104 protein-coding genes and 1 rRNA gene (2 of these 105 only partly in view) are annotated in these 114,723 nt (G+C 59.9%); 46 read left to right on the forward strand and 59 right to left on the reverse strand.

Annotated elements, in window-relative coordinates; genetic code table 11:
* A 16S ribosomal RNA gene (locus VSP_RS22265) occupies positions 1 to 981 on the reverse strand; it reaches 558 nt to the left of the window's first position.
* 721 nt (positions 982 to 1,702) lie between these two features.
* Between VSP_RS22265 and VSP_RS41225 the strand changes: the two genes are divergently transcribed.
* The 4 genes from VSP_RS41225 to VSP_RS22290 are packed head-to-tail and all read left to right on the forward strand — an operon-like array spanning position 1,703 to position 7,465.
* Positions 1,703 to 4,513 carry a sialidase family protein gene (locus tag VSP_RS41225; RefSeq protein WP_009963458.1) on the forward strand — a complete coding sequence of 937 codons (2,811 nt, stop codon included), beginning with the start codon at positions 1,703 to 1,705 and terminating at the stop codon, positions 4,511 to 4,513.
* A gap of 35 nt (positions 4,514 to 4,548) precedes the next feature.
* Entirely contained in the window at positions 4,549 to 5,556 is a 1,008-nt protein-coding gene (locus VSP_RS22280) for a bile acid:sodium symporter family protein (protein WP_009963460.1), read from the forward strand.
* Positions 5,553 to 6,698 carry an aminoglycoside phosphotransferase family protein gene (locus VSP_RS22285; protein WP_009963461.1) on the forward strand — a complete coding sequence of 382 codons (1,146 nt, stop codon included), beginning with the start codon at positions 5,553 to 5,555 and terminating at the stop codon, positions 6,696 to 6,698. The genes VSP_RS22280 and VSP_RS22285 overlap by 4 nt, the downstream gene beginning before the upstream one ends.
* Positions 6,699 to 6,724: 26 nt before the next feature.
* A complete protein-coding gene (locus VSP_RS22290; protein ID WP_009963462.1) occupies positions 6,725 to 7,465 on the forward strand; it encodes an HpcH/HpaI aldolase family protein in 741 nt (246 codons plus the stop codon).
* 13 nt (positions 7,466 to 7,478) lie between these two features.
* On the opposite strand, the gene VSP_RS22295 is transcribed toward VSP_RS22290, so the two are convergent.
* Positions 7,479 to 8,768, reverse strand: coding sequence for an ATP-dependent 6-phosphofructokinase (locus VSP_RS22295; protein WP_029190670.1), 1,290 nt, complete (start codon positions 8,766 to 8,768; stop codon positions 7,479 to 7,481).
* A 162-nt stretch (positions 8,769 to 8,930) separates the two neighbouring features.
* Between VSP_RS22295 and VSP_RS22300 the strand changes: the two genes are divergently transcribed.
* The 10 genes from VSP_RS22300 to VSP_RS22345 all read left to right on the forward strand — a co-directional run bounded on the left by VSP_RS22300 (position 8,931) and on the right by VSP_RS22345 (position 21,590).
* Positions 8,931 to 9,362 carry a GNAT family acetyltransferase gene (locus VSP_RS22300; protein ID WP_009963465.1) on the forward strand — a complete coding sequence of 144 codons (432 nt, stop codon included), beginning with the start codon at positions 8,931 to 8,933 and terminating at the stop codon, positions 9,360 to 9,362.
* Between the two features lie 58 nt (positions 9,363 to 9,420).
* Positions 9,421 to 9,651, forward strand: coding sequence for an AbrB/MazE/SpoVT family DNA-binding domain-containing protein (locus tag VSP_RS36760; protein WP_009963466.1), 231 nt, complete (start codon positions 9,421 to 9,423; stop codon positions 9,649 to 9,651).
* Positions 9,648 to 10,061 carry a type II toxin-antitoxin system VapC family toxin gene (locus VSP_RS22310; protein ID WP_009963467.1) on the forward strand — a complete coding sequence of 138 codons (414 nt, stop codon included), beginning with the start codon at positions 9,648 to 9,650 and terminating at the stop codon, positions 10,059 to 10,061. Before VSP_RS36760 ends, VSP_RS22310 begins: the two co-directional genes overlap by 4 nt.
* Before the next feature lie 10 nt (positions 10,062 to 10,071).
* Positions 10,072 to 11,220, forward strand: a complete 1,149-nt coding sequence (locus tag VSP_RS22315) for an alpha-hydroxy acid oxidase (RefSeq protein WP_009963469.1) — start codon at positions 10,072 to 10,074, stop codon at positions 11,218 to 11,220.
* 18 nt (positions 11,221 to 11,238) lie between these two features.
* Positions 11,239 to 12,594 carry a right-handed parallel beta-helix repeat-containing protein gene (locus VSP_RS22320; protein ID WP_009963470.1) on the forward strand — a complete coding sequence of 452 codons (1,356 nt, stop codon included), beginning with the start codon at positions 11,239 to 11,241 and terminating at the stop codon, positions 12,592 to 12,594.
* A gap of 92 nt (positions 12,595 to 12,686) precedes the next feature.
* On the forward strand, positions 12,687 to 13,781 hold the full coding sequence (locus VSP_RS22325) for an NHL repeat-containing protein (protein WP_157211003.1): 1,095 nt from the start codon (positions 12,687 to 12,689) through the stop codon (positions 13,779 to 13,781).
* Positions 13,782 to 13,823: 42 nt separating this feature from the next.
* Positions 13,824 to 14,900: an NHL repeat-containing protein gene (locus tag VSP_RS22330; protein WP_009963472.1), complete on the forward strand. Its 1,077-nt coding sequence runs from the start codon at positions 13,824 to 13,826 to the stop codon at positions 14,898 to 14,900.
* A 360-nt stretch (positions 14,901 to 15,260) separates the two neighbouring features.
* A complete protein-coding gene (locus VSP_RS36765) occupies positions 15,261 to 15,998 on the forward strand; it encodes an N-acetylmuramoyl-L-alanine amidase family protein (protein WP_009963473.1) in 738 nt (245 codons plus the stop codon).
* 110 nt (positions 15,999 to 16,108) lie between these two features.
* The gene (locus VSP_RS22340) at positions 16,109 to 19,777 is read left to right on the forward strand and encodes a PVC-type heme-binding CxxCH protein (protein ID WP_009963474.1); all 3,669 of its coding nucleotides are present in this window, start codon (positions 16,109 to 16,111) and stop codon (positions 19,775 to 19,777) included.
* A 103-nt stretch (positions 19,778 to 19,880) separates the two neighbouring features.
* Positions 19,881 to 21,590 (forward strand): FAD-dependent oxidoreductase, encoded by a 1,710-nt coding sequence (locus tag VSP_RS22345; protein WP_009963475.1) that lies wholly within the window; start codon positions 19,881 to 19,883, stop codon positions 21,588 to 21,590.
* 434 nt (positions 21,591 to 22,024) lie between these two features.
* On the opposite strand, the gene VSP_RS22350 is transcribed toward VSP_RS22345, so the two are convergent.
* Positions 22,025 to 22,621, reverse strand: a complete 597-nt coding sequence (locus tag VSP_RS22350; RefSeq protein WP_009963477.1) for a toxin-antitoxin system YwqK family antitoxin — start codon at positions 22,619 to 22,621, stop codon at positions 22,025 to 22,027.
* Between the two features lie 111 nt (positions 22,622 to 22,732).
* On the opposite strand from VSP_RS22350, the gene VSP_RS22355 reads away from it, so the two are divergent.
* From VSP_RS22355 to VSP_RS36780, 9 genes are all read left to right on the forward strand, one after another.
* Entirely contained in the window at positions 22,733 to 23,428 is a 696-nt protein-coding gene (locus VSP_RS22355; RefSeq protein WP_009963479.1) for an NUDIX hydrolase, read from the forward strand.
* Positions 23,429 to 23,438: 10 nt separating this feature from the next.
* Complete coding sequence (gene ybiA, locus VSP_RS22360; RefSeq protein WP_009963480.1) at positions 23,439 to 23,879, forward strand: riboflavin biosynthesis intermediates N-glycosidase; 441 nt, start codon at positions 23,439 to 23,441, stop codon at positions 23,877 to 23,879.
* A 34-nt stretch (positions 23,880 to 23,913) separates the two neighbouring features.
* Positions 23,914 to 24,468 carry an RNA 2'-phosphotransferase gene (locus VSP_RS22365; RefSeq protein ID WP_009963481.1) on the forward strand — a complete coding sequence of 185 codons (555 nt, stop codon included), beginning with the start codon at positions 23,914 to 23,916 and terminating at the stop codon, positions 24,466 to 24,468.
* Positions 24,465 to 25,676 (forward strand): TIGR02452 family protein, encoded by a 1,212-nt coding sequence (locus VSP_RS36770; RefSeq protein ID WP_009963482.1) that lies wholly within the window; start codon positions 24,465 to 24,467, stop codon positions 25,674 to 25,676. The genes VSP_RS22365 and VSP_RS36770 overlap by 4 nt, the downstream gene beginning before the upstream one ends.
* Positions 25,663 to 26,730: an ADP-ribosylglycohydrolase family protein gene (locus tag VSP_RS22375; RefSeq protein ID WP_009963483.1), complete on the forward strand. Its 1,068-nt coding sequence runs from the start codon at positions 25,663 to 25,665 to the stop codon at positions 26,728 to 26,730. Before VSP_RS36770 ends, VSP_RS22375 begins: the two co-directional genes overlap by 14 nt.
* Before the next feature lie 124 nt (positions 26,731 to 26,854).
* A complete protein-coding gene (locus VSP_RS22380; RefSeq protein ID WP_009963484.1) occupies positions 26,855 to 27,304 on the forward strand; it encodes an AAA family ATPase in 450 nt (149 codons plus the stop codon).
* A gap of 13 nt (positions 27,305 to 27,317) precedes the next feature.
* Positions 27,318 to 27,764, forward strand: coding sequence for a tRNA(His) guanylyltransferase Thg1 family protein (locus VSP_RS36775; protein ID WP_198141211.1), 447 nt, complete (start codon positions 27,318 to 27,320; stop codon positions 27,762 to 27,764).
* The gene (locus VSP_RS22390; protein ID WP_009960198.1) at positions 27,761 to 29,014 is read left to right on the forward strand and encodes an IS4-like element ISVsp5 family transposase; all 1,254 of its coding nucleotides are present in this window, start codon (positions 27,761 to 27,763) and stop codon (positions 29,012 to 29,014) included. Before VSP_RS36775 ends, VSP_RS22390 begins: the two co-directional genes overlap by 4 nt.
* A gap of 98 nt (positions 29,015 to 29,112) precedes the next feature.
* Positions 29,113 to 29,493 carry a tRNAHis guanylyltransferase family protein gene (locus tag VSP_RS36780; RefSeq protein WP_009963489.1) on the forward strand — a complete coding sequence of 127 codons (381 nt, stop codon included), beginning with the start codon at positions 29,113 to 29,115 and terminating at the stop codon, positions 29,491 to 29,493.
* 174 nt (positions 29,494 to 29,667) lie between these two features.
* Here the strand turns inward: VSP_RS36780 and VSP_RS22400 are convergent, their stop codons facing one another.
* Positions 29,668 to 30,135 (reverse strand): transposase, encoded by a 468-nt coding sequence (locus VSP_RS22400; protein WP_306301574.1) that lies wholly within the window; start codon positions 30,133 to 30,135, stop codon positions 29,668 to 29,670.
* Between the two features lie 171 nt (positions 30,136 to 30,306).
* Here VSP_RS22400 and VSP_RS36785 point away from each other — a divergent pair, with 171 nt between their 5' ends.
* From VSP_RS36785 to VSP_RS22420, 4 genes are all read left to right on the forward strand, one after another.
* Positions 30,307 to 31,239, forward strand: a complete 933-nt coding sequence (locus VSP_RS36785; protein WP_009963493.1) for an alpha/beta hydrolase — start codon at positions 30,307 to 30,309, stop codon at positions 31,237 to 31,239.
* Positions 31,240 to 31,405: 166 nt separating this feature from the next.
* The gene (locus VSP_RS22410) at positions 31,406 to 33,682 is read left to right on the forward strand and encodes a redoxin domain-containing protein (protein ID WP_009963494.1); all 2,277 of its coding nucleotides are present in this window, start codon (positions 31,406 to 31,408) and stop codon (positions 33,680 to 33,682) included.
* 95 nt (positions 33,683 to 33,777) lie between these two features.
* Positions 33,778 to 36,270 (forward strand): PSD1 and planctomycete cytochrome C domain-containing protein, encoded by a 2,493-nt coding sequence (locus tag VSP_RS22415; RefSeq protein WP_009963495.1) that lies wholly within the window; start codon positions 33,778 to 33,780, stop codon positions 36,268 to 36,270.
* A gap of 35 nt (positions 36,271 to 36,305) precedes the next feature.
* Positions 36,306 to 37,739 (forward strand): DUF1501 domain-containing protein, encoded by a 1,434-nt coding sequence (locus VSP_RS22420; RefSeq protein ID WP_009963496.1) that lies wholly within the window; start codon positions 36,306 to 36,308, stop codon positions 37,737 to 37,739.
* Positions 37,740 to 37,961: 222 nt separating this feature from the next.
* On the opposite strand, the gene VSP_RS22425 is transcribed toward VSP_RS22420, so the two are convergent.
* The 4 genes from VSP_RS22425 to VSP_RS22440 form a co-directional block, all read right to left on the reverse strand.
* Positions 37,962 to 38,618, reverse strand: a complete 657-nt coding sequence (locus VSP_RS22425) for an SGNH/GDSL hydrolase family protein (protein WP_009963497.1) — start codon at positions 38,616 to 38,618, stop codon at positions 37,962 to 37,964.
* A 617-nt stretch (positions 38,619 to 39,235) separates the two neighbouring features.
* Positions 39,236 to 40,141, reverse strand: coding sequence for a metallophosphoesterase family protein (locus tag VSP_RS22430; protein ID WP_044134762.1), 906 nt, complete (start codon positions 40,139 to 40,141; stop codon positions 39,236 to 39,238).
* A 26-nt stretch (positions 40,142 to 40,167) separates the two neighbouring features.
* The gene (locus tag VSP_RS36790; protein ID WP_009963499.1) at positions 40,168 to 44,559 is read right to left on the reverse strand and encodes a hypothetical protein; all 4,392 of its coding nucleotides are present in this window, start codon (positions 44,557 to 44,559) and stop codon (positions 40,168 to 40,170) included.
* Between the two features lie 78 nt (positions 44,560 to 44,637).
* On the reverse strand, positions 44,638 to 45,171 hold the full coding sequence (locus VSP_RS22440; RefSeq protein ID WP_009963500.1) for a hypothetical protein: 534 nt from the start codon (positions 45,169 to 45,171) through the stop codon (positions 44,638 to 44,640).
* Positions 45,172 to 45,255: 84 nt separating this feature from the next.
* Between VSP_RS22440 and VSP_RS36795 the strand changes: the two genes are divergently transcribed.
* The 4 genes from VSP_RS36795 to VSP_RS22465 all read left to right on the forward strand — a co-directional run bounded on the left by VSP_RS36795 (position 45,256) and on the right by VSP_RS22465 (position 49,535).
* Positions 45,256 to 46,443, forward strand: coding sequence for a histidine decarboxylase (locus tag VSP_RS36795; protein WP_009963501.1), 1,188 nt, complete (start codon positions 45,256 to 45,258; stop codon positions 46,441 to 46,443).
* Entirely contained in the window at positions 46,440 to 46,850 is a 411-nt protein-coding gene (locus tag VSP_RS22450; RefSeq protein ID WP_009963503.1) for an ACT domain-containing protein, read from the forward strand. Before VSP_RS36795 ends, VSP_RS22450 begins: the two co-directional genes overlap by 4 nt.
* A gap of 145 nt (positions 46,851 to 46,995) precedes the next feature.
* Positions 46,996 to 47,424: a hypothetical protein gene (locus VSP_RS36800; RefSeq protein WP_009963504.1), complete on the forward strand. Its 429-nt coding sequence runs from the start codon at positions 46,996 to 46,998 to the stop codon at positions 47,422 to 47,424.
* A 332-nt stretch (positions 47,425 to 47,756) separates the two neighbouring features.
* A complete protein-coding gene (locus VSP_RS22465) occupies positions 47,757 to 49,535 on the forward strand; it encodes a carboxypeptidase-like regulatory domain-containing protein (RefSeq protein WP_081452658.1) in 1,779 nt (592 codons plus the stop codon).
* Positions 49,536 to 49,791: 256 nt separating this feature from the next.
* Here VSP_RS22465 and VSP_RS22470 read toward each other — a convergent pair whose 3' ends face one another.
* The 28 genes from VSP_RS22470 to rpsL form a co-directional block, all read right to left on the reverse strand.
* Complete coding sequence (locus tag VSP_RS22470) at positions 49,792 to 51,267, reverse strand: IS1182-like element ISVsp9 family transposase (protein ID WP_009963508.1); 1,476 nt, start codon at positions 51,265 to 51,267, stop codon at positions 49,792 to 49,794.
* Between the two features lie 559 nt (positions 51,268 to 51,826).
* Complete coding sequence (locus VSP_RS22475) at positions 51,827 to 52,438, reverse strand: shikimate kinase (RefSeq protein ID WP_009963509.1); 612 nt, start codon at positions 52,436 to 52,438, stop codon at positions 51,827 to 51,829.
* 72 nt (positions 52,439 to 52,510) lie between these two features.
* Positions 52,511 to 53,275 carry a phosphoribosylformimino-5-aminoimidazole carboxamide ribotide isomerase gene (gene hisA / locus VSP_RS22480; RefSeq protein ID WP_009963510.1) on the reverse strand — a complete coding sequence of 255 codons (765 nt, stop codon included), beginning with the start codon at positions 53,273 to 53,275 and terminating at the stop codon, positions 52,511 to 52,513.
* 4 nt (positions 53,276 to 53,279) lie between these two features.
* Positions 53,280 to 54,104, reverse strand: a complete 825-nt coding sequence (gene map, locus VSP_RS22485; protein ID WP_009963512.1) for a type I methionyl aminopeptidase — start codon at positions 54,102 to 54,104, stop codon at positions 53,280 to 53,282.
* Positions 54,105 to 54,171: 67 nt separating this feature from the next.
* Positions 54,172 to 55,677 carry a preprotein translocase subunit SecY gene (gene secY / locus VSP_RS22490; RefSeq protein WP_009963513.1) on the reverse strand — a complete coding sequence of 502 codons (1,506 nt, stop codon included), beginning with the start codon at positions 55,675 to 55,677 and terminating at the stop codon, positions 54,172 to 54,174.
* Positions 55,678 to 55,770: 93 nt separating this feature from the next.
* Entirely contained in the window at positions 55,771 to 56,220 is a 450-nt protein-coding gene (gene rplO / locus VSP_RS22495; protein WP_009963514.1) for a 50S ribosomal protein L15, read from the reverse strand.
* Positions 56,221 to 56,256: 36 nt separating this feature from the next.
* Complete coding sequence (gene rpsE / locus VSP_RS22500) at positions 56,257 to 56,796, reverse strand: 30S ribosomal protein S5 (RefSeq protein ID WP_009963515.1); 540 nt, start codon at positions 56,794 to 56,796, stop codon at positions 56,257 to 56,259.
* 17 nt (positions 56,797 to 56,813) lie between these two features.
* Complete coding sequence (rplR, locus tag VSP_RS22505) at positions 56,814 to 57,170, reverse strand: 50S ribosomal protein L18 (protein ID WP_009963516.1); 357 nt, start codon at positions 57,168 to 57,170, stop codon at positions 56,814 to 56,816.
* Between the two features lie 21 nt (positions 57,171 to 57,191).
* Entirely contained in the window at positions 57,192 to 57,728 is a 537-nt protein-coding gene (gene rplF, locus VSP_RS22510; protein WP_009963517.1) for a 50S ribosomal protein L6, read from the reverse strand.
* An 18-nt stretch (positions 57,729 to 57,746) separates the two neighbouring features.
* Positions 57,747 to 58,145: a 30S ribosomal protein S8 gene (gene rpsH / locus VSP_RS22515; protein WP_009963518.1), complete on the reverse strand. Its 399-nt coding sequence runs from the start codon at positions 58,143 to 58,145 to the stop codon at positions 57,747 to 57,749.
* Positions 58,146 to 58,174: 29 nt separating this feature from the next.
* Positions 58,175 to 58,759 carry a 50S ribosomal protein L5 gene (gene rplE / locus VSP_RS22520; RefSeq protein ID WP_009963520.1) on the reverse strand — a complete coding sequence of 195 codons (585 nt, stop codon included), beginning with the start codon at positions 58,757 to 58,759 and terminating at the stop codon, positions 58,175 to 58,177.
* Positions 58,760 to 58,837: 78 nt separating this feature from the next.
* Positions 58,838 to 59,080 (reverse strand): 50S ribosomal protein L24, encoded by a 243-nt coding sequence (gene rplX / locus VSP_RS22525; RefSeq protein WP_009963521.1) that lies wholly within the window; start codon positions 59,078 to 59,080, stop codon positions 58,838 to 58,840.
* Positions 59,077 to 59,445, reverse strand: a complete 369-nt coding sequence (rplN, locus tag VSP_RS22530; RefSeq protein ID WP_029190677.1) for a 50S ribosomal protein L14 — start codon at positions 59,443 to 59,445, stop codon at positions 59,077 to 59,079. Before rplN ends, rplX begins: the two co-directional genes overlap by 4 nt.
* Positions 59,446 to 59,504: 59 nt before the next feature.
* Positions 59,505 to 59,786: a 30S ribosomal protein S17 gene (gene rpsQ, locus VSP_RS22535; RefSeq protein ID WP_009963524.1), complete on the reverse strand. Its 282-nt coding sequence runs from the start codon at positions 59,784 to 59,786 to the stop codon at positions 59,505 to 59,507.
* A 25-nt stretch (positions 59,787 to 59,811) separates the two neighbouring features.
* Positions 59,812 to 60,117, reverse strand: coding sequence for a 50S ribosomal protein L29 (gene rpmC / locus VSP_RS44005; protein WP_009963526.1), 306 nt, complete (start codon positions 60,115 to 60,117; stop codon positions 59,812 to 59,814).
* A gap of 36 nt (positions 60,118 to 60,153) precedes the next feature.
* Positions 60,154 to 60,573 (reverse strand): 50S ribosomal protein L16, encoded by a 420-nt coding sequence (gene rplP / locus VSP_RS22545; protein ID WP_029190678.1) that lies wholly within the window; start codon positions 60,571 to 60,573, stop codon positions 60,154 to 60,156.
* Positions 60,574 to 60,631: 58 nt separating this feature from the next.
* The gene (gene rpsC / locus VSP_RS22550) at positions 60,632 to 61,450 is read right to left on the reverse strand and encodes a 30S ribosomal protein S3 (protein WP_009963530.1); all 819 of its coding nucleotides are present in this window, start codon (positions 61,448 to 61,450) and stop codon (positions 60,632 to 60,634) included.
* A gap of 34 nt (positions 61,451 to 61,484) precedes the next feature.
* Positions 61,485 to 61,874 carry a 50S ribosomal protein L22 gene (rplV, locus tag VSP_RS22555; protein WP_009963531.1) on the reverse strand — a complete coding sequence of 130 codons (390 nt, stop codon included), beginning with the start codon at positions 61,872 to 61,874 and terminating at the stop codon, positions 61,485 to 61,487.
* A gap of 14 nt (positions 61,875 to 61,888) precedes the next feature.
* Positions 61,889 to 62,674, reverse strand: coding sequence for a hypothetical protein (locus tag VSP_RS22560; protein WP_009963532.1), 786 nt, complete (start codon positions 62,672 to 62,674; stop codon positions 61,889 to 61,891).
* A gap of 50 nt (positions 62,675 to 62,724) precedes the next feature.
* The gene (rpsS, locus tag VSP_RS22565) at positions 62,725 to 63,003 is read right to left on the reverse strand and encodes a 30S ribosomal protein S19 (protein WP_009963533.1); all 279 of its coding nucleotides are present in this window, start codon (positions 63,001 to 63,003) and stop codon (positions 62,725 to 62,727) included.
* A gap of 40 nt (positions 63,004 to 63,043) precedes the next feature.
* Positions 63,044 to 63,880 carry a 50S ribosomal protein L2 gene (rplB, locus tag VSP_RS22570; RefSeq protein WP_009963534.1) on the reverse strand — a complete coding sequence of 279 codons (837 nt, stop codon included), beginning with the start codon at positions 63,878 to 63,880 and terminating at the stop codon, positions 63,044 to 63,046.
* A gap of 44 nt (positions 63,881 to 63,924) precedes the next feature.
* On the reverse strand, positions 63,925 to 64,209 hold the full coding sequence (rplW, locus tag VSP_RS22575; RefSeq protein ID WP_009963536.1) for a 50S ribosomal protein L23: 285 nt from the start codon (positions 64,207 to 64,209) through the stop codon (positions 63,925 to 63,927).
* Position 64,210: 1 nt separating this feature from the next.
* Positions 64,211 to 64,819 carry a 50S ribosomal protein L4 gene (gene rplD / locus VSP_RS22580; RefSeq protein ID WP_009963537.1) on the reverse strand — a complete coding sequence of 203 codons (609 nt, stop codon included), beginning with the start codon at positions 64,817 to 64,819 and terminating at the stop codon, positions 64,211 to 64,213.
* 21 nt (positions 64,820 to 64,840) lie between these two features.
* Complete coding sequence (rplC, locus tag VSP_RS22585) at positions 64,841 to 65,479, reverse strand: 50S ribosomal protein L3 (RefSeq protein ID WP_009963538.1); 639 nt, start codon at positions 65,477 to 65,479, stop codon at positions 64,841 to 64,843.
* 23 nt (positions 65,480 to 65,502) lie between these two features.
* On the reverse strand, positions 65,503 to 65,811 hold the full coding sequence (gene rpsJ / locus VSP_RS22590; protein WP_009963539.1) for a 30S ribosomal protein S10: 309 nt from the start codon (positions 65,809 to 65,811) through the stop codon (positions 65,503 to 65,505).
* A 37-nt stretch (positions 65,812 to 65,848) separates the two neighbouring features.
* Entirely contained in the window at positions 65,849 to 68,005 is a 2,157-nt protein-coding gene (gene fusA, locus VSP_RS22595) for an elongation factor G (protein WP_009963540.1), read from the reverse strand.
* 56 nt (positions 68,006 to 68,061) lie between these two features.
* Positions 68,062 to 68,535, reverse strand: coding sequence for a 30S ribosomal protein S7 (gene rpsG, locus VSP_RS22600; protein ID WP_009963541.1), 474 nt, complete (start codon positions 68,533 to 68,535; stop codon positions 68,062 to 68,064).
* A gap of 47 nt (positions 68,536 to 68,582) precedes the next feature.
* Positions 68,583 to 68,990 carry a 30S ribosomal protein S12 gene (gene rpsL, locus VSP_RS22605; protein WP_009963542.1) on the reverse strand — a complete coding sequence of 136 codons (408 nt, stop codon included), beginning with the start codon at positions 68,988 to 68,990 and terminating at the stop codon, positions 68,583 to 68,585.
* 354 nt (positions 68,991 to 69,344) lie between these two features.
* Between rpsL and VSP_RS22610 the strand changes: the two genes are divergently transcribed.
* A complete protein-coding gene (locus VSP_RS22610) occupies positions 69,345 to 70,751 on the forward strand; it encodes a tetratricopeptide repeat protein (protein WP_009963543.1) in 1,407 nt (468 codons plus the stop codon).
* 21 nt (positions 70,752 to 70,772) lie between these two features.
* On the opposite strand, the gene VSP_RS22615 is transcribed toward VSP_RS22610, so the two are convergent.
* From VSP_RS22615 to bcp, 3 genes are all read right to left on the reverse strand, one after another.
* Entirely contained in the window at positions 70,773 to 71,693 is a 921-nt protein-coding gene (locus tag VSP_RS22615) for a dihydrodipicolinate synthase family protein (RefSeq protein WP_009963545.1), read from the reverse strand.
* Between the two features lie 84 nt (positions 71,694 to 71,777).
* Entirely contained in the window at positions 71,778 to 72,842 is a 1,065-nt protein-coding gene (locus tag VSP_RS22620; protein WP_009963546.1) for a substrate-binding domain-containing protein, read from the reverse strand.
* A 42-nt stretch (positions 72,843 to 72,884) separates the two neighbouring features.
* Positions 72,885 to 73,367, reverse strand: coding sequence for a thioredoxin-dependent thiol peroxidase (gene bcp, locus VSP_RS22625; protein ID WP_009963548.1), 483 nt, complete (start codon positions 73,365 to 73,367; stop codon positions 72,885 to 72,887).
* Here bcp and VSP_RS36810 point away from each other — a divergent pair.
* On the forward strand, positions 73,366 to 74,031 hold the full coding sequence (locus tag VSP_RS36810; protein WP_157211005.1) for a CDP-alcohol phosphatidyltransferase family protein: 666 nt from the start codon (positions 73,366 to 73,368) through the stop codon (positions 74,029 to 74,031). The genes bcp and VSP_RS36810 overlap by 2 nt on opposite strands.
* The gene (gene der / locus VSP_RS36815; RefSeq protein WP_009963550.1) at positions 74,012 to 75,520 is read left to right on the forward strand and encodes a ribosome biogenesis GTPase Der; all 1,509 of its coding nucleotides are present in this window, start codon (positions 74,012 to 74,014) and stop codon (positions 75,518 to 75,520) included. Before VSP_RS36810 ends, der begins: the two co-directional genes overlap by 20 nt.
* On the opposite strand, the gene VSP_RS39835 is transcribed toward der, so the two are convergent.
* Positions 75,465 to 77,060 carry an HTTM domain-containing protein gene (locus VSP_RS39835; RefSeq protein ID WP_009963552.1) on the reverse strand — a complete coding sequence of 532 codons (1,596 nt, stop codon included), beginning with the start codon at positions 77,058 to 77,060 and terminating at the stop codon, positions 75,465 to 75,467. The genes der and VSP_RS39835 overlap by 56 nt on opposite strands.
* 134 nt (positions 77,061 to 77,194) lie before the next feature.
* Between VSP_RS39835 and VSP_RS39840 the strand changes: the two genes are divergently transcribed.
* Positions 77,195 to 78,052 (forward strand): AraC family transcriptional regulator, encoded by an 858-nt coding sequence (locus VSP_RS39840; RefSeq protein WP_009963554.1) that lies wholly within the window; start codon positions 77,195 to 77,197, stop codon positions 78,050 to 78,052.
* 6 nt (positions 78,053 to 78,058) lie between these two features.
* On the opposite strand, the gene VSP_RS39845 is transcribed toward VSP_RS39840, so the two are convergent.
* From VSP_RS39845 to VSP_RS22680, 7 genes are all read right to left on the reverse strand, one after another.
* Entirely contained in the window at positions 78,059 to 78,361 is a 303-nt protein-coding gene (locus VSP_RS39845) for a hypothetical protein (RefSeq protein WP_009963555.1), read from the reverse strand.
* A 34-nt stretch (positions 78,362 to 78,395) separates the two neighbouring features.
* Complete coding sequence (locus tag VSP_RS22655; protein WP_009963557.1) at positions 78,396 to 79,124, reverse strand: hypothetical protein; 729 nt, start codon at positions 79,122 to 79,124, stop codon at positions 78,396 to 78,398.
* Between the two features lie 182 nt (positions 79,125 to 79,306).
* On the reverse strand, positions 79,307 to 81,202 hold the full coding sequence (locus tag VSP_RS39850; protein WP_009963559.1) for a hydrolase: 1,896 nt from the start codon (positions 81,200 to 81,202) through the stop codon (positions 79,307 to 79,309).
* An 89-nt stretch (positions 81,203 to 81,291) separates the two neighbouring features.
* Complete coding sequence (locus tag VSP_RS39855) at positions 81,292 to 82,020, reverse strand: GNAT family N-acetyltransferase (protein ID WP_081452662.1); 729 nt, start codon at positions 82,018 to 82,020, stop codon at positions 81,292 to 81,294.
* 48 nt (positions 82,021 to 82,068) lie between these two features.
* A complete protein-coding gene (locus tag VSP_RS36845; RefSeq protein WP_044133636.1) occupies positions 82,069 to 82,395 on the reverse strand; it encodes a hypothetical protein in 327 nt (108 codons plus the stop codon).
* A 67-nt stretch (positions 82,396 to 82,462) separates the two neighbouring features.
* Positions 82,463 to 82,852 (reverse strand): nuclear transport factor 2 family protein, encoded by a 390-nt coding sequence (locus VSP_RS22675; protein ID WP_009963564.1) that lies wholly within the window; start codon positions 82,850 to 82,852, stop codon positions 82,463 to 82,465.
* Positions 82,853 to 83,199: 347 nt separating this feature from the next.
* Positions 83,200 to 84,531: a sensor histidine kinase gene (locus tag VSP_RS22680; RefSeq protein ID WP_009963565.1), complete on the reverse strand. Its 1,332-nt coding sequence runs from the start codon at positions 84,529 to 84,531 to the stop codon at positions 83,200 to 83,202.
* 226 nt (positions 84,532 to 84,757) lie between these two features.
* Between VSP_RS22680 and VSP_RS22685 the strand changes: the two genes are divergently transcribed.
* Together VSP_RS22685 and VSP_RS36850 are read left to right on the forward strand one after the other, a co-directional pair.
* Complete coding sequence (locus VSP_RS22685; protein ID WP_198141212.1) at positions 84,758 to 85,801, forward strand: quinone-dependent dihydroorotate dehydrogenase; 1,044 nt, start codon at positions 84,758 to 84,760, stop codon at positions 85,799 to 85,801.
* 104 nt (positions 85,802 to 85,905) lie between these two features.
* Positions 85,906 to 87,873, forward strand: coding sequence for a protein-disulfide reductase DsbD family protein (locus tag VSP_RS36850; protein WP_009963568.1), 1,968 nt, complete (start codon positions 85,906 to 85,908; stop codon positions 87,871 to 87,873).
* A gap of 183 nt (positions 87,874 to 88,056) precedes the next feature.
* Here VSP_RS36850 and VSP_RS39860 read toward each other — a convergent pair whose 3' ends face one another.
* The 3 genes from VSP_RS39860 to VSP_RS22710 all read right to left on the reverse strand — a co-directional run bounded on the left by VSP_RS39860 (position 88,057) and on the right by VSP_RS22710 (position 93,263).
* Positions 88,057 to 90,024 carry a DUF6600 domain-containing protein gene (locus VSP_RS39860; RefSeq protein WP_009963569.1) on the reverse strand — a complete coding sequence of 656 codons (1,968 nt, stop codon included), beginning with the start codon at positions 90,022 to 90,024 and terminating at the stop codon, positions 88,057 to 88,059.
* Positions 90,025 to 90,279: 255 nt separating this feature from the next.
* The gene (locus VSP_RS22700) at positions 90,280 to 90,825 is read right to left on the reverse strand and encodes a hypothetical protein (RefSeq protein ID WP_157211007.1); all 546 of its coding nucleotides are present in this window, start codon (positions 90,823 to 90,825) and stop codon (positions 90,280 to 90,282) included.
* Between the two features lie 272 nt (positions 90,826 to 91,097).
* Positions 91,098 to 93,263 (reverse strand): transglycosylase domain-containing protein, encoded by a 2,166-nt coding sequence (locus VSP_RS22710; protein WP_081452664.1) that lies wholly within the window; start codon positions 93,261 to 93,263, stop codon positions 91,098 to 91,100.
* A gap of 195 nt (positions 93,264 to 93,458) precedes the next feature.
* On the opposite strand from VSP_RS22710, the gene VSP_RS43655 reads away from it, so the two are divergent.
* Both VSP_RS43655 and VSP_RS43660 read left to right on the forward strand, forming a co-directional pair.
* On the forward strand, positions 93,459 to 93,986 hold the full coding sequence (locus VSP_RS43655) for a nicotinate-nucleotide diphosphorylase (protein WP_198141213.1): 528 nt from the start codon (positions 93,459 to 93,461) through the stop codon (positions 93,984 to 93,986).
* Positions 93,983 to 94,312, forward strand: coding sequence for a nicotinate-nucleotide diphosphorylase (locus VSP_RS43660; RefSeq protein ID WP_009963574.1), 330 nt, complete (start codon positions 93,983 to 93,985; stop codon positions 94,310 to 94,312). Before VSP_RS43655 ends, VSP_RS43660 begins: the two co-directional genes overlap by 4 nt.
* Before the next feature lie 7 nt (positions 94,313 to 94,319).
* Here VSP_RS43660 and VSP_RS22720 read toward each other — a convergent pair whose 3' ends face one another.
* Positions 94,320 to 95,477 (reverse strand): right-handed parallel beta-helix repeat-containing protein, encoded by a 1,158-nt coding sequence (locus VSP_RS22720; protein ID WP_009963575.1) that lies wholly within the window; start codon positions 95,475 to 95,477, stop codon positions 94,320 to 94,322.
* Positions 95,478 to 95,536: 59 nt separating this feature from the next.
* Positions 95,537 to 95,947 carry a hypothetical protein gene (locus tag VSP_RS22725; RefSeq protein ID WP_156345040.1) on the reverse strand — a complete coding sequence of 137 codons (411 nt, stop codon included), beginning with the start codon at positions 95,945 to 95,947 and terminating at the stop codon, positions 95,537 to 95,539.
* Positions 95,948 to 96,177: 230 nt separating this feature from the next.
* Here VSP_RS22725 and VSP_RS36865 point away from each other — a divergent pair, with 230 nt between their 5' ends.
* The gene (locus VSP_RS36865; RefSeq protein WP_009963578.1) at positions 96,178 to 96,972 is read left to right on the forward strand and encodes a class I SAM-dependent methyltransferase; all 795 of its coding nucleotides are present in this window, start codon (positions 96,178 to 96,180) and stop codon (positions 96,970 to 96,972) included.
* Between the two features lie 37 nt (positions 96,973 to 97,009).
* Complete coding sequence (locus VSP_RS36870) at positions 97,010 to 97,201, forward strand: hypothetical protein (protein ID WP_009963580.1); 192 nt, start codon at positions 97,010 to 97,012, stop codon at positions 97,199 to 97,201.
* A gap of 36 nt (positions 97,202 to 97,237) precedes the next feature.
* Here the strand turns inward: VSP_RS36870 and VSP_RS22740 are convergent, their stop codons facing one another.
* Positions 97,238 to 98,734 (reverse strand): glycoside hydrolase family 10-like protein, encoded by a 1,497-nt coding sequence (locus VSP_RS22740; RefSeq protein WP_009963581.1) that lies wholly within the window; start codon positions 98,732 to 98,734, stop codon positions 97,238 to 97,240.
* 138 nt (positions 98,735 to 98,872) lie between these two features.
* On the opposite strand from VSP_RS22740, the gene VSP_RS22745 reads away from it, so the two are divergent.
* Entirely contained in the window at positions 98,873 to 99,628 is a 756-nt protein-coding gene (locus tag VSP_RS22745) for an RraA family protein (RefSeq protein ID WP_009963582.1), read from the forward strand.
* A gap of 37 nt (positions 99,629 to 99,665) precedes the next feature.
* A complete protein-coding gene (locus tag VSP_RS22750) occupies positions 99,666 to 100,715 on the forward strand; it encodes a galactose oxidase (RefSeq protein WP_198141214.1) in 1,050 nt (349 codons plus the stop codon).
* Here VSP_RS22750 and VSP_RS36875 read toward each other — a convergent pair.
* Entirely contained in the window at positions 100,702 to 102,123 is a 1,422-nt protein-coding gene (locus VSP_RS36875; RefSeq protein ID WP_009963584.1) for a TCR/Tet family MFS transporter, read from the reverse strand. The two genes, VSP_RS22750 and VSP_RS36875, sit on opposite strands and share 14 nt — an antisense overlap.
* 188 nt (positions 102,124 to 102,311) lie before the next feature.
* Here VSP_RS36875 and VSP_RS22760 point away from each other — a divergent pair, with 188 nt between their 5' ends.
* Together VSP_RS22760 and lnt are read left to right on the forward strand one after the other, a co-directional pair.
* A complete protein-coding gene (locus VSP_RS22760) occupies positions 102,312 to 102,872 on the forward strand; it encodes a hypothetical protein (protein WP_009963586.1) in 561 nt (186 codons plus the stop codon).
* Positions 102,873 to 103,003: 131 nt separating this feature from the next.
* Positions 103,004 to 104,755 carry an apolipoprotein N-acyltransferase gene (gene lnt, locus VSP_RS22765; protein WP_009963588.1) on the forward strand — a complete coding sequence of 584 codons (1,752 nt, stop codon included), beginning with the start codon at positions 103,004 to 103,006 and terminating at the stop codon, positions 104,753 to 104,755.
* Positions 104,756 to 104,767: 12 nt separating this feature from the next.
* On the opposite strand, the gene dprA is transcribed toward lnt, so the two are convergent.
* From dprA to ftsH, 5 genes are all read right to left on the reverse strand, one after another.
* The gene (gene dprA, locus VSP_RS22770; protein ID WP_009963589.1) at positions 104,768 to 105,871 is read right to left on the reverse strand and encodes a DNA-processing protein DprA; all 1,104 of its coding nucleotides are present in this window, start codon (positions 105,869 to 105,871) and stop codon (positions 104,768 to 104,770) included.
* A 237-nt stretch (positions 105,872 to 106,108) separates the two neighbouring features.
* Positions 106,109 to 107,209, reverse strand: coding sequence for a 3-dehydroquinate synthase (aroB, locus tag VSP_RS22775; RefSeq protein ID WP_009963591.1), 1,101 nt, complete (start codon positions 107,207 to 107,209; stop codon positions 106,109 to 106,111).
* A gap of 239 nt (positions 107,210 to 107,448) precedes the next feature.
* On the reverse strand, positions 107,449 to 108,345 hold the full coding sequence (gene miaA, locus VSP_RS36880; RefSeq protein WP_009963592.1) for a tRNA (adenosine(37)-N6)-dimethylallyltransferase MiaA: 897 nt from the start codon (positions 108,343 to 108,345) through the stop codon (positions 107,449 to 107,451).
* Between the two features lie 130 nt (positions 108,346 to 108,475).
* A complete protein-coding gene (locus VSP_RS43160) occupies positions 108,476 to 109,192 on the reverse strand; it encodes an RNA recognition motif domain-containing protein (RefSeq protein WP_009963593.1) in 717 nt (238 codons plus the stop codon).
* A 523-nt stretch (positions 109,193 to 109,715) separates the two neighbouring features.
* Positions 109,716 to 111,821, reverse strand: a complete 2,106-nt coding sequence (gene ftsH, locus VSP_RS22790; protein WP_009963595.1) for an ATP-dependent zinc metalloprotease FtsH — start codon at positions 111,819 to 111,821, stop codon at positions 109,716 to 109,718.
* A 255-nt stretch (positions 111,822 to 112,076) separates the two neighbouring features.
* Here ftsH and VSP_RS22795 point away from each other — a divergent pair, with 255 nt between their 5' ends.
* A protein-coding gene (locus tag VSP_RS22795) for an ABC transporter permease (protein ID WP_081452666.1) crosses the window boundary here: on the forward strand, positions 112,077 to 114,723 show its 5' portion. The gene runs 1,133 nt beyond the window's last position; only the first 2,647 of its 3,780 coding nucleotides appear in the window; its start codon is at positions 112,077 to 112,079; its stop codon lies off the right edge, out of view.

The following is a 114,723-nucleotide window of genomic DNA, read 5'->3' on the forward strand; positions in this document are numbered from 1 at the left end:
CCAGGTAAGGTTCTTCGCGTTGCATCGAATTAAGCCACATACTCCACCGCTTGTGCGGGTCCCCGTCAATTTCTTTGAGTTTTAATCTTGCGACCGTACTTCCCAGGCGGCACGTTTAACGCGTTAGCTCCGGCACAGAAGGGGTCGAATCCTCCCACACCAAACGTGCACCGTTTACTGTCAGGACTACCGGGGTATCTAATCCCGTTTGCTCCCCTGACCTTCGTGCATCAGTGTCAGATACTGTCCAGGATCTCGCCTTCGCCACTAGTGTTCCTCTCGATATCTACGCATTTCACTGCTACACCGAGAATTCCAGATCCCCCTCCAGTTCTCTAGCATGGGAGTATCGGATGCTATTCGGAGGTTGAGCCCCCGGATTTCACATCTGACTTTCCACGCCACCTACGCACCCTTTACGCCCAGTGATTCCGAACAACGCTTGAGACCTCTGTATTACCGCGGCTGCTGGCACAGAGTTAGCCGTCTCTTCCTCTTGCGATACTATCAAATCCAGCGGAGTTACCCGCTCAAATCTTGCTCTCGCATGACAGGAGTTTACAATCCGAAGACCTTATCCTCCACGCGGCGTCGCACCATCAGGGTTGCCCCCATTGTGAATGATTCTCGACTGCTGCCACCCGTAGGTGTCTGGACCGTGTCTCAGTTCCAGTGTGGCTGGTCATCCTCTCAGACCAGCTACCCGTCGTCGCCTTGGTGGGCCGTTACCCCGCCAACTAGCTGATAGGCCGCGGACCAATCAGAAAGCGACAGGTTGCCCCGCCTTTAGTCTTGCGACCACATGAGGTATTAATCCAAGTTTCCCTGGGCTATTCCTCGCTTTCCGGTATGTAATCCACGTGTTACGCACCCGTTCGCCACTGAACAACCCGGTATTGCTACAAGATTATCCCGTTCGACTTGCATGTCTTATCCACGCCGCCAGCGTTCGTTCTGAGCCAGAATCAAACTCTCCGAACATTTGTCCATCCATCTCTGAATGAACGGTCCAATGCAAAGCATTGAACTAAATTGACTGGTTGTTTGTTATGACAACCACGCGCTGTTTCTCACACACGCGTAGTACACAACTTAGCTTTTTCTTGGTTCAAACTAAACTCACAACCCTTGCGGGCCGTTTAGTCTGATTAATGCTGCCAAAGATCGTATTCTGATTCTCGAAGAATGCCGCAGTTGCCTGCGTCGCTCTTTTTGTCTCAGCCGCTCGTTTTCGGTGCGGGTGTTGATACTACCCCACATCCTCTTTTCGTCAACAAGTTGAGGCTCTTTTTTTGAAGATTTTTGCCAGTTTCGACATGCGGCCTTCATCGACTTAACAAACTCATGGAGACGAAAAATCAGAGCCCGCTCAACGGGCCCTAGTGCCATGCGGGAGAGGCCGTTTCATTTATCAAGGCTGGTGAAGCATAAGCGGATTCTGGGGCCAAAATTTGAAACGCAAAACCTCTGAGAAAAGTTGTCCGAAGAGATGCAACGACCTCAAACGGAGGTTCCTCAGGGGTGGTTGGAGGGGTCAATCGCGGTCAGAAAGTGGCAAAACGATGTTCGGCGCGTCGCTCCGCTCCCAAAAATTGGCCACCCCCACCCGCCTTGAGTCCCGGTGTTAGCATAACACAGGCGTTTGATTGCCTCTCGGACCGGTCCAGTGCCTCATTGGACCCATTCAACACTTCCTCACCGCATGAAAACACTGCCCCTCTTCTGCGCTGGCTCTCTGTCCCTGTGCCTGCTCCCCTCTCTTCACGCCGCCGCAGCGGAGACGGCCCCCGCTCCTTCTCAGGTGCCAGCCTCCGTACTCGATCTGGCGATGCAGCCATCGGAACTGATCACCAATCCCGGTCCCAAATATTCTGCTGAGCAGCGCGACTACGCGATGGTGATCGGGATGGACCGCACGCCGAAGGGTCGCATCTGGTCGGCCTGGGTGGCTGGAGGAGACAGTGATCTCGGCTATTTCGTGCTGGCGTCCAGTGACGACGATGGCGCGACCTGGTCCAAGCCCCGTCTGGTGATCGATCCCCCGGAAGCTCCCACCGGCCTGCGCAAACGCATCCTGGTGGGCAATCTCTGGACGGACCCAACTGGCAAGCTCTGGCTCTTCTATGATCAGTCCATGGGCTACTACGATGGCCGAGCCGGCGTGTGGGCCATCACCTGCGAAAACCCGGACGCGGAGAATCCCACTTGGTCTGAGCCCCGTCGCATCTGGCACGGACTCACGCTGAACAAGCCGATTGTATTGAAGAATGGCGAGTGGCTGCTGCCTATCTCTCTGTGGACACGCGACCGTATCGGCCCTGCCGAACTGCGGGATGGCTTCAAGGAACTGGATGAGTTCCGGATGGCAAACATCTTCGTCTCCACCGATCAGGGCAAAACCTGGAATCGTCGCGGCGGCGTGGCCGTGCCCGAGACGGACTTCGACGAGCACATGTTCGTGGAACTCAAGGACGGCCGTCTCTGGCTGATGGCACGCACCAAATATGGCATTGCCGAGAGCTTCTCCTCCGACCAGGGCCGCACCTGGACCGCAGCACAGCCTTCAACCATCCAGAATGTCAGCTCGCGATTCTTCTTCCGCCGGCTCGCCTCGGGAAATTTGCTGCTGGTCAAGAACGGACCGCTGAATGAGCGACTCAAGGGCCGCAGCCACATGACGGCCTACCTTTCCGACGATGAGGGCAAAAGCTGGAAAGGTGGCTTGATCATCGATGAACGCGGTGGTGTCTCCTATCCCGATGGCTTCCAAGCCCCCGATGGCACCATTTACATCACCCACGATCACAACCGGGACGAAGACCGTGAGATCCTCTTTGCGAAGTTCAAAGAGGAAGATGTGCTGGCAGGCAAGTTCACCGTGCCCGGCTCTGCCGGCATGCTGATGGTGAGCAAGGCTCTAGGTAAAAACATCGGCGAGATCACCTACAACGGCATCCAGCTCGACAGCGAGTGGCCGCCCCGCACCCAGGATCCGAAATCGACGGAGCCCATGGCGGTGCCCTATCTGACGAATCCGCCCGCGGTGATCCCCATCAATTTCGGACGCCAGCTCTTTGTGGACGACTTCCTCATTGAGCAGACCGATCTTAAGCGCACCTACCATGCGGCCGAGAAGTACTCGGGCAACCCCGTCTTCAAAGCCGAAACTCCTGAAGAGAACAAGCCCTCCACCATCGGAGAGACCGGTCAGGAGGCCGTCTGCTACCTGGGACACGGCGGCGTTTTCTTCGACCCCAAGGAAAAGCACTTCAAGATGTTCTACACCGCCGGATGGCGGGGCGGGCTGGCTCAGGCCACAAGCCAGGATCTGCTGCATTGGGACCGTCCCAATCTCGGTCTGGTGGGCGGCAATGTGATCCTGCCGGGAGGCAAGCAATGGGCCGGAGGTGACAACTCAGTGTGGCTGGACTTGAGCTCCAAGCTGCCCGAGGAACGCTACAAGCTGCTGACGGACCGCCAGCCGCATACCATCCACACCTCCCCGGACGGCCGCATCTGGTCGCAAGGCATCCCAACGGGCAAAGCCGGCGACTACTGCTCCTTCTTCTACAATCCCTTCCGCAAGAAGTGGGTGTACAGCATCAAGCAGGGTGGCCCACGTGGGCGCAGTCGCTACTACGCGGAGACCAGTGACTTCCTCAAAGGAGCGGACTGGAAGAACTCTGTGTACTGGACGAATGCTGACCAACTGGACCCAGAGGATCCTGAGATCGGCGAAGCCCCCCAGCTCTACAGCCTCAATGCCGTAGCCTACGAAAGCTTGATGCTGGGTGAGTTCTACATCCTCCAAGGCCCCAACAATGAGATCTGCGACAAGGGCAAGTTTCCGAAGGTCACCCAGGTGATGCTGGGATTCAGCCGCGACGGCTTCCACTGGCACCGCCCGGAGCGCAGGCCCTTCATCGCCGCCACTAAAAAAGAAGGTGACTGGGACCGTGCTTACATCCACGGCACTACCGGCGTGATGGTGGTGAAGGATGACCGCCTCTACTTCCCATACACCGGGTACTCCGGCATCGCTCCCAGCGGCACCCGCGGCATGTACACCGGGGCCAGCATCGGTCTCGCCACCCTGCGTCGGGACGGTTTTGCCTCCATGGGGGCCGGTGCCACGACCGGCACGCTGACCACCCGCCCGGTGGCATTCAATGGCGCTCACCTCTTCGTGAATGTGAATGCCCCTCAGGGCAGCCTTAAAGCCGAAGTCCTGAACGAGGCGGGCAAGGTGATCGAGCCCTATACTGTCGGCAATTGCGAAGCGATAAAGGCAGACAGCACCCGCACCAGGGTGCAGTGGAAGGGCACAGCCGATCTGGAGAGCGTGCGCGGGAAGGCAGTGCGCCTGCGCTTCCATCTCACCAACGGTCAGCTCTACTCGTTCTGGACAACCTCGCACCTCAGCGGTGCCAGCGGAGGCTACATCGGCTCTGGCGGCCCTGGATTCCCAGGAGTGGTGGATACAGTGGGCGACGGCTCACAGGCGGCAAAATGAAGTTTCCTTAAACCTACACACTCTCTTTCACCGTCATGTTTCGCTTCATCAACTGGTTCACCAGCTTGTACCCGGTCTGGGTCATCTCCTTCGCCGTGGTCGGCCTGCTTCACCCCACCTCACTCTCCTGGTTCACCGGAGGGTGGGTCGTATGGGCCCTCACCCTTGTGATGCTGGGGATGGGCTTCACGTTGACGGTGGATGACTTCCGCCGCCTGCTTCGCGCCCCGTCCTCCCTGGCACTCGGGTTCCTCACTCACTATACCATCATGCCTCTGGCAGGATGGTTCGTGGCGCATGCATTGAACCTCGAACCCGGCTTCGCGGTGGGGCTCATCCTGGTGGCCAGCTGCCCGTCCGGCACGGCATCCAATGTGATCTGCTACCTGGCGCGGGCCAATGTCGCCCTCGCCGTGCTGGTGACGCTGACCTCCACGTTGCTCGCCTTCGTGATGACCCCGGCCTGGTGCAAGGCACTGGCGGGTCAATACGTGCCGGTGGACGCCGCCAAACTGAGCCTCTCCACCATTCAGATCGCGGTGGCCCCGGTGCTGGCGGGCGTATTCTGCAACTGGCTTTTCCCCAAGGCCACCGCCTCCGTCTCACGGGTGGGACCGCTGGTCTCTGTGCTCGCCCTCATGTTCGTGACGGGCGGCATCGTGGCGCAGAACGCAGCCGCAGTGAAGGCCAACGCCGGCAAACTGGCCCTCGCTGCCGTCCTGCTGCACGTGCTGGGCTTCGGCGTCGGCTACCTTGTCGCCAAGATCCTTCGCCGGCCTGAGGAAATAGCCCGCACCATCTCGATCGAAGTCGGCATGCAAAACGGCGGCCTGGCCGCCGTGCTGGCCAAGCAGAACTTCCCCATGCAACCGCTGGCCGCAGTCCCCGCCATCTTCAGCGCCATCACGCAAACCCTGCTCGGCAGCCTGCTCGCCACCTGGTGGCGCATGCACCCCGTCGCCTCCTCAAACCCCGCGGCGACGGCCAGCACGCCAGCCCCGCAGCCCGCTACACCAGCCATTCCTGAGGCCCGCCCGGAATGAACGCCACCACCATCACCTCTTCAGCCCCTCCCGCGAACGCTGCGGATCTGGTATCCCCTTCCCATCGTCGCACCACCTACTACTGGAAATGCGATCGACCCGCCGCCTTCCACGGCACGACGGGGCGTACGGATGCGGGCACCCTGCAAAGTGCGCTGAAACAAGCTCTCCAGGAGAAGTTCCCCTCAGCACGCCTTTCCCTTGAACCGGGTCACGGTCAGGGCAATCACATCACCTTCATCGCGACCGTGGATGAGGCCCGTCGATTCGTCCGCGTGGAAGATGGACCCGAGAAGGACAACTATCTCATCGTGGAATCCCGCGTGCTGCATGAAGTGCGCACACTCGGCCTGCCTGCACCGCGGGTCCATGCCGTGGATGCCAGCCGGGAAAGCGTGCCTTTTGCCTGGCAGATGCTCGACCTCGTGGATGCCCCGGACCTGAATCATTTCCAAAAGAAGGGCGAACTCGATCTTCCCAGAATGGCCGGGGAGATCGGTGCCGCCATTGCCCGCTGGCAGTGTGCAGAGCCGGCGGGATACGGCCCCTTTGACCCCGCCCAGGTCATGGAAACGAATACGCTCTGCGGCTTTCACGCCAGCTACGAGGACTACTTCTTCCTCCATTTCGAGAGACACCTTCGTTATCTGACTCATCAACAACTGCTCTCCTCGCGCGAGGCGGCAGAGATCGAATCAGAAGTGCTGCTCCACCGTCCCCTGCTCGCCCTCAACCAAGGTTGCCTGGTTCACAAAGATCTGGCGCTCTGGAACATTCTGGGCACGCCAGAAGGCGTTGCCGCATTCATCGACTGGGACGATGCCATTTCAGGAGATGCCATGGACGACCTCTCCCTGCTGGCGTGCTTTCACGACGGCCCTGTTCTCGCCCGGGCATTGGAAGGTTACCAGATGCTCCGCCCGCTGCCCACAGAGCACCGCCGTCGTTTCTGGCTCCATCTCCTGCGCAACATGATCGTCAAGGCCGTGATCCGGGTAGGAGCAGGTTATTTTGAGAAGTCCGATGGTTTTTTCCTCATTGGCAGCGGAAGCAGCGGCCAGAACCTGCAAACATTCACCACCCAGCGCATCGCCTCGGCACTGCAGGGGCTGCGCGGCGACCTGCCCGTAGCATCGCTTTGAATTGTGACACCCTGAACCTTTCCTCCATGTCATCCTACCTTCCCCCTGTGGACATCCAGCTGGGCACCTTCCTCTCCCTTGGTTCACCCCTCATCGCGGAACTGGCCGCCGAATGCGGCTTCCAGTGGCTCCTGCTCGATCTTGAGCACGGTGCCAGCACAGACGCAAGCTTGCTGCCTCAGCTGATGGCCACCAAGGGCACCGCCACCCGGACCATTGTCCGCTTTGGCACCCCTCATGCCGACCAGGTGTTGCGCGCCCTCGACTGGGGCGCTCATGGCATCATGATTCCGCGGGTCTCCTCCGCCGCAGAGGCCGCCGCCTGTGTCAAAGCCGCCTCATATGCCCCCCGGGGGCACCGGGGATTCTCACGCTCTGCCAGAGCATACGGCCTGGGGCTGCGACCACCCGCTTCTGCCGGGGCCATCCCGCAGCCGCTGATCATGGCGCAGATTGAGAACATTGAGGGCGTGGCCCACGCCAGTGAAATCGCCGCCGTGGAGGGGGTCGATGTCCTCTTCGTCGGTCCGGCCGATCTACAGTTTGACCTTGGGGCCCGCCCTGATCTGGCAGCGCTCAGCTATGAGGAGTGCCTGGTTTCCGTGGCCAGTGCCGCCCAAACCGCGGGGAAGGCCTGCGGCATTCTCTTGCGTGACGCCACCGAGATCCCGAAGTTTCGAGATCTCGGCTACACCTATCTGGCATTGGATTCCGACGTGGCCCTGCTTCGCAAAGGCTTCCTGGCGCTCGCAAACGCCAGGGCCTGAACTTCGCAGCCTGTCACTTAAAAGTGGCCGGTTGCCCCGTGGATTCCAGCACCGAGTGCCAGAGCTCGCGCGTGGGGTCCACCTTGCGGCGCCCCCCCGTCACCAGATCCAGCGGCAGGTGGACGAAGGCTCCGTGCCAGCATCCCACCAGCATGCCCGTCTTACCCGCCATCGCTGCGTGCACCGCCCCTTGGGCGAGACGTGAGCAATACACGTTGTCCTGCGCATTGGCAGGAACACTGCGGACGATATAGCTGGGATCGATGTACTTGAGATTCACCTCCATGCGCCGACTTTTGAAGAAATCGTTGATCGTGTCTTTCAGATACAGCCCGATGTCAGCATACCGCTGGTTTCCGCTGGCGTCCGTCGCACCGACATCCCGGTTCATGAGATTCTGGCCAGCCCCTTCGGCCACTACGATGACAGCGCTACCGCGCTTTACCAACCGGTAGCGGAGCATCTCCAGCAGCCCCTTGGGGCCATCCAGTTCAAAGGGAACCTCAGGGATGAGTACAAAGTCCACGTTACTGCCAGCCAAAGCAGCGAAGCACGCAATGAAGCCTGAGTCCCGGCCCATCAGTTTCACCAAACCCACCCCATTCACAGCCCCTGTCGATTCCGTATAGGCACATTTCACGGCCTGCACTGCCTCGGCAAATGCCGTATCAAACCCGAAGCTCTTGTCCAGGTACATGATGTCATTGTCGATCGTCTTGGGAATGCCCACCACCGCCTTTTTCAGCCCGCGACGCTCGATTTCCTGAGCAATTGCCGACGCTCCCCGCAGGCTGCCGTCTCCGCCAATCACATAGAGGATGTCCACCTTCATGTCTTCGAGCGTGTCCACCATGTCCCCGATGTTCTGGTGACCACGGGAACTGCCCAACATGGTGCCGCCGAAATTGTGGATCTGCTCCACCGACTGCGGACGCAGAATGAGAGGCGTGTGCCCGTAACGTTGTACCAGCCCCTCATACCCGTAGCGGAAGCCGTAGATCTTGGTGACGCCGTACTGGTTGTGCGACTGTAGCACGATGCCACGAATGATGTCGTTCAACCCTGGACACAGTCCCCCGCAGGTGACGATTCCAACAGTCGTCTTCGGCGGATCAAAGAAGATGTGCTCGCGAGGACCAGCCTCCTCAAAACTGTAGGGCATGGCCCCCGGCTCATGATCCGAAGTCCGGTTGTTGAAGTAAATTCGATGTTCGTCCGTTTTGAAGGGAGCCTCCATGCCACCGAAGTGCGGCAGGGGTGATGGGATGCGACAAGGTCCGAGGGATGAGATGTGGAGGTTCACGAAGCAGCGGGATCAAAACGGGATGTCAGTCAAAAAGGGGCATGTTGCAAAGAAGGAAGCAGAAGCGATGCCATGAAAGGTCTGGCGATAGAGCTGCTTTTCACGTGCAAGATTGCCACTTTGGGCCAGCGTCCCCATCCGGGCAAGCCATCTCCTCCATCCATGAATTCCTTAGTGATCCGCCCCTATACCACGAGTGATGAATCGGCCGTGATCCAGCTCTGGGATGCCTGCGGCCTCGTCCGCCCGGTCAACGATCCCTTGAAGGACATCCAGCGGAAACTCCAGGTGCAGCCAGAACTGTTTCTCGTGGCGGAGTGCACGGACACACATGCCCTCATCGGCACGGCCATGGTGGGCTATGAGGGCCACCGCGGCTGGATCAACTACCTGGCCGTCGCTCCGCACATTCAGAAACAGGGCCTCGGGCGGCAGATTATGGACCACGCGGAACAGCTCCTCCGTCAGCTCGGCTGTCCCAAAATCAATCTCCAGGTCCGCACCAACAACCACGAGGTCATCGCCTTCTATGAGCGCCTCGGCTTCGTGCGGGATGACGTCGTCAGCCTGGGGCGGCGGCTGGTGGTGGACTGACTCCCATCGACCCAATCGGACATTGACAACTCACTGTAAGACGACATCTTACCTAAAAATGAAAACCGTTGTCTCAAGCAAAGGCCAGATTGTGTTGCCCGTCGAGCTGCGGGAGCAGGACAAAGTGGTCGCTGGCCAGAAATTTGAGATCGAACGGCTGGAGTCGGGACAATACCTCCTGAAACGTCAGGCCGCGCCCGACAACGAAGGCTTGATTGACTGGCTGCTCTCCTGTCCTGAGAAAGACTGGTTTCAACCCATCCAATCCGAGTCCACTGACACGCTGTGAACTACTTGGTGGATGCCAATATATTGAGTGAGGCGACCAAACCAGCGCCGGACCCACAAGTGGTCGCCTGGCTCCGCAGCCACGAGTCGCAGCTGGTGGTTAGCCCCATCATTTTGGGTGAGCTCGAATATGGCATTCTCACCCTGCCCAAAGGCCAACGCAGAACGCGGCTGGAAAAATGGTTCGCGCAGGGAGTGCGCCGCATTCAATCTCTGGACGTCGATGCCGACACCGCCTCCCATTGGGCGAACCTGCTGGCGAGCTTGAAAAGAAACGGCCACGCCATGCCCGTCAAAGACAGCCTCATTGCCGCCACGGCTCTCGCTCATGGACTCACCGTGGCGACTCGCAATGCCAAAGACTTCCGGTTCGCCGGTGTCAAGGTGGTCAACCCCTTTGGCAAAGGCTGAATCTCTGCCCATGCCCTTGCTCCCTCCCCTCACCCAAATCCCGCCAGAAGTGGCGTCGCTGGAGGATTATGAACGGCTCGCGCGAGAACGGCTCACCGATCACGCCTGGGCCTATTATTACGGGGGTGCGGGCGATGAAATCACGGTGCGCCGCAATCGCGAGGCATTCACGGAGCTGGCCCTGGCTCCGCGGGTCCTGGCCCCGATGACGGGTGGCCACACCCGGATCAGCCTGCTCGGGCATGAGTACGACCACCCCATCTTCCTCGCCCCCATCGCCTACCATCGCATGGCGCACCCGGATGGCGAGGTAGCCACCGCCCTGGGAGCTTCAGCATTGAAGGCGGGCATGATCCTCAGCACCCATGCCAGCATGCTCCTGGAGCAGGTGGCCGCGGCCGCGCAGGCCCCCTTGTGGTATCAGCTCTATCTTCAGCCGGATCGCGGTTTTATCCGCGAGCTGCTCCAGCGGGTGGCGGCTGCGGGTTATCGCGCCATCGTCTTGACGGTGGACGCCCCGCTCAAGGGGCTCCGCAATCGCGAGCACCACGCGCTCTTCAAGCTCCCTCCGGGCATCGAGGCCGTGAACCTGAAAGGCATGAAGTCCCTGCCGCCGGTTTACGCCCAGCCGGGGGCCCCCTCCATCTATTTCGGTCCGCACCTCGATGCCGCCCTCACCTGGAAGGACATCGCCTGGTTACAGGAAAACACCCACCTCCCCATCATCGTGAAAGGCATCATGCACCCGGATGATGCCTCCCTGGCCCTACAACACCAGGTCGCCGGCATGGTGGTCTCAAACCACGGGGGGCGCACCCTGGACACCGCTCCAGCGACGATCGAGGTGCTGCCCGCCATCGCTGACCGCGTGGCCGGTCAGGTGCCCATCCTGCTGGATGGCGGGATCCGCCGCGGAACTGATATTCTCAAGGCACTCGCGCTGGGAGCCAAGGCTGTCCTCATTGGCCGCCCCTATATCTATGGCCTGGCAGCCGCCGGGGCGGTGGGTGTCGCGCATGTGCTCAATATCCTGCGGGCAGAGCTTGAGATGGCCATGGCCTTCACCGGCCGTGCCACCCTGGACCAGGTGGACGCCTCCACGCTGTGGGATTGGGAATATCGTACGTCAAAATCATCCCCTCCCGCAAGGGCGCGGTGAACGGCCCGTTATGGGCTCATGCCGCACACATGCATCGCCTGCCCTCTGGCACAGCTGCTTATCATTCTCCTGGCTCTGAGCGGGACCCGTGGGGCCGAGCCGAACGACCCACCGTTCTCCATCCAGGCAGCCCTGGACGCCAGCCCGGGAACGATGGTCCACGTGCCGGCCGGGGATCACCTGATCTCCGCCCCCCTGCGGCTTCATCACGATCACAGCGGGCTCTATGGTGAAGGGCGCATCATCCAGCAGAATCCTGAGGTGCCCATCCTCATCATCCAGGACTCACGGGATGTGACGGTGCGAGGGCTCACCTTGACCCGTGCGAAGGACAACGAGATCACGCGGGCCGAGGGCGTGGTGGCCATCAAATGCCGCGATCTGGTGCTGGATGGCATTCGGGTCATCAACAACCGGACCCGCTCCGCGGCCATCGCCATACGGGAGAGCCAGGGCACGGACATCCGCGACTGCCGGGTGCGCAACTACATGTGTCTCACCATCGATGACCGAACGAACAGCCCAGACTGGGGCTATGCTTTCAACTGCATCGACGGCACGGGCATCGCAGTTTCCTATAGCCAGGGCACCAGCATCACCGGCTGTCGCGTGGTGGAAGAGGATCTGCTGCCCACCCGGGAGATTCAACAAAAGCATGGGCTGGGCAAGTTCGTGAAAAAGAACCCGCAGAAAGGCACCATCGTCAGCCAGAAAACATGGGGTGAGGAGTTCGTCTCGAACTGGCACCAGGGCTCCGCCATCATCGTCACCGCTCCGGAGTCGAGCGACCTGACCCGGATCCTGAACAATCACATTGAAAACGCCGCCCAGGGTGTGGACCTGCATTCGGACCACGTCATCCTCTCCGGCAACGTGATCAACAATTCCTTCATGGGCATGAAGGCGATGCATGGTTCAAGGAATGTCATCATCACCGGGAACCAGTTCATCAAAAACGACCTCTGGAGCATTGGACTCATGCCGGGAGCGAGCTCCCATGGGGCGGCTCCAGCGGCTGAGGGCAAGCCGGCCACTCCACCCAACGTGGATGGGGGCTCCATCATCGCCAACAACATCATCTCCGATTTCGGCCGAGGGCATTCCGCCTGGGTTTGGGAGGGTCAGGGCACGCCCATTCGTTTCGACAACCGTCAGAAGCCACACAATCCTCCGCTCGCCGACGTCGTGATCCAGGGAAATGTGATCTACGACTCAGATCGCGATGAAGCCGCGGTGGCAGGAACTGAAGGTCAGGCCAAGCCCAAGTACGAATATGCCGTACGCATCGCCACCGAAGCCCAGGGGCTGCATTTTTCCGGCAACCTGTTCCATCCCGGCCGTTCGGGCGTCTCCAACATTCCGTTGCCTCCCTGAGCCCTCTTCTACTGGCGACTGCAGCCTTGTCTTTTTGCCGGCAATCGCGTCCAATTCTCAACGATTCCGTCCTGATGTTTTATTACTCAACCATGAAACACCCATCTCTCCTCCTGGTCACCGGTCTCGCATGCGCCCTCCTCTCGCCCTGCCTGCAGGCAGCCGAGTGGACGATCTCCACCTTCGCCGGCACTGGCGTGAAGGGCTTCTCTGGCGATGGTGGACCAGCCACCCAAGCCCAGATGGACAATCCCTTTGGCGTCGTACGTGGACCGGATGGTGCCATCTGGTACACGGAGTACACCGGGCAGCGCATCCGCCGTGTCACACCTGATGGCAAGATCGAGACCATGGCGGGCAACGGAAAAAAAGGATACACCGGTGATGGTGGCCCCGCCACGGCGGCGTCCTTTGACCTCCCCCACGAGATCCGTTTCGACAAGGCCGGCAACTACTACATCGCCGACATGTCGAACCACGCCATCCGCAAGGTGGACGCGAAGACTGGCATCATCACCACCCTCGCGGGAACAGGGCGTGGAGGCTACACCGGTGACGACGGCCCTTCGGAGAAGGCCGAGCTCAAGCAACCGCACAGCATCCAGTTTGGTCCGGATGGCGACCTCTACATCTGCGACATCGGCAACCATGTGATCCGAAAAATCGACATGAAGACCGGCAAGATCTCCACCTTTGCCGGGACTGGCAAGCCTGGCCCGACACCCGATGGTGCCCCCATCAAGGGAACGCCATTGAAGGGCCCCCGCTCCATGGACTTTGACAAAGAGGGCAACCTCTGGCTGGCCACCCGTGAGGGCAACCAGGTCTTCAAGCTCGATCTGAAGGCAGGCATCATCCATCACATCGCTGGCACCGGAGCCAGTGGCTTCACCGGAAATGGTGGACCAGCCAAGCTGGCCACACTGAAAGGCCCCAAGGGCATTGCACTCGACGCTGAAGGCAACGCCTGGCTGGCGGATACGGAGAGCCACACGGTGCGCGTCATCATGGCCAAGACCGGCACCCTGGAACTTCTCGCTGGCACGGGTGAAAAAGGCGATGGTCCTGACGGTGATCCGCTCAAGTGCAAAATGGCCCGCCTGCACGGCATCTATGTGGATGCGGATGGCTCCGTCTTCATTGGAGACAGCGAGGCGCACCGCGTCCGCGTGATGAAGAAGAAGTAGGTCAAGCTCACGTGTGATTTTGAATAGCTGAATCCGCACCCCATGAAAATACGCTTCGCTCTTTCACTTCTGCTGGCTGCCACCTCCACCGCGCCGGGACTCCAGGCTGCAGTTGAACAGATCATTGGAGCCCCCATAACTGCTGCGGTCTCAGAGCCGTTCAGCGTGGATTTCGACACAGACAAAACGCTCTACGGCGTGGAGTTCACCAAATCCAACCGCGTCTTCCGCTGGAAGGACGGCAAGCTGGACTTCATCGCCGGCGTGCAACACAACACCGAGAAGATCAAGGGCCTCGCCGAGGTGGGAGATGGCAGTGATCCGCAAAAGGCCCTCTTCAATGGAATGCATGACATCCAGATCACCAACGATGGCAAAGCCATCCTGGGTGACTCCTTTAACCACAGAGTGCGCCAACTGGACCTGAAGTCCGGCACTGTGACCACCATCGCCGGCACGGGCAAGGCGGCCTTTGGCGGGGACGGCGGTCCCGCCACGGCGGCCAGCTTCAATATCACCATGACGGCGACGCTATCACCAGACCGGCAACGCTACTATGTCGCAGACATAGGGAACCATCGCACCCGCGAGATCGATCTGGCCACCGGCAGGATCTCCACCGTGGCAGGCAGCGGGCAGAAAGGCCTGCCAACCGACGGCACCAACGCGCTGGAGGCCCCTATGGGAGACACCCGTGCCGTCACCCAGGCCAAAGACGGCACGCTCTATGTGCTGCTCCGCGGCGGCAATTCCCTCGTCGCGGTGAAGGATGGCAAAGTGAACACCGTGGTGAATGCCGGCGGTAAAAAAGGCTACAGCGGGGACGGTGGCCCCGCCCGGGATGCCCAGATGAACGGGCCCAAGTATGTGGCCATGGACGCGGAGAACCGGGTGCTCATCTGCGATACGGAAAACCACTGCGTCCGCCGCTTCGACCCGAAAACCGGGAAGATCGAGCTCATCGCTGGACAGCCCCCCAAGGCGGGCACCAAGATCGGCAGTGATTTCCTAGGAACCGAACTGCGCCGCCCTCATGGGGTGCGCCTCGGGCCAGACGGCCTCCTCTATGTAGCGGACACCTACAACGACCGCGTGCTTCGCGGCCCGTACAGCCGCTGAGCAAGGGCTCCCCGCATCGGGAAAAAGCCTCCGGGTCCATGACGGGACCGGAGGCTTTTTTCTGAAGATCTAAAAGGAGCTCCAAACGCCGATTCCTTCCGGATGGTGCGGCAGAGGAGGTCGCACAGCACCCCCAAACTTGGAGCCGTTCGAGTTGCAGTCCATCATTTGTCAGCCCCATCGCGGGTGAGTAGCCGCAGCCCGGAGGGCTTGAGCAGGCCATGGGGCCCACCACAGTCGTACCCCACGACTGGGCGGATGTGGCCAGCTATTTGGCACCACCCCGGTCACAAACACTGAAAAACGCACATCACGACACATGAATAGGCGTCCTCGGCACACCCCCTGCGACTCGTAGCAATGATGTCTGCTCCCACCTCCCCCATTGGGCGACTGCTGCCCAGACTGTCCTGTCTGGTCCTGTTCAGCCTCCTGGCAGCTTGTCAGACTCCTCACGAGAGCGTGTACGGCAACAAACCGGGACCCAAGGGCTTTGGCACCGTGGTGTTGGACGCCGGTCATGGCGGCAAGGATTCCGGCGCGCGCGCCAGGGGGCAGACGGAAAAGACCCTGACCCTGGACATTGCCCAACGCGTCAAAAAGGAGCTGGCGGGAGACTTCCGCGTCGTCATGATTCGTGACGGGGACCAGTTCGTGGACTTGGAAGACCGGGTCCGGAAGGCAAACCGGTACGATGGCGGCGTGCTGGTGAGCATCCATTTCAACTACGGCCCGCGTCGCCTGGCTGGTCCAGAGACCTACTGGTGGCGGGTGGACAGCTCCTCCCTGGCCCGCCGACTGCACAAGAACCTGACGACCGCGTGCACGGTGGAAGCTGGCAACCGCGGTCTGGTGCGACGCCGGCTGCGGCTCACCCGCAACCCTGAGATCCCCTGCGTGCTGGTGGAATGCGGCTACCTGACCAATGCCCGGGAAGCAGCCCTCCTCAAGACGCCGGAGTACCGGGCCAAGCTGGCCAGGGCCATCGCCGATGCATTAAAGGACCAGAAGCGGCACGGAGATGCCGGAATGGGCCCCCTGCCCGCTCCAATCATCGCCCCGCCCAGCAAGGGATCGGACGTGCGAGACAGCTACTAGGCCGACATCAGGCCAGCTTGAAACCGCCTGGAATCAGGACTTGTGAAAGATCGGAGGGGGTATTCCCTTTCCTTCCGTCCTCATTTTCTCCTCACCCTTCCACCGGTCCCATGCTGTTTCCGCCTCCCCGCTTCGCTGTCATCGCCGCACTCGTCTGCGCCAGCCCCCTTTTCGCTGCCCCTGTTCCCATCTTCGATGGCAAGACCTTCGACGGCTGGGAGGGTGAGACGGCAAAAGTCTGGCGGATTGCTGACGGCACCATCGTGGGGGGCTCGATGGAGGGAAATCCCCAAAATGAGTTCCTGACCACCAAGAAGAGCTACAAAAACTTCACCCTGCAGCTGGAATACAAACTGGTGGGCACGGAGGGCTTTGTGAACGGCGGGGTGCAGTTCCGCAGCAAGCGCATTCCCAATCCTCCCAATGAAATGTCTGGCTTCCAGGCGGACATCGGAGCGGGATACACCGGGTGTCTCTACGACGAGTCCCGCCGGAAGAAGATGATGGCCACGGCGGACAAGAACTTGATCACCAGCACGGAAAAGCCCGGCGAGTGGAACAAGTACGAAATTCGCGCCGAAGGGCCACGGATCCGCATCTTTCTGAATGATAAACTGACCATCGACTACGTGGAGCGTGAGGCAGGGATCGATGCCGATGGTGTGATCGCCCTCCAGATCCACGGCAACTGCAAAGCGGTCATCGCCTTCCGGGACATCAAACTGGAGGTGCTGCCGGATGCCCTCGTGCCGTCTGAACAAGAAGTGCTGAATCGCTTTGGCGACTCCCCTGCCCTGAAGACCGCCCTGGCTCCATGGCAAGGGGGCAAATTTCAGCTGGGGGACAACGAGGTGATCGCCCTGACAGGCCAGGCAAATCTGGTCAGGGAACAGAAGGCTGGCGAGTTGGAGGCCATCCTCACCTCGTCCTATGCCAGCCGTGAGCCAAGTTTCCGCTCCATGGCCTGGGAAGGCGACACGGTGTACGAACAATGGCGCGACCTGAACTTCGGTTCATGGAAAGGCCAGCTGGACGCCACGGGAGCCACCACCGTGCTGGCCCAGTTTGGCCAGGTGGAGTCTTTCGATGGCAAAGCCCGCATCCCGGAGTTTGTTTCCGCGTACCACCGTCTGCTTGACCAGTTTGCCTCCCGCACGCCGCGCCTCGTCCTCATCTCCCCCATTCCTTTTGAAAAGCCAGCCTCCCCTCAGGCACCGGATCTGACCATGCGCAACGAAGATGTTGCCGCGTATGCCAAAGCCATCCAGGATGTCGCCCGCCACCGGGGAGCCATTTACGTGGACCTCTTCACCCCCCTTTCCCAGCGCCCCTCCGGATCGCCCCGGCTCACGGACAACGGCCTGCATCTGAATGCCGAGGGTCTGCGGACGGTGGCGAAGCTCATCGCCACCCAACTGGGGGCCAGCGTCAGCGAAGCAGACAACCTCGGCCCGCTCCGCGAGGCCATTGTCGAGAAGAACCGCCTCTGGTTCGACTGCTGGCGTCCGGCCAACTGGTCCTTTGTGTATGGAGATCGAATCACCCAGCTCTTCGGCAAGGCGGGCGGAGACGAGCCTTCGCTGCGCGAGAGCTTTGAGAAACACAAGCCCCTCATCGCCGGTCTGGATGCCCGCCTCCATGCTCTGGCCAAGGGAGAGAAGCCCCCGGAACCACCTGCCGCCCCCGAGATTGTCCAGGAGGAGAAGGCACCGTTGACTCCTGAAGCTCAGCTCGCCAGCTTCACCCTGGCGGAAGGCTATGAGGCCAATCTCTTTGCCTCCGAAATCGAAGGTGTGGCCAAGCCCACCCAATTCTCCTGGGATGAAAAAGGCCGCCTCTGGGTCGCCTGCTCCCCCACCTACCCCCAGGCCATTCCGGGTGTGAAGCCCTCCGACTATGTGCTCGTGCTGGAGGACACCAACGGCGACGGCAGGGCCGACAAGTCCCACCGTTTCGCGGAAGGGCTCACCATGATCCAGGGCCTGGAACCCGGTGCCGGCGGCTTGTACGTGTGCGACTTCGACCAGATCCTCCACTTCAAAGACACCGATGGCGACGGCAAGGCGGATGTAAAACAGGTGCTCTACTCCGGCTTCGGCATTGGGGACACTCACCAACTCGTGAACTCCATCTGCCACGGTCCAGACGGCTCCCTGTGGTTCAGCCAGGGCCTGCATGCCTTCTCCCGCGTGGAGACGGAGTGGGGGCTCTCCCGTCTGGACAAGGCCGGGGTCTGGCGGTGGAATCCTCGAACCCGGCGCATGGACGCCTTCTTCAATGGCGGCAAGGCCGGCCATAACTGCTGGGGCGTCGCGTTTGACGACTACAACCAAGTCTTCCACAAGAGCGGCGACCGCCCCGTGGGCTACTACACCGTTCCCGGGATGGCCAAGCTCGCGGATCCCGACGAGTATCACCCCACGGGAGCCCTCTTCGACACCAGCCCCAAGACCACCGCCATTGATTTCATCGGCACCAAGGCCCTGCCCGAAGACATCCAGGGCTGCGCCCTCATTGGCGGCTACTTTGGAAACGTGGTGGAATTGCACCGGCTTAAGGATGACGGCTCCGGGTTCAAGAGCGAACAACTGCCCAAACTGCTGCGCTCCAGTGAAACAGCCTTCCGCCCGGTGGATGTGAGCGTGGGCCCTGATGGGGCCATCTACCTCGCCGACTGGTTCAATCCTGTCATTGGTCACTACCAGGCCAGCTACGCGGATCCTCGCCGGGACCGCAGACACGGGCGCATCTGGCGCATCACTGCCAAGGGCTATACACCCGTCAAGCAGCCCAATCTGGCGGCCATGAAGCCGACTGAACTGCTGGAGCAACTCCGCTCCCCGGAGCGCTGGACCCGCTATCAGGCCAAGCGCCTGCTCTTTGACACCCCCACTGCCGATGCCCTGAAAGCCGCTGACGCTCTGGTGGCAGGGCTGGACCTGTCCAAGGCTGAAAACGAGCACCTGCTCATGGAAGTCTGCGGCGTGTACGAGGCTCATGAATCTCCGAGCCTGGAGGTGCTGCAAAAGCTTGCCGCTGCCCAGGACAGCCGCGTCCGTGCGTACGGTGCCCGCGTGCTTGCTGCGTGGCAGGATCGTCTGCCAGAGTGCCTGGCCTTGCTGAAAAAGGCAGCCAGCGACACCAATCCCCGAGTGAGACTGGAGGCTGTCGTGGCAGCCAGCTATTTCCAGCAACCCGCCGCAGTGGAGGCTGCTATGCAGGTGCTGGATCAGCCTCGCGACAAGTTCCTGGACTACGCCCTCAAGCAGTCCGTGCGCGGTCTGAAACCCGTCTGGAAACCCGCGCTCGCTGCTGGCCAGCTCACCTTCGGCGGCAGTGCCACCCAGGTCGCGTATGTGCGGGATCTGGCCAACCAGGGTGCCACAGTAGAACATCCCGGGAAGACCATCTATGACGCCCTCTGCCTTAATTGCCACCAACCAGAGGGCAAAGGCCTGCCCGGCATCTATCCCCCTCTGGCGGGGAGTGAGTGGGTGAGCGGCGACAAGGCGGCGTTCATCAAGATTGTCATCCACGGTCTCACCGGCCCCATCACCGTCTCCGGGCAGACTTATGGCGTGGCGGCTCCTATTCCCATGCCCCCCATGGGCTTGGACGATCAACAGATTGCCCACGTCGCCACCTACATTCGCAGCCAGTTTGGCAACAGCGCCCCGGCCATCACGGTGGACGAAGTGAAGGCAGTGCGCGCTGCCACGGAAGGCCGTACCACCTTCTGGACCGTTCAGGAATTGATGTCTCCGACCGCGGCCAAGTAATCAAGCTCGCGGAGTCTCTTCACACGCCATCCCTCCGTCCGACACTGGTCACTTCATCTGACCTGCTAGGGCGACCCGAGGGATGGCGTTCTTTTTGACACCCATGAAACGCCCCACTTTCCTCACTCTCCTCGCCTGCTCCCTCTCCGCGTGGGCGCAATCTCCACCCGAGGCCATCTCAGAGGCGGACGTCTGCGTTTACGGCGGCACCTCAGGTGGCGTGGCCGCCGCCGTCCAGGCCGCCCGCATGGGGAAGAAGGTGCTGCTGCTGGAGCCAGGCCGCCATCTGGGAGGCATGACTTCGGGTGGCCTCAGCGCGGTGGACATTGGCGATCCTCGAACGGTGGGCGGCATTGCGAGGGAATACTTCACCCGGCTCGTGGCGGGCTATGGCAAGACGCTGGAGTGGGACAAGCCCTTTATCAGCAAAGGAGGCGGCCCCGCCACGGGCGGCGCTTATTCCATTGAACCCCACGTCGCTGAACAAGTGTTCAACGACATGGTCAAGGAGGCAGGTGTGACCGTACGCTTCGACAGTCGGCTCGCCAAAGCAGAGAAAGATGGAGCCAACATCAAGGCAATCGTGTTGGAAGGCGGTCAAACCATTCGCGCCCGCATGTATGTGGACACCACGTATGAAGGCGATCTCATGGCCAAAGCCGGCGTCAGCTACACCATCACCCGGGAAGGCAACGCCAAGTATGGCGAGACATACAATGGTATTTCTTATGATCCAAAGTATCAGCCCCGCACCAACCACCTGAAGCCAGGCCCCACTGGTCGCGTGAAGGGTGGACAGGGTGTCTGGGACCGGGACCTGCCCCTCGATCCCTATGTCGTCCCTGGCGATCCAAAGAGTGGCTTGCTGCCACTGCTGAATGCGGGAGACCCCGGCACTCCTGGTGAGCCCGCCCCCGGTGTCCAGGCCTACTGTTTCCGCCTCTGCCTCAGCACTGCCCCTGACCGGCTCCCCATTTCACCTCCCACTGACTACGATCCCAAACGCTACGAACTCGTGGCCAGATTCATCGCTGGCTGCCTGGCCATGGGGGATGACATGGATCTCCGCTGGTTCTCCAAGCACGACGCCCTGCCCCATGACAAGTGGGATTTCAACACCGCCACGTTTGGCGGCAATCTCCCCGGAGCCAGTTGGGAGTGGCCCGAGGCCTCGTACGATCGACGCGTTGAGATCGCAAAGGAACACGAGAACTATCACCGGGGCCTATTGCACTTCCTGGCCACCGATCCCCTTGTGCCCGAGAAAGTCCGCGCGGATATGAAGCGCTATGGCCTGCCCACAGATGAGTTCAACGACAACGGCGGCTGGCCCCACCAGCTCTACATCCGCGAAGCCCGCCGCATGGTGTCCGACCTTGTGCTGACTGAGCATCACACCTTCGGCCGACAGGTCGCCGCTCATTCCGTGGGCCTGGGCTCCTACGGCACCGACACTCATGAGATTCGCCGCATCGTCAAAGACGGCGTGGTGCAACGAGAAGGCAAGACCGCCGGCGGTCGCGACGGCGCCCCGCCCTATCCGATTGGCTACAGCGCCATTGTGCCCAAGGCCTCAGAATGCACCAACCTCTACGTGACCTTCGCCCTCAGCGCCAGCCACACCGCCTTCAGCAGCATCCGCATGGAGCCCGTCTTCATGGTTACCAGCCAGTCCGCCGCCACCGCCGCCTGCCAGGCACTTGATGCGGGAGTCACCGTGCAGAAGGTGGATCAAGCAAAGCTCCGCGAGCAACTGCTGAAGGACAAGCAAGTGCTGGAATGGAAGAAGGAGTGGGGCGGTTCAGGGCATTGACGTGGACGAACTCAGCAAAAGCCACGATCCATGAACCATGCTTGACGGGCTCATTGGAATCCCTTCCTCGAAGAGGATGATGCGACAAGCCCAACGTTGACGAGCTTCCAGCGAGTCTCCGTTGGGTAAGCAAGTGACGATCACCTACTCCGAAGGAGTTGCGGCGGTCTGACCGGCCGTCACCCCTGAGAGTCCTCAGCACACTATCCCCTCCGCTCCCAACATCGGACGGCACGTCCGAACTACTCCCGAGGAACTCACCAGGAGTAGTCCGACGGTACCCGTCGGCTCAGTCGCCGCAGGAATGCACGTCCATGTTTCCTGCCACAATTCCGAACCCATTGTCCGCCCAGGTTCTGACGTGGACAACGCGAACCTCGGTTCGATGATCAAACTATCGCACCAATCATTTCGTATCCCCCCCATAGCCTCGATCAAGCCACCTCAAAGAAACTGTGCACGTCATACGCCCGGCAATGCACTTTTTCCCCTGTCGGCGACTCGATCCACGAATCGTCGTCTTCGTGCAAATGTCCTCGATGACAAAGGCCGGTGAGGCTCAAGCGATCCCAGACTTCTTCGGTTTCCTGACCCCGAACCTCGATCAACGTCCCCGGCAAGGGACCGGGGCCATAAAAGTACGGCTCCACCGAAAACAGCCCTCTCCACCAGTCTAATAAGTCCGCTGCGGGGCGATCCATGATCCACAACCAGCGTTTGAACCCATGCTCCTCCACCAGAAGCAAGGTGTTCTCCGGCGTCATTGCAATGTCAGACAAGGCCGGGACGGCTTGCGACTTTGCATACTCCCCCTCGCCGAACTCCACCAGACTCAGCACCTCTCCCTCCTCGGAATATTCCCTCCACAGCCCGCAACGCACCCCGAGTGCATAGCTCCCCTCGATCCACCTCTTGCCGCTTGGGTAGTTCCAGAAAGCATGCCCCGAGGCACATCGCCCAACCGGATCGAGGTGAAAGTGAGCGAACAGAATTCCTGAAGCAAAAAAGGTCTCGTGGGGTTCGCTCATCATCGGTGGGGGAGGATTAAGAGACCATTTCACGGCCTGCCTCATTGCACAAGTTTGCATCGAGCCCACACCTTAGTGTTGCAATAACACAATGCATAGTGTAGATGTGACACCATGAGCTTCACCTACGAATACCCAAGAGCCGCCCTCACGGTGGACGCCGTGATCTTCGGGTATGACGCCTCAGAAAACGAACTGCGCGTCTTGCTCATCCAGCGGGCCCTCCCGCCCTTCCAAGGGAAGTGGGCCCTTCCGGGAGGTTTCGTCCGGGTGGGTGAGTCCACCGATGAAGCGGCACGTCGCGAACTGCAGGAGGAGGCGGGCTTGCATAAGGTCTTTCTGGAACAGCTCTACACTTTCAGCGCCCCCGAGAGAGACCCCCGTGAGCATGTCATCACTGTCGCCTACATGGCCCTGGTGCATCTGCTGGATCATCCTCCTCAGGCTGCGACCGATGCCGCACAGGCCGCGTGGTTCAGCTTGAGCGAACTGCCCCCACTGGCTTTCGATCACGACCAGATCCTCGAGACCGCGCACCGCCGCATTCAGTCCAAGATCCGGTACGAGCCGATCGGCTTCGAGCTTCTTCCCCCCAAGTTTACCCTCACCCAGTTGCAACATCTTTACGAGGCCGTGCTGGGTCAGGTTCTCGACAAACGCAACTTTCGCAAAAAGTTCCTCGCCATGGACCTGCTCAAAGACACAGGCGAAGTCCAACAAGACGTGGCTCATCGTGCCGCCGCCCTCTGGTCCTTTGACCGACGCCGCTACGAACGCCTCCGCAAAGAAGGTTTCAACTTCAGTCTCTAACTCCCCCTTCATGGAACCCATCCTCTTCTACAGCACCAAGGGAACGTACGGCGCGTTCTCCAACTTCTCCGCGCATCCCTTCGTACTAAACAACAAGCGCTGGCCCACCACGGAGCACTACTTTCAGGCTCAGAAGTTTGTCGGCACAGAACATGAGGAAGCGATTCGAATGATCGCCTCCCCCATGGTGGCCGCACGCATGGGCCGATCCCGCCAGCGACCCCTTCGCAAGGACTGGGATTCGGCGAAAGATGACGTCATGAGGAAAGCCCTGCGCGCGAAGTTCACGCAACACCAGGATCTGCAATCCCTCCTCCTGTCCACAGGTGAAGCGCAACTTATCGAACACACCAAAAACGACTCGTACTGGGCCGATGGCGGCGACGGTTCTGGAAAGAACCGTCTCGGCATCTTGCTCATGGAATTGCGAGATCGGCTGCGTTCGTCTTAACCAGCACCGTTCAAACACCCTGTTTCGTTATTCAATGCAACCTTCCCCCAAGCCTCTCACTCAAACCAGCAAGTTTCTCAGTCTCGTACTCCGCCACAAACCTGAGGAAATCGGCCTCGTGCTGGATGAGGCAGGCTGGGCCTCGACTGACAAATTGATCGATGCCTGCAATCGTCATGGCCCCGGATTGGACCTCCCCACGCTCCAGCTTCTGGTCAACACCAACGAGAAGAAACGTTTCGAATTCAATGCCGATGGTTCCCGCATCCGGGCCTCCCAGGGACATTCTGTGGAAGTCGATCTGGGCTACACTCCACAGGTTCCGCCCGCCGTGCTCCACCACGGCACAGTGGAAGATTTCCTCGATCCCATACGGTCCCAAGGTCTGGTCAAAGGCGAGCGCCATCATGTTCATCTCTCTGCGGATCCCGCCATCGCTCGCATCGTTGGCACGCGTCACGGCAAGCCGGTCGTTTTGACTGTCCAGGCCAGCACCATGCACACCGCGGGACACCCCTTTTATCTCTCAACCAACGGGGTTTGGCTCACTGACCATGTGCCCGCCCGCTTTATCGATTTCCCCTCATGACAACCAAGATCTCCGGCAAGAGAAGCTCACGGGCAGAAATGGCCCGCACCACCCTCGAGGCGCTGGACAACGGTGGTTACACCAATGTCCGCCGTGAGTGGGTGGACATCAAATCAAGCCTTGCCCATGCCATGCAAGGCAGCCGGGGCTTTGCTCCCGATGCCAGTCTGCCTCCCGTCCTCAGTAGAAGGTACACTACGCACGTCGAAGTACGGCCAACCAGCACCATCAGCGCCCTGCGTCAGCTTCAGGCAGACGGAGCGGGTCATATCGCCTGCCTGAATTTCGCCAGCGCCAAGAATCCTGGAGGCGGCTTTCTCAACGGTGCCCTGGCTCAGGAAGAATCCCTCGCTGCCGCGTCGGGACTCTATCCCTGTCTGCTCATCCAGCCCGCTTACTACGAGACCAACCGGGTCTGTGGTACCTGCCTCTATACGGACTGGATCATCTGGTCGCCCGACATCCCCTTCCTCCGCAGCGATGATGGCACCTGGCTCGACGCACCGTTCACTACAGGAGTTATCACCGCACCGGCCCCCAATGCCGGCGCTGTGCACCGCAATGAACCAGAACGAGCCGATGAGATCTTGCCGACGTTGCGACGCAGGGCCCAGCGCGTGCTTCACGTCGCCGCAGCAGAAGGCGTGGATGCGCTGGTTCTGGGAGCCTGGGGATGTGGGGTGTTCCGCAATGATCCTGCCCAAGTGGCACAGGTTTTCGCAGAACTGCTCGGACCCGACGGGCCATTCGGGGGAACCTTCCAACGCGTTGTCTTTGCGATCTACGATTCCTCTTCAGGCACTCCCGTGCTGAATGCATTCCAAGCCGCCTTCCCCTCATCCCCAATGAGCGCCGCACCCAAGCCAACCGTCACGCTGTATCGCCCTGTCGGTCCCGCAGAGTTGGAACTAATCTCGGCATCGGCCTGGAAGCGCTTCCCGCCTCGCCTCCCAGACCAGCCGATCTTCTACCCCGTGCTCAATGAGGTCTATGCAGCACAAATTGCCCGGGACTGGAATGTCGCAGCCTCTGGCTCGGGACATGTCCTGAAGTTCGAGATCGATGCCGTGTACATCTCGCGATTCGACCGACAGGTCGTGGGTGGCTCTCAGCACGAAGAACTCTGGGTTCCGGCCGAAGAGCTGGAAGAGTTCAATGACCACATCGTAGGCACCATTGAAGTGGTCGCCAACTATGGCCCCCAATAACATTCCGGTCGTTGAACGCCTGCAGGGGCTCGTGGTGGGAGCCGCGCTGGGCGATGCCTTGGGCCTTCCTTCGGAAGGACTCACCCGACAGCGCATCGCCCGGCTCTGGCCAGGGCCGCTCACGCATCGCTTCATCGCGGGACGGGGCATGGGCAGTGATGATACCGAGCACCTCGTCTTCACCGCCCTGGCCATTCTGAAGTCCCAGGGAGACACTGCGTTGTTTCAAACAACTCTGGCCAGACATTTGCGATGGTGGCTGCTGCTCCTGCCTGCCGGAGTCGGGCTCGCCACCGCGCACGCCCTGGTCAAACTCTGGCTGGGATGGAAACCAGGACGAAATGGCGTCTTCTCCGCCGGCAATGGACCTGGCATGCGCAGCAGCGTCATCGGTGCCGTTCTGTCTGGATCACCAGACCTCATAACACCGTACGTCACCGCATCCACGCGACTGACTCACACGGATCCCAAGGCCCTCACCGGAGCCCTGGCCCTGGCCCATTCCGCCGCGTGGATCCGCGCAGCAGACGCCCCCTTGAAGGAATTGTTTCTCAACTGGGAAAGTCTCAGCATGGATCAAGAATGGCGTAACGCCGTGTCATTGATCCAAAGCTGCCATGGAGCACAAGCATCTGTTTCCGAATATGCCGCTCGCTTTGGCTGCACCCGACGTGTGTCTGGATACATCTACCACAGCGTTCCGATGGCGCTCTATGCCTGGCTCCACCATCGCGGCAACTATTCGGACACCCTTACCGAGGTGGTTCGTTGCGGCGGTGATACCGACACGGTTGCTGCCATGGCCGGAGCCCTGGCTGGCCTTGACGTTGGCATCCATGGCATCCCCGCCCCATGGAGAAAAGGCTGGTGCGACTGGCCGATCACTCAAGAGTACCTGCTTGATCTAGGCAGACATCTGGCCGCATTTAACCCGACTTCTCCATCGCCGACCATTCCAGACAAACCGCATTGGGCGCTGGTGCTGCCACGGAACCTCTTGTTCCTGTTTGTGGTCCTCTGCCACGGATTCCGCCGGCTCTTGCCGCCGTACTGACTCCGGTCGCACGCCGCCAGCATCACCGTCTCACACGGCCCTTCATACCTGACTCAATAGTCATGGAACCTGCAAAGGCAGAGTTTTCTCCATTCCAGAACTCACGCCATCGTGCCACCTCCCCATGCAACTCATGCTCTTCACCGGCATCCCGGCCTCAGGCAAGTCGTTGTTTTACAAGCAACGGTTTGCTGACACGCACGTCCGCATCAACCTCGACATGCTGCGCACCCGCCACCGGGAGTCCATCCTCTACCGCTCCTGTCTGGAAGGCAAGGCCCAGATGGTCGTGGACAACACGAACCTCACCCGGGCGGCCAGGGCGGACTACATCCGTCGCGCGCGGCTCAATCACTTCTCCATTCATGGGTACTTCTTTGATGCCGATGTGGAAGAGGCGTTGCGACGCAACACCACCCGCACCGGCATGGCCCGGGTCCCGGAGGTGGCCATCCTGACCGCCGCCAAGAACCTCGAACCGCCTTCGTACGATGAAGGCTATGATCAATTGAGCGTCGTCCGCATCGAAGCAGGCTCGTTTATCGTGGAGGAATATGCTTGTGAGATTCGATGATCTTGAAAACAAAATGAGGGCCCTGGAAGCCCTGGAAGACGCACGGTTCATGCCGGGCGTCTTTGCGGTGGCGCGTGTCGATGGTCGGTCCTTCACCCGGCTGACCAAAGAAATCGCCAACTTCGAAGCCCCCTTCGATCTCCGCTTTAGCGACTACATGGCCGCAACCGCTCTGCACCTCTGCAATTGCGGATTCCAGGCCATCTACGCCTATACCCAGAGCGACGAGATCTCCCTGCTATTCCGCGCTGAAGATGAAACCTTTCAACGCAAACTGCGAAAATGGAACTCCATCCTCGCCTCAGAGGCTGGGGCGGTGTTTTCGCTCCGTTTGGGCATGCCAGCAGCTTTTGACTGCCGGATCATCCCGCTGCCCAATAAAAAGTCTGTTCACAGCCGTCCCACAGCGAAACAAAAAGGTGACTGGCGGCCTACCCCACACAGGGTAGGCCTGAGATGAAATTCAAACCAGCCAAAGTCATTGGAAGCGTTCTGGGGCAGCTTTGCAAGCTCATTCCCGGGCACTTGGTCGCGAACCTCTGCGCTCAACACCACCACGGCAGCCAGCCGCGCACCTTCAGTTCCTGGAGTCACGTGGTCAGCCTGCTCTACGCGCAACTGACACACTCCATCAGTCTCAACGATGTGTGCGACAGCTTGAGGCATCATGCCGGGGCCCTCGCTGCCATCCGCGGAGCGACACCGCCAGCCCGCAACACCCTGTCCCATGCCAATAAGAATCGGGACAGCGACCTGATGGAGACCCTCTTTTGGAAGATGTTGGATCATCTCCAGCATCGGCACCCCGGGTTTGGCCTGCGCTATGAAGGACTGCCCCGGCGGTTTAGACGGGCCATCTACGCCATCGACTCCAGCACCATCGCCCTGGTGGCCAACTGTATGAGTTGGGCCAAGCACCGGCAGCGCAAGGCGGCGGCCAAGCTCCATTTGCGTCTCAACCTGCAAACCTTCCTGCCAGCCTTTGCCATCATCGAAGAAGCCTCTCATCATGATGACTCGCGCTCCCGCGCGCTTTGTGCCAGCCTCAAAGACGGGGAAATTGCCTTGTTTGACAAGGCTTACATCAACTTTGCCCACCTCTGGGAGTTGACCGGGCGGGGCATCTTCTGGGTCACCCGTGCCAAGGACAACATGAGCTACCGGGTGACGCGCAAGCTCCAGGCACGGCCGCAAGGCAAGGTGCTGCGCGATGACCTCATTGTGCTCAAAGGAGCCAGGAGCCTTTCGCAACATCCCGGCCCGCTGCGCCGGGTGGAGATGCTCGTGGAGCTTGACGGCAAGGAAGTGCGCATGGCCTTTATCACCAACCAGACAGAATGGGCCGCCAGCACGGTAGGAGAACTCTACCAGAGCCGCTGGGGCATTGAAGTGTTCTTCAAGCAGATCAAGCAAACGCTCTGCATCTGTGATTTTTTGGGACATAGCAAAAACGCGATCCGCTGGCAGCTCTGGGCGGCCCTGTTGCTCTATGTGCTGCTGCGGTTCCTGGCACAAGTATCGGGCTGGCCGCACAGCTTCACCCGCCTCTTCACGATGATCCGAGGGGTGACTTGGAGCCGGGTGGATCTGCTCAGATTGCTGGCGTTCTATGGGACAGCAGGCGGTCCATGGAAGATGCGAGCCAGCCCGCAAAGCGTGTATCTGCCTGGGCTGGAGCCCCCCGTCTATGGGACAGCAGGCGTCGCATAACGGAGCAGGACCGCCCCGTTTGAGAAATCACTTTCGCAAAAGGCACTTCAAAACATCACCAACTCAAGCCTCTGGCGCTGCTTTTGCAGGGCTATGGGATGACTGTGAAGTCTGTTGTAGAATACTTCTCCTGGCGTCAGGAAGATTCATGGAGGAATGCCCTCAATGCCCACTGCTACTGGCTCCTGCGCCGTCAGGGTGCAAGCATTGCCGCAGCCACTGATCGCCTCCGAGGCGCCTCAGTCCGGACCAAACACGAACTCTTGATGCAAGGCGGCATCAACTTTGGCAGTTTGCCCGGCTGGCAAAAGCGCGGTGTCGGCGTCTATCGCAGGCCAGAGCTCCGGTCTGGGTTCAACCCGATAACTGAACAAACTGTCCAAACGACGCGTCAGGCGTTCCATGTTGATCGGGAACTGCCCGGCAAGGCGGAATACGAGGCGTTTATGATGGCGCGGTTGCAGGAAACGAGTGCTTAGGGCGCCTAGCGGTTCGTTTTTCTCGCCCCCTTACCGGACTACTGACACTCCCCCCCCAACACGTCTCCCCTCTGCCTCCGTCCCGGAGGGACGTCGGACTGTAGCCGGTGGTGACAACCACCGGACCATCTCCTACCCTACCGCCCGCGTCCCGGAGGGACGCCGGATCGGCCGCTACCACAAGTAGCGCTCATCGTACGATACCATACCCGCTTGGAGCATCTCAATGTACTCTTCTTGAAACGACTTTACCCGGTGATGCTTGTCCTGATTCTGGATGTACCGCGCCACTCGTTCCAGATGAGACGGACTGACGGAGAACGCTCCATATCCCTCCTGCCAGGCAAATCCCGCCAGACGCAGTTCCTCGTGTATCCATCGTGAAGACACGCTCTTCATTCGTTGCACAACGTCGGCGAGACATTGTGTGGCCCGTAGGCCAATTAGTGCGTGGAGATGATCCCCCATTCCGCCAATCATATGAGGAAAAACGTTCTCTGCCGTGAGTACTCCCCCGATGTACTCATGGACACGAGGCCGAGGCGTTGGGGCAAGCCACGGTTCACGATTTTTGGTGCTGAAGACGACGTGAACATGGAAAGCCAGATGCGTTGACGGCATCCCATACATTTGGTGCATCATCTTCCCGTGTGCAATCCGATCCAGCGTCCCTCCGGGACGCAATGCGTGTGAGAACGACAGACCGGTGGTTGTCACCACCGGCTACTGTCCGACGTTCCTCCGGAACGAGCATCCGCCTCCCGCCCCCACCCCGTTGCAACACCCAGCCCCTCCACATCGTTACACCGTCGTATGCGTTTTCTCCCGCCCGCCTTCAACATCCTCGCCCTCTCCGGCCTGCTGACCTCCTTTGCACTTTCCGCCGACACTCCCCCCGCCACCTCCCCCATCCCCGCCCCAGCTACCTCACCCGCCCCTGCCAAACCCAAATCCAAGGACTACGTCGACACCCTTGGCGAAGGGCTGCAGCCCACCCGCTCCATCACGTACAAGACCATCGGAGATCGCCAGCTTCAGCTTCACATCTTTGAACCCGCTAGCTTCAAGACCACCGACAAGCGCACCTGCTACATCACCATTCACGGCGGTGGATGGGTCGGCATGACCCCCGCACGTATGTTCCCCTTTGCAGACCATTTCGCAAAGCTCGGCATGGTGGGCATCAGCGTTCAGTACCGCCTCTACAACGCCAAAACCCAGACGACGGTCTTTGATTGCGTCAAAGATGCCCGCACGGCCGTGCGCTACGTCCGCGCGCACGCTGCGGACCTCGGCATCGATCCCACCAAGATCATTGTCAGCGGAGGTTCTGCGGGCGGGCATCTCGCTGCCGCCACCGCCTTCTTTGACGGCGTCAACGAAACCGGTGAAGACACATCGGTCTCCTGCAAGCCCAACGCACTGATCCTGCTCTTCCCCGTGATCGACACCTCTACCGAAGGCTATGGCAATGCCAAGGTCGGGAAGGACTGGCAGACCATCTCCCCCGCCCACCAAGTCACTCCCGGAGCACCACCCACCCTGGTCTTCCACGGCACTGGCGATACCGTGACTCCTTTCAAAGGAGCCAAAGCTTTCCACGAAGCCATGCTCAAGGCTGGCAATCGCTGCGAACTCGACATCAATGAGGGCGGTGCCCACGGCTACCTGATGCGCACCCAGCCGCTCTATGACGACACCCAGACCAAGACGGAAGTTTTCCTCCGCTCACTCGGTCTGCTTTGAGGGGCGGATCCTCGACATCGCATCGAAATCCAAACCTCTGGGATTTTGAATCTGTCGTAACCAGCCCTGCCGTGTGATCGTCTCATGCAGGACGAGGGGGGAATGGCGGACCAGCCTGGCCGCCACTCCCCGCTTCGAACACCACCTTCTCCCGCTTTGCCCTGCCATGAAGTTCCCCACCCCCAAGGTTCCCGTCCTTCTCCTCACCGCCGTAGCGGCTCTGCCCTGGACCAGCCTCCGCGCCGACGAAATCGAGGACAAGTTTCGCCAGTTCGACCGCGATTCTGACGGAAAGATCTCCGGAGACGAGTTCAACGGCGAGGCCTACCTCCCCAAGCTGGATCTGAACAAAGACGGCACCCTCACCCTTGAGGAATCCCGTGCGGCCCTCGCCCTCTGGCAGTTGTCCAAGAAAAAGAAAGCGCAGGATGAAACTCCCGGGCAAACCTCTCCTGCGGAAGCGGCCGCAGGTCCCCGATTGGAGAAGCTCTTCAAGCGCCTGGATCGCAACGGCGACGGACAACTGGACTCCCAAGAGCTGCCCCAGGCAGAATGGCGCAGCCGGTTGGACGCCAATGGCGACGGCGTGGTCTCCAAGGACGAAGCCCGCCTGAAGGTTGGGCTCATTTTCCAGAACGGCCTGGATCCCGGCGGCACGCCACCTCCACCTCCTGTGGAGCTCGACAAAACGCTCACAGAAGGCCCTCTGGTCCTCAAGGCCAGCGATCACCTCGTGGGACACCTCATCCCAGATCTCACGCTCACTCTTGCCGATGGTAGCACCCAGCGACTCAGCGACTACAAGACGTCCAAAGGCATCGTGTTGGCATGGTTCAGCGCCTCCTGCCCCCTGAGCGGCAAACTCGGTCCGGAGCTCGCCCGTTTGCAGAAGGATTGTGCCAAAGACAACGTCGCCTTCTTGCTGGTGAACGCCATCCCCACGGACACCCCGGAAGACATCAAAGCCTTTGCCACGAAGTTCGGCATCACCGCACCATTGGTGCATGACAAATCACTGGCCCTTTCCCGCACCCTGAGAGCTACAGTGACCACAGAGGTGTTCCTTCTGGACGCCGCCCGCACTCTCACGTATCGCGGTGCCATCAACGATCAGTACGGCTTGGGCTATCAACTGGAGTCTCCCCGCAAGCAGTTCCTGCGCGATGCCCTCGCCTCCCAGCTTCGCGGTGAGTCGCCCTCCATCGCCGCCACCAGTGCCCCAGGATGCGCCCTGGATCTTGACGCGGCCAAACCCGCCGCCGTGGCGGACACCCCTCCCGGCCAGACCTCATACCATCGTGATATTTCCCGTATCCTCCAGGCCAACTGCGTGGAATGCCATCGCAAGGATGGCCTGGCCCCCTTCAGCCTCGAGACCTATGCCGACGTCATTGAAAATGCCGGCATGATCAAGAAGCAGGTGACCCGCGGTGCCATGCCGCCATGGTTCGCAGCGCCCACCCCTTCCACCCACGACACGCCCTGGGCCAACGACCGTTCCTTGAACGGGCACGACAAGTCCACACTCCTCACGTGGCTGGAGTCCGGCCGTCCTCAAGGCGATATCGCAGACGCTCCCCTGCCCCGGAAGTTCCACAGCGGCTGGTCCATCGGCGAGCCCGACGCGATCTTCCAGCTCAGTCAACCCATCAACATCAAGGCGGAGGGCACCATGCCCTATCAGAATGTCACTGTGCCGACCAACTTCCCAGAAGACCGCTGGGTTCAGTCTTACGAGATCGTTCCCACCGACCGCGGTGTCGTGCACCACGTGATCGTGAAGGTCGTGGAGAAGGGCAAGTCAGGTACCAAGGATGAAGAACGCGCCGAGCGTGAGGGCTACTACGCCGCCTACGTCCCAGGCAACAGCTCCCGCATTCTGCCAGAAGGCTTTGCCAAAAAACTCCCGGCTGGAGCCACCCTGCATTTCCAGATCCACTACACCCCCAATGGCAAAGCCACCCAGGACCAGTTGAAAATTGGCTTCAAGTTTGCCCCCCAGCCGCCTCAATATGTGGTGCATGTGAACGCCGTGGCCCAGCCCCGGCTCAACATTCCGGCAGGCGAGGCCAATCACGTGGAAACCGCCCAGCAGAAGCTCCCCTGGGACATGATGATGACTGCCTTCATGGCGCACATGCATGTGCGGGGCAAGGCGTTCAAATACGAGGTCACCTACCCCGATGGCAAACAGGAGGTGTTGCTCGACATTCCCCGCTACGACTTCAACTGGCAGCTCGCTTACAATCTGGCCCAGCCCAAGCTCATCCCGCGGGGCAGTACCGTGAAGATCACTGCGGTGTTCGACAACAGCACCGGCAACCCCGCCAATCCCGACCCTACCAAGAACGTGCGCTGGGGTCAGCAGACTTTCGACGAGATGATGATTGGCTATGTGGAGCATTATGTGCCCTACGTGGCGCCCAAGGTGGCCGGTCGTTGAGCCCCACAGAGCTGCATCACCAGAAATTGTCCTTTCTCTGTGCAACTCCCGGAGCAATCCGCGGTTGTAGAGGATAACCACTGCCTGCCTGTGCCATGAAGCCCGTGCCCGTCTCCCTTCCCGCCCTCGCTGCCCTGGCTCTCGCACCCGCCCTCACCGGAGCGGATGCAGGGCTCTCGGACGAGCAGACCCGCTTCTTCGAGCGCAAGATTCGCCCCGTGCTGGTGGAGAAGTGCTACGACTGCCACTCCGCCTCTGCCAAAAAGGTGAAGGGCGGTCTCGTCCTCGACACCAAGGACGGCACCCTGAACGGAGGTGACAACGGCCCCGCCGTGGTTCCCGGAAATATTGATGACAGCCTCCTCATCGCGGCCATCCGCTATGGCAACAAGGACATGGAAATGCCTCCCAAGGGCAAGCTTCCCGACAGTGTCATCGCCGACTTCGAAACCTGGGTGAAGATGGGCGCTCCCGATCCCCGCACCGGCCCCACCGTGGCAGATGCAAATACCGCGTCCGCCCAGTGGCAGAAGAAAGAGATCGACGTCGCCGCAGGCCGGTCCTTCTGGGCATTCCAACCGCCCAAATCGTCCCCGACGCCAACCGTCAAAAACACAAGCTGGCCCAAGTGCGATATCGACCGCTTCATCCTCGCCCGTATGGAAGAAAAAGGGCTTCAACCCGTCGCCGATGCGGGCAGGCTGGAGTTGCTGCGGCGTGTGACTTTTGATCTTACCGGCCTGCCCCCCACGCCCGACCTCATCCAGGTGTACATGAAGGACACGTCACCCGATGCCTTCGCCAGGGTCGTGGACAACCTCCTCGCCTCCGAACGCTTTGGCGAATACTGGGGCCGCCACTGGCTGGATGTCGCCCGCTACGGAGAGTCAGCCGGGCGCGATGCCAACGTGCTCTACCCCTTCGCCTGGAGGTACCGCGATTGGGTCATTGATGCCCTCAACCGAGACCTGCCCTACAACGAGTTTGTGAAACAACAGGTGGCCGGGGATCTTCTGCCCTACAAGGATGCCGCCGATCAGAGCCGCAAGATCGTCGCCACCGGCTTCCTGGCCATCGGGTCCAAGCCTCAAAACGAGCGCAACCCGCGGCAGTTTGCCCTCGAACTCGCGGACGAGCAGATCGACACCCTCTCCCAGTCGGTCCTGGGCATCACCATCGCCTGCGCCCGCTGCCACGATCACAAGTTTGATCCCATCCCGCAGAAGGACTACTACGCCCTGGCGGGCATCTTCCTCAGCAGCGAGACGCTCTATGGAACCAATCGCGGGCTGCAGAACCAGAATGCCTCCGACCTCATTGACCTCGGTCATGAGTCGGGCATGCCAGCGGGATTCGAGGGCATCTCTCCCGCCCAGCGCGCTCAACTGGCCAACCGACTGGAGGAGGCCAAAGGCAGCCAGGCAGAATCGTTCCGCACCGCCCAGGCCGCGCGGCGTGCCGGGAAAGAAGCAGACAACCTCCGCCTCCTTGCTCTTCGTCAGCAGATCGGCACGATCTCTGGGGAGCTCAACCGTTACGATGAAAGCGGGAATGCCCGTATCCTTGCCATGGGGGTGTATGACCGGTCCCGCCCCGTGGACAGCCCCGTCTTCAACCGTGGCGAGGCCACCCAGCCTGGCGCGGTGGTGCCCCGTGGTTTCGTCCAAGTGTTGTTTCAGGAAACCCCTCCGCCCGTCAGGCATGGCAGCGGCCGTCTGGAACTGGCTGAGTGGCTGGCATCTCGCGACAATCCCCAGACCGCCCGGGTGATGGTAAACCGCATGTGGCGCTGGCTGTTTGGCCGGGGCATTGTCCCCACGGTGGACAACTTCGGCGCGATGGGGGAAAAGCCCTCTCATCCGGAACTGCTGGATCACCTGGCCCTGCGATTCATGGACCATGGGTGGTCCATTAAAAAGATGGTGCGCGAGATTGTCCTCAGTCGCACCTATCAGCTCGCCACCCTGCATGCCCCGCAGAACTTTGCTGCCGATCCTGAGAACACCCTCTGCTGGCGCATGACCAGCCGCACCGTGGACGCAGAGTCCCTCCGGGATGCCATGCTCCTGGTGAGCGGCAAGCTGGATCTCTATCCCCAGGAAGGCTCCGTGGTGGCACGGGCCAACGAAGGGCGCGAGGGGCTCATCCGCCTCTTCACCACCCTGCAGGAGCCTCGTTATGACCGCTCCGTTTACCTTCCGGTCGTCCGGGATTTGGTTCCTGAGGCGCTGTCCCTCTTCGACTTCGCCAACCCCAGCCTCGTCACGGGCGATCGGGAATCCACCAACGTGCCTGCCCAGAGCCTCTATCTTCTCAACAACAAGCAGGTGCAGGAGCTCAGCGACGCCTTTGCCCGCCGCGTCTATGCATCGGCCAAGGATCAGCCCGGCCGCATTCAGTTCGCGTTCTGGACGGCCCTGGGTCGCGCACCCACCGCGGAGGAGGTTCGTGCCGCCTACACCTTCTTCAGCGAGTACACCCAGGACGCCGCCAAGGCCAAGTCAAAGGGTGCAGACCTCACCCCTTACGCCTGGAGCGCCTTCTGCCAGTCTTTGATGGCGTCTGCCGAGTTCCGCCATCTGGATTGATTGCCTGCCTCTTACCCCTTCACCCGCCCGCCGCCATGAACATGTCCAGTGACCTGCTCCTTTTTAGCCGCCGCCGCATCCTCCAGGGCACTTCCAGCGGGTTCGGCTACCTGGCCTTTAGCGCTCTCTCGACATGGGCTGCGGAACAGTCCGCCTCAGGTGGGGCCTCCCCGCTCGCGGCCAAGGCTCCGCACTTCGCCCCCAGAGCCAAACGGGTCATCTTCCTCTGCATGTCCGGTGGCCCGTCGCATGTCGACACCTTTGACTACAAGCCCAAGCTGGTGGCCGACGATGGCAAGGAGTCAGGGAGAGGTCGCGGGGGCCCCGCCACCCTGCTCGCACCGCGGTTCCAGTTCAAGCAGCATGGTCGCAGCGGGCTGTGGATATCCGAGTTGTTTCCTAATGTGGCGAGTCATGCTGACGACCTTACACTGGTGCGCTCCATGCACACGGATCTGCCCAACCATCCCCAGGCCTTCAGCCAGATGCACACGGGCACGTCCCAGTTCGTCCGGCCATCCCTTGGCTCGTGGGCGCTCTACGGCCTTGGGACGCTCAATGAGAACCTTCCCGGCTTCATCACCATCAATCCCCCAGCCCAGAACGGCGGTGCCAAGAACTACGGCAGCGCCTTTCTTCCCGCCATCTACCAGGGCACGAAGATCGGCGCAGCCGGTTTTCCCGGTGCCGGAGCAGGCCCAGGACGCCGCAACGCGGGCGGGCAGGAGACCATGAGCAACATCTCGAACCCGCGCTATCCTGCGGAAGTCGAGCGCACCCAGCTCGACTTTATGCAGACGCTCAACCGTGCCAAGCTCCAGCGGGAGGGCTACGATCCCCAGATCGAAGGGGTCATCCAGAGCAACGAACTCGCGTTTCGCATGCAGAACGTCGTGCCGCAGGTCATGGACCTGGCCGGGGAAACCGAGGCCACCAAAAAACTCTACGGCCTGGACAACAGCGCCACGGAGACCTTCGGCCGCCAGTGCCTCATGGCCCGCCGCTTTGCGGAGGCCGGCGTTCGCTTCATCGAAGTCTCCTTCGGCAACTGGGACCAGCACCGCAACCTCACCGCCGACCTGGAGCGCAACTGTAGCGCTATCGACCAGCCCATCGCGGGCCTGCTCACCGATCTAAAGCAACGCGGCCTGCTCAAAGACACCCTTGTGATGTGGGGGGGCGAATTCGGCCGCACCCCGCATGGCCAGTCAGGCGACGGCCGGGATCACAACAACAAAGGCTTCACCCTCTGGATGGCCGGCGGCGGCGTCAAAGGCGGCTTCACCTACGGCAGCACCGACGACTACGGCTATGAGGCTGTGGAGAACAAGGTCCACATCCACGACTGGCACGCCACCATCCTCGCCCTCCTGGGGCTTGATCACGAAAAGCTAACTTACCGCTACGCCGGCCGCGACTTCCGCCTCACCGATGTGCATGGCAACGTGGTAAAGGAAATAATTACATAGGTGCGCGTTCGAATTGACCACAGAGGCACAGAGAACACAGAGGAATGACTTTTTAGACAGAATTAACGGAATTAACAAAATTAAGCTTCAAACTTCAGACCATGGTACTCTTGCACGTTGGTCAGAAGCTGAACCCAATTCTGTTAATTCTGTTAATTCTGTCTAAACCTCAGTTTCATTCCTCTGTGTTCTCGGTGCCTCTGTGTTTTAACAGTCATTTCCTCAATCCCCCAGCAAACTCCTCACCTTCTGCGCCACGGCCTTGCCGAGCTTCTCATGCTCACCCGCCTCCAGGTGCAGGGCATCCACCGTGCTGGGGGTGACGATGGTCTGGGTATTGAGATAGGCACAGCCATGCTGCTGGGCCACGGCGGCGTAGTGCTGAGGGAAGCGTCCTGCCTTGGCGGCCACGCCAGTGAACTTCTCATCAAGATCCGGCAGGTGGCTCATGTCACCTACGGGAGGTGGGCAGAGCAGTAGCACCGACGGTGCCGCAGCCTCCACGCCAGCCTCACTCTGCCGGATCATTTTCACGAGCTGTCCGGCTCCGGCAGCGATCTCAACCGCGGGCAGGTTGAACATCATCTTCAGGTCATTGGAGCCCAGCATGAGCACCACCAGATCGATCGGCTTGTGTGACTCCAGACACGCAGGCAGATACTTCCGCCCGTTGCGGTTTCCCATGATGGGATCGTCATGCACGGTCGTGCGCCCGTTCTGCCCCTCCTCCACCACCCGGTAGCCAGCTCCCAACTCACGGGCCAGCACACCCGTCCAGCGCACATCGTGAGCATGCCTGCGAGGAAAAGTCGAGGCAGCAGTGGCTACGGGGTCATAGCCCCACGTGTTGGAATCGCCGTAGCAGAGGATGGTTTTCATTCGAGTCCCTCTGGATTGGACGGAAGCCGGACGAATGCAAGAAAAGTTTGGCGACCGTCCCACTCTTGGCATCCCATCGGGGTTCAATGCGGCTCTGTCATATCATTGGTCCGGCCCGGACCTCACCCGTGGGCTGCCTCATATGAGCCAATGCCACCGAGGAAACGGATACAAGTGCCACCTCAGGAGGGCCGAAGGCTCGGCGTGATACCCAGGCTTGGGCAACGCCCAAGGAATAGATGACCAAACAACCCTTGAGGGCTGAAAGCCCGGCCTCATCAAACCTGCCCACGACAAGCATCCCTGAATGATGCCAGGCCTACAGCCCTCTACATCTGAAACTACCACCAACCTTGGGCCTTGCCCAAGGCGTCTGGCATCACTCCGGGCTTTCAGCCCTCAACTCGTTCGCCAAAGGTAGATCATCGACCTCGCCAGCTTTTCCCTGTTGGCATGGCCATAAAAGCGATCGAGGCCCCGAGGTATTGATGCCGGAGGCATCACAGCGCTTAGCCGGAGGTCGAGGGAGCGTAGCGACCGAACACCTCCGGTGCCCTGAGCAAAGGGATCCCATCCCAGAGGGATGGCAGCAAGCCCCTCCACTCCGCCCAAGCTCCTCACCCCGCCTTGCCCGCCCACTTCTGGTCCACCTGCTGTCTGAACCCCTGCAACCTCAGCGACCGGTCCGGCATCACTTCGAGCACCGCATACCCATTGTTGTCCGCACCCGAGCCTTCGATCAACGCCACGAGGGTGCAGTAGTGGATGCCCTGTATCTCCTGGTAGTCGTTCTTGTGGGAGTGTCCCTGAAACACGGCCAGCACCTTCCCACTGTCCTCCAGCACCTTTCGTACCGCGGTTGCATTCAGCACGCTGTGCGGTGCCGCCTCATCCAGCCGCTGATGGGCAAAGACCACCACCGGGCCCGCCGTCGCGGCGAGATCCTTCCGCAACCACTCCAGCTCCGCCTCTGGCACATTGGCATCCTTCCAGTCAGCGTTGTTCCGCCCGTACGGTGCGCCATCCGACCGGTAGCAGGCGTCCAGCACCACAAAGTGCACGCCATTCTGATCGAATGAATAGTGCGGTTTCTTGGACGCTCCTGAATGCTGGGCAAACTCCTCCTTCGTCAGCGTCGCCACGCAGTGGTTTCCCAGCACGTAGTGACGGGGACAGGTCAGACCTGCATAGATCATGTCGATCTCCTCCAACCAGGCGATCTCCTGCTCCACCGTGGGTGCCTGATCAATCAGATCTCCCAGCTCAATCACAAATGCCGGTTTGATTTCATTGAACTTGGCCACCGCTTCCTTCAGCTTCCCAGGTGTTTCCCGGTAGTACCGGGTCTTGGTGGGCTCTTTGTCGCCGTAGTGAAGGTCCGTGAGCAGACCGATCCGCAAGAGGGGTGAGGCAGTCTCGTCTGTCGCCAGCATGGGCGATGCGATGCCAGCCGCGAGGCAGAGAGAGCCACGCCACATGACGGCACGGCGGTTCATCAAAGATGCGTCAGGAATGGTCTTCATGTCTGGCGTCTGGCGTCTGGTGTCTTCTAGTCTTTTGTCTGAGGCGAAGCCATCACCACCTTCCATTTCCCCCAGAGCGCAGGCGCCAGCTCCGCCTCGCTGGGCACATCCGCCGTGATGCCGGTGGCCTTGTTGTTCCAATAGACGCGCTGCAACGTCTGGAAGCCATTGCCCCGGAGGATGCCGATATCCCCTTTCACCTCCGAGCCTGCGACGGGATTCCAGCCCAAGGCCGAGAGCGGGATGGAAATCTCGTAGAAAGCACTCTTCACCTTGCCCTTCTCATCCTTCTCCACACTGCTGGCCAGCTCCACCTCCGTGCTGACGTCATGCACCGCATCCAGCGTGATGGTGCGCCAGGGTGAGGAGAAAGGCACCGGAGTCTTGGTTCCAGGAACCACTGCGCGATACACCAGAGCCAACGTCTTGCCGTTCACCTGGGTGACCAGCAACCGCTGATCCCCCGCCACTGGGCGAGGGCGCTTGGGGTCAGCCTTCTCATCGGTGCCAATCATGACATCCAGGCAGCCTCCCGTCTTGAAGGGGGCATTGGGCGTCTCGCCTGAGTTCTTCAGCAGTTCCGGATCCTGCGTCCGATAGGCGGCATAGAGCCGGTCACCCGCGATGGCCACGCTGCCTGTGATGTCATACGGCTTGCTGTCGCTGTTGAAGTTGGCGGCCGTGCCCCTCCGGTCAATCACCGCCCACGCAGCCTTTTCCCACTCCCCGATCTTGCCATCCACCACAGGAGTTTGGGACAGCATCGGCACCTCCATGGTGCCAGAACCACGAGCCTGCTGGCGCGCCACCTCCGCCTGCACCCGCCAGGCCGCTGCGGCCTTCAGTTCTTTTTCGGTCACTCTCAACTCCGTCGCCGGCAGGCGTTTCAGGCTTTCCAGCCCGTCCACCCGCACCAGACTGGTGCGTGAGCCATCACAGAGATACACCTTCCCATCGGAAGCTTGGGCCAGCGTGGGGAAGAAGTTCTCATCATGCAGGGTCAGTTCATTGAGCAACGCCCCACGCTCCGCCCGTGGCATCGTCCAGGGCTTGCCCAGACGGGAGTCCTGGAACAACTGCGCCACAAACAACCCGTCCGCCGTAAAGAGATACACATCCCCCATGTTGCCATTGATGCCCCAGAGCGGGCCCACATCCCTCCCGGCAGGTTCGATGAACCCACCCAGCAGGCGGGTGCTTCCGATCACCTGGCCCGGCTGGTCCGGCAAGGCCGCCTCGTGAGAGGCATGAAGCCCCGGCCAGACACTCGGGTAGCTCCACATGGGCACGCCATCCTTCACTCCGCCGAAGCCTTCCTTTGCGTACGGCAGCGGTGCCACCGTCAAGACACTCCAGCCATCTTTCGACACCAGGACCTGATCCCCACCGGAGGATGCCGGGTTCTGCACACCTGTCGCAAGCACCTTGCCCGCCGTGAGTTCATAGACCGGCACCCCTGGCTTGGTAAAGCGCATCACGGGATATTGCACCGCCTTGTCATCCACCCGGGAGGCCGTGATGGAAAGGTCGCTCATCAGTGTATAGCCGCCGCCCGCAGCCTTCTGCATCTGCACCTCGACCTCCTGCACCCGCCCGTCTTCATTGAGATCACTCCAGGCAAAGAGCACCTGATTCTTGGTCTTCTCAGAGGCCAGATCCACGCCCTGAGGCCAGCGCGAGCGGAACCGATCTTCCTTCAACAACGGCCACAAATCCGCCCGTCCCAAGGAGGCCGCGGGCGTCGCCACAGCATCTTTCAGAAGCCACACCGTCACAAAGCCATGCCCGCCCGTGGGATTGCTGTTGTAGCTGTTCGTCATGTACTGACGCCCCTCCACGTGCACCGTTCCTTCCGGCGCTCCGGAGCGGAACTGGTTGCTCAATTCATCCCCACCCGGCCGGTAGATCACCGCGACCGGCACACTCGTGCCCTTCTCCCAGTCCAGTTTGAACTCCAGTCCGTCATAGTAGAAGCGGGTCTTGTCCACAGGGTCCAGCGTCCCCCCTCCGCCGTAGCGCCCTGGGCCGTAGAAGGTCTTTTCCAGCTTCCCATCTGGAGCCCACACGCTCACCCTCTTGGGCTGAAAGTCATGCTCCGCCACCCAGATGTTCCCCTTCTCATCCACCGCCATGCCCAGCGGTTGATTCATGTGCAGGGGATCGTACTTGCCAGCGGCCGGCTTACCCGCCCGGCCGATGGCCCGCACCAGCATCCCCTCCGGGCTGAAGACCTTCACCTGATGCGAGGCACCATGGTCACTCACCAGGATGTTTCCTGAACCATCCAGCGCAATCCCCTGCCCGTCTTCCAGCCCGACGGTGATCAGTGCCTCAGGGGCCACTCCTTGGGCCACGAGCCGTACGTCTCCGCCATAGCGGAACACTGTTTTCTCCGTTACCGCCAAGAGTTGCCCTTTCGAGTCAAAGGCCACGCCCCGGGCACCCGGCAGCAACACCTCACCAATCACCTCGCCCGCCGCAGCATCGACAAAGATCAGTTTGCCCAGCTTCGGCATGCTGGCCACCACCACCCCATCATGCGCGGCGATCCCCGCCAACTGGCTGAGCCAGTGATGATCTCCATGTGAGCCATCTTCCACGTAGGGTGATGGATTGAACGGCATCTTCAGGATCGCCTTGTCCCCCTTTGCGGTGAGTCCGGTGATGCGCAGTTCGCCATCCTTCATGTTGCGATTGTCGCTGGAGGCCGTCCAGGTGGCCGCCACATAGGCATAGACATCTGGCAGAGCCTTGGCCCCGCGGTCGGCGGCCAGATGAGGGGCGGCCGTCCAGTTGCCCCCAATCCATCCCCGGCCACCCTGTTTGACGCCGTCGAGGTCCACCCAGGCCAGACCCGCCCCCCCCTCGCTCACCGCGCTGCCCAGATACACCATCGGCTTTCCCGTGGGGGACCTATCCGCGCCCACAAAGAGGGCTGCCTGCGGTGGCGAGTGGTTGGTGAGCCATCCCCCCGTGGTATCTGCCGTGGACCAGGCGGGATTCCCCGCGTTGTAGATGGAGAACTCATAGCGCAGTTCGAGTGGCTTCCGCACCAGCCCCCGGACCCGGTAGGTTCCCGGTGCGACGGGCTTCCCGGGGATGTTATAGAGCCCATGTTCCGCCGCATCCCGATCCCTGCCCAGATCATCCGTCCCATCCCACCACGCGGTGTTCTCACCAGCGGGGTATGGGGACTCCGCCACCAGGTTGCGCACGCGTTTGCCTGCCTGATCCTCAATCACCAAGGTCACCACGCCCGGCTCCTTCAGGTGGAACTTGACCGGGATGGGAGGAAACAACTCCTGCTTCACGGATTCCAGCACCGCGCTCTTCAAACCCGCCGTTCCCAGCGGGGTGAGCGCCATCACCTCTGCCAGCCATACCCGCCTCCCCTCCTTGGGCCGGGACTTCATGTGGGGATGCCCCTCCTGCGGGGAGGACGTGAGCCTCAGCCGCACCGCCCGGGTGGAGATGGGCTGGTCAAACATCAACCCACGGGGACTGAAGGGCAGCGGGTACCCACTGGACAGCCCTGCATAGGTCTTTACCGGTTTCCATTGCGAAGCCTCGGCCTCCCTCGGGTGCACACTGGCGTCTCCCGCATACTGCTCCACTTCCGCCGTGCCAAAGCCCGTCCCCAAAGTCTCCAATCCCACAAGCTTCACCGCCTGCGGCCAGATCAACATGACCCACTCAAACCGCTCCGAAGTTACTACCTGTGTTGCCCCCTCCGTGCCGTTGTCCCAGGTCTTCCATTGCTCATCCTGGGAGTTAGTAAGTTTTCCCGCTGCCTCTTCCTGGCTGCTGACAGCCACTTGGGCTTGAGGAGCCACATTGGCGTATCGCTCCTGCAGGATGATGGCACCCCCAAGCCACCCCGCATATTTGGGGTCAGAAGCCTGGGCTTCATGAGTGAAGCGCAGGACGCTCGTCTTTGTCCCTGGCGGCAGCACCCACGTGGCGAGTTCGTCTTTGGCCACCTCTTCACTTCCGGGCTTGGCAGCGGACAGACGCTCCGCGGAAATCCACTCCCCCTCCTCTGCCGGTCTCCCTGGCACCGCCACGCCCTCTTTCAGCACACTCAATCTTCCGCCGCCTCGCACAATCACCGTCCCTACCGCAGTTGGCACCTTCAGTTGCACCAGCAGATGCCTTGCGCCAGGCGTGGACGAATCACCAAAGGTCACCCCGCGGAAGTCCGGCTGCGAGTTCTGCGTCCAGAGGACCGATTTTGCCCCGGCGGGCAGCGGAATCAAAGTCGCCCCTTCCCCGGCCTCTAGACTCAACAATGACTCCGCAGCGAGGTCTTCGCTCCGGACGTGGGTCTGACTGGTGCCCTCAGCGGAAACCGCGTGGACAAATACCAGCGAGCCAACAAGCCCCAGGCTCGCGGAGAAAAGGGAAAGAGGAAGCTTCATGCGGGAGGAAACGGATACGCGAGTCCTCCTGGATTGTTGCGCCCAGCATGGCGTCCCGCTTTTCCCCGGGCCCCCTTCCTACTCCGCCATGGCTCCCAGAAAGATTTCAGAGACCTTCCCCTTCTCAAAGTGGAACACCAGACCGCCATACACGGTTCCCGCCACGAAGATCTCCCCCTTTCGACTCGCCTCCTTGTCTTCCAGAGCTCCATAGGCTTTGCGAACCTCGGCTTCGCTGCTCCCAATGCGCAGCCCCTTCCGGGTGCCGGACGCACCAGGTGCTTTTTGCGAGATGCACAGCACCCTCTTCGCCCCACCCTTTTTGACGGAGGCCATTTGCAGAGTCAGCCCCTGGGCAGGGTACTGCCACTCCTGCACATGCTCTCCTATCGCCTCCCACTCCACATCCTCACCTTTCTTCGTCGGCTTCCCCAGAGCTTTGAGCACCGCTTGCTGGGGCATTTCCAGACGTATCTCATTTAGAGCCTCCTCTTTCATGAGTGCGAAGCCCTTCTCTGCCTGTTCGTCCCCCATCACCACGGCTGTCGGCAGCACCAACAGCAGCGAGACCCACCACACCAGAGCCAAACTTGAGAGCCTCGTTTTCTTCATGGCACCACTCTACCAGCCGGACGGAGTTCCCGCAATCTCCCACGGCTTTTTCCAGTCTTGCCCACCGCTTTCCAACCTGCCAGAATGAAAGTCGAACCCCTTCACCCACCCAAGTTGAAGTTTCCCTCCCTATCGTCGGCAGACCGCCAGCGTCTTGATGCCCTGCATGAGCGGCTTGATGCACTCCGTCCCCGGAACATCGGCTACCCTTGCAATCAAGATTTCGATTACGAGGACCTTTTCCCCTTCCTCTCGTATTCGATCAACAATGTCGGGGATCCCTTCGGCAGCTCCAACTACCGGCTCAACACCCAGGACTTTGAACGCGAGGTCGTCACGGAGTTTGCCCGCATGACCCATGCCCCGGCAAACGGTTGGTGGGGCTACGTCACCGCAGGAGGCACAGAGGGCAACATGTACGGTCTCTACGTCGCGCGGGAATTGTTCCCAGATGGCATTTGCTACTTCTCAGAGGACACCCACTACAGTGTGGCCAAGATCCTCCGCCTGCAGCACACGCGGAACATCATGCTCAAGAGCCAGCCCAACGGGGAGATGGACTACAGCGACCTTCGCGAAACCCTGCGCATCCACCGTGACGTCCCTCCCATCATCTTTGCCAACATCGGCACCACCATGAAGGGTGCGGTGGATAATCTCCACAAGATCCGTGCCATCCTGGATGAACTGGCCATCACCAACGCCTACCTGCACGCCGACGCCGCCCTCAGCGGCATGATCCTGCCTTTTGTCGCCGATCCCCAGCCCTGGGACTTTGCCGGTGGGGCAGACAGCATTTCCATCAGCGGCCATAAGTTCCTCGGCTCCCCGCTGCCCTGCGGCGTGGTTCTCGCGAGGAAACAACATGTCGAACGGGTGGCCCGGTCCATCGAGTATGTCGGCGCTCTGGACACCACCATCGCCGGCTCCCGCAGCGCCATCACACCCCTGTTCTTGTGGTACCGCCTGCACACCCTTGGGCTCGAGGGCATCAAGGACCTGGTGCACCGTTGCCTGGAGCTCTCCCAATACGCGGTGGAGCAGCTCAATGCCTCAGGCATCCCCGCGTGGCGGCACAAGAATTCCGTCACCGTCGTCTTCCCGCGACCACCCGCGTCGGTCATGTCAAAATGGATCATCGCCCCCATGAAAGACATCGGCCACATGATTGTCATGCCTCATGTCACCCAGGCCACCATCGATGAATTTGTGGCCGATTTCGCTTCCTCTCTCTGCCCCGCTCCGGTCGCCCCCGAGCCAGCCCCCCTATGAAACAACTGACTGTCTTTGTCCCCAACGAAATCGGAGTGGCCGCCCGCATCGCCTCAGCCTTGGCCGACCGGGGAGTGAACATCGAGGCCCTGGATATTGAGAGTATCGAGACCCATGGCATCGTCGTGCTCACCGTAGATCACTATGACGAGGCCCTCCGCGCCCTTCGTGATCACGGCTTCCAGGCCATCACCCAGGACACCCTCTTGATCTGCCTGGAAGATCGCCCCGGTGCGCTCGCCCGCATCGCCATGCGCCTTCGCGACGCCGGACTCGATCTCCGCTCCATGCACATCCTGCGTCGCGAAGAAGGCAGCACCTTCGCCAGCCTCGTCGCCTCAGACAACCGCAAAGCCGCAGAGATCCTGAAGGATGTACTGGTAGTCGATCGCCAGGCCAGTCTGTGAGATCATCACCCCACCAGACCGCGTGGTTTCCCAGACTCCAGCCCGCCTGCGGTCCCCATCCTGTGGCCCCGTTGCTCAACTTGGCGGGATCCCAATTGGTCTTCCCAGTTCACTATGGCCATCTTGCCCGATTTGCGATGCTCCCATGGCCTTGCTTGCGCAATTACAGCAGCACCTGCCAGTCATTGATCTCGGGGATGATCAGCGTCATCTGTTTCTCTTCCAGTGCACCAGCGACAACATCTGCCCTTCCTATGAATACGAATCTGGCGCGGGGCAGGCATTTGTCTGGCAAGTGAACAGTCGCATCAGCACGGCAACAAATCCCCCTGAAACCGCAGATGTACTGCCCGAACTCTGGATCGAATCTTGGCTCCCCTGCGACGACCAAATACCTGTTTCGCAGACCTCCAAGTTCTACGACCACAGCGAGTACTTTTCCCTGCCAGAGGAACAACAGCGCCCCTGGGGGTTCTTCGAGCAATATGCGACAAAGTTTGGGGGAGTTCCGTACTGGACCAACGCGGGCCCCTCAGGCTTTCCCCGCCTCCATTCGAATACCTGGGTCAGGTGAATGAGTGCCAATTTCTCCCGGGGCTCGCGGAAGACGATGTTACAGAAGAGCGACGGAGCCAGCTCGCAGCCCCCGTGGAAGACGAAGCCGAGCTTCTCGCACGAATAGAAGCCATACAGCCCGCGACCGCGATGGTGGACTTGGCAAACTTTGGCAGCGATGGCGTCGCCTACATCTTTCTTGATCGCACTTCCAATCCACCAAGGGCGGCGTGGTATTGGAACCGCTGACTGCGAGACGCCTTGACCGCCCTTGGGTTTCTCGATTGTCCACGTCTACGACGGTGGCAATTCATCTTGCGCCGTCATATCACCCCGTGAGACGATGAAAAAATGCTGAGATTGCGCCTAATTTCCCTGGTCGTCGTCCTTTCGTTCGTTGTGAAAGCAAGTGCCGCCGACATCACGGGCACGGTAATACTCGGCACGGGTAGTCCTGTTCAATCCGCCACGGTTCTCATTCAATCGGCCCGCATGCGCACGGGCGACTCGACGATGTGCCCCACCTGTTGGCGCGATTGTCAGCGCAGCGCCCGCACCAACGCCCAAGGGGAGTTCCGCATTTCAGGAGTGGCGGACGACCTCGTCTTCGATCTTCTGGCCCTTGCCGAGCATCACGCCCCGGCCGTGCTTCGCGGCGTGGATCCACATAAAAAACCAGTCACTCTGTCACTGACCGCACGCGATCTCTCCCGCATCCCGCTCCCCCATCAGATCCGGGGGCAAGTCCTGGATCCGTATGGAAAACCACTCGCTGGTGCGACGATCTCCCCCGCCTATTCCCGCCCAGAGGACGACGATCAAACCCTCACCAATGCCCACGGCCATTTCGTTCTCTGCTCCAGCAAGCCTTTCGAGAGAAGTCAGATTAAGATCACGGCACCCGGTCACGCCGGAACATGGATCAGTGTTGCCAAACGCTCCGAGAACGCCGCAGACGTAACCATCACCCTGCAACGTGGTGCAACGGTCATCGGCAGGCTCCTTGCAAACGGCAAGCCCATCACCAACGCAACCGTGGGAGTGGCTCAGAAAAACAGGAATGGCGGGCAATTTCTTGGTCCAATCAGCAGCACGACAGACACAGAAGGCAGATTCGCAATCCATGATGTGCGCGCCAATGATGACTGGGAGTTTTATGGCGAAATGGAAAGCGTGAAATCACTCGGCTTCATTCCCGCCCAGGCATTTCACTCTCCCGCCCCTGACGCCATCCATGATCTTGGCGATGTCCAGATAGAAAGAGCCCTCTCGCTTAGCGGTCGCCTGGTACGCCAGGACGGGGAGCCTTTTCCTCGCGGCACCCGGATTGGTCTCAGCCGCAGCAGGGCATGGGACGGACAATCACTTGATGTATCCCCCGATGGATCCTTCACTGCACACGGTCTCCCTTCGATTGAAGAGCTGACCCTGAGCTTGCCGCTGAACTTTTATGTTATTTCATTGCCGGACGGCTTCTCCAGCAACCCAAGCTCAAATGGCCTGACTTTTCGGCTGAACGAAAGCCACAGCGGACTTTTGTTCCCAATCACCTGGAAAGATCACAAGACAAAACAGCAGGACGATCTGATTGCGAGCGTCCACAAAGAGTTCTTCCCATTCCTGGAGGAAGCCAAATTGCCTGACCTACAAGCCGAAGCCCTCCTGAACATCCTTGTGGCACGGGCCTCCGAGATTCAGAATGCCGTCGCAACCAATCCAGGTGCTTATTTGCAAAGTCACTCCAACTCCCACAAAGTACACGCTCCGCGATTGCAGGCACTCCTCGGTCCCGCTTTGTATCAAGCATTCGACAACTGGGAGTTGACCCAGGAGGGGCAAAGCTTTGGCGAGGCCATTGCAAAATATAGCGGCAAGGAATGGATGACCTCGGAAGAAGCCCACCATGTCACGCTCGCCATGGGACGATTGCAACGTTGGTTGTTGGAGTTTCATGCGAACCGATCTCCATCAGCTACTCTGAGCCCTGATCAACTGGCCAGCATGCTCAAGTGGCTCCAGAGCGAATCATACGAAGTAACCGCCAATCTGGTCTCACCCGCCAAACACGAAACCCTCCGCAAGGCGATCCAGGCACTGTATGAACAGGTAGCACAGGAGCCATCTGAGTAGCGTAGCCACGAACGGCCTCTGCGGCGGCATGAGAAGAAACCTGTGGATGCATTCGTGAGAGACTGTGTCAAAACTCACATCGTTCTCGTCGGTCCTTCGATCACGGCAGTTGGAGGCGCTATTTTCGAATGCGTGGGCGCTCTTCGCTTCCCCCTTCTGCCACATGACTTTTCGTTTCCACGATTTTGGTCTTCTGATGCCGCTTGAAGGCTTCCTGCAGCGTTGCACCCCCGCAAAAAGCACCCCTCCGCCCCTCCTAGCTGGCTGATGCCAGCAGGGCCGGGCTCACCCGCTCAAGCAATGCGCGCACTCCCACCACTTTGAGCGCACGCTTCATGTTGTAGGCCAGGGCACTGAGCGTCACCTCCGCATTCACCGCTGCCAGTCCACGCGTCAGCAGGGATCCTTGCCCCCACCAAAACTTCATCGTGCCAAAGGGGTGTTCCACCAACCCCTTGCGCCGCGCATACACCTCTGGCTGGGCCGCCATGCGCTCCCGCACCCGCTTCATCACCTCCGGGTTCTCCTCATGGCGGATCTTGCGAAGCTTCCCCGTGGTGCACTGCTTCCTCAAAGGACAGTCCCGGCAGGCCGCAGAGTTCGCGTACACTTCATATCGAAGGCCGCGGATCTGGTTGTCGCTTTTCCGTTCAAGCCTGGCTCCGCCAGGGCAATGATAGCAGTCCTGTTCCTTGTCGTAGCGCAACTCCTCACGGGCAAACAAGCCCTTCTTCTCCAGGCGATCCTCCCGCTGGGGCACATGCACCTCGATGCCCTGGGCCTCGGCGGCCTTCAGATCGTTGATTTGATAGTACCCTCCGTCGGCCACGCCAATGAGCGTCTCCACTTGCAACTGCTCCTTGGCCTGCACCGCCATCTTGGTGAACTGCCCAAAGTCGTTGCCCTGGTTGGTGGCTTCGATTTCGACAATAAGATGATGTTCTCCATCGACCACGCTCTGCACGTTGTAGCCCACGACACTGCCCTGGGCCGTGCTCTTGTTGAGCAAGCGGGCGTCAGGATCGGTGAGTGACACCTGGCTCTCACCGCTCTCTTCAAGGTCCTTCTGCATCTGCTCGTAGCGCGCCTTTGCACTCTGGAGCTTGGCGATGCGTTCCTTGAGATCGTCGACGTTTGCCTCTTTGACCGTCCCCAGGGCGTCAGGGGAGTCTGCGGCGGCATCGTTGAGTTCAAGGTCCTTGAGGTAGCCCTCAATGCCCTTGTCCACGTTCTTGATGAGGTTCTCCAGCTTGGCCTGGGGGAAGTTGCGGCTCCTGGAGTTGACGGCCTTGAAGAAGGTGCCATCGATGGCCACGAGTTCTGCGCCGAAGAGCGCCAGGTCCCGGCACAGGACATTGAACTGCCGGAAGACCTGCTTGAAAGCCGCCCGATGGACGCGCCGAAACTCACTAATGGTCTTGTGGTCGGGGCGCAGGCGTTTGAGCAACCAGATGACCTCCAGATTGCGTTGGGTCAGATGCTCAAGCTCCCGGCTGGAACGGACCCGGTTGAGATAGCCGTAGATAAAGAGCTTGAGCAGATCACCAGGAGCATAACGAGGTCTGCCGGTGGCTGCCGGGGCAGTGAGCAGTAGTGGCACCTGCTGGGGGTCCAGGCCCTCAACAAAGGCATCAATGAAGCGCACCGGGTTGCCCTCGGATACATAGTCGTCCAGGCGTTCAGGCAACAACCACACTTGATCCCGATCCGCACCAGCGATGAAACGACTCATGATCGCGCAGCATCCGCAGCTTGATTGATCGTTCTCAGTAGTTTTGACACAGTCTCGTGAGCATGCATTGTCACCGGGCACTTCAAAACCGGCCACCGATGGGCGGAATAGACCGGCCAGGCAAATCTACACAACTCGCGCTGGCCATTTGAACATTACCCTTTTAAACACTTCTCTGTCAACGAGTTGTGAGATGGGTTTAAAAAGGTAATCCTAAAAAGGAAAAGGAAACTGCAGTGAAAATGCCTAAGGCCTTCACGATGTATGAATCCCCATCGCTCCGCGATGGAACTTTTAAGTGATAACGTCTTCCGGTTCAAATCGTTGCAACACAGCGGGAAGCGGTGTTTTCACCAGTTCCATTTTCCTTTTTAGGGTAATGTTCACTTGCGCCAAATTGGGTGGTACACTCAATGTGCCCATCGGTGGCCGGATATTAGTGCCCGCTGACAAATGCATGGCGACGAGCGGTCGTGTGGGTAACTTGCTGGTATGGAGAGCAACCGATGCACCTGATCGCGAAGCCACCCTGGTGTCCAGCCCGCCTACTGTGGCATCACTATTGCTGTTTCTCTGCGGACAGGCAGCATTTCCATCGGTCGATGAAGGCTGCTGCCTCCGCATGACTTCGCAGCCTGACAAACTGCACCTCTGTAAACTTCGGATCAGCCAGCATGGCCACATACTTGGCGCGAACCTTCCCGTAGGTGGTCAGCGTCCACCAGATGATGGAGTCCCTGCTGAGGAACGTTCGTCGGAAAGACTCCCGATTCCCCGTGCCCGGCCAGAGTTCCTCTTTACTCCACACCCGCGTGACAGCCCGCCTGATGGCCTGCCACATCGTGGTGCGGAAGGGATAGTCCAGCCAGATGACCAAATCCACCCGGGCCCACTTCACCGGGACGGTTCGAGTGTAGTTGCCGTCCAGTACCCAAGCGGGCTCATCCACGGCCGCCTGCACCCGGGCAAAGAATTCTACGTCTGTGGCTTGGCGCCAGTTGGCACCCCAGAAGAGGCTGTCCATCTCGACAAACGGCAAATTCAACTGGCCGGCAAGACGCCTGGCGAAGGTAGATTTCCCACTGCCACTGGTGCCGATCACATTGATACGCCTCGGCGCAGGCCCATTCCAATCGCGTGCAATGGCAGTGAGGCGAGTCTCAGTCCCCATAGGGTGAGACCAATAACACGCCACCGCCCATGCCGCATCCAGCTTTCACGAGGCGAGATCCCGCAGCTACAGCTACCGCCGGTTGAACGCCACGCAGTCCTCGTACTTGGCGAGCTTGCCGCCAAAAATGTCCAGGGCGCTCCCAATGGTCACATCGACTCGCCCCCCACTGATATCCTCAACACGCTTGAGGTCTGCCACACTCCTGGCTCCACCAGCGTAGGTCACCGGCTTCTCACACCAGAGGCTCAGGCACTGCACCAGAGATTCATCGATCCCCTCGCACTTGCCCTCCACATCGACCGCATGAATCAGGAACTCGTCACAATAGCAAGCCAGGCGGTCAAAGGCATCACCATCAACGATCAGGTCCGTCATTGTCTGCCAACGATTCATCGCCACCACCCATCCATCCTGATTCGCCCGGCAGCTCAGGTCCAAAACCAGACGCGACGCACCGACCTCATTCACCATCTGCTGCAACCGAGCTTCGCTGAAGCGGTACGCATCATCAAAAACGTAGCTCGTCACGATCACATGACTGGCCCCCGCCTCAAGATACTTCGCGGCATTCTCAGGGCGAATCCCGCCCCCTACATGCAACCCGCCCGGATAAGCCTGAAGCGCGGAGATCGCCGCCTCCTCATTCCCCCTGCCCAGCATGATCACGTGGCCACCAGCCAGACCGTCTTCACGGTACTTCTCTGCGAACCATGCCGCTGGCTTTTCGCTGACAAAGTTCTCTTTCGGCCCCTCACCCTCATCTTTGAGGGTGGAACCGACGATCTGCTTCACTTTGCCATCGTGAAGATCAATGCAGGGGCGGAACCGGGTCATGGCCTCAGGCGACCGTGCGATTAAGCGGAGTCGTCAGACGCGGATTCAATCGCGGCCGCGCTGTCAGCACCTCGGGCTCCCCATCGGTGATCAAGACCACGTGCTCATAATGAGCGCTGGGCTTGTTGTCCATCGTCAGCACCGTCCAGCCGTCGCTCAAGATCTTTGTCTGCTCGGCACCCATGTTGATCATAGGCTCAATTGCCAACGTCATCCCGGTGCGGAGCCGAGGACGAGCGCCCTTCACGCCATAGTTCGGCACCTGAGGTTCTTCGTGAAGTTTGCGTCCAACGCCATGCCCCACGAACTCCCGGACCACCGAGAAACCAAAACGCCGCACATAGTTCTCAACCGAGTGACACAGGTCACCCAACATCAAGCCGTCGCGCGCCCAGTCGATGGCCACTTCAAGCGCATCTTCCGTGGCGGAGAGCAACTTCTGCACATCCGGTGCAATCGGAGGAACCGGCACTGTCAGAGCATTGTCCCCGACCCAGCCGTCCTTGATGATGCCGACATCAATCTTAACGATGTCGCCCGGCTTGATCGGAACGTTGTTGCCGATCCCATGGACCACCACATCATTCAGACCAATGCAGGCATAGGCTGGGAAGGGTCCACCCGCACCTTTGTATTTGTAGAAGGCGCTCACCGCCCCTTGGGCCTTGATCTCGGCAGCGACGAACTTGTCCAACTCGGCAGTAGTCATGCCGGGCTCGACCAAGGCGGCCGTCTTCAGAAGAATGTCACGCGCCAGGCCACATGCAGCGCGAATACCGTCCAGGGCTTTGCCATGTCGGGTGGGAATACGGTCAAACGAAAGTGCCATTGCAATGCGATGTCTATAAACAAATGCGCCCCGCAGAATCTGCGGGGCGCAATCAATTTGGCAAAAGTTATTTGCCGTGGAAGATCGCGAACGATACCCCAATCAGGGCAATTACCGCGATAACGGTCCAAAGCATCACCACCAGTTTCGGATTGGCGGCGATACCACCGGACTGACCCGGACGGTCGAAACGACCGCGAATCTTGCCCTTGCGGAGGAAACCGTCGTAGTGGCGTTGCAGCAAGTGGGTTTCTACTTGGCGCATCATGTCGAGCACCACACCCACAAGGATCAGGATGCTCGTACCACCGAAGAACTGGCTCACGCGAGGATCCAGGTTGACCTGCTTTTGCAGCAGCATCGGGAAAACGTAGATCAGGGTCAGGAACAAGGCACCGGCGAAAGTGAGGCGGCTCATGGTGAAATCCATGAAATCAGCCGTCGGCTTCCCAGGGCGAACTCCGGGAATATAGCCACCGCTCTTCTTGAGATCTTCCGCAATCTGGTTTGGCTGGAACATCGTCGCCACCCAGAAGTAGCTGAAGAAGAAGATCAGAGACGTGGAGATGACCACATAAGGAGTACCGCTGGTCAGCCATTCCGCCCACTGGCGCACACTGGCGACATCCGGGAAAAGGAAGCTGATGATCTGGGAGGGGAAGAGCACGATCGCCTGGGCAAAGATGATGGGCATCACGCCTGCATAGTTCACCTTGAGCGGCATGTACTGAGTCTGCCCGCCGTACACTTTGCGGCCCACCACGCGCTTGGCGTACTGGATCGGAATGCGGCGCTGGGCCTGCGTGAGGGCGATGATGCCTGCGATCACGACGATGAGGAGAGTGATGAGCCCCAGCAATGTCAGTGCATCCATGGCACCGGCACCTTCGCGACCGATGTAGGTCTTCCACACACGCACCAGGGCGCCAGGGAGTTCAGCCACAATGTTGATACAGATCAGAAGCGACACACCGTTGCCGATGCCGCGTTCAGTGATTTGTTCGCCGAGCCACATGATGAACAAGCTGCCCGCCGTCATGGCAAACACAGCTGGAATCACAAAGCTCCAGAATCCATAGTCAGGCACCAATGGGCCATACTTGCCCATGATCTCCTCAAGACCGTGCAGGAAGATGTTTTGTCCCGGGTTCTTGAGTGAGACAGCAAGCAGATAGCCCTGGAACACACAAAGACCAACCGTGGCAAACCGAGTCCACTGGTTGATCTTCTGGCGTCCACCGTCCTCACGGGAGAGCTTGCTGATGCTAGGCACGACCGCGGTCAGCAGCTGCATCATGATGCTGGCGCTGATGTAGGGCATGATCCCCAAGGCAAAAATCGCACAGCGCTCCAGACCGCCACCGCTGAACACATTCAACAAAGCCGCAGCTGCAGCAAAGGGTGAGGCAGACGCCTCTGCCTTGCTGTCAATCCACGCCTGTAGCACGTGGGGATTCACACCCGGCAGCGTGATCGCATAGCCGATGCGCACAATGACGATCATGGCCAGTGTGTAGAGGATGCGTTGGCGCAGATCCGGTATTTTGAAGATGTTGACGAAAGCGGAGATCATGATGTGAGGTCGTGTCTTAAAATAGCAAGCGACTCAGGACAAAGCTGAGCCGCTCGCGAAGAACATTGATGTAACCTGGCCGCAAGGCAAGGTTTATGCGGTCAGAGTTACCGTGCCGCCAGCCTTTTCAATCTTCTCTTTGGCGGAGGCACTGATCTTGTCCACCTGGACGGTCAGTTTACGCTCCACAACGCCGTCGCCGAGAATCTTCACCACGTCGCAACGGCGCTTCACCAGACCCACATCACGAAGGGACTGCTGGTTCACCACTGCGCCGTCGTCGAAACGGCCATCAAGGTCACCGACATTGACCACTTCCGTGATGTCACGGAACTGGGTGTTGTTGAAACCCTTCTTGGGAAGCCGACGGTGAAGGGGCATCTGGCCACCTTCAAAGCCAGGGCGAATCGCGCCGCCGGAGCGTGCTTTCTGCCCCTTGTGTCCACGGCCTGAAGTCTTGCCGTGACCCGAGCTCTCACCGCAGCCAACACGCTTGCGGCGGTGCTTGGCCCCGGGCTGGGGTTTAAGGTTGTGCAGTCTCATAGTCTTAATCTAAGGGTATAGGTTGCCGGGCGGACCTTAGAGAGCAGCTTTCTCAGCCACTTTCTTGCCGCGCATCTTGAGGATTTCATCAGGAAGGCGCAGAGCAGCAAGAGCCGCCAGGGTTGCCTTCACCACGTTGGCGTGGTTGCTGGAGCCAAAGGACTTCGCAAGGACGTCCTTGATGCCAGCCGCTTCACACACTGCACGCACACCGCCACCGGCGATGATGCCCGTACCAGGGGAGGCGGGCTTGAGCAGTACGCGGCCACCGCCATGTTCACCCATCACTTCGTGCGGGATGGTGGCGTTGAGAATGTTGACCTTCACGAGATCCTTGCGGGAAGATTCCGTCGCCTTCTTGATTGCGTCGGACACCTCGTTGGCTTTGCCGAAGCCGAAGCCTACTTTGCCCTGGAGATCGCCAGCCACCACGAGGGCGCTGAAGCTGAAGCGACGACCACCCTTCACGACCTTGGCGCAGCGGTTGATGAAAACCACCTTCTCGGACATGTCGGAACGGGACTCGGATTCCTGACGCTGATTGCCGCCCCGGGGGTTCCTGTTAAACGTTGCCATAGTGTTGCGAGTGATGATTAGAACTGAAGACCCTTGGCGCGCGCGGCATCAGCCAGCGCTTTGACTTTGCCGTGAAAGAAGAAACCGCCGCGGTCGAACACCACGCTCGTGATGTTCTTCTCAAGAGCGCGTTCAGCGATCGCCTCACCCACCTTGGTGGCGTTGGCCACGTTGGCGGCTTTGGAAGCAAGCGCCGCTTCGATCGTCGAAGCCGACACAATCGTCTTGCCCTCGTCATCATTGATGAGCTGGGCGTACACGCGTTGATTGGAGAAATGAACCGCGAGACGGGGGCGCTCGGCCGTCCCCCGAAGGGTCTTGCGAATACGGGCATGAACGAGGCGCCGGATCGCTTTGCGTTTGATGGTAGCCATGATGTGTCTCTGCGAAATGGGTTACTTGACGCTCTTGCCTTCCTTGCGGCGGACGTGTTCGCCCACATAACGCACACCCTTGCCCTTGTAAGGCTCCGGCGGGTAGTAGCCGCGGACGTCAGCGGCGAACTGGCCGACGACCTGCTTGTCGATGCCTTCCACGCTGATCTTCGTGTTCTCATTCACCGTAACCTTGAGGCCCTGGGGAATGGGGTGAAGCAGCGGGTGGGAATAACCGAGGCTCAAGTCCAGATTGGAACCCTTGACGGCGGCACGGAAGCCCACGCCCTGGATTTCGAGGTCCTTTTTGAAGCCAGTGCTCACACCGTGGACCATGTTGCTGATCAGACGCTGGGCCGTGCCATGGAGGGCACGCACGCGGCGGTCTTCAGAAGCGCGGGTCACAGCCAGAGACTGGCCGTCCTGTTGAAGAGTGATGCCTTCGGGGAGAACGTAGTCAAGCTTGCCCTTGGGGCCCTCGACGTGCACGTTGTTGCCAGCGATCTTGACGCTGACTTTGTCCGGAAGTGCGATGGGTTGTTTACCTACTCGTGACATGATTCAGTTCCTCCTCACTTACCAGACTTTTGCCAGCAGCTCGCCGCCGACATTTGCTTTGCGCGCTTTCGCGCCCGTCATCACACCCTTGGGTGTGGAGAGAATGGTGATACCCAAGCCACCCAGAACGCGGGGGACATCGTCCACACCCACATAGTGGCGCAGACCGGGCTTGCTCACACGCTTCACATCAGTGATGGCAGGAGTCTTGCCCTGGTACTTGAGTTTCACCTGGATCTGGGGCTTGCCGTCATTCGGCTGCACCTCGTAGGACCAGATGTAGCCTTCTTCCTGAAGGATACGGGCGACTTCCGCCTTGATCTTGGAGTACGGCGCGCTTGCACCTTCCTTGGCAGCGCGGCTCGCATTCTTGATGCGGGTGAGGAAGTCGGAAATGGGGTCGGTCAGAACGCTCATTTTATTGGCCTGGGTCTTGAAATAATTGATTAGGCAGCCGCCATGTCAGGGGTATCCGCCTTGTTGCCGCCTTTCGCGCGGAAGGGCATGCCGAGGCAGCGAAGCAGCTCACGGGCATGGTCGTCATTGCTGGCGTCAGTCACAAAGGTGACGTCAAAGCCCAGGGAGCGCTTGATCTTGTCGAGCTCGATCTCAGGGAAAATGGACTGGTCGGCGATGCCGAGCGTGTAGTTACCCCGACCGTCAAAGGCGCGGCCAGAGATCCCACGGAAGTCACGAATGCGCGGAATCGCGGTGCGCACCAGGCGCATCATGAAGTCATACATCTTCACGCCGCGGAGAGTCACTTTAACTCCGATAGCCTCACCGGCGCGCAGCTTGAAGTTGGCGATTGCCTTCTTGCTGAAGGTCACAATCGGCTTCTGACCGGTGATCAGGACGATTTCCTTCACCGCGTCTTCGACTGCCTGTTTGCGGTCGGCTTCTTTGCCGACGCAGCAGTTGATGACAATCTTTTCAAGTTTCGGCACCTGATGAATGTTCGTCAGGCCGAGCTCCTTGTGCAGATGCGCGATGACTTTTTCCTTGTATAGCGTTAACAATTCTGGCTGCATGATAATGACACCCTGGTTGGTTTCACACCCCGCGACCCCACAGTGAGGCCGCGAATACGGGGCTGGCAAATTGCCTGGTTATTTCTTCTTTTCAACAAGTTTCACATTCGAAATGTGAATTGGGCCTTCGCGCTCGATAATGCCGCCCTGGGGCTTGTCCTGCGAAGGACGGACAGCTTTCTTGATCATGCGCACGCCCTCGACGAGGACCTGATTCTTCTTGGCAACGACCTGAAGAACATTGCCCTGGGATCCCTTGTGGGCCCCGCTGGTGACCTCCACAAGGTCGCCTTTATTGACGTGTGTTTTGATTCTGCTCATAGCACTTCGGGTGCGAGGGAAACGATTTTCATGAAGTTGCGGTCGCGCAGTTCACGGGCCACTGGGCCAAAGATGCGGGTGCCGCGGGGGTTGTTGTCCTTGTCAATGATGACGATCGCGTTCTTGTCGAAGCGCAGGATCGAGCCATCATTGCGGCGGATCGGGGCGGCGGTGCGGACCACAACGGCCCTGACCACTTCACCCTTCTTCACCTGGGCGGTGGGGGTTGAGACACGGACGTGGGCGGTGATGATGTCCCCCACCCCGGCTGTGCGCTTGTTCTTCTTGCCGATGACGCCAATCATCTCGGCCATACGCGCGCCAGTATTGTCGGCGATCGCGATTTCGGATTCCATCTGCAACATAAGCTGATCCTCCTTGGGTTGGTAAAGTTACCTGATTCGACGGGAATGCCCTGCGCCGCTTAGTGGGCCAGAACTTCGACCAGCTTCCAGCGCTTGAGCTTGCTCAGCGGACGGGTCTCCTCGATGCGCACCTTGTCGCCAACCTTGGCCGTGCCTTCCTCATCGTGGGCGTAGAACTTGGAGGTCATGCGGACGATCTTCTTGAACTGGGGGTGAGGCACGCGGCGCTCCACCTCCACCACGATCGTCTTGGACATCTTGTTGGACACAACCTCACCCACGCGGGTCTTGCGGACTGGTGCCTTGGTTGCGGCGGTTTCGTTAGCGGTCACTTCGCTCATCTTTCAGGGTCTCCCTTTAATTTGGTTACTCCGCGGCTTTCTTCGCGGATTTCGTGGCAGGGGCCTTCTTGGCCGCCGCTTTCTTTGCTGCCTTGGGCTTTGCAGCCGGGGCGGCGTCCGTTGACTTCTTGCCAACGGTCAGGTTCAGACGGCGCTCAGACAGGATGGTCTCCATCCGAGCCACGTCGCGACGTGCCTGCTTGAGACGGGAGGGGTTCTCCAGTTGGCCGCTGGCCTGCTGGACACGCATGTTGAGCGCGTCCTGCTTGAGTTCGCGGCGCTTTCCGCCGACTTCCTCGTTGGTCAATTCGCGAAGTTCTTTGATCTTCATATCGTCGCTTCCTGCGCTATCTCTAATGGTCAACGGTTAGTGCATCGCCTGACGCGTTACGAAGCGCGTGCGAACCCCAAGTTTGTTTGCTGCCAGGCGGCAGGCGTCACGGGCAAGAGCCTCGCTCACACCAGCCACTTCGAAGAGCATCGTGCCGGGGTAAACCACTGCCACCCAGAACTCCGGTGCCCCCTTACCTTTACCCATTCGGGTTTCCGGCGGACGAGCGGTCACGGGCTTGTGCGGGAAAATACGGATGTACACGGAGCCTTTGCGCTTGAGATGGCGGGTGATCGCCACACGGCAGGCTTCGATTTGCGTGTTCTTGATCCAGGCGCGCTCAAGGGTCTGAAGACCGAACTCGCCGTAGCTGACCTTGTTTCCTACGGTCGCATTCCCGGCGCGGCTTCCGCGGTGGGTCTTGCGATGCTTAACTCTGCTGGGCAACATTGCCATAACTAAATTCCTCCAAAGGGTTGCTGATCGTTAGTCTTGTAAACTCGGTCCTGCCGGATTAGGCCTGCTCAGGAGCCGGTGCTGGCGCAGGTGCAGGTGCGGACTGGCGCTCACCGCCACGGTCACCGCCACCACCACCACGACGGTCTCCACCGCCACCGCCACCACGGCGGTCCCCGCCACGGTCACCGCGATCACCACGCGGGCGGCGCTCACGGTCGTTGCGACGCTCGGCCTGGGGAGCGCCTTCCACTTCTGGCTTGCGGTTCAACCAGCACTTCACGCCGATGATTCCGTAAACGGTACGAGCTTCGGTGAAGCCGTAGTCGATCGGGATACGAAGGCTCTGAAGAGGCACCTTGCCCTGACGGTATTGCTCAGCACGGGCGATGTCAGCACCACCGAGACGACCGGCGCAACGGATACGAATGCCGTCGGCACCCATGTCCATGGCGGTCTGCACAGCACGCTTCATGGCACGACGGAAGGAAATACGACGCTCAAGTTGAGTCGCCACAGTCTCCGCTACCAGCTGGGCATCCAGCTCAGGCTGCTTGATCTCGATGATGTCGATCTTGACCTGCTTGCCGCCGCACATCTTGGAAATCTCGACGCTCATCACTTCGATTTCCTGGCCTTTGCGACCAATCACCAGACCCGGACGGGCGGTGTGAAGCGTCACACGGACGAGGTTCCACGCACGCTCAATCACAATCTTGGCGAGAGCGGCGGAGGACAGCTTGCCCTTGAGGTAGCTGCGAATTGCCAGGTCGGCGTGAAGGAAGTCGGCAAACTCTTTTTCCGGAGCGTACCACTTGGAGCGCCAGTCTTTGGTGACGGCGAGGCGGAAACCGATTGGATGAACTTTCTGACCCATAGCTTTGTGATTCGTTGGTGGTTCGGACGGGCGGTTACTTGGCCTCGGCCTTGGCGGCTTTCGCTGCCTTCGGCTTCTTCTCCGCCTCCGCTTCTTTGGCGGCGAGGATGAGAGTGATGTGGCTCATGCGCTTTTTGATGCCGCCGGCGGAACCGCGGGCGCGGGGCATGATTCGCTTCAGCACCGGACCCTTGGTGGCCGTGGCGCTTTTGACGAAAAGTTCGTCCGCATCCATCTCGTGGTTGTTTTCAGCATTGGCCACTGCGGAACGCAGGGCTTTGCCAATGAGGAGAGCGGCTTTCTTCGGGGTGAAGTTCAACACGCTGAGTGCCTGAGAAACCGGCATCCCCTGAATGGCACGGGCCACTTCCCGGGCTTTCTGGTCGGAGATTCTCGCGTATTTGAGGACGGATTTTACTTCCATGACGTTGCTTCGTGTTAACCTTTCATTGCTTCCACCTTACCGGTGTCGCCGACTTTCACAGGTTCTGCCTTGTTGATCAGCTCTTGAACAACTGCGCCGCAGATGCCGCTGCGGACATCCACCACCACGGCGCGGGCGATGGGTTTGTCCTGACGATAAAGAGAGAAGGGCATCCCAGGATGCACGCCGTGCCTGGAGCCCACGTTGAGAATGGCGATGCCCAAATCATCCTTCAAGCTCACCACTCGGGCGTTCTGAAGGTCGGCTACCGCTGTTTCGCCTTGATCCTTGAGAGAAGCCAGCGCACGATCTGCCGCGGCCAGTTTCTCTGTCAGGTTTATCTTGGCTTCCGGTGCCAGATTCACATTCGAGCTGACAACGCCCGATGCAGCCTCTGATAGACCGGTGAGGGCGCCCTGAAGCGCCCGTTTTTGGGTTTCGAGAAGTCGCAGATCACTCAGGGCGGTCAGCATCCGCTCACGAAGCACGGCATCCGTGGCGTCGAGTGCGGCAATACCGAGGCCCTCCATCTGCACGCGCAGCTTTTCATAAGCTTCGCGCACCTGCTGGCTTTCCCCGTTTGCAGCCGCAAGGCTCTCAGACAAGGAGTTGATCTGATCTTTCGCTTTCGTCAGGCGCGCCTCCAGATCGGCGATCTGGGTGGCGGAGACCTGAAGGGTGGCACGGGCCTCCCGGATCTCCAGAGCCTCTCTCGACTGCCCCGGAGCCTGGCCAGCGCCCGCCAACACCACCAGAAGTGGTGCGGCAGCGAGGTTCAGTATGGGGGCTCGAAACTGCATGAGGCGTCTGAAAGTCGGGATCGGAGAGGACCAGGAGTCGGACTGACCGGTTACTTGGAAACCTTGGCGGTGTGCGCACCGTGACCTTTGAAGGTACGGGTGGGTGAGAATTCACCCAGGCGGTGACCAACCATGTTTTCCGAAACATACACGCTCACGAAGTCCTTGCCGTTGTGCACCAGAAAGGTGTGACCAACAAAGTCAGGCGTGATCATGGAGCTGCGGGCCCAGGTCTTGATAGGGCGCTTCGCGCCGGTCTCATTGAGCTGGTCAATCTTCCAGAGGAGTTTCTGGTTGACGAAAGGTCCTTTTTTAAGTGAGCGTCCCATGGTAAGAGGAGGGCTGAATCAGTAAGTTTCTAAGTTGCAGTTACTTGCCTTTGCGGCCCTGCACGATGAGACGGTTGGAGTACTTGCGCTTTTTGCGGGTCTTCTGACCCTTCGCATGACCCCAGGGGCTGAGCAGGTGCTGGCGACCACCACCGGACTTGGAGCGACCTTCACCACCACCGTTCGGGTGGTCGATGGGGTTCATGCACATACCGCGAACGGTCGGGCGAACACCCTGCCAGCGAGTACGGCCGGCTTTGCCGCTGACCACGTTCATGTGTTCCACGTTGCCCACCTGACCGATGGTTGCAAAACACACCGCAAGGATCTTGCGAATCTCACCGGAGGGAAGACGCACGAGGGCGAAGTCACCTTCACGGTTGGAAAGGATGGCTGCCTGGCCAGCGGAGCGGGCAATCTGGCCACCTTTGTTCGGCGTGATCTCGATGTTGTGAATCTGCGTACCAAGAGGAATTTTGCTCAGAGGAAGAGCATTGCCCACTTCCGGAGCCGCTTTTTCACCGGCGACAACCTTGGCACCCACTTCGAGTTTGGCAGGAGCAAGGATATAGCTCTTCTGGCCGTCGGCGAATTGGATGAGGGCGATGCGGGCGGAGCGGTTCGGATCGTATTCGATGCCAACCACGGTGGCGACGTCGTCACGACGGGAGCGCTTGAAATCAATGAGCCGGTACCGACGCTTGTGACCACCACCAATGTGGCGGCACGTGATGCGTCCGGTGTTGTTGCGACCACCGCTCTTGCGGAGGGCCACCGTGAGATTCGGCTCCGGGGTGCTCTTGGTGATTTCCTCAAAACCAGGCCACTGCTTGTAGCGGTTCGAGGGCGTGTTGGGCTTGTAAGTAGTAAGAGCCATAACGCTGGGTTTAAAAATAGGTTGGCGGTTGCTCGGGCCGTCGGCTAGGCGAGTTCAATCTTCTCGCCGTCTTTGAGCCGGACGACGGCTTTCTTCCAGTGATTGGTGCGGCCAAAGTCGGCGCGACGTTCGCGCTTCTTCTTGCCGGCGTAGTTCATCGTGCGGACGCCGACGACCGTTTTGCCAAAGATCTTCTCAACAGCCTGCTTGATCTCAAGCTTGTTGGCGCGGGGATCCACGTTGAAGACGTACTCATTGAGAGTTTCGCCAAGAACGGTGGCCTTTTCGCTCAACCGGATGGTCTTGATAACTTGATAAAGGTCTTTCATGTTAGGCAGTCCTCCGGGCGATGGTTTCAAGGGCAGCGCCCGAGATGATGATCTTGTCGTAAGCGAGCAGGTGCTCGGCATTCACGTCGGTGGCGGCCATAAGCTGCACGTTCTGGACGTTGCGACCGCTGCGGAATGTCAGTTCGTCAAAGCTGTCAGCGAGCACCAACACCTTGCGGGCGTCGGTCAGGCCAGCGATGGCGGCGACAAAGCTCTTGGTCTTGCCATCGGAAACCTGGAAGTCAGCCGTGACCAGCACATCTCCGTCGTTGATCCGGGAAGTGAGCGCCGTGCGGAAAGCAAGCGTCTTCACCTGACGGGGAATCTTCTTGGAGTAGTCGCGGGGCTTGGGACCCCAGACCACGCCACCACCACTCCAGATCGGGGAGCGGGCGCTGCCCATACGAGCGCGGCCTGTTCCCTTCTGCTTCCAGAGCTTTTTGCCACTGCCGGCAACTTCATTGCGCGACTTCGTGGAGGCGTTACCCTGGCGGCGGTTGGCGCGGTAGGCGATGATGGTGTCATGCAATGCGTGGGCACCCTTGCGGCCCTCCACCACTTGCACGTTGGCCTGCTTGGCCGCGTCGATCGTTAATACATTCGATGCCATGATGACTGCACTCCTTTCAAATTACTTCTTGGTCTGCTTCTTGATAGCAGGACGGACGATGACATAGCTGCCATTCGGTCCGGGAACGGCGCCCGCGATCAGGAGCACGCCGTCTTCGGCACGGCTCTGGACCACTTTGAGATTTTGCGTCGTGCGACGGTCGAAACCATGACGCCCGGGCATCTTCTGGTTCTTCCAAACACGCCCTGGGGTCAGACGGCAACCGATGGAACCAGTCCGGCGGTGCATCATGGAACCGTGCGATGCGGGCTGGCCCTTGAAGTTGTAACGCTTCACAACGCCGGAGAAACCCTTGCCCTTGGTGGTGCCGATCACATCGACATACTCACCGTCAGCAAATTTGTCTGCACCGAGGGTGGAACCGGCTTCTGGTGCCTCCCCTTCCGTGCGAAACTCGCGAACCACATACTTGGCCGTGGCGTTGTGCTTCTTGAAGTGCTCGAGCTCCGGTTTGGAGCAGCGATTTTCCTTCTTTTCGCTATAGCCAACTTGCACGGCGGTATAGCCGTCCTTGTCTGCGTTCTTGACCTGGACAACCTGGTTGCCGGCCACGTCAATCACCGTCACAGCGACGGCGCTGCCGTCCTTGAGGTAAACCTGGGTCATCCCCACTTTTTTGCCAATCAATCCGATGCTCATGGATGGTAATCCTCAGGTGTGACTTAGATGCGAATGGTGATGTCCACGCCGGACGGGAGGTTGAGCTTCTTGAGCTCGTCCACGGTGCGGGCGGTCGGGTCAACGATGTCCAGCAAGCGCTTGTGCGTGCGGATTTCGAAATGTTCGGACGACTTCTTGTCCACGTGCGGTGAGCGGTTCACGTTGAACTTCTCAATGCGCGTCGGAAGAGGGATAGGTCCCGCGACTTTGGCGCCGGTGCGCTTGGCGGTCTCGACGATCTCGGCCGTGGACTTGTCCAGGACGCGATAGTCATAGGCGCGCAGGCGGATTCTGATGCGTTGGCTTTGCATGATGGGTACTCCCGCTGGTTGAAATATTGGTTGTTAATTAGGCCTTCTTGCCACCGCGCTGCTCAACGATCTGGTCCACGATCTGTTGCGGCACCTGGTCGAAATGGGACGGCTGCATCGAGTAGGATGCGCGACCGCTGGAGAGCGTGCGAATCGTCGTGCTGTAGCCGAACATTTCAGCCAGCGGCACTTCGGCCTTCACGATGCTCATATTGTTGCGGCTGTCGATCGCGGTGATACGACCGCGTCGGCGGTTGATGTCACCCATGATGTCACCCTGATACTCCTCAGGAGTGGTAGCCTCGACTGCCATGATGGGCTCCATCATGATACACTTGGCCTTCTTCAGAGCGTCTTTGACGGCGAAGATGGCCGCCATTTTGAAGGCGTTTTCGTTGGAGTCCACTTCGTGGCTGGATCCGTCCAGAATGTCCACGTGAATGTCCACCACTTCGTAGCCAGCAATGATGCCATTGTGCATGGCTTCATTCACGCCAGATTTACAGGCGTTGATGTATTCCTTTGGAATCGTGCCGCCGACCACCTTGTTTTCCACCGTGATGCCCTTGCCGCGCTCGGAAGGGAACACCTTGAGGATCACGTGGCCATATTGACCACGACCACCGGACTGCTTGACGAGTTTGCCTTCGCCGTCGGCTTCCTTGGTGAGGGTTTCACGGTAAGCGATTTGGGGAGCGCCGGCGTTGGTGTCCACCTTGAACTCACGCAGCATACGATCGCGCAGAATTTCGAGGTGAAGCTCACCCATGCCAGCGATGATCGTCTGACCGGTCTCTTCGTCCGTACGGACCACGAAAGTCGGGTCCTCGTCGGAAAGGCGCTGGAGGGCCATGGCCATTTTCTCCTGGTCGCCTTTGGCCTTGGGTTCCACGGCCATGGAGATGACCGGCTCTGGGAACGACGGGGGCTCAAGCAGAATGTCGTAATCATCTTCGGCGAGAGTGTCGCCCGTCGTAACATTCTTGATGCCGACCATGGCAGCGATGTCACCGGAATAACAGCAGTCGATGTCCTTGTGCTGGTTGGCTTGAATCTGAATCAAGCGGCCCACGCGCTCGGTTTTGCGGGTGCGGGGGTTGTAAACAACGTCGCCTTTTTTAACGCAGCCGGAGTAAACTCGGAAGAACACCAGTTTGCCGACGAACTTGTCGCTCCAGAGTTTGAAAGCGAGGGAGACGAATTTTTCGCCATCGTCCGGGCGGGCTTCAATTTTGACCGCATCTTCGTCGGCGCTCTGCCCCTGGGCAGCCGGGATGTCGAGCGGGCCGGGAAGATAATCAACCACGGCGTCCACAAGGTACTGAACACCTTTGTTCTTGAAGGCGGAGCCACCAGCCATCGGGATGATCTTGAGTCCGATGACGGCGCGGCGGAGAGCCTGCTTCACATCCGTGACGCTGATCGGCTTCTCTTCGAGGAACATCGTGCCGATTTCATCGTCCACGTTGCAAAGCTCTTCGACCAGTTCGTCGTAAGCCTGGTTGGCAAGGTCAACCTGGTCACCTTCAAGTTCACGAACCTCATAGGTGGAGCCGAACTTGTCATCGTCAGAGAAAATGACGGCCTTCTTGTTTACCACGTCGATTTGGCCGCGGAGATTGTCCTCAGCACCAATCGGGATCAGGATCGGCCAGGCGTTGGCACCCAGCTTGGTACGCACATCTTCCACCACGCGCTGGAAGTTGGCACCGGTACGGTCCATCTTGTTTACGAAGGCGATGCGAGGCACACCATACTTCTCAGCCTGACGGTAAACCGTCTCGGACTGGGGCTGCACACCGGCCACGCCGCAGAGCACGAAGATGGCTCCGTCAAGAACACGCAGGGAACGCTCCACCTCGGCCGTGAAGTCCACGTGGCCGGGGGTGTCGATGATGTTGATGCGGATGTCCTGATTTTCGAACAGTTTGACCGTGTCCTTACCGGGGAGCTGCTTCCACTTGGTGGTCACAGCGGCGGAGGTGATCGTGATGCCGCGCTCTTTTTCCTGCTCCATCCAGTCCGTGGTGGCTGCACCGTCGTGCACCTCACCGATCTTGTGGATCATCCCGGTGTAGAACAAGATACGCTCAGTCAGCGTAGTCTTGCCGGCATCAATATGGGCGCAGATGCCGATGTTGCGGGTCCGCTCAAGCGGGTACTCGCGGTTGGGGGAATTCGGATTGGCGGACATGAGTCAAAGATCAGGTGAAGAGGACGAACGGCGTACTGAGGAAACAACAGGACCGACTACCAGCGGAAGTGGGCGAAGGCGCGGTTGGCCTGGGCTTGCTTGTGCACGTCATCACGCTTGCGGATGGCGTTACCCTGGTTGGTGGAAGCATCACGCAGCTCGTTGGCGAGGGCGCGGTGCATCGGAGTGCCTTTGCGGGAGCGGGCGAAGTTGACGATCCAGCGGAGCGCCATGGCTTCGGACCGGGCCGGGGCCACTTCAAGCGGCACCTGGTAGGTCGCACCGCCCACGCGGCGGGCTTTAACTTCCACACGGGGCTTGGCGTTCTCGATCGCACGGGTCACCAGCTCAAGCGGGTCCACTGCGTCGCTGTTCTCATTCAGGGCATCGATCGCGGCATACACAATGCGCTCGGCGAGGGACTTCTTGCCACCCACCATGATTTTGCTGATGAGGTGAGCGACCAACTCGCTGTCATAGCGGGAGTCTTTGCTGACCGGCTTGTCGAAAACGCGTTTCCTGCGGGACATGGTAATTTAGCTGCTAAAGATTAAAAAGGCAGAGAAAAAGGACGGGCTTACTTCTTGCCCTTGCCAGCGGCGGCGGCTTGACCCGGCTTCGGACGCTTGGCACCGTACTTCGAGCGACCACGGCGGCGCTTGTCCACCCCAAGGCAGTCCAGCGTACCGCGAACGATGTGGTAACGGACACCAGGCAAATCCTTTACTCGGCCGCCGCGAACGAGGACGATAGAGTGCTCCTGGAGGTTGTGCCCTTCACCACCGATATAGGCGATGACCTCAAATCCGTTGGTCAAGCGCACTTTGGCAACCTTACGCAAAGCCGAGTTCGGCTTCTTGGGCGTTCTGGTCATCACCTGCAGACATACACCACGACGCTGGGGGCAGTTCGCAAGCGCGGGTGACTTTGATTTGACCGCTTTATCCTTGCGGCCATGTCTCACGAGTTGGTTGATGGTGGGCATACGATGTCAAAGAAGTTTTCACGTTCGCCATCAGTCGCGATACGGAAAGACACGTCACCCTTGTATTGTGCGCATCTTATCCGGAGCAGCTTCCGATAGGAAGACCCGCCGAAGCGGGCCTTGAAACCGTCCCGCGGTTGGCGGGACTAGGATTGTGGGAGCGCAGATGCTACAGAGGTTTCAAAAACACGCAACCTCTTTTTTCGAGTTTTCTCCCCTTTGAGTTCGATTTCGGCATCTTTTTTCTGGTTTGAGAACGGTTATTTGCCCTTGCAGCCCGTATCATCCCCCACCAGCCTAGCTTTGTCAGTTTTTTCGCTCCCTTCACCCACAACCTTTATCAGTTCCCAGCACGTGAAGCTGCTTCCCATCGGTTACTCCGCTCTCGCATTCCTTGCCTGTGCTGGCCTCAGCCTCGCCCAGACGGCAGGTGAGTTGATTACTCAAGGCGTTGACGCTCAACGCAAGGGCAATCCAGATCTCGCCATCACCCACTATACCTCAGCCCTGGCCAAGGGCTTGGATTCCCGGTTCGAAGCGATCGTCCTGCAGAATCGTGCTCTCGCCTGGGTGGAAAAGCTCTCCTGGCAAAAAGCCATCGCGGATGCAGACGCCGCTTTAAAAATCAATCCGAGCTCTGCCACCGCTTTTGCCGTTCGCGCTGAGGCACGAAAAGGTTTGCGCGAAATTGACCGGGCCATTCTCGACTACAGCGAAGCCATCAAGCTTGAACCCGGCGACCCCATTTATTTAAACAACCGGGGGAATCTCTTCGACGGACAACAAAAATGGGACCTCGCTCTTCAAGATTTCGACAACGCCCTCAAGATCCAGCCCCGTTACGCCCACGCTTTGGCCGGTCGGGGGGAGGCGCGCCGGAATCTTGGTCAGTATGAGAAGGCCCTGGAAGACTTCAATGCCTCCATTGAACTGGACCCCAAGAACCCGGGCGCGTACAACAATCGCGGACTGACGCAGGCCAGCCTCGGCAAACGTGAGGAAGCCCAAGCTGACTTCAACAAGGCCATCGATCTGCTGCCCAATTTCGCCCCGGCCTACAACAATCGCGGCTTCAACTACGCGAGCTTGGGCCGCACCAAGGACGCTCAAACAGACTACAATCAAGCCCTCAAGATCGACCCCGCCTACACCCCTGCTCTCAACAACCGCGCCATGCTGCGCGTGGCAGAAGGTTCCCTGAAGGACGCCATCGCCGACTTTTCAGAGATCATCCGCCTGCGTCCGGACAATGTTCACGCCTACAACAATCGCGCTGCCGCTTATGACAAGGCGGGCCAGCCGGAAAAGGCCCTCGCCGATCTGGACACCGCCATCAAGCTGGCCCCCCAAGACGGGCAGACTCACAAAAACCTTGCGATCGCCTACGTCAACCGGGGCCGCTGGGACGAAGCACTTAAGGAGTTTACCACTGCTTCCTCTCTCCTTCCCGAAGATGTGGAAACCTGGAACTGGTTGGGCCGCCTGCTTGGCTCCCATCCCCAGAGCGATCTCAGAGATGGAGCCAAGGCCGTCCAGGCAGCGACCAAGGCCTGTGAGTTGAGCGGCTGGAAGAACGCAGATTGCATCGACACGCTCGGAGCCGCGCACGCCGAGGCAGGTGATTTCGAGAACGCGAAAAAGTTCGCCCAACAGGCGCTCGCTGACCCCAATGTGCCAGCCCCCACCCGTCAGAGGATGGAGCGTCGCCTGAGCCTGTACCTGCAGGGGCTGCCCTACCACATCCCCGCAGTTCCACGATAAGCCGAGCTTCCGGCTCCAGCCTCAGACACGCACCCAGTCAAAAAAGCCGAGCTTCTCAAGCTCTGCCCTCAACGCCCTTTGCTGGGCAGCCCCCAGATTTGCGTTGGGAAGCCGTGCGGGGCCCACGTCAACGCCAAGAAAGCCCATTGCAGCTTTCGCTGCGGCCATGTACCCCAGGCCAGCGAAGAGCTGAATCAATTGCACGCCACGAAACTGCTCCAGGCGGGCCGCCTCACAATCTCCCTCCCGGAAGGCATTGATCATCCGGAGATAGACAGGCGCAGCAAAGTTGAACCCGCTTCCCACCGCACCCTTGGCCCCCATTGCCAGGGCGCCCAGCATGTGCTCATCCACGCCAAAAGGCAGATCCCACCCCTCCTCCCCTGCCCGGAGGCATATCTGGTAGGCCATGAGATCCGGATTGGTGAATTTCAAGCCCGCCAAAGTGGGAATGCGCTCAAGAGCCAGCTTGAGAAAGTCCGCCATCGGGAAGGACACCCCGGTCATGGAGGGGATATCATAGTAGTAAAAAGGTGTCGCAGGTGCCGCAGCGGCAATCTCTGCGCAGCAGGCGATCAGCACCTCCAGCGAACGCGGCTTGAAGTAGCACGGCGCGAGCGCAGATATGGCCACCGCCCCCAGTGTCTCCGCCTGAGCGGCCAGCTCGCGGGCATCGGCGATGCAGTTGGTCCCCACGTGCACCACCAGCTTAAGCGGGGTCCCCTTTGCCACCTCACTCCAGCGCAGGGCCAGAGCCCGCCGTTCATCCAAGGCCAGGGAGCTGCATTCCCCCGTCGTGCCACCTAGAAACACCGTACCCACGCCGGTGCGGAGGTAGTGGGCCGCCTGTAGCTCCACGGCACCCAGATTCAGGCTGCCATCCGGGTGAAATGGGGTGTGGCTGGCTACCACCAGGCCATGGAGAGGATGTGACGGTGTCATTCGGGCGCGATTTGAGCCCGCAACATAAAACACGCACGCCTCTCTCCCAGCGGGAACCACTTGTCTTTTCCCCAGACAGGCCGCCTATATTTTCAGGGTTCCGCCTTTCAAAAATGTCGGCATGATCCGCACCGTCCTGGGAGCCGACGCCTGCCCCTCCAGATGAGCCGTCACCAACCGTGAGAGCTTGCGGGCGAACAGATCCACATTGGGCGCATAGCAGGTCGGCACCGGGATCATGTGCTCCAGCAGTGGATCATGATCCCGGCAGACCACGGCGATCTCCTGGGGCACGCTCAGGCCGCGCTGATGCAGCCAGCCCAGCACCGTCAGCAGATGAGGCACGTGAAAAACAAACAGACCGGTGGGCCGGTTTCGTGCACTGAAGGCTCGCTCCAGCCCCATCAGCACACTCTCCACGGTGCCTTGATGCAGCACCGTGATCACTGGACCTCCCGCCCCCTGCTCGAAACCCACCACGCTTTCCAGATCCCCGGCAATTTTGGTATCTGGCCGGACAATCGCCAGGCGCTGGTGTCCTGCCGCCAGCAGACGCCCTGCGGCATGCCGGCAGCATGCGGCAAAGTCCACATCCACAGACGCCAGTTTTATCTCGGGATGCAGGGATCCCGCCACCACCGCAGGAAGACGACGCTCCGCAAACCAACGCTGCATTTCCAGGGTGGATCGGTACAGCACCCAGGCGGCTGGGCGGAGCCGGGCGCGGAGGGCCTCCAGCGCCACCCCAGGCTGCCTCCGGTAAGCCGCGGCGCATTCTTGGAACTCCAGCAGCCAGCCCCCATCTGCCAGATGCTCGCGCAGTTTGTCCATCCACAGCACAGCGGCCGCAGGAAGCTGATGGGCAGGCACAGCAGACACCATCACGACCGCCCGCAGGCTCGTCGGCTGACCAGCCCCCCTCCCCGCTGAGGCCACAATCTCCCGGCGCCGCCCCTGCCCTCCTTTCAACCAATGATCCTGCTCCAGTTCCGTCAACGCGGCCCGTAGCGTCACCCGGCTCACCTGCAGTCGTTGGGCCAGTTCATGCTCCCCGGGCAGCACCCCCACCCACTCCCCTGCGAGGATGGCCTCCCGCAATACCTCTACGGTCTGCGTGACCAGGGAGGATCGGCGGGGAAGACGGTGCATGGACGCGACAAGCTAGAACTTCAGCCCCCCAAACTCAATGCCTCACTCCAGCCCCTGCAACGCCGCCATCACCTGATCCACATGACCGGCTGGCTTCACCTTTTCCAGCACCGCCTTGATCAGACCATCCTTGCCAATCACAAACGTGCTTCTTTCGGTGCCCATGTACTTCCTGCCGTAGAGACTCTTCTCCACCCACACGCCGTAGGCGTTCACGATCTGGTGCTGCTCGTCGCTGATGATGGGAAAAGGCAGTTCATGCTTTTTGATGAACTTCTCATGAGACTGGATGCTGTCCACGCTCACACCCAGTACATGCGCCAGCTTCTTGAGGCGTCCCCATGAGTCCCTCACATCACACGCCTGCGTGGTGCACCCCGGAGTGTTGTCCTTGGGGTAAAAATACAGCACCACAGGCTTGTCCCTTAACTGGCTGAGCGTGACCTCATCACCTGATGCATGGCCACCGCCTGCGATGGGCGCGGTGAAGTCAGGAGCAGGGGTTCCCGGGAGAGGCTTGGTCATGCGTACTTCCTACATCCTCCTGGCCACCCTTGCCGTAAAGATTTGCAACTCAAGGTTACCGGGGTTAAGGAAGCGATCCCCTGTGACTGTCGCCAATCAAATCACCCTGGCCCGTATTCTCCTCATCCCCGTGTTCGTGGGGTTTGCGGTGTACTATTCGGACAGTGTGAAAGCGGGGCATCCCAATGAGTCCCTTCGCTATTGGGCCATGGCAGTGTTTGCCGCCGCTGCGCTGAGTGACGGCATCGACGGCTGGGTGGCACGGCGCTTCAACCAGCGGAGCAAGCTGGGAGTCATCCTTGATCCCCTGGCGGACAAGCTCCTGCTCATGTCCGCCATCATCACGCTCAGCGTCACGGCCTGGCCGGCTAAGCTGCCGCTCTGGTTTGTCATTCTCTATCTCACCCGCGAGGTCTTCAGCATCGCGGGAGCATTTGTCATCAAACATGTGGCAGGATCCGTCCAGATCCAGCCTCATTGGACGGGCAAGTCCGCCACCGTCGGCGAAATCGCCGCCGTCAGCGTGGCCATGCTCAATCTCACCCCCCTCGTGCTGCCTGCTTCCATCGTCGCCGGCGTCTTCATCTTCAGTTCCGGCATGGTCTATCTGGCCGTGGCGGTCCGTCAAATTCAAGCATCCGGTCATGGAAATCCAGAATCCTAAAATGGTCGCCATCGTCGGCCGCCCCAACGTGGGGAAGTCCGCCCTTTTCAACCGCCTCGCTGGCAAAAACATCGCCATCGTGCATGATCGCCCAGGGGTCACCCGTGACCGCTTGGTCGCAACCTGCCGCAGAGGCGTGGTGCCCTTTGACATCATGGATACGGGGGGCATCGGAGCCACCATTGAGGATGAATTCGCCGCCCAGGTGCAGGCGGAGGCAAACCTCGCCATGGAGGAAGCGGATCTCATCCTCTTCGTCGTGGACGGTGTGGAGGGCGTGACCCCCATTGACCTGGAACTCTCCCGCACCCTGCGCAAGAGCCCCAAGCCCATCATCCTGGTGGTCAACAAGGCAGATTCCGACAAGCGCCGCGCCCATGGTGCGGAGTTTGCCAAGCTGGGCTTCAACCATCTTGTGGATGTCAGCGCCGCGCATGGCCTGCGCATCGACGAGCTCATGGCGCTCACGATTACCCATTTGGGCCTCCAGGCAGCCGATGGCAGCACAGAACGGGTCAAACCTGCCAAATATCCCTCCCGGAACAAATCTCGAAAGGCCGACGCAGAACCCTCTCAAGACGAATCAGCCGAAGGTGACGAGGGCGAGGCCGCACCCGCCAAGCCCCAGAAACCCCTTCGTATCGCCATCGTGGGCAAGCCAAATGCCGGCAAGTCCTCCCTGGTTAACGCCATCCTGGGCGAGCAGCGCACCATCGTCAGTGAAATAGCCGGCACAACCCGGGACGCCATCGACATCCCTTGTACGGTGGCGGGCAAGAATTACACCCTGGTGGACACCGCCGGGTTGCGCCGAAAAGCGAAGATCCAGGATGCGGTGGAATCCTTCAGCGCCATGCAGGCCACCAAAACCATCCGCCGGGCGGATCTTTGTCTGCTCATGGTGGATTGCGCAGAAGGCATCAGCATGCAGGATCGCAAGATCGCGAGCCTCATCGTGGAGTATCAAAAGCCCTGCATCATTCTCCTGAACAAATTCGACCTCTACCATCCCACCGGGAAGATGAAGGATCGTACAGAAGAGTTGCTGGAGAACGCAGGACGCGAATTTTTCTTCCTGCGCCACGCTCCCATGATCCCGGTCTCAGCCAAGGAGAAGCAATTCCTCGACAAGGTCTTCAAGGCCATCGAGCGCGTGCACCACGGTGCCAAGAATCCTCCAGGCACCGGCGTGCTCAACCGCATGCTACAGAAAGCCATCGCAAGCTCTCCTGCCGCTGTCGGCCGCTCCGGCAGCTCCTTCAATCTCCTCTACGCCACCTTCAGGAAGGAAGACGAACCCTCCGCCATTCCGGTGCCGAACATCGTCCTCTTCGCCAATCGCGCAGACAAGCTTCAGGAAAGCTACCTGCGCCACCTGGAGAGTACCATCCGCGAGGCCTGGCCCGCGGAAGGCCTCCCTTTCCAGTGGACCATCAGGGGGAAAGAGAAGAAGGCTGACCTGAAGTCGAAGAAGAAGAAGGGACGCTGACCGACCCGCCAGCGGGCACGTGTTCACACTGGGCCAGCAGCACCCGCTGCAGCGGCCCGGTCTTGCCGCCCTCCAGCGTCGGTTCGTGGATGAAATAGAGCTGCCAGGCCACCACCTGGCTCAGCCCGCCGTGATCCTCATTCCAGTGGCGCACCAGCCAGTCGCCGTAGGCCGGGCGGAACTCATGGTAACGCTGGAGCCACAGATTCATCAGGTACTTCTGCCAGCGGGCATCCTTGAAGGTGGAGCTCAGCCCGGGTGGCTTGCTCCAGTCTGTCACTTCGCCACTCCGCAACAGGTCCACCTCGGTACCGTCCGACAGGCCCGCCCGCAGGACAAACCAGCCATCCTCCCGGGTCGGAAAGGGCGCAAACATGCTCCAGTGCTGATCCAGCCTGAGCGCGAAAGCCGCGCGGTTCACGGATCGCGGAAAGAACTTCTCCCAGCGTGAGAAGTCGGTACCTCGCAAATTCCAGAGGAACACATAAGCCAGGCAGACAAAGGTGAAGACCACCGCAGCGGGATGGGTCCGTCTGGCTGTTGGCAACGCCCCTTTGGTGTTGCCCCTCGTGCCTGTTCCGAAACGGTCCCACCAGGAACCAGGCAGAAGCGCCAGCCAGGCCGTGATCATCATCCAGGGGAAGGCCCCAATGTTCATGCACAGGCCAATGCCTAGATGGAACAGGATGAAGGCGAGGCAGAGAACTCCGCGCAAAGCTGGCCACCGCCCCGTCAGGAGCAGGAGAAACGGCCCCACCAGCTCCAGCCAGACGGTGCCCCGTGTCAGCCATCGGCACAGTTCCGCGTGCTCCCGGAGCCACACTCCCGCAGGCAGGGCAAACAAGTCCAGATGCAAGGCGGTTTGCAGAGCCGTACCTTCCAAGTACCAGGCCCCGCGATCCTTCATCACCGCCGAGAACACATAAACAAATCCCACCTGCATCACCCAGCACACCGCCGGGAAGGAGACCCATCGCACCGGCATAGCATCCCCTCCCTGCCGTTTACGCCTGCTCGCTTCACAGGACCACCAGCCTCCCAAAGGCAGGAACAAACTCCAGAACAACAGAAGACGCATCACCGCATCGGCCCCATTGCTGACCAGGGGATTCCGAGTCTCCAGGGAACACGCCAGCACCCAGCAGAGAAAATTCATCCATCGGGTGCGCCAGCCCGCCACCAGGCCCACACCGGCAAGCAACTGTGCGGTCAGGAGCAGCTTCTCAAAGCCCACACCGCCCTGTAAGGCATGCAGCGACCACTGCGCCGAACTCTCCCAGAGGCGCTCTTGCAATACCTGCCGGGGCAGCACACCCTCATCAGAATAAAAGGCCTCCACATTGGTGATCGCGATCCCCACATCCACCAGGATGAGCAGCCCCAGACTGATGCGGAAAAGAGCCAGCGATCTCAGATCAAGCGCAAAAGCCTCCCCCAACCCTCTGGCGATCTTCCGGAGGAATACCAGCCCCACCCGCCATCCACGAGCCCGTTCGCCGGTCTCAACCGGGTCAAAAAGGCGGGCGGAGGAATTCTGCATCCGCTAATATTCTACATGCCTTATGGAAACTCCACTGGCAATTCCCGTGCTTGATTGCGCGTTCTTCAGAAGCCCGTCGAACGTTTCTTGATCCCGACCCCGTATTTCGACTAGCCTCATAGCCACTCCCAACAATGACCCGGTTTGTACGCAGTTATTTCCACACGGAGCGGGATGCCGTGCGCGCGTCGCTCTACACCACCGTCCGGGCCGGGCACCTGACAGCCGACAAAACGCACCACATCGAGCGGGAAACCCTGGCGGGACACGAGCTGGTGTACTGTCTGCGGGGTTCGGGCACAGTGCGGGTGGCAGGGCGTGTTCACCGGGTCAAGGCGCGGGGACTTTACTGGGTCTCCTGCTGGCATCCTCACCAGTACCAAGCCGACCCCATCCAACCTTGGGAGCTCTACTGGGTCCGCATCGAAGGGCCCGGACTGGATGCTCTGGCCTCCCTGCTCCGGATTCGGGAAACGCCGGTTTTCCCCTTGCTGGACGATGCCGCCACGAAGGCCTGCTTCATGGATGCTTTCAACATCCTGGAGTCTCCCAGCCCCAATGCCCCCGCCTCCATGCACGTGGCGGTGGCCCGCCTGCTCTCTCTTCTGTACGAAAATCGCTTCAAAGACGGCGGCCAGGACACGGAGCCCGTTCCTAGCACCTTGGAACGCCCGCTCATTCGCATGCGCCAGCACTATGCCGACGCCCTGCGCCTCTCAGACCTCGCCCACCTGGCAGGCATGAGCGTGAGCCACTTCATCCGCACCTTCAAGCGCACCATGGGCACCAGCCCCATCGACTGGCTGAGACGCGAAAGAATGAACCAGGCCAAACACCGTCTCATCGATACTGACGAGCCCATTAAGGAGATTGCCCGGCAGTGCGGCTATCGGGATCCCTACTTCTTCAGCAAGGATTTCAAAAAACTCACCGGGCTCCCCCCTACGGACTACCGGGTACAGGAGCGCGGCCGGGCACACGAGACCTCGTAAGCTCCTTCACCTGAGGAGAGCAATGCCCATCGCAATGAGCAGGATGACAGCGGTGAGCCACCACAAGGGGTGCAGCCCCCCAAACGCCAACTTGGAGCGCTGACCAAACTCCCGGCGCATGAACTCGTCGTAGTCAAACTCGTCGCCGGGCAGATCCAGCCCGGCGTAGTCGCTCGCGGCCAGATTCCACCCTGTGCGGTGATCTGCCCCGCACCCCCGGCAGGCAATCGCTCCCGGAGTCACGTCTTCTCCACACACGGGGCACACCTCAGGCGTGCGTGGACGGCTGTTGTGATATCGCTTCTTCACTGACACTGCCAACGTGCCATAAAAGCCGGTGGATTCAACCCGTCACAAGCAGGCGGGGATCCTCTTTCCCAAGCAGCCCACGCTGCAGCTTGGCCAGAGGTTCCTCGACCCGCCCTGCATACCCGGCAAAGGCTTGAGCCAGACGCTCCTGCCAGCGCACATGCATCTGGTTGAAGACCGTGCAGCCCCACAAGAAAACCTCGCGCCCCTTGCGTCTCGCCCGGAGTCGCTCAGACTCCATCAGAGGTCCCGCCAGTTGGTTGGGATCCTCATCATGGTTGCCATGGAGGGCCAGGAGCAACTGACCGAGCAGGAGGAAAGGGGCATCGTCCGCGCACCAGCGGGCCGTCACCACCCGAGAGTGCATTTCCTCGTACACGTTCGCCAACAGTCCAAGCAATGCCCCATCGTCCAACTCCCATGCATCATCGAGCAGACTGATGGCCAGATAGTTCGGAGGAAGGTTGTCATCCGGCCCTTTGTTGCCCGAGCACATCGCCGCCCCCACCGCATTGGTGAAGATGCGAAAGCGGCGAAACCTGTCCTCGCGGGTCCCATTCTCCACCTCGCCCCACTGGGTCAGCCCAATGGTTTCCGTGATGTTGAAGCTATAGACCTCCGGCACCTCACGGGCATGATAGATAGCCGTGAACTCACGGATGTATCCCGTCCCGCCTTGCTCCTCCGGGCAGAATTCAAGAATGTCCTGAAGCGTCACATGACTCAAGGCATCTTGAAAAAGCTGCTGACAGGCGGGGTTCATGGTCAATGCATGTCCATTCCGGGCGGGCGGTGACAGTCGGACCAGCTGTTGATTTTGCAACCAGTTCGGCAAAATTGGATCGATTCGTAAACTTCGCCGGAAGCCTTTGTTGTAAAGACTTCGTGCGCTTTCAGATAGGGCGGCGCTTGGCCAAGCCCCTTCGAAGGGCATTCCATGATCCTTCACTCCCGCTTCACCGTCTCCAACACGTTCACGTTTGCTCTCATCTGCCGCGCCCTCGGCGAGTTCCACCCATTGGCCACATCGTGATATCCGATCCACAAGTCCCCGTCAGAGGGACCTTCTATCACAGAGGGGTAAGTCACACTCTTGCCGCGGACAAGGGGCACCGGTCGAGACCAGCTTTTCCCGTCGTCGGAGGAGAGCGCCAATTGTAGCTCCCTTCTCCCCTTGGACCGCTGATTCCAGACCAACGCCACTCGCCCATCTCTCAATCGGGTCAGGCTGGCAGGAGCAGAGGAGGCATCGATTGTCGTAGGCCCAGGCACCGTCCAGTTGAGCCCGCCATCTGAGGAATACGCCTCCCAGAAGACTTTGCGGGTGGTGCGGATCAGCATCCAAATCCGCCCGTCGTTCAGCGGCAGCACCGCTGGCTCCAGCGCCCCTTCGTGGTCCCCTGCCCCACCCATGTCCAGGGGAGCCCCCAGGTCCCAGCTCCGCCCGCCATCCGCAGAGATCGCCACACGGCTGACCAATCGCCCCGGATTGTTCACGTAGTGGGAAAAGGGCACTACCAGTTTTCCATCCGCCGTTTCAACCGCCCCATTGGTGGCTCCGCTGTAACCGGTGAAGATTCTCTGCGGCACCGACCAGGTGGAGCCCTGGTCCTTGCTTCGCGTCGTCCAGATATCGCTGGCAGTGTCTGAGGCGGGATTGACTCCATGCCATGCCCACTTTTTAAATCCGAGATAGAAGACATGGATGGTGCCATCCTTGGAAACCAATACGGAAGGATGTGAGGGCTGACAATCCGGATGACGGGCCACCACCTGCTCCATCTCCCACGACTTGCCTCCATCAAGCGTGCGTCGCGCGGCAATCCACACTGTACCGGGCTTGCTGTAGTAACTGGAGGGGGTGGAATACACCGCCATCATCGTGGTTCGATCCTTCAACAAGACCAGCCCACTCCCCAACACGGTGTCATGCGGAGAATCGAAGGTGATATCCCTGGCCGCAGGATGGATGATTGCCGTGGTCCCGCTCGCCTGCCAGGCGGGGGCCGACGTGATTGACAGCTTTCTTTCCTGCGCCATCTTCAGGAGAGCAGTCTTGAGCTGGTTGCCCACCACGCGATGCCCTTCATCGTTGGGGTGCATCCCGTCCGCGAGCAACTGGTCCAGGCTTCCTTTCATCTCCGCCGCCCGTGCGGCCATGGCTGGCGGCACATCCACCAGCTCAACTTTCTCCTCAGCTGCGATGAGCCGCACCTTCTCAGCGTAGGGATTCAGCGTGACATTAAAGCCATCCGGCTCGTCCGGCAGGTAGGGCGCGCGTCCGTACATTTCCTTGAGCCTGGCCGTCCAGCGCAGAGGATTTGGCGTCATCAATACCACCGCAGCCTTTCGGGCCTTGAGGCTCTGCACGAAGTACCTCAGGTTTGCCTCATACGTTTCCAGCGCCACTCGCGGCACCGTTGCCGCAGGTTGTTTCCAGACATCCACAGCCGAGTCATTGATGCCAAACTGGATGATCACCATCTCAGGATTCTTTGCCAGCACATCGCTCTCAAACCTCTGCCTCGCCATTGTGGTCGTGTTACCAGGCACGCCCGCATTGATCACCTGCACCTGCCGCAGTTCCTCCTGCAGAAGTAGAGGATAAACCGTGACCGCACCACGCGGCGCGGTGGTGGAATCGCCAAAGGCCACAATGGTGACGGGCCTCTCCAGTTCCTGCCCCTCCAAAGCGAGAAAAGCCCCCACCATCACGAACCCAAGCCCGAGTCGCAGCCACTTATGAAACTGTAAAGAGCGCATGCCTCCACTACGGCCAGCACTGGCACGGCTTACAGGAATGTCCTGGTCACAATCCTTGACCAGAAAACGCAGTTTCATTCAGACCAAGACCGGCACAAACGCCAGTGGACCAGCGGCGATGCCCAGGCAGGCCTGTACCAGCATCTCAGAGTCACCTCGTGTTGCCGTCATGGCCCTCTCTCACCCGGCACAGCCAGCCGGCCCGACCGAATGGCCAAATCAGCAGGATTGAACATGGCGAAGTAAGGCGAATCAATCCAACCACGCGTCGGATGAAAAAACCAGGAACGGGCCTCACCTTCCCGCTCAAATCCCACGGATTCCAGCAAGCTCAAGCACCGAAGGTTGATGCTGTCACACATGGCATTGATCTTGAAGACGCCCAGTTCCTCAAACAGAATCGCCGTGACTGCCGCAACGGCCTCCCGTCCATATCCCTTTCCCGCATGGGGATGATGGATCACCACCCCCAGATTGACACTATAGTAGGGCAGCACGTATCCCACCGGCACCAGTCCGATCACCTTTCCGGTCCCCTTCAACACCACTTTGAAAACCAACCTCCCGGACTTCTTGAAGCCGGAGGGAAACCTTCCCGCCCGGATCCTGCGCCGGGTTTCGCGGGGAGTGTTGGGACTGGAGATCTCGAACTCATAGTTTGCCGGATCTCGGTCAATCTCGTGCACCTGACGCCAGTCGCGACGGACAGCCAGATCAATCTCCAGCCGGTCAGTCGTCCGAGCAAATGTCGGCACATGCACTGGCTCTCCAGCCCGGCGTGGCACGACCACAAACACACCACACCAACCGCACTTGATGAGCCTCCCCACAAAATGCTGCTCCACCGCGTAAGGCGCACGACACCGACAATGGAAAGCATGAAGAGACTGAGTCATGAAGTCAATACAGCGGCAGTGCCAAGCCAACACTGTAGGCAGACTGAGTCATCCGACGATCATCACCTCGACCATCTCGCGGATTTCTTCTGAGAGGCCATTCCATTCCTCCGCTTCGACGAGTTGCTCGGCGTGCATCTGAGCAAGCAACATCAAGGCAGTGGATCTCTTGGGGTTGTCAAACATCCGCGCCATCTCTCGTTGCGTCTGCCGTGCAAATTCGAAGACATCAATCAGGCGCTCCTGCGGATTCTTTCCCTCAGCTACGGCAAGCTTCTGCAAGGCGCTCAGTCTGCCCTGCGAAAAGCGCTGAAGCGCCGACTGATGAATGAGCCAAAACTTCTTCCAGTCCGATTCTGGGATATCTCTAAACATGGTGATCAAAGGATTGCCCCATGCTATCCAAAACTTCTCTGCAAGCAACCCACAGCCCGCATCACCGCTACTCCATCGCATCCCATATCACTTTGGTGTCGGTGAACTGGCGAAAGCGCTGCACTCGGCCTCCGGTGAGATCGTAAAGATGAGCGGCCGGTGAGTTGAACGTTTTGCCCGTCAGACGGTGCCTCCCTCGATAGCGCCCGACCACGACGATCGAGTTGCCGGCATCAAGGTACCGTTCGACCTCGTACTTCCAGTCCTCCCACGTGTCGTCAAACGTCCGGAACACGCCATCCACCACCGCCTGCGGTCCATGCCAGGTGGCCCCCCGCGGAAAGCCCTCGTTCTGGACCCACTCCAGGTCCCGCGCGCAGAGAGCGATGAAGGCATCGTAGTCTTTTTCGCGGAACGCCTTGTACAGGTCATGCACGATCTGAAGGTTGGTTTTCATTTCAGGTGTTTACGAAGTCCGGACACTCGAGAATCAGGCATCAGACCCAATACCAGCTGCGAAGCAACGGCTGTCCAGTAGGCCCAGCCCTAAGTCACCTCCCGGCGATACGAGGTGCAGAATGCCGACAGGAATGAAACCAGGATCGGCACCCCGATTAAAAGGGCGAGGGAATAGCGCTCGAAATCACGGATCCCGTACACCGCAGTTCCAAAACCTACGAGCGCAGGCATCAAAACGGCGAACCAAGGATTGCGAATGACTGCTGTCATAGATGGGTGCCCACCCCTCTCATCTGAAGCCTCAGGTTGCAACTTGTGCCATGGAAAAACAAATCACGCAAAGCATCACGACTGCGGCGTCTGCGTGCCGATCATCCCGGCAAAAGCACCAGCATCCCGACGCTGGGTTACGCCCGGATCTTGGACGTCGGGCTGCGTGGGACGGGAAGCGCTGACCCGGTTCTTGAAGGCATGGAGAGGTGCACGAATACGAATCTGGGCCACGACATAGCCTTCCGATGGTCCAATCGAGAATTCAGTACGCCCTTCCCCCGGGTAGAGCAGTTCCAGGCGTCTCTGAAGGTTGCTCAACCCCACGCCGCTGGCAGGACTTACATCCACCCGGTCCACCGTTGGCTTCCAGACGCTGTTGCTTGTCACCCGGATCACCAATTCCCGTTCCAAGGCCAGGAAGTCGGGCACCTCGCTATCGAAAATCATCTCTGCCACCTCCTGCAGATCAGGGGCGGATTCCTGTTCGTGCCGATCACCATGGACGGGTCGCATCCGCAGTTCTTCCAGCACCGCCTCATCACCTTCCTGCTTCCGATGGTCCACTTGAATCCAGAGGTACAGCGGATGATTCCCGGGAGCCCGATGTTTGATGGCGTTTTCCACCAGCGGCTTCATGAAAACACCGGGCACAGGGATGTGACGGCTGGAGGGATCATCCACATCCACCCTCACAATCAGGTCATCGCCAAAACGGGCCCGCTCGACCTTCAAGTACTCGCAGATCGCATCCAACTCCTCCCCCAACGGAACGAACGGCTTGTCCCGGTTGGCGAGGCAGAAGCGCAAGTAGTCAGACAACCCTCTGACGACGGGTAATACCTTTGCGTTGCCGTGAGACAGGATGGTGACAGCATTCAGAGCATTAAAAATAAAATGTGGCTCCAGGTGCGCGCGCAACATGAGGAGCTCAGACTCCCTCTGACGGGCCGCCGCAAGCGCCAGCCGCTTCTCATTCCTCTTGGCGCGGATGAAAGCGCGCAGCATGAAGAACAAGAGTCCCCAAAAGAAAAAGATAATGAGATGCAGCCAGAAGGAAGCCGCCACGAAAACGGGGCCGCTCACGTTACCTCTTCCCAGCTCCATCATCCTACGCAGCCATTCCGCACCGTACCCGTCCACTGCGGCAGTTGCGGCAGCCATCCCCACCAGCAGTGGTGCCAACACGAGAGACTTTGCCTTCTGGGCAAACGGGCGACGGTAAACCCACCGCAAGCCCAGGCAGAGCGCAAACCCCAGCACGTCACGGCTTAAAAAGAAAATCATGTCTGGCACGAGGCTCTCCCACGCCCCTCCCATTGGCTTGGCAAGCACCACCCGCACCGGCAGCATGCTGAGGGAGAACAGCAGCCACCCGCTGCAATGAAGCTTCCAAAACAAAGGCATCCTCTGGATTAACTTGAACACGGCGGGGGATAGATTGTGGCGCAGGAAAGAAGCCAAAACGGCACCGCCCACGTCTTCGCCACCCCCGGGAACCTGTATTGGTTGCTACGTGCTACAGATAACAGGAACCCTTGGCAATTATTTTTAGTCAAACAATTAACTTCCCTGATAGATCACCTCATTTGCGATTTTTTCCCCGCGAGGTATGGCATACGACATCCTTCCCATGTCCTTGATCCACCGGCTCTACCCACTTCTTCGCCCTCTTCTTTTTCAGCTTGACGCGGAAACTGCCCATGAATGGACGGTGAAGCTGCTCAAAATGGGGCATGCGCTCGGAATGCTGGAAGGAACGGAGTCTGGTGCCCCCCCGCCCCCTCCCATCAAGGTCCTGGGCCTTGAGTTTCCCAACGTGGTGGGTCTGGCGGCGGGCATGGACAAGTCGGCTGCCGCTGTGGACGCTTGGGGTGCGCTTGGATTTGGCTTTGTCGAGGTCGGCACGCTCACCCCCCGCCCGCAGCCTGGGAACCCCACCCCCCGACTTTTCCGGCTTGTTGAGAAAGAAGCCATCATCAATCGCATGGGCTTCAACAACCCTGGCATCCAGGCCGCCGTCGCCCGGCTGGAGAAGCGGCAGGGCACCGGAATCGTGGGCGTGAACATCGGAAAGAACTTCGATACCCCCAACGAGAAGGCCGTGGACGACTATGTGATCTGCTTGCGGGCTGCTTATCCCGTTGCCGACTACATCGCAGTCAACATTTCCTCCCCAAACACCAAGGGTTTGCGCGATCTACAGGCGGAGGAGCCGATCCGTCGCCTGGTCGGAACGTTGAAAGAGGAGCAGCAGCGTCTGGCAGCCCGTCACGGCGACAAGAAGCCACTGCTAGTAAAGATTGCCCCCGATCTAGACCCCGCCCAAATCGACAGCCTGGTACGTGTCTTCACAGAACAGCAGCTGGATGGAGTGATCGCCACCAATACCACCATCTCCCGTGAAGCCGTCGCGGGCCATCGCCTGGCAGAGGAGGCAGGCGGACTGAGCGGAGCACCCCTCACCAGCCGATCCACCGAGGTCATCGCCACCCTGCGAGCCGCACTCCCTTCCTCCATGCCCATCATCGGGGTAGGCGGCATCATGACGGCAGCCCAAGCTCAGGCGAAGTTGGATGCGGGAGCGGCCCTCGTACAAGTTTACACCGGTCTCGTTTACCGTGGTCCAGCTCTGGTGCGGGATATCGCCGCCCTCAACGTCTCGGGTAAAAAATGAGGGAATAAGCTCCAACGAGCGTCCTCCCATCTTCGTTCCAACTCGTGTGAACCTGTCCACGCCGACAACATTTAAGCGGTGACAGGCGTTAATCCCCTATGTCTATGACAGCCTTCCTGCTCCACCCCCGACGGCACAGCTTGTTTCTCCTGGCCCTGCTCGCTCTTTTCCTGACCCCACCTGGAGTTCGGGCTCAGTTCGGTCTGGAAAACAAACCGGTAACTGCTGAGCTCGTTTCCGAGCTAAGCACCGTGGGCACTGGCAAGCCTTTCAAGGTGGCAGTCAAACTCGAGCACCAGCCCACTTGGCATGTCTATGGGAAGACCATTCCCGCAGGGGCTCCTGGCCTGCCCACCCGAGTCACCTGGAAGCTTCCCGAAGGCTGGAAGGCCGAAGAACTGCCCTGGCCAGCCACCCATCGGATTCAGTCCACCGGCGGCATCATGATGGATGCCTACGAGGGCACCGTGTACCTTCCCTATCAAATCACGCCCTCCGCCTCTGCGGCGGCTGGTAGCGAAGTCAAACTGGAAGGTCAGGTGGATGCCCTGGTTTGCGATCCGAAAACCTGCATGCCAGTGAAGCTGCCCTTCACCCTTACACTTCCCGTCGGTGCCGAACCTTCGGACAATGTCGGAACCAAGGCCATCTTTGCCGCAGTCAGTGCTGAAAAAGCGCTACCTGCACCCGCACCTACTCCGGCTTCCGAGCCCAAGCAGCCCGAGGGGACCTCGGCACCAAAGACAGCCCCCCCAGAGCCCACCCCCACACCCTCCGCTTCCGGAGAAACGACCAAGGCAACAGCGCCCCTCAAGGCCGAAGGCGGCTTGGCAGGCAAGCTTCTCCTCGCGTTCGCAGGTGGATTGATCCTCAACGTGATGCCCTGCGTATTCCCCGTATTGGGCATTAAGATTCTTGGCGTGGTGAACCAGTCTGGTGAGGACCATCGCAGGGTTGTGTTGCACGGCCTGGCCTACACCCTTGGGGTGCTGGTTTGTTTTTGGGTCTTGGCGGGCGTTATCTTGGCACTGCGCTCAGGCGGGGCGCAGATCGGCTGGGGAGCCCAACTCCAGTCGCCCATTTTCGTCCTGCTGCTCACCCTCTTTCTCTTCGCCTTCGGCCTGAACATGGCCGGGCTGTTTGAAGTGGGGACCTCCGCCACGGCTGTCGGCAGCGGCCTCACGCAGAAGGCAGGCTTGGGCGGCTCCTTCTTCTCAGGATTGCTGGCGACGGTGGTGGCCACCCCGTGTGCGGCCCCCTTCCTCGCCCCAGCCTTGGCCTACGCTTTCGTATTGCCGCCGATTCCTTCGCTCCTGTTCTTCACCGTGATCGGGCTGGGCCTCTCATTCCCCTACCTGCTTCTCTCCGCTTTCCCAAAACTCGTCAGCCTTCTGCCACGGCCTGGTGCCTGGATGGAGAGCTTCAAGCAAGCCATGTCCTTCTTGATGTTTGCCACGGCGGCATTCCTCCTCTGGACCTTCGCCGGGATGGTTGACGACTACGGCCTGCTTAAGGCCATGTTAGGTCTCGTTCTTGTAGGAGTGGCGTGCTGGATCTACGGACGCTGGCAACTGCCTTACAAGCCATCTAAAACCCGCCTTACGGCAGCCGTCCTCACGCTCGTTTTCTTTGTGTCCGGCGCAGTGCTTGCCTGGCCGGAACCCATCCGCAGGAAGTCTGCCAATACGGCCAACGGGGAAGTGGCAGCGCTCACCTGGAAAGAGTGGTCCCCTGAACTGGTCACCCAACTCCGAGAGGAGAAGAAGCCCGTGTACATCGACTTCACAGCCCGCTGGTGCGTGACCTGCCAGACGAACAAACTCGTGTATCGTGACGAATCATTGCGCAGCGAGTTTCGCCGCCTTGGGGTGGTCACGCTCAAAGCGGACTGGACCAATCAGGATGAAGTCATCTTCAAGGCCCTCCAGGATCTGGGGAAAGCAGCCGTTCCCGTAAACGTGCTCTACGTTCCAGGAAGACAGGAGCCTGTCGTGCTCAATGAGCTACTCACTGTGGCACATGTAAAAGAGACACTCGCAAAGATCGGACAGCCCGTGGCTGCCGCGAAATAGGTTCGCAGCTCAATCCCGATTCATCACTCGCCTCCGCCCCCCTCACGGGCGGAGGCTTTTTGTTGGGGAGAGGGCCAAATTCATGCCCGGGCAGCAGGTCACCCACCACGATACAAAAGAGAAAGGTGTGACCCGTTTCCAGGTCACACCTCTTTGGATTTTGCTCAGACGAGTTCCCATGCCTTACTTGCGCCCTTTTTCCTTCTCCTTCTCCTTGTCCTTGTCATCGTCCTTGTCACGACCGCGCTTGGCACCTTCACGTCCACCGGCGGGAGGATTGTCTTCCCTGCGCTGAATTTGAGGCTGAGGGCGGGATTCTTCAGTACGGCGCTGCTGGCTCTGCATCTGCTGACGACGGCCTTCCTCTGCTGCACGGCGGGAGCGCTCTGCGGCTTCACGTTGGCTGTCCTCACTGCGGCGACGGGTGTCCTCCATGGCCTTGCGCTGGCCATTCTCCGCTTCACGACGCTGGGTTCCTTCTGCGGCTGCGCGCTGGCGATCTTGAGCCTCCTTTACAGCTCGTTGCTGCTTCTCCCGTTCCATGTTCCGCGTGCGCTCCTGTGCTTCGTTCTGTTCACGTGCCCGGGATTCCGCGGCCTTGCGGCGTTCCCCTTCCATCCGTTCTTTTGCAGCCTGCTCACTGCCTTCACGTTCACGCTGCATGCGCACTGCATCATCACGTTTTTTGGCTTCCATGGCAGCCTGACGCTCTTTTTCGCGTTGGGCGTCCATTTTCATCTTCTCGCCACGCTCTTGATCCATACGATCACGGTCGGCCACCTCCTTTTTCTTGTCAGCGACATCACTTTCCATGGCACGCCGGCGTTGTTCAGCTTCCATCGCGTCGCGACGTTCCTTCTCACGACGGTCAACCATGGCTGGAGGAGCCCCACCAGGGCGCCCCACCCGTCCATCCTCATCATTGTTACGCTTGCTCTCCCGGTCATCCATGGCCGTGCCACCGCGCTGTTCACGCAGCTTCTTCTCCTCTTCCAGACGACGGGCTATATCCGCTTGTGATGCTCCACCAGGAGGAGTCAGGCTTTCATCACGTCTCCCCCCAGGCAACATTCCCGGCCCGGGTCGACGGTCATCACGACTCATATCGCGCCCCTTCTGATCCCGGTCATCATTCGCACCGATTCGCCCCTCCCTTTCTCGCCCCCCTACCACCTTTTCTGGCAGCACCTGAGGCCGTGTCCGGTCGCCGTCCTGACGCATGCGTTCACGAATGCGCTGGGCCACCGCCGGATCCTTCACTCCGTCCCACCCGCGGTCGATACGTCGTTCGGTCACTCGTTCCTTCACCTTGGCAGGTTCGCGTCGCTCATCGTCACGAAAGCGGCGGATGTTCGGAGATGCCACGAGGAAATTGTCCCCCTCGCGGTGATTGATCCCGCGTCCGTATTCCTTGGGATCGCGGCGCATGCGATCAAAGTCAAAGTCCTCTCTCCGGCGCAGTTTAAGCTCCCTCACTTCCCGCGTGCTGCGCTCGCGCACAAAACCGTATTGCGGCCCGCCAATGTACACGTTGTTCACGACGGCATCACGGTAGCTGATATGGGTGATGTTGATCGAATTATTGATGATCGTAACGTTTCGCTCATAAGGCATGATTACCGTGCGCAGCCGCGGCTCGCCAAAATCTCGGTACCTCACAAAATTGTAGCAGGAGGGTCCGATGTCATAATAGTCATCCACCCAGGTGTTGAACCCAATGGAGATCTCAAATCGAGCCTCTGGCGGCAGAGGAGCCCAGCCTACATACTCCTTGTCCGGGGTGTCGCGCCACGAAACCCACGCTGGAGCCCATTCATACCCTGGCACCCAGACCCACCCCACTCCGATCACGCGGGCCCACCGGCCATAGTGGTAAGTAGCCCAGCCAAAGTCTTCGTTGGACACCCAGGTCCAGCCACCATCGGTGTGCGCCCAAGATCCATCAGAGTAAGGGCGCCACATCGGGTCATCCACAGCCGCATAAGGACGCCAGCAATACCCATAGTCATCCACCCCGATCCATTCACCATAGGGATCCAGGGATTCGTAGAAGAGTTCAAACGAGACAGTTTCCTGCGCCTGTACAGCACGGGGTGGAAGCGCGACGCACCAGAGGGCGAAGCTTAAGAGGAGTAACGGAAGTGTTTTCATGACATTGCAAGGGGGTGTTGGAAAGAAAAGCCTGGACCAGTCCCTGCCCATTCAGACTGGCCTGGTCGCCCTTCTATTCACTGGATCGCACCCCACTTCCCTACAGGCTGCTTCGAAACCTGCCCTTCGTCGCCGTGACCCGCTGCACGAGCTGGCCAGGCCAGGAGAGGCTCAAAGCGCAAGACCTCCCGGCTGACAACCATGCCAGCCGGGAGGTCTTATCAGAAACGGGTCGATTCAGAGCTGGAAAAGCCCCTAGGCAGCAACAGCCTCACTCGACTCTTCAGTCACGGCTGTGACGGAGCGGTGGGCGAGGGGAATGGCCAACCAGATGGCCTTGGCCATTTTTTCGGTCGTGGTCGCCTCGCGCAGAGCTTTTACCCCCACGCGACATTTCACCTCGCAGAAATACGTGCTTTGGATGGGAACTTGCAGGCCCATTCGGGTCGTGGGGTTGAGGGCCGCGGGAAAACAGTTGTCCTCCGGCAAATTGCTCACGTCCTGTCCAGTTTCCATCAGCAGCATCTCACGGAGGCGGGCGTGTACTTGTGCTAGCGTCACCACCAACCGACCTCCCGGCGACACCCCCAAGGTGCGCTCTTTCACCGTCCTCAGTCGATTGGCCGTAATTCCGGCATAGTGAGTCGCTTCCACAGCATGAGGCCGGTCCGACGCAACCACCGCGCTTCGCATGGAGGCCGCGCGACTGCGGCCCTGCGGTGGTTTGGGGAAGATCGCACCTCGCCGATCTCCCGCCAATAGATTCCTTTGTTTCGGGATGACGCCGATGTTCGAAGACATGGACGTCCCATTCAGTGATTTCCGCGATTTCATGGGTGTTGGAGTCTTGAGGATTTTCCTACCCGAGCCTGATGTCGGGGCTTTTTCCGCAATCCGTTTGGAGTACTGAAGCGCACTGTGGATGATCCCTGTTGTCAGAGCAGCGCACCGTTAGAGATAATATTAGGCAAATGCCCTACCCTCCACAAGAATAATTTATGCTAATTGCGGCAATTTCTCCAAGCTCCTATTCTTATAGCAATTCAGTTGCCTGAAACTCCCCCTGACCGGGTTCATTTGAACCATCGAAACAAACGGCCAAAAAAGCCGTCTTTTTTCTCGCGAGGCTCCGTTCGCGTGAAAATTCCCCCTCCGCCGTGCACAGCGCAGGCTGACTGCGGCACCATTTCCACCGGGAGGTTATCGGTGTACGCTTGTCCGGCCTGCTGACAGGCTGCTGTGGCGAGTTGCCCGCTCACGCGGCAGAGGGTCACCTCACTGTCCAAAGCCTCTGCGGCCAGAGCGACGGGCTTGTAATCGAGCGCCACCGCTGACTTCATGACGTCCGCCCAGACAGGGAGCGCCAGCTTCCCGCCATAGCCGCCAGGGGCAATGGTTTGCGGGCTGTCCAGCCCCACCCAGACACCGCAGGTGATCTCCCCAGTGTAGCCGACGAACCAGGCGTCCTTGTAGTCATTGGTGGTGCCCGTCTTTCCGCCCGCTTTTTCCTTGAACCCATACTCATTACGGGCCGGGGCTCCTGTGCCCTGGTCCATCACCTTCTCCATCAGGCGCCGCGTGGCATTGGCGATGTAGTGGGGCATGGCGATCGCTTCCAACACCGGCGTGGAGTAGATCACCTCCCCTTCGGAGTCGGAGATCCGCTCAATGAGAAACGGCCGTCTTCTCACCCCTTGATTGGCAAAGACACTCATCGCGCTGGTGAGCGACTTCAGGCTGGTGCCCATATTCCCGATGTAGATCTGGGGCGTGATCACTTGCGGCTCTCCCAAGCCGGAGTCCCTCAGGAGCGCCAGCACATTCTCCATGCCAGCATAGTTTCCCACCCGCACCGTCATGGCATTGCGACTGCGAACGAGGCCGACGGATGCGGGCTGCCATCCCAGAAATTTTCCATCTGAGTTGCCCGGGCTCCAGTTTGTGTCGGTGTCTTGCAGTTCACCGGGGCGGATCGGTGCATCTTCCACCAGGGTGCCGGGAAGCAGTCCCTGTTGAAAAGCGGCAGCGTAGATGAAGGGTTTGACCGTCGAGCCAATGGGCCGGGACCCTTGCAGCGCCCGGTCAAACCGACTTTGGGTGTAGTCCCGCCCCCCCACGACCGCCAGGATCCCGCCAGTGTGATTGTTCACCGCCAGCACCGCGCCCTGCAGATAGGGCACGGATTGAGGTTCCGTCGCACCATCCCAAGCGGCATCAAACTGGGCTTTGGTCTGGTGACTGTAGCCACGTTGCTTTTCCACCTCCCTCAGCCGCTTCTCCAGGGAAGCTTCGGCCGCTGCCTGAATGTCCTTGTCCAGAGTGGTGTGGATCACCAATCCGCCATCTTCCACGTCCTGGTCATTGAGAATCAATTCCAGATCGCGACGCACCGCCTCCATCATGTAGTTGTCCTGGGAACGGATCACGGGCAATGCCGCCACCACGATATCCTCCTTCATGGCCGCATCAGCCTCCTCCTCGCTGATGGCATGGGTGGCGACCATTCGCTTCAGCACATCGTCTCGCTCCTTGAGGGCTCCTTTCCAATTTCGAAAAGGAGAAAAGCGGTTGGGGCTGCGGATGATGCCTGCCAGCATCGCGGACTCCCCAGGCGTCAGCTCGGAGGCCGACTTGGCAAAGTAGGCCTTGCTCGCACGTTCGATTCCATAGAGCCCGCTGCCGAAGAAGATGCGGTTCACGTAGAGCTCAAGGATCTCTTCCTTCGACTTCTCGGCCTCAATACGCCTTGCGAGCATCACCTCCACCAGTTTGCGATTGAGGGTCTTCGCGTTCAGCCCGTCAAAGCTGTTGCGGGCGAGCTGCATGGTGATCGTACTCGCCCCTTGCACGGCCCGCTTGTCCTTGAGGTTGCGCACCGCCGCCCGCAGCACCCCTATGTAATCCACCCCACCATGGTCGTAGAAGCGGGCATCCTCCCGGGCCAGCAGCGCCTTGATAAAAAATGGCGATACCTTGGCAAAGGGCACCACCACGCGATTCTCGCCATGCAGCTTTCCGAGCTCCCGCCCTTTCACATCCAGCACCACCGAGCGCTGCGGCATCTCCCCCAGCTTGGCGATGTCATACTGCCGCGCCATCTGGCCAAACACAACCAGCACCGTGGTGCCAGCAGCAGCCCCCAGCAGCAGCACAATCAATCCCAGTCGGGTGAAAATTCGGCGAATACGATGGCGTGGAGCTTTAATCGGCTCGGGAGTCGGCAGAGCGGGATCGGTCATGCGGGATGGGATTGGAGTTCCTCTCACCTGTGCTTCCACCAAATGCAAGCCGTGCGAACGGCGCGTGAATTCTCTGTGAAATGGCGTAGAAAATCAAATGTAACGGCACGCATCTGGAGCATGGAGGAATCCAAAAGCGGAATCGGACTTTCCTTGCAGAGTGAGCGTTGCCGTTTGAAGTATCCCCTCCTCCCCATGTCTGACACCTTTCTGCCCGAATCCGCTGTCACCCTCGTTCAAGCCGCGCTGCTGGAGGATGTGGGCAGCGGAGACCTCACGTCCGAGTTCTTCGTTCCAGAGAACAGCGTGACCAAGGCGAGGATCTTCGCCAAAGAAGGCGGCGTCACTGCGGGAGCGGATGTCGCCCGCTATGTGTTCGAAGCGGTGGATCCTACCCTCTCAGTGCATCTGGAGCGACACGATGGGGTTCCTTTTGAACCCGGAGACACCATCCTTCAGGTGGCAGGCCGCACGCGCAGCATCCTTACGGCCGAACGCACCTCTCTCAATTTTCTGCAACGCCTCTGCGGCATCGCGACTCAAACACGCCGCCATGTAGAAGCCGTGCGCCCGCACCCGGTCAAGATCCTGGATACCCGGAAGACCACTCCTGGCTGGCGACTGCTGGAAAAACATGCCGTCAAATGTGGGGGCGGTACGAACCACCGCATTGGACTGTATGACATGGTGATGGTCAAAGACAACCACCTTCTGGGCAGATGATCGTCAGGAAGACTTACAGGGCAGCCATTCGCGCCGTGCACCAGAAGCATCCCCGGGTACGCATCGAGCTGGAAGCTGACACTCTGGAACAGGTGGAACGCTTCCTGAAGCTCGAAGGCGTGGACGTGATCCTGCTGGACAACATGCCACCAGACGTGATCCGCGAGGCCGTGTCCCTGGTGAATAAACGTGTTTTACTGGAGGCCAGCGGAGGCATCACCCTCGACACCCTGCCGCAGTATGCCGCCACCGGCGTGGATGCAATATCCATCGGTGCCCTGACGCACACCGTTCGGGCGCTCGACCTCTCCCTGGAACTTCTGTGATGACGGACTAGGGCGATTCCCATGGGATGATCTTGTTCCCGGTCGGCGGTTCTGCCTCCACCCCGGGTTCCAGATACCATTTCTTGGTGGCGGCCCCCATGATCAGGATGTTGTCCTTCACGATCACGTCTGTGGGCTTCTCAAACTTCGAACCTCCTGCCGTGGCCAGCACCATGTGGGTGGCATTGCCGTTACGTCGAGCATCCAGATAGTTGCCCTCAATCACGACACCATGCGAGGCATTGACCACGAGAATGACGCCGTTGTTTTGCAGGGTTGACGCGGTCACCACCGTGTTGCCTTTCAGGAGGACTTCTGCCGAGCGGTCCTCCACGTGCAACGCCTCCGCTCCGTAGTTCTCTATGCGACAGTTCTGGACTGTCGCCTTCTGAACGTTGGCGAAACCCACCGCAAATCCACCGGAGGCGTTCTTGCTACGATTGTCACGAAACACACAATCGCGCACAACGATGTCACGCATCGTGCCGTTGGGAGCGTTGAACTCCAAATCGGAAGATTCATTCTCCGCGAACTTGGAGTTGCTCACCAAGATGCCTTCAACCTTCCCTTTGGCTTGATTGGACTGGAAGAGACCGTAGGTGCAGCCGCGGATTTCCACCCCATCTATTTCTAGCCGGGTCAATTCTCCACCCCCGACTTGAAGGCCATGGCAGTAAGTTCCCGGATAGGCGGCTGAGTTTCCGAGGAATCGGCATCCCCTCAGGGTCAACCCCTGCACCTTGCCCACCACCGGCATGATGACCAGAGGGAAGGCCCCTCGACGCTCGATAGTGATGCCTTCCAACACCACCCCACTTTGGGGTCGCAAGAATTCCCGGTATTCCTTTTCGCCCCCTTCAGAGACCAGGGCAAATACCGACTTCCCCCCTTGACCCAGGATGGTGACTCCAGCTGGCACCGTAAGCCCCGCCTTTCCCAACATCACCCGGTACTCCCCGGGCGGCACCAGGAGGGTGTCTCCCGGCTGTAGGGCGCTCAACACCCGGGCCAGCGGATCCCGGAGGTCCGCAGAACTGACTCCCGCGACCTGACCCGATATCTCGGCAAAGTTCACCGTCCGTGCTTCTGCCGCCACCGGCACCATTCCAAGTGCCAGGCAGAATAACCAAAACCACCGCTTGAAGAAAAGAGGAGCCAACAACATGGGCGAGAGGAGAGTGATACGAAAGCCCTCCCTCGCTCTTGCAGCAGGCGCAGTCAGTCCTACTTGACGCGTTCCCGCGCAGACATGCGGAGCCGGCCCACCTGATCACGTGTAAAGGTGAACTTCTCCCGGACGGTCTGAGACTTCTCGCTGCTGCCGTACTCCACCCGCACCATGACGACAAACGGTGCGCTGACGATCTTTTGCACGCGGAACACCGGCTCCGCCTTCGGCCGGAGAAAACAGTACAAGGGCAGGTGTGGCCGGTCCGCGTTCCAGAGCCAGCGTGCCAGGGGAAAGTCAGGCACCTCGGAGAGCGCCACCATCAGTTCACGTACCATGGCCTCCCCATATTCCCGCCCAAGTTTCCCTGCCGCCCGACGGCTTCTCAGGTGTTCCATCCAGGCAGCCACGGGATTCTGATGCACCTCCTCCATCTCCTCTATAAGCTGGAGAGCGTGTTCGCTCATGGCTTGACGAAAAGCTTCCCGCGAAAGATCCCCGCGATCAAAGGCGGCAAAGATCTGGCGTGGAGTTTGCAACGAGGCTGACGGAAGCGACGACACGTGACTGATACGTTGACGAGAGATTTCCCGGCCGCAAGTGCGGGGCGTTGCTTCCTGTACACAGCAGGTTCTACGGTTGAACTGGGGGCCGGCCCCCGCCATGATACGTGACCGATCCGCTCCCGACACCTGACATGACTCTCGCCGACTGGTACGACACCCCCTTTTACTACGACATCATCTTCGACCAGGACACGGACAAAGAAGTCGCCTTCCTGGAGACGATGATGCAGCGTCACGGTGGAAAAGCAGGCAACAAACCCCTCCGCGTCCTGGAACCCGCATGCGGATCTGGCCGGCTCATGGCGGCGCTCGCCCTACGCGGCCATGGGGTGTGGGGCTTTGACTTGAACGAAAACATGACGGCCTACACCCGACAGCGGCTGGAGAGCCTGAACTCCCCAGGCACGGTGTGGGAGGATCGAATGGAAGACTTCACCCTTCCTCGAAAAGCAAAGACGAAGTTCGACCTGGCCCATTGTCTGGTGAGCACCTTCAAGTACGTGATGGAGGAAGCGGGCGCCGCATCACACCTGCAGCGGGTGGCCGACAGCCTCCGCCCAGGCGGTCTGTATGTGCTGGGCCTTCATCTCACCGACTACGATGATCCCAATGAACAGCACGAGCGGTGGGCAGGAAATCGGGATGGCGTGCGGGTCATCTGCAACACCCATACCTGGCCGCCAGACCGCAAAACGCGCAAGGAGAAGCTGCGCACCCGGCTTCACATCACTCAGGACGGTCGGACCAGGATTCAGGAAACGCGCTGGGAGTTCCGCACCTACAATGCCCGCCAGGTGAAAGCCCTGCTGCGCAAGGTCCCCCAGTTCACCTGTGTGGCCTGCCACGACTTCCACTACGATGCCGAAGACCTCCGAAAGCTCGACGACAGCTATGCCGATATCGTGCTGGTTTTGCGACGCAATTGACTTGCGAACGATCCTCAGAAGTGAATACCTTGGCGTCATGAAGAAAACCCTTCTGCTCGGTTTGGCCGTGGGAGCCGTCTCCCTGCTCCTCTCATCCTGCATGGCCACCAAAGGTCTCGGTCAGGACATGCAGATCTTGGGCGAGAAAATTGAGCACAAGGCGGATGAATCCCTCGCGCCCCGCACCCCACCGCCCTCCGCAGGTGCGTACGTGGCACCGCCCTTGTAGTGCGGCATCACATCTCCCCTGTCCCGCCGGGCCAAGTCAGCGCACCATAGGGTCACCACTGATGCCGGAACGGCTGATGGCCCGGATGGCCACGGCCTTGACACCAGGGGGCAGAGTGTAGATCTTCACCTCTGTGGGCAGCAGTCTTTTGCTCACCCAGTTGCCGTTTTCATAGGTTTGCACCAGCCACCACTTGGTGAGGCTCAACATGCGCTCGTCCAGATAGTCCCATGAAACCGTGTTTCCTGAAACATTCATCACCGGAGTAGGCGGCTTTTCCATCCCCAACCAGGAGGCCGAGGGGGGGATGGCAAAATCTTGATAAGCCCGCCCCCGGCACAGATCGGCAAGAGTCCCCTTGTTCTTGCCAAGAGCACTGTAGTTCCAATGCAAATGCCCCGGTGGCATGTATGCGGCACGCATGCGCACGATCCCGATCTGGCGAAGAATCTCATGGGGCTGACGGTCCTGCAGCACTCTGTCTGAGGCCATGCCCGGCCAGATGTGACGGCGGGCCGTGTTCTGAGAAAGCCACCAGTCAAACAGCGCGGAGAAGCTCAGGTTCTTGGGCTCATTAGGCCAGTAAAGCTGAGGTGCCATGTAGTCCACCCAACCGCGCTGCAACCACTTCAAGGAGTCCGCGGAAAGGGCCTCATAGGGATCCAGCGCCCCCTTCGCATATCCGGCGGGATAATTGGGCCGCCAGATGCCAAAGGGGCTGATGCCCACTCGAACCCAGGATTTCTCCCGTTTTACCATGTTGTAGAGCTCCTCTACAAAGGTGTCCACATTCTCGCGACGCCAGTCAGACTTGCCCAGCTTGCCACCCGCTTTCTGGTAGGCACTGTAGCTACGATCATCAGGGAAGGGCGCACCCTTCACCGGATAAGGATAAAAGTAGTCGTCCATGTGGATGCCGTCCACATCGTACCGGGTCAGCACATCCTGCATCACGGCAAGCGAGTGCGCACGCACCCCCGGTTCACCCGGATCCATCCAAGTGTCCTCCCCGTACTTCATGCACCACTGGGGATGCGTGATCGTAATGTGTTTGCCAGCCCCCTTGTACTTGGGACCGCTCAGGGCGCGAAAGGGATTGAACCAGGCGTGCAGTTCAATGCCCCGGGCATGCGCCTCCTTGATGAAGAACGCCAGGGGGTCCCACAACGGGTCGGGCACCTTGCCCATCTCATTGGTCAGCCATGGGGACCAGGGTTCGAGGTTCGAGGCGTACACCGCATCCCCGGCAGGCCGCACCTGAAAAATAAGGGCATTCAACTTGAGCGTCACGGCCTTGTCGAGAATACCCGTGAGCTCTGCCTGCTGCTTGGCGGTGGGATCCCCAGGCTCGAAGGGGAAATCAATACCCCTTACAGTCGCAACCCAGGCCCCACGAAACTCCCGCAGCGGCTGGGGCGGAGGCGGCACCTGGGCCTGGGCCGCCAGAGGCAATGGCACCAGTCCTGTGGCCAGGGCAGACACTACCGCGGTGGCCAGGTGTACCCGGATCCGGTGGATGAAGGTGGGGGGCATGCGCGCACTTCATGCCTTGAAATGCCCGGCTGCGCAAGCTCCCAATCCCCCCGTCCGCCGTCTAGCTGGTCCGCCTTCTTTACCAGTGAAGCCCCTCCCTGGCAGACGTTAAGTTCGGTGCCATCTCCCAGAACCGCAATGAATGCTCCCCGCCTCCCCCACTCTGACCTGCTGCAATTGAAACGCTGGAACACTCCCACGATCTATAACGGCTGGGAGCAAATCACCCGGCGCAATCCCTGCGCTGAAGGCTTCAACAGGGAGGAGACCCGGGACTACATGCCGCAAATGGGCCCCATGGTCGGGTATGCGGTGACCGTGGTCATCCAGCCCAGCAATCCCGACCACCGCACCCAGTCCCCTGACGCCTGGTTGAGATACCGGGAGTACGTGGCCAGTGTGCCAGGGCCAAAGATTGTCGTCGTGCAAGATTTGGACAAGCCAGGGGCCATCGGAGCGTTCTGGGGTGAGGTGAACAGCAACATGCATCGCGCCCTGGGCTGTGTGGGCACGATCGTGGACGGCGCCATTCGCGATGTGGATGAGATGACCAACGCGGGATTCAAAGCCCTGGCACGACGTCTCTGCGTGGGCCATGCAGCCGTTCACCCGGTGCAATGGAACGGTGAGGTTGAGGTGTTTGGCACTCCCGTCCAGCCCGGCCAGCTCATTCATGCGGACAAGCACGGCTTCCTCGTGGTCCCTCCGGAAGACGAAGCTGGTCTGCTGGAGGCCGCCCGCTTCATGGACGCGAACGAGTGCAACACGGTCATCCCAGCCGCGCGGGGCACCTCCGGGCTGGCGGCCAGTCAGATCCTCGATCAATTGGCGGCAGCGGGGCGTCAGTTCGGAGAAGCTGCCCGGGCAAAGTTCCAAAAAGACGGTGAATGGTAGCCAGCCATGGGTTCCACATGTGTTCACCCTGTCCTCTATGAAACATCTTCGTTCCCTCGTCTCAGGACTATCCGCTGCCCTTATCACCATGGCTACTGCCGCCGCCTCAGACCCTGCCTTGAAATGGGAGAAACTTCCCGCCCTGCCGGATGCTGAAGGTTTCGCCAGCATGTACAGCGGCGTCAGTCACGGCGTGCTCCTCGCTGCGGGCGGGGCCAACTTTCCGGGGAAACGCCCTTGGGAAGGCGGGACCAAAGTCTGGTATGACACGGTGTGGACGCTAAACCAGCCGACCGGAACCTGGCAAAAAGCTGGGCAGCTTCCCCAACCACTGGGCTACGGCGCGAGCGCGACCTGGGAGGATGAGGTGATCTGCGCAGGCGGCAGCCACTCTACGGGACATGTGGCAGATGCGTTTGCCCTGCGACTCGATCAAGGGAAGCTGGTCACCCGTTCCCTCCCCAAGCTTCCCAAGCCCTGCGCCAACATGAGCTGGGCGCTGGTGAATGAGGTCTTGTACATCTCAGGCGGGATTGATCGCCCGGACGCAACTTCGGCGATGGCCACTCTCTGGGCTCTCCGTCTGAGCGATGCGGCTGCTACCTGGCAAGAGCTTCCTCCCTGCCCGGGGACACCACGTATGCTGGCCGTAGCAGGGTCGTGGGGGGGAGCCTTCTATCTCTTTGGCGGAGCAGGTTTGCAGGCAGGCCCAGATGGCCAGGCCAGCCGCATCTGGCTCAAGGACGCCTGGAGATACTCTCCCGGTGAAGGATGGGAGAAGCTTCCCGATCTGCCTCGCGTGGTCGTCGCAGCCCCTTCCCCCGCACCCTCCATTGCAGAGGGACTCGTCATCACTTCAGGTGATGATGGCAGCAAGGCCGGGTTCAAGCCGGAAACCGGTCATCCAGGCTTTCCCAAAAGCGGACTTCTCTTCGTCCCTCGCACTGGCACTTGGTTGGAGCTTGCGTCCGTGCCATTCTCCCTGGCCACTGCCCCGGTCACTGCGTGGCAGGGAGGTTGGGTGATCCCCAGTGGGGAGGCTCGCCCTGGCTATCGCACCCCGCAGGTGTGGTTCATGAAACGCTGATCTTGTCCCGGCCCGGCTCCCGCACGTCCCGTTTGGGGCTTTCCGTCTTAGATGCCAGCGAAGGCTCCCACCCCTCATCCATCGGTGACTTCCGCCCGACCGCCCGCCAGGCCATCACCAGGCCGATCAAGGTCACCGCGGCGGCCCCGAGGAACGGCAGTCCCGGCCAGGAGCCGAGTGAAGCCTCTCCGAGCTGGGTGGCGGTCACCCCAGCGAACGCCGCAGGGCCGATGATGCCGGCAAGCTGAAACACCGTGGAACCAACCATTCCCGGCAGCCCGGGCTGCATCTTCTCGGGGTCTGTCCCTATCCCTATGGCAAACAGCCACGTCCAGAGAAGAGGCCCCACAATCCCTGCCACACTGGTGAGACTGTTGAGCGCACCTTGCACGGCCCCCTGCTCATCAGGGCCCACTTCGCGCGTAATCATCGCCTGCGCAGCCGGCCCAGCAATGCAGCCCAGCGCTCCAACGACAAGTACCAGATAGACCACCCAGCCTTGGGTAGCCAAGCCGTACCCAGCCATGCCCAGAGCGGTTGCCAGCAATCCCAAGGCCAGGCCCTTCCGGTCTCCCAAGACGCCAAGGATCTTCCCTGCCAGCCCTCCCTGAACCACCGCCATGAGGATTCCGACGATGGCCAGCGATGCGCCAACATGCTTCGTGTCCCACCCATACCGGATGCCGGTGTACAGGACCCAGAGACTTGGATAAATGTTCTGCGCCAGGTGAATGACGAAGTGCGTCTCGGCCAGACTCACTACAATGGGCCACCGACGCAGCGCCATCAGTGACCGGATCGGATGCGCACTCGCCCACTGAAAAGGGCGACGGTTCTCCCGCTTCACCGATTCCGGCAATACAAAGAGCCCGTAGAGGAAATTCAGCAATGTGATCCCCGCAGCCACCAGGAATGGAACCCGCAGCCCCACATCCCCCAGCCAGCCCCCCACCAGAGGCCCGGCCACAAACCCTAAACCGAAGGCGGCACCGATCATCCCAAACCCGGCCGCCCGCTTCTCCGGCGGCGTGACGTCGGCAATGTAGGCGCTGCATGCGCTGAAATTCGACGCCGTAATCCCCGCAATCACCCGACCCACAAAGAGCCACATGAGACTGGGAGCCCAGGCGAGTAACAGATAGTCGAGACCGGACCCCAACAACGCCAGGAGGATGACCGGACGCCTGCCGAACCGGTCAGACAAGCTCCCCAGCACCGGCGAGAACACAAACTGCATCAAGGCGTAGATCGAGCCCAGCCAGCCCAACGCATGAACGGCATGCGACACATCCCCGCCCTCCATCTGTTGCACGAGTTCGGGAAGCACTGGCACGATAAGCCCGACCCCGAAAATATCCAAAAACAGGGTGATGAAGATAAAAATAACGGCGGGCTTCGGACGGGCCATCGGCGACCATAGCGAGGACCTGATCGCGGGTGATGAAAATGTTTCCTAGGGGGAAAAGAGGTTGATTCCCGAGATTTGTTTATTTGGCCGCAGCCAGGTTCATTCCACTGCCGATTTATTTTCAACGGATGAATAGATTTCTCAGCAGCCCAGTCAGTTGCAGGGTGACACTCTTCCCCCAAAAAGCCATGAAACTGAACCAGTTGCTCTCCACCGGATTAGCCGCCCTTGCGCTCATCCCTCTTCTCGTCATCCCTGCCAGCGCCGCGCCTCCCAAGGGAGATCGCGACCGTAATCGCATCCCCGCCGCAGTAACCCAGCTCGACAGCACCTCCCATCAGCTGGTGGACGCCTATGAGTCGGACCTCCGCCGTTACAAGCATGGGCCCCCTCGTGGCAGTGAACGCCGCTTTCTGGAGGCCACCCGCAGTTTGGAGGCTGCCAGCCATACCCTGAAATCGGACGTGGAATCCCGCCAATCCCCCCGTAAGCTACAGGGTACCTTCTACTCGCTGAGGAATGCGATGGATCAAGTCTCCCAGTCCAGCCAGGACGTGCGCCTGACGGAGCGGACCCGGAGCCTGCTCTGGCAAACCCGCACCCTGGTGAAACAGGTGGAGGACCAGAAAGGTTACCTCTTTGCCCGTGCTGAAGACAGGGACCGTCATGATCACGACCATGACCATGATTACGACAAGGGCCGGCCCCGGGGTCCTGGTGGGATTCTGAAGAAGCTCTTCGGGAACTGATCTACCCTCCTTGCTTTCAGCGTGAGTCACTGGCGTGGCTCACGCTTTTTTTGGGGCAGCTCCCTGACCAGCCCACACCTGCCATATCCGCCACTTGCACGAATCTCCCGTTTGCATGAAGGGAATGCCCCATGCGGCTCACCCGTTATCTCCTTGCCCTTGCGGGCGGATTTGCCCTCACTTTTGCCTACCCTCGCTGGAACATCGGCCTGCTTGCCTGGCTCTGGATCTTCCCCGTTCTTTACGCTCTCTGGAGCAACCGGCTCTTCAGTCTGGAGAAAAAGAAGTCCAGAGTGCGACACGGATTCAAGGTCGGCTACACGGCGGGACTCGCCTTCTTCGTGCCCAATCTCGCCTGGATACGGCATTCCTCCCGGGTGATCCATGGAGCCGTCGGCAACGAGTGGATGGGCTGGGGCCCCGAACTGATGGGCATGGGAGCGGTGCTCGGGTTGAGTTTTTACCTGTCTCTCTATTGGGGCCTGTGGGGAGCGTTCGCCGCATCCATCGCCCGCCCTCGCATCAGCGCGGACGGATTGCCGACCGCCGGAGATTCAGGAAAACTTTTCAGCGTCTCTCTGGAATCTCTGCGGTCTGCGTTCCTCACGGGTGCCATGTGGGTGGCCTGCGAGTGGCTTCGCGGCATTGTCATGACCGGATTTGGCTGGAATGGTCTTGGAGTCGCCCTCCACTCTAACATTGCCATGATCCAAAGCGCGGATCTGGTGGGGGTCACCGGCCTGTCCTTTCTCCCGGTGTTTGTCGCCGCCATCGGGTACAACACCGTGCTGCGTTTTCGGCAGGAAGTCCGCACCTCCCGCGTCCGTCCCCATGCGGACTTCTTCCTCGCCATCTGCCTCTTGCTCGCCAACTTCGGTTACGGTGTGTATCAGCTCTCCCGCCCCTCAGGAGAGTCAGTGCGCCTCAATCTCCTGATGGTGCAGCTCAACCTGCCCCAGGGTGAAAAGTTCCTGGCAAGGGGTACGGGTGAAGGGGTCGAGGAAATCTACCACGGACTGGCACGGCTCACCGAGCTCTTCGTGACCCGTCCTTCGGACAACAAACCCGATCTCGTGATCTGGCCGGAAAGCGCCCTCCCCTACCGCTTCCATGATCCCAATCACATTCCCTTCCTCAACGACGTGCTCGGCATGGGAGACTTCTCCCTGCTGACGGGGACGGACATCGAGCTCCCCAATGAGGCAATGTACACCGGAGCCGCTCTCATGAAAGGGACCTTCGACAACCACCAGCTTTATCAGAAGATCCATCTCGTTCCGTTCGGCGAGTACCTGCCGCTCCGGGAGATCCCTCTGGTGCGTGCCGCATTGGGGAACGTGCTCCCGGGCGATTTTCAGCCGGGCACTTCCACCGAGCCTCTCCTGCTTGATCGTCCTGAAGGCGTCCAGTTGATCCCGCTGGTCTGCTTTGAAGACACTGTGGGTCGGCTTGCCCGAAAGTTCGTCCGCGAAGCCCCCCAACTCATCGTCAACCTGACCAACGACGGCTGGTTCCTTCAGAGTGAAGAAAACGAGGTTCACCTCGCCAACGCCATCTTCCGCTGCATCGAACTGCGTCGTCCCATGGCCCGGGCGTGCAACACGGGAGTGACATGTTTGATCGACGCCCAAGGTCGCATCCCCAAAGGTGCCAAGTTGATGGACCGCAAAGGCAGCGTCTTCACCAAGGGAGTTCTGGATCAACAGGTCAAGATTGAGAAGAAACCGGAACTCACGTTCTACGCCCGCTTCGGCGATCTGTTCTCCATCGTCATGCTCAGCCTCTGTGGACTCACCATCGCAGGGAAACTCATCTTCTCTCGCAAGAAGAAGACCGCCCCATCTCAAACGGGTGAAGCAGCTTCAGGAGTCAACATGCGATAAAGAACCAAGAACCTATACCAGCCTCACATAGAACTTCCCGGGCAACGGTTTCACCACGCGTTTGATCTCCAGTTTCATGAGGGTGGCCGACACCAGTGAACCGGAGAGGGGGCTGCACCGTTCAGCGATTTCATTGATGTGAGCCTCTCCTGATCCGATGGCTTCGAACACGGTTGCCTCGTCTGGAGCAAGCGTGACGCCCGGCTGCACACTTTCCATCTTGGGCGCTTGCGGCTCAGTCGGGAAGAGTGTCATCAAGTCGTCCAGCACATCTCCGCCATCCAGGATGAGCTTGGCCCCCTGTTGGATGAGCCGGTTGCAGCCTTGCGATGACGGCCTGTCGATGTTGCCTGGCACCGCATAGACCGTCCGCCCCTGTTCCACGGCTTGTTGCGCCGTGATGAGAGATCCGCTTCGGCCCGGAGCCTCCACCACCACAATCCCGCAGCTCCATCCGCTCACAATCCGGTTGCGCATGGGAAACGTCTGCTTGTCCGGCGGACAATCCACCGGGAATTCACTGATCACGGCCCCGTTTTCAGCGATCTTCTCTGCCAGGGCTTTGTTTTCTGGCGGGTACAGTTTGCCGTGACCTGAGCCGATGACCGCAATCGTCCGCCCCTTGCTGGCCAGCGCCCCCTCGTGGGCCGCAGTGTCGATGCCTCGCGCCAGACCGCTGATCACACTGTAGCCGGCATACGCAAGCTGGAAGCCCAGCTTCTTGGCCGTGCTCAAGCCATACTGGGTGGCATGCCGTGAACCCACGATGCCGATCCCATGCTGATCCCGCGGGAGCAGCGTTCCCTTCACGTAAAGCACCAACGGCGGATCATAAATCTGTTTCAACAGCTTGGGATAGCTCGCGTCCTCCTGCGTCAGGATGGTGAGCTCTTCCTCCTCGATTCTCCGCAGTTCCCGGCTCAGATCCACCCGATCTTCCCACCCTGCCACCACTTGGGCCAGCTCTTCCCCAAAGCCCTCCACCCGCTTGATATCCGACGCCAGAGCCGACAAGGCCTCCACCGGCCCACCAAACCACTCCACCAAGCGCCGCACCCGAACGGGACCGATTTTGGGAAGAAGGTTGAGAACGAGGTAGGCTTCGGTACGGGTCATGGGAGGACAAAGTGGCAATGGTCAGCGCGAAGAAAAACAACTACTCATTTGTACAGTTGTCTTCACGAGTGTCAACTCCCACCATGTCGCGCTACTTCCTGCAGCGAGGTCTGCATCTCATGCCCGTGCCCTAGCAGCAAAGGGTCCCTCGATCACGGCGCTTGATCCCCAGCGCCCCAGCGTCTTGGACTGTTGCCAGAAAGTCTGCACCAATAATCGAGGCTGCCTGAAAACGCTCTAAAACCGCAGCCCTTTGATCGCAGTGATGATGTGCGCTTCGGTCACTTCCTTGCTCACGTAGGCATCGCCCAGCGCCCGCAGCAAGACAAAGCGAATGCTTCCTTCGCTGAACTTCTTGTCGTGTTTCATGTAGTCCAGGATGGTCTCGGTGGTCATCCCTTCCGGAAGCCGGGTAGGCAGGTTGAAGAGCTTCACCATGTTGGCGATCTTCGCGCGACCAACAGGCGGCAGTCCGGCAAGCTGAGCGGACAATGACGCTGCCGCAATCATGCCGAGGCTGATGGCCTCCCCGTGCAGTAGCTGACCATAGCCTGCGCTGGCCTCAATGGCATGGCCAATGGTATGGCCGAAATTGAGCAAGGCCCGCTCCCCCTTCGTTTCATGTTCATCCGCTTCCACAATGCGGGCCTTGATTGCCACATTGCGGTGAATCAAAGCGGCAAGATCGCCTTTGCCCTCTGCCACTTCGGCGATGGCTTCAAACATGAAGGCATCCCGGATGGCGGCGTGCTTGATGATCTCCGCGAATCCCTCACGGTACTCCCGTTCTGGAAGGCTGGAGAGGGTGTCCACATCTGCCAGCACCAGGCTGGGCTGGTAAAAGGTTCCGAGAAGGTTCTTGCCCTCCGGCGTGTTCACGCCCGTCTTGCCGCCGACACTGCTGTCCACCTGGGAGAGCACTGTCGTGGGCACTTGAATGAAGGGAATTCCGCGCAGAAAAATCGAGGCGGCAAATCCGGCCAGATCCCCAATCACGCCCCCGCCGAGTGCCACGAGAAAGGACTTCCGGTCAAGGCCGGCCTTCAGCATTTCCCGGCACACATCTTCCACTACGGACATGGCCTTGCTGGGCTCTCCAGCTGAAACGGCAACCAGAGTGGCCGTGATCCCGCTCTGCTCCAGGCTGTCGATCACCGTCTGGCCGTAGAGAGGCTCCACGTTGGTGTCCGTCACCACCACGCACTTTTTCCGTCCCAAGAGCTCCGTCGCGTAGGTGCCCACGTGCGGGAGCAAACCGCTCCCTACATAGACATCGTAGCTACGTTCGGCGAGATCGACGCGGACAGAGAGGCATTCAGACATGGAACCCTCAGTCATGAACGGGGAGGGGCCGCGTGCAAGCAGGTTTTAGCGCCTTCCCCCTCCCTTCTCAGCCTCTCCTGCAGCCAATTCTCTTCCAAGGGATTGCCCCAGTGCCACCTCATGGCATGGGTTTAATAAGGAAATGGGCGGCATAAATACGGCCATCTTTTCAGCTTCCGTTCAAGGAACCAGACGAACGCCCCCCCTTTCCGAAAGCTGGTTGATCCGTCCCCCTAGATCTCTTCAGGCCCGAATCAATCTACAGCCAGCCAGTCGATTTTCGGCCATTCCCGCTGCCCCTCCGTCATCTCCAGCACCTTAAACCCTTTCTCCCGCCGGAACCACTTCTCCTGCCGCCGGGCGTACTGCCGGGTGGCAAGCTGGAGGGCTTCAATCATCTCGATCTCAGACAGCTCCCCTGCCAGATGACGACGCACCTCATTGACCCCGATGGCTTTATCGGCTGTACCAGAAAGCTCCCCTGCCGCGGCGACCTCTTCTACAAGTCCAGCCTTCACCATGTTCAGAACGCGTTGGTTGATGCGGATGTCCAACACCTCCTTGGGCCATTGCAGACGCATTCCGCGATAGGCTGGCTCTTGCAGCTTCCATGCGGAACGGAGTTCAGACTGAGGCTGACTGGTAAGGAGGCAGATCTCCAAGGCCCGCGTGACATAGCGGTCGTTCTTCAAGTTCACCGTCGTCGCAGCGTGGGGATCCCGCATCAACAACCACGCCACGCGTTCTCTGGCAGTGAGGTGCTCGAGCTTCGAACGCAGGCTGGCGTCTGACGGCAGAGGACTCAAGCCGTGCGTCAGCGCTTTGACGTACAACCCGCTGCCCCCCACCACGATGGGCACCTTTCCCCGTGACGCAATCTCATCGATCACCTGCCTGGCCAGCTCGGAGTAGAAGGCCGCATCCCCCACCTCGGTGAGAGCGAGCACATCGTAGAGATGATGAGGCACCCTTGTTCGCTCCTCTGAAGTGGGTTTCGCGGTGCAAATATCGAGCCCCCTATAGAGCTGGAAAGCATCAGCATTCACCACCTCCCCACCCCAACGCTCCGCCAGTTCCACTGCGAGCGCAGACTTCCCTGAGCCGGTGGGGCCGACCACAAAAAAAGGTTTGATGACAGGGCTGACGGACACAAAAGCAGGCAGTTAGAAACTAATGCGCAACTCCAAGGTGGGACATCACCTGTCGCGCACAAGAAAAAACCGCCTGTCAGCAAGAAGCCGACAAGCGGTTGAAGAAGGTCAATCTCCGTAAATCTCTTGCCTAGGCGGCAAGAGTCGGGCCGGGCTCTTCGGACGTCTCCGGGGAAGCGGCAGGTGCTTCAGAAGACTCCCTCCGGGGCTCCTCTTCATCACGAGGAGACATGGGCTTTGCGCCGCCCACCACAAGGGGCCGCCCCATGAAGTCTTTGCCGTTCAGATCGTCCACGGCCTTTTTCGCCTCGTCCACGCTCATCATGGTAACAAAGGCAAAACCCTTGGAGCGCTGGGTGCGGTTGTTCACCACCACTTCAGCATTCTTCACACGGCCGGAACCGTTGAAGAGCTCAAAGAGGTCACTCTCAGAAGCATCGTAGCTCAGGTTGCCCACATAGAGGCGCTCTGTGGTGACTTCCGTCGAAATCGGGGCCTGCCGCGGGGGACGGGCTGGTTTCGGACTGGACTCAACACGGGACTTGGCGGCTTCACGATCACCACGGGCGATCGGGCCAAGTTCACGGGGGGCTTTGGGTTGCGGAGCAGGTTTGGCAGGAGCTTTGGGCTTGCCAAGCAGACCGAACGTCACCACCGAAAGGAACTTCTGGAATCCAGTAGGTTCAGGGGGCTTGGAGCGGTTGGGGCGGAAGTTTCCGCGGGTATCGCTGTTGCTGCTATTGCTGCTGCGGGTGCTGTCGGGGCGGTTGTTGCTGCCACTGCGGTGGCGGCGGCCTCCACGGCGCCCATTCGGGCGGCCGGAGCCATTGCTGTTGTAGTCGCTCATCGGAACGGTATTTCGTTTTCTCTGGTTTCGGAGCGAAGCATGACCAGGGCGTGGCACGGCACGGATCCGCAGAAACGGCAGATCCAGCTATATCCGAAGCGAACGGAGAAAGTGCGGCGCGACTGGGGCTTCGCATGCAGTTCTGGCCACCGGCGGAGACGGCTGGCATCGCCGAAGATGCACGGTGACGGGTCAAGGCAGCACAAAGAGCTTCCGGAGTCATGGATGACTGGAAGGAGAGGCGGTTAGGTGCTTTTCGCGGGCTTGGGCAGCGCATTTGCGAAGCATTTCCAGGACTGGGCCTCAAAGCGGCATGCTTTGACGAACTGACAGAAATGACAGTACTGGGATGCGCGGGGTGGCGCAAGGGGTTTTTCCCGAGGCGAATTTTTGCCCCGCAACCCCTTCAAGGTCAGCGAATACACGAAATCCCGCAGGGGGAGGTTTGACCGGACCACAAAAAAGCGCCTGCACGCTGGAGAGCATGCAGGCGCTTCTTTTGAAAGAATCGGGAGATCAGGAATCAGGCCGGGACACCGACAACACCGCCAGGCAACCCGCCCTCCTGCTCGTCCTCAGCAGAACTGGCAGTGCGTTCAGGGGTAGCCTTGGGTACGGGAGGAGGCGTAGGAGGCTTGGGTGACTGGGGAGGATTCTGAATCTTACCGGTCTTCATGATCTCCTTGATGTGGCTGCCGTCGAGCGTCTCAAACTCCAGAAGGGCATGGGCAATGGCGTCCAGCTTGTCCTTGTTGGCGAGCAGGATGTCTTTGGCCTTGGAATAGGCTTCGTCGATGAGACGTTTCACCTCCTCGTCAATCTTCTGAGCGGTGGCACCACTGTAGTTGCGAGAACGACCGAGGTCGCGGGCCAGGAAGACGGCTCCGTCCCCTTCTCCGTATTCCACCATGCCGAGCTTCTCGCTCATGCCCCAGGCGCAAACCATGCTGCGGGCGATGTTCGTCGCCTGGCGGATGTCCCCCATGGCTCCGTTGGTCACATCGCTGAACTGGACTTCTTCAGCCACTCGGCCACCCATGGCGACCACGAGGTCGTCAAGGAGCTCACTCTTGCGGTGGGTGAATTTGTCCTCTTCAGGCAGCCACATGGTGGACCCGAGGGAGGGGCCGCGAGGGATGATGGTCACCTTGTGCAGGGGATCCGTATGCTCCAGAAGTTCGATCAGAATGGCGTGTCCCGCTTCATGGTAGGCGGTGTTCTCCTTTTCCTTCTCGCTCAGAGCAAGGCTACGGCGCTCACGGCCCCATCGCACCTTGTCACGGGCTTCCTCAAGCTCGGGAGTACCAATGGCCTTGAGATTTTTGCGAGCCGCCAGAAGGGCCGCCTCGTTGATGATATTGGCAAGCTCCGCACCGGAGAAGCCGGGGGTGCCACGGGCCACCTTGCTGAGGTCAGCGTTCTCGCTCAGCTTCACGCGCTTGGCATGAACGCGGAGGATTTCCTCACGACCCTTCACATCTGGAAGGCTCACCGTGACCTGACGGTCAAAGCGGCCCGGACGAAGCAGGGCGGGATCCAGCACATCAGGACGGTTCGTGGCGGCAATGATGATGACACCTTCCTGAGTGTCGAAACCATCCATCTCCACCAGCATGGCATTCAGCGTCTGCTCGCGCTCGTCATGTCCCCCACCGAGCCCATGACCACGATGGCGGCCCACGGCATCGATTTCGTCAATGAAGATAAGGCACGGGGCATTTTTCTTGCCCTGCTCGAACATGTCACGCACACGGCTGGCACCCACGCCCACGAACATCTCGACGAAGTCGGAACCGCTAATGCTGAAGAATGGCACGTCAGCCTCACCTGCGATGGCCTTGGCGAGGAGCGTCTTACCCGTACCAGGAGAGCCGACCATGAGCACGCCCTTGGGGATCTTGCCACCCAGGCGCTGGAATTTCTTGGGATCCTTGAGGAATTCCACCAGTTCCCAGACTTCTTCCTTGGCCTCTTCCACGCCGGCCACATCCTTGAAGGTGATTTTGTTACGGTCCTGGTTGAGAAGACGGGCCCGGCTCTTGCCAAAGCTCATCGCTCCACGGCCCGCCATCTTCATCTGCTGACGGATCAGGAGGAACAGGCCCACAAACACCAAGATCGGCAACAGGGTGAAGAAGATCGTGCCCGTGTAGTTGGAGGCATACTCAGGCGTGATGACGATGAGCTCGACCTTGGACTTGTCCAAACCAGCTTTCTCAGCGGCAGCAAGGCGGGCGTCGTTGGCCTTTTCGATCATGCGGTGCAGCTCGTCCTTTTGGAAGGCAATGTTCACCTCCGTGGTGAAGCTGCCTTCGGCCGCAGGGTTTTTGCCGTCAGCGGAAACTCCCTTGGTGTAATAACCACTGAGGTACTCAGTGCCAGTGCCCTGATTGGTCACCAGCTTGAGCTCTTTGTCCTTGGTGGAGATGATCTGGTCGTTTTCCAGGAGTTGCTTGAACTCGGCAAACGTCTTTTTGCCACTTCCCCCCAGACTCTTGTCCTGGTTGAGGAAGAAGGCCCATGCGATGATGAGCGCGGAAGCGCCGAGAAGCACCAACCCCTTCCAGTTAAACTGGGGCTCGGGCGTCTTGCGGTTGTTGCGCTGGGGATTCTGTTCTTCGTCGAACATAGTGAAATAGTAAAAGAGGGCTTTAGGAAGGATACACCGAACGGAGGTCGTGGAAACCCTTAAATTTCGGAACGCTGACGCTCAGGCAGCGGACGCACCCGATTGCACGGTCCGGCGGCTGAGCAAGGGTTTAGTGACAGCGTTGTCAAGAATGTTCAAGCCCTGAGTCATGCTCAGGGCCAAAAAGCGGCCCAGCTCATGCACTTGCCCTTGTGTGCGCCCGTATGCCATGCCTAGTTTGCGCCTTCGTTACCCATGACGCCGCCCGCCGAATCCCAGCCGACTCCTCCGCGCCCCAAAAAAGGGGCTGCCCGATCGGCTCTATCGCCGTTGGCAGGTGGGCGCTCAACTTGGTGGCAGCGCCTCCTGACCCGTTTCACGGGCCGTAGCCCGGATTCAGCGGGCAACACCATGCTGCCGGTGCTCATGGAGGTATTTGCCGGGTTCTCCAAGATCGATGGCTCCGTCATGGAGGAGGAGATCGACTCCAGCCTGGGGTTCATGCGGTATGATTATCCGGAGGCCATTTACTCGGAGCTGCGCCGCATCTACTTTGAAGCGCTCCAGAAGCCCCAGGACCTCAGCGCCCGGGCTCGCGACTTGAGTCGCAGCTTGACGGTCGAGCAGAAGATTCTCCTTGGCGTACAGCTCTATCTTCTCATTTCCCGCTCCGAGAACTCCCGGCAACAGCTGGTGGAATTCTACCTGTTTATGACGAACCTGGGCATTGCCGCCCAGGCCATCGACATTGTCTATCAGCTCAATGCCGAGGACAAACCCGCAGATGACGGGGAGTTCCGCAGCAAAGGCGGTCAACCTCTGGAAATGCTGCGCATCGCAGCCCACGAGCCATGCGACGTGCTCCTGCGCTCGTTGGGCGAGGACTGCTCAGTGGCCGCGTTCCGGTATCAGAACCTCCTGCTGATCAAAAACGTCGGTGCCACCTCGGTGCTGGTCCGCAGCCGCACCCTGCGCCCCGGCGATTTCTCGCGTCTGTATCAGGGTGAGCGCGTGGTACTGGACGACGTCTCCCTGGATTACGCGGATCTCATAGGCTACTTCAATGCCAAAAAGAACCTCACGGGCACGCAGCTCTACCTGACCCTCACCGATGAGGGCAGCGCTGAGATCTCCCAGACGCGCAGTCGAGGCACAAATCTCCGCATCAGCTTCGGCCTCGGGGTCACCATTGAGGCGTTGCGTGACACCGACGCCAAGATCAACGGCAAGCGGCTGCGCGAAGGCACCGTGATTGAGGCGTCGATTGAAGACAAGATCATAGCCAAGGATGAACTGGAGATCTCTCTTCAAGAACTGCGCCGCCGTGCGCGGGAGTTCGGAGAGCAATTCCGCCTGGAGGGCAGCCGCAACACTTACCTCGTCTCCAACAACCCGGACTTGCTCGACGAGGGGGACATCCTCCTCTCTCAAGATGGCGACGGAGAGATCCTGCTCAAGATCATCTGCAACTACGAGGACAAGACCGGTGAGCTGGAAGTGCTGCGCGCCGACCGGCCCATCCTCGTGGGGAACATCCCCATCAAAGATCGGGCCATACTTAACGACGGTGACACTCTGACCCTCGGGGAGGGACAGTACCTGCGCTGCCACTTTGCCGACCGGATCATCGAGGAGGAACGCAACATCATCCGGCAGGTCGAACTGCGCGAGGTGGGGCATCGTTTCGACCAGCGTGACACCGCGTTGGACAGCATCAGCCTCACCGCCCGGCGCGGAGAGATGATCTGCGTCATGGGCCCGAGCGGATGCGGCAAGAGCACCCTGCTCCGCACTATCGGCGGTCAGTTGAAGCCCCGGTTCGGAGACATTCAAATGAATGGCTTCCCTCTCTATGAGAGCTTGGACAATCTCTGCCCATACGTCGCCTACATTCCGCAGGAGGACGCTTTTGACTCCCTTCTGAAGGTTCAGGAAAACCTCGACTTCTCCGTCGCGGTGCGCTGCCCTCACCTGCCCGGGGACGAGAGGCGGAAGCGCGTCGACGCCAAGCTCGTCGAGCTTGGCCTCAATGAGATGAGAGGCCGGCTTGCCGGGACCCCTCAGCAGAAGTTCCTTAGCGGTGGCGAGCGCAAACGGCTCAATGCGGGCCTGGACATGATCGGCATCGCGGATGTGTACCTCTTCGACGAGCCGACCTCCGGCCTGTCTTCCAAGGACTCCGAGCACGTTCTGGACCTCATTCGATCCCTGGCCCGCAACAAGATCGTCCTGGCGTCCATCCACCAGCCGAGCATGAAGCTCCTGCAGATGTTCGACAAGGCGCTGCTGCTCGACAAAGGCGGAAAGATGGCCTACTTCGGCACGCCGCAGGGCATGCTCGAGTATTTCTGGCAGGCATACTGCGAAGAAACCACCCCCCAGGAGGAGAATGCGGCCCCTGTACCCATGCCGGACATGGTCACGCCGGACCTGGTGTTCGACGTGTTGGAGACGCCTCTTCGCGATATCAGCGGCGACATCATCCATGAGCGCACCAGCGATGGCCACTTGATGGCCGCAAGGCGGTTCCCGCCCAATTTCTGGCGCGACCGCTACCAGACGCATGTGCTGATGAGCAGCATGTCGCAGTCAGAGACGCGGCGGGAGAATGCCCGCCGGGAGGAGTCTCGCGGGGAATCGCTTGCACAGCAGCGCAAGCTGCCCAAGCCCCCCCATCTCACCATGCGGGAGGAGTCCATCCTCTTTGCAACAATGATAAAGCGGGCCTTTCTGAGCAAGCTCAGGAACCGGGCAAACCTTCTGACCACCCTGCTGGAGGCCCCCTTGCTGGCCTTTCTCATCTCCATGGTCCTCCGGTACTCTGAGGATGACTCCTACACCTTTGCCAGCGCCTTTCACATCCCCACCTACCTGTTCCTGACCCTGGTGGTGGCCATGTTTT

Origin of the sequence: Verrucomicrobium spinosum DSM 4136 = JCM 18804 (genome assembly GCF_000172155.1) — a bacterium.
Taxonomy (GTDB): Bacteria; Verrucomicrobiota; Verrucomicrobiia; order Verrucomicrobiales; family Verrucomicrobiaceae; genus Verrucomicrobium; species Verrucomicrobium spinosum.

Excerpts from the sequence above, each read along its gene's own strand:
- VSP_RS41225 (WP_009963458.1), top strand. The coding sequence starts at position 1,703 with ATGAAAACACTGCCCCTCTTCTGCGCTGGCTCTCTGTCCCTGTGCCTG.
- VSP_RS22280 (WP_009963460.1), top strand. The coding sequence starts at position 4,549 with ATGTTTCGCTTCATCAACTGGTTCACCAGCTTGTACCCGGTCTGGGTC.
- VSP_RS22285 (WP_009963461.1), top strand. The coding sequence starts at position 5,553 with ATGAACGCCACCACCATCACCTCTTCAGCCCCTCCCGCGAACGCTGCG.
- VSP_RS22290 (WP_009963462.1), top strand. The coding sequence starts at position 6,725 with ATGTCATCCTACCTTCCCCCTGTGGACATCCAGCTGGGCACCTTCCTC.
- VSP_RS22300 (WP_009963465.1), top strand. The coding sequence starts at position 8,931 with ATGAATTCCTTAGTGATCCGCCCCTATACCACGAGTGATGAATCGGCC.
- VSP_RS36760 (WP_009963466.1), top strand. The coding sequence starts at position 9,421 with ATGAAAACCGTTGTCTCAAGCAAAGGCCAGATTGTGTTGCCCGTCGAG.
- VSP_RS22315 (WP_009963469.1), top strand. The coding sequence starts at position 10,072 with ATGCCCTTGCTCCCTCCCCTCACCCAAATCCCGCCAGAAGTGGCGTCG.
- VSP_RS22320 (WP_009963470.1), top strand. The coding sequence starts at position 11,239 with ATGCCGCACACATGCATCGCCTGCCCTCTGGCACAGCTGCTTATCATT.
- VSP_RS22325 (WP_157211003.1), top strand. The coding sequence starts at position 12,687 with ATGAAACACCCATCTCTCCTCCTGGTCACCGGTCTCGCATGCGCCCTC.
- VSP_RS22330 (WP_009963472.1), top strand. The coding sequence starts at position 13,824 with ATGAAAATACGCTTCGCTCTTTCACTTCTGCTGGCTGCCACCTCCACC.
- VSP_RS36765 (WP_009963473.1), top strand. The coding sequence starts at position 15,261 with ATGATGTCTGCTCCCACCTCCCCCATTGGGCGACTGCTGCCCAGACTG.
- VSP_RS22340 (WP_009963474.1), top strand. The coding sequence starts at position 16,109 with ATGCTGTTTCCGCCTCCCCGCTTCGCTGTCATCGCCGCACTCGTCTGC.
- VSP_RS22345 (WP_009963475.1), top strand. The coding sequence starts at position 19,881 with ATGAAACGCCCCACTTTCCTCACTCTCCTCGCCTGCTCCCTCTCCGCG.
- VSP_RS22350 (WP_009963477.1), bottom strand. The coding sequence starts at position 22,621 with ATGATGAGCGAACCCCACGAGACCTTTTTTGCTTCAGGAATTCTGTTC.
- VSP_RS22355 (WP_009963479.1), top strand. The coding sequence starts at position 22,733 with ATGAGCTTCACCTACGAATACCCAAGAGCCGCCCTCACGGTGGACGCC.
- ybiA (WP_009963480.1), top strand. The coding sequence starts at position 23,439 with ATGGAACCCATCCTCTTCTACAGCACCAAGGGAACGTACGGCGCGTTC.
- VSP_RS22365 (WP_009963481.1), top strand. The coding sequence starts at position 23,914 with ATGCAACCTTCCCCCAAGCCTCTCACTCAAACCAGCAAGTTTCTCAGT.
- VSP_RS36770 (WP_009963482.1), top strand. The coding sequence starts at position 24,465 with ATGACAACCAAGATCTCCGGCAAGAGAAGCTCACGGGCAGAAATGGCC.
- VSP_RS22375 (WP_009963483.1), top strand. The coding sequence starts at position 25,663 with ATGGCCCCCAATAACATTCCGGTCGTTGAACGCCTGCAGGGGCTCGTG.
- VSP_RS22380 (WP_009963484.1), top strand. The coding sequence starts at position 26,855 with ATGCAACTCATGCTCTTCACCGGCATCCCGGCCTCAGGCAAGTCGTTG.
- VSP_RS36775 (WP_198141211.1), top strand. The coding sequence starts at position 27,318 with ATGAGGGCCCTGGAAGCCCTGGAAGACGCACGGTTCATGCCGGGCGTC.
- VSP_RS22390 (WP_009960198.1), top strand. The coding sequence starts at position 27,761 with ATGAAATTCAAACCAGCCAAAGTCATTGGAAGCGTTCTGGGGCAGCTT.
- VSP_RS36780 (WP_009963489.1), top strand. The coding sequence starts at position 29,113 with ATGACTGTGAAGTCTGTTGTAGAATACTTCTCCTGGCGTCAGGAAGAT.
- VSP_RS22400 (WP_306301574.1), bottom strand. The coding sequence starts at position 30,135 with ATGATGCACCAAATGTATGGGATGCCGTCAACGCATCTGGCTTTCCAT.
- VSP_RS36785 (WP_009963493.1), top strand. The coding sequence starts at position 30,307 with ATGCGTTTTCTCCCGCCCGCCTTCAACATCCTCGCCCTCTCCGGCCTG.
- VSP_RS22410 (WP_009963494.1), top strand. The coding sequence starts at position 31,406 with ATGAAGTTCCCCACCCCCAAGGTTCCCGTCCTTCTCCTCACCGCCGTA.
- VSP_RS22415 (WP_009963495.1), top strand. The coding sequence starts at position 33,778 with ATGAAGCCCGTGCCCGTCTCCCTTCCCGCCCTCGCTGCCCTGGCTCTC.
- VSP_RS22420 (WP_009963496.1), top strand. The coding sequence starts at position 36,306 with ATGAACATGTCCAGTGACCTGCTCCTTTTTAGCCGCCGCCGCATCCTC.
- VSP_RS22425 (WP_009963497.1), bottom strand. The coding sequence starts at position 38,618 with ATGAAAACCATCCTCTGCTACGGCGATTCCAACACGTGGGGCTATGAC.
- VSP_RS22430 (WP_044134762.1), bottom strand. The coding sequence starts at position 40,141 with ATGAAGACCATTCCTGACGCATCTTTGATGAACCGCCGTGCCGTCATG.
- VSP_RS36790 (WP_009963499.1), bottom strand. The coding sequence starts at position 44,559 with ATGAAGCTTCCTCTTTCCCTTTTCTCCGCGAGCCTGGGGCTTGTTGGC.
- VSP_RS22440 (WP_009963500.1), bottom strand. The coding sequence starts at position 45,171 with ATGAAGAAAACGAGGCTCTCAAGTTTGGCTCTGGTGTGGTGGGTCTCG.
- VSP_RS36795 (WP_009963501.1), top strand. The coding sequence starts at position 45,256 with ATGAAAGTCGAACCCCTTCACCCACCCAAGTTGAAGTTTCCCTCCCTA.
- VSP_RS22450 (WP_009963503.1), top strand. The coding sequence starts at position 46,440 with ATGAAACAACTGACTGTCTTTGTCCCCAACGAAATCGGAGTGGCCGCC.
- VSP_RS36800 (WP_009963504.1), top strand. The coding sequence starts at position 46,996 with ATGGCCTTGCTTGCGCAATTACAGCAGCACCTGCCAGTCATTGATCTC.
- VSP_RS22465 (WP_081452658.1), top strand. The coding sequence starts at position 47,757 with ATGCTGAGATTGCGCCTAATTTCCCTGGTCGTCGTCCTTTCGTTCGTT.
- VSP_RS22470 (WP_009963508.1), bottom strand. The coding sequence starts at position 51,267 with ATGAGTCGTTTCATCGCTGGTGCGGATCGGGATCAAGTGTGGTTGTTG.
- VSP_RS22475 (WP_009963509.1), bottom strand. The coding sequence starts at position 52,438 with ATGGGGACTGAGACTCGCCTCACTGCCATTGCACGCGATTGGAATGGG.
- hisA (WP_009963510.1), bottom strand. The coding sequence starts at position 53,275 with ATGACCCGGTTCCGCCCCTGCATTGATCTTCACGATGGCAAAGTGAAG.
- map (WP_009963512.1), bottom strand. The coding sequence starts at position 54,104 with ATGGCACTTTCGTTTGACCGTATTCCCACCCGACATGGCAAAGCCCTG.
- secY (WP_009963513.1), bottom strand. The coding sequence starts at position 55,677 with ATGATCTCCGCTTTCGTCAACATCTTCAAAATACCGGATCTGCGCCAA.
- rplO (WP_009963514.1), bottom strand. The coding sequence starts at position 56,220 with ATGAGACTGCACAACCTTAAACCCCAGCCCGGGGCCAAGCACCGCCGC.
- rpsE (WP_009963515.1), bottom strand. The coding sequence starts at position 56,796 with ATGGCAACGTTTAACAGGAACCCCCGGGGCGGCAATCAGCGTCAGGAA.
- rplR (WP_009963516.1), bottom strand. The coding sequence starts at position 57,170 with ATGGCTACCATCAAACGCAAAGCGATCCGGCGCCTCGTTCATGCCCGT.
- rplF (WP_009963517.1), bottom strand. The coding sequence starts at position 57,728 with ATGTCACGAGTAGGTAAACAACCCATCGCACTTCCGGACAAAGTCAGC.
- rpsH (WP_009963518.1), bottom strand. The coding sequence starts at position 58,145 with ATGAGCGTTCTGACCGACCCCATTTCCGACTTCCTCACCCGCATCAAG.
- rplE (WP_009963520.1), bottom strand. The coding sequence starts at position 58,759 with ATGCAGCCAGAATTGTTAACGCTATACAAGGAAAAAGTCATCGCGCAT.
- rplX (WP_009963521.1), bottom strand. The coding sequence starts at position 59,080 with ATGAGCAGAATCAAAACACACGTCAATAAAGGCGACCTTGTGGAGGTC.
- rplN (WP_029190677.1), bottom strand. The coding sequence starts at position 59,445 with ATGTTGCAGATGGAATCCGAAATCGCGATCGCCGACAATACTGGCGCG.
- rpsQ (WP_009963524.1), bottom strand. The coding sequence starts at position 59,786 with ATGAGCGAAGTGACCGCTAACGAAACCGCCGCAACCAAGGCACCAGTC.
- rpmC (WP_009963526.1), bottom strand. The coding sequence starts at position 60,117 with ATGAAGATCAAAGAACTTCGCGAATTGACCAACGAGGAAGTCGGCGGA.
- rplP (WP_029190678.1), bottom strand. The coding sequence starts at position 60,573 with ATGGCAATGTTGCCCAGCAGAGTTAAGCATCGCAAGACCCACCGCGGA.
- rpsC (WP_009963530.1), bottom strand. The coding sequence starts at position 61,450 with ATGGGTCAGAAAGTTCATCCAATCGGTTTCCGCCTCGCCGTCACCAAA.
- rplV (WP_009963531.1), bottom strand. The coding sequence starts at position 61,874 with ATGGAAGTAAAATCCGTCCTCAAATACGCGAGAATCTCCGACCAGAAA.
- VSP_RS22560 (WP_009963532.1), bottom strand. The coding sequence starts at position 62,674 with ATGCAGTTTCGAGCCCCCATACTGAACCTCGCTGCCGCACCACTTCTG.
- rpsS (WP_009963533.1), bottom strand. The coding sequence starts at position 63,003 with ATGGGACGCTCACTTAAAAAAGGACCTTTCGTCAACCAGAAACTCCTC.
- rplB (WP_009963534.1), bottom strand. The coding sequence starts at position 63,880 with ATGGCTCTTACTACTTACAAGCCCAACACGCCCTCGAACCGCTACAAG.
- rplW (WP_009963536.1), bottom strand. The coding sequence starts at position 64,209 with ATGAAAGACCTTTATCAAGTTATCAAGACCATCCGGTTGAGCGAAAAG.
- rplD (WP_009963537.1), bottom strand. The coding sequence starts at position 64,819 with ATGGCATCGAATGTATTAACGATCGACGCGGCCAAGCAGGCCAACGTG.
- rplC (WP_009963538.1), bottom strand. The coding sequence starts at position 65,479 with ATGAGCATCGGATTGATTGGCAAAAAAGTGGGGATGACCCAGGTTTAC.
- rpsJ (WP_009963539.1), bottom strand. The coding sequence starts at position 65,811 with ATGCAAAGCCAACGCATCAGAATCCGCCTGCGCGCCTATGACTATCGC.
- fusA (WP_009963540.1), bottom strand. The coding sequence starts at position 68,005 with ATGTCCGCCAATCCGAATTCCCCCAACCGCGAGTACCCGCTTGAGCGG.
- rpsG (WP_009963541.1), bottom strand. The coding sequence starts at position 68,535 with ATGTCCCGCAGGAAACGCGTTTTCGACAAGCCGGTCAGCAAAGACTCC.
- rpsL (WP_009963542.1), bottom strand. The coding sequence starts at position 68,990 with ATGCCCACCATCAACCAACTCGTGAGACATGGCCGCAAGGATAAAGCG.
- VSP_RS22615 (WP_009963545.1), bottom strand. The coding sequence starts at position 71,693 with ATGACACCGTCACATCCTCTCCATGGCCTGGTGGTAGCCAGCCACACC.
- VSP_RS22620 (WP_009963546.1), bottom strand. The coding sequence starts at position 72,842 with ATGCACCGTCTTCCCCGCCGATCCTCCCTGGTCACGCAGACCGTAGAG.
- VSP_RS36810 (WP_157211005.1), top strand. The coding sequence starts at position 73,366 with ATGCGTACTTCCTACATCCTCCTGGCCACCCTTGCCGTAAAGATTTGC.
- bcp (WP_009963548.1), bottom strand. The coding sequence starts at position 73,367 with ATGACCAAGCCTCTCCCGGGAACCCCTGCTCCTGACTTCACCGCGCCC.
- der (WP_009963550.1), top strand. The coding sequence starts at position 74,012 with ATGGAAATCCAGAATCCTAAAATGGTCGCCATCGTCGGCCGCCCCAAC.
- VSP_RS39835 (WP_009963552.1), bottom strand. The coding sequence starts at position 77,060 with ATGCAGAATTCCTCCGCCCGCCTTTTTGACCCGGTTGAGACCGGCGAA.
- VSP_RS39840 (WP_009963554.1), top strand. The coding sequence starts at position 77,195 with ATGACCCGGTTTGTACGCAGTTATTTCCACACGGAGCGGGATGCCGTG.
- VSP_RS22655 (WP_009963557.1), bottom strand. The coding sequence starts at position 79,124 with ATGAACCCCGCCTGTCAGCAGCTTTTTCAAGATGCCTTGAGTCATGTG.
- VSP_RS39850 (WP_009963559.1), bottom strand. The coding sequence starts at position 81,202 with ATGAAACTGCGTTTTCTGGTCAAGGATTGTGACCAGGACATTCCTGTA.
- VSP_RS39855 (WP_081452662.1), bottom strand. The coding sequence starts at position 82,020 with ATGACTCAGTCTCTTCATGCTTTCCATTGTCGGTGTCGTGCGCCTTAC.
- VSP_RS36845 (WP_044133636.1), bottom strand. The coding sequence starts at position 82,395 with ATGTTTAGAGATATCCCAGAATCGGACTGGAAGAAGTTTTGGCTCATT.
- VSP_RS22675 (WP_009963564.1), bottom strand. The coding sequence starts at position 82,852 with ATGAAAACCAACCTTCAGATCGTGCATGACCTGTACAAGGCGTTCCGC.
- VSP_RS22680 (WP_009963565.1), bottom strand. The coding sequence starts at position 84,531 with ATGCCTTTGTTTTGGAAGCTTCATTGCAGCGGGTGGCTGCTGTTCTCC.
- VSP_RS22685 (WP_198141212.1), top strand. The coding sequence starts at position 84,758 with ATGTCCTTGATCCACCGGCTCTACCCACTTCTTCGCCCTCTTCTTTTT.
- VSP_RS36850 (WP_009963568.1), top strand. The coding sequence starts at position 85,906 with ATGACAGCCTTCCTGCTCCACCCCCGACGGCACAGCTTGTTTCTCCTG.
- VSP_RS39860 (WP_009963569.1), bottom strand. The coding sequence starts at position 90,024 with ATGAAAACACTTCCGTTACTCCTCTTAAGCTTCGCCCTCTGGTGCGTC.
- VSP_RS22700 (WP_157211007.1), bottom strand. The coding sequence starts at position 90,825 with ATGTCTTCGAACATCGGCGTCATCCCGAAACAAAGGAATCTATTGGCG.
- VSP_RS22710 (WP_081452664.1), bottom strand. The coding sequence starts at position 93,263 with ATGACCGATCCCGCTCTGCCGACTCCCGAGCCGATTAAAGCTCCACGC.
- VSP_RS43655 (WP_198141213.1), top strand. The coding sequence starts at position 93,459 with ATGTCTGACACCTTTCTGCCCGAATCCGCTGTCACCCTCGTTCAAGCC.
- VSP_RS43660 (WP_009963574.1), top strand. The coding sequence starts at position 93,983 with ATGATCGTCAGGAAGACTTACAGGGCAGCCATTCGCGCCGTGCACCAG.
- VSP_RS22720 (WP_009963575.1), bottom strand. The coding sequence starts at position 95,477 with ATGTTGTTGGCTCCTCTTTTCTTCAAGCGGTGGTTTTGGTTATTCTGC.
- VSP_RS22725 (WP_156345040.1), bottom strand. The coding sequence starts at position 95,947 with ATGAGCGAACACGCTCTCCAGCTTATAGAGGAGATGGAGGAGGTGCAT.
- VSP_RS36865 (WP_009963578.1), top strand. The coding sequence starts at position 96,178 with ATGACTCTCGCCGACTGGTACGACACCCCCTTTTACTACGACATCATC.
- VSP_RS36870 (WP_009963580.1), top strand. The coding sequence starts at position 97,010 with ATGAAGAAAACCCTTCTGCTCGGTTTGGCCGTGGGAGCCGTCTCCCTG.
- VSP_RS22740 (WP_009963581.1), bottom strand. The coding sequence starts at position 98,734 with ATGCCCCCCACCTTCATCCACCGGATCCGGGTACACCTGGCCACCGCG.
- VSP_RS22745 (WP_009963582.1), top strand. The coding sequence starts at position 98,873 with ATGAATGCTCCCCGCCTCCCCCACTCTGACCTGCTGCAATTGAAACGC.
- VSP_RS22750 (WP_198141214.1), top strand. The coding sequence starts at position 99,666 with ATGAAACATCTTCGTTCCCTCGTCTCAGGACTATCCGCTGCCCTTATC.
- VSP_RS36875 (WP_009963584.1), bottom strand. The coding sequence starts at position 102,123 with ATGGCCCGTCCGAAGCCCGCCGTTATTTTTATCTTCATCACCCTGTTT.
- VSP_RS22760 (WP_009963586.1), top strand. The coding sequence starts at position 102,312 with ATGAAACTGAACCAGTTGCTCTCCACCGGATTAGCCGCCCTTGCGCTC.
- lnt (WP_009963588.1), top strand. The coding sequence starts at position 103,004 with ATGCGGCTCACCCGTTATCTCCTTGCCCTTGCGGGCGGATTTGCCCTC.
- dprA (WP_009963589.1), bottom strand. The coding sequence starts at position 105,871 with ATGACCCGTACCGAAGCCTACCTCGTTCTCAACCTTCTTCCCAAAATC.
- aroB (WP_009963591.1), bottom strand. The coding sequence starts at position 107,209 with ATGACTGAGGGTTCCATGTCTGAATGCCTCTCTGTCCGCGTCGATCTC.
- VSP_RS43160 (WP_009963593.1), bottom strand. The coding sequence starts at position 109,192 with ATGAGCGACTACAACAGCAATGGCTCCGGCCGCCCGAATGGGCGCCGT.
- ftsH (WP_009963595.1), bottom strand. The coding sequence starts at position 111,821 with ATGTTCGACGAAGAACAGAATCCCCAGCGCAACAACCGCAAGACGCCC.